The sequence below is a fragment of the Gordonia sp. 11cp genome, from assembly GCF_057767225.1.
In genome coordinates this window covers 2988498-3102312 of the sequence record NZ_CM173437.1, presented here as the reverse complement: position 1 = coordinate 3102312, position 113815 = coordinate 2988498, and the positions used below count along the sequence as shown (strand labels likewise).

109 protein-coding genes, 1 pseudogene and 1 riboswitch (2 of these 111 only partly in view) are annotated in these 113815 nt (G+C 68.2%); of the genes and pseudogenes, 65 read left to right on the top strand and 45 right to left on the bottom strand.

The features are described 5' to 3' along the window. The 3 genes from AC3B6C_RS13905 to AC3B6C_RS13895 all read left to right on the top strand — a co-directional run. A protein-coding gene (locus tag AC3B6C_RS13905) for a BCCT family transporter (RefSeq protein ID WP_488373171.1) crosses the window boundary here: on the top strand, positions 1-359 show its final stretch. Its footprint begins 1384 nt before the window's first position; 359 of the gene's 1743 nt are visible here — the last part of the coding sequence; its start codon lies beyond the left edge, outside the window; it ends in the stop codon at positions 357-359. A gap of 77 nt (positions 360-436) precedes the next feature. Next, positions 437-1249, top strand: coding sequence for an IclR family transcriptional regulator (locus AC3B6C_RS13900; RefSeq protein ID WP_488373169.1), 813 nt, complete (start codon positions 437-439; stop codon positions 1247-1249). Between the two features lie 67 nt (positions 1250-1316). Further along, positions 1317-2411: an XdhC family protein gene (locus AC3B6C_RS13895; RefSeq protein WP_488373168.1), complete on the top strand. Its 1095-nt coding sequence runs from the start codon at positions 1317-1319 to the stop codon at positions 2409-2411. 10 nt (positions 2412-2421) lie between these two features. On the opposite strand, the gene AC3B6C_RS13890 is transcribed toward AC3B6C_RS13895, so the two are convergent. Further along, a complete protein-coding gene (locus AC3B6C_RS13890) occupies positions 2422-3153 on the bottom strand; it encodes an enoyl-CoA hydratase (protein ID WP_010843548.1) in 732 nt (243 codons plus the stop codon). A gap of 53 nt (positions 3154-3206) precedes the next feature. Between AC3B6C_RS13890 and AC3B6C_RS13885 the strand changes: the two genes are divergently transcribed. From AC3B6C_RS13885 to AC3B6C_RS13865, 5 genes are read left to right on the top strand one after another with little or no spacing between them, the layout of a single operon-like run. After that, on the top strand, positions 3207-4400 hold the full coding sequence (locus AC3B6C_RS13885) for an NAD(P)-binding domain-containing protein (protein WP_488373167.1): 1194 nt from the start codon (positions 3207-3209) through the stop codon (positions 4398-4400). Positions 4401-4446: 46 nt separating this feature from the next. Continuing rightward, positions 4447-4767, top strand: a complete 321-nt coding sequence (locus AC3B6C_RS13880) for a helix-turn-helix transcriptional regulator (RefSeq protein ID WP_035717806.1) — start codon at positions 4447-4449, stop codon at positions 4765-4767. Further along, entirely contained in the window at positions 4767-5399 is a 633-nt protein-coding gene (locus AC3B6C_RS13875) for a hypothetical protein (RefSeq protein WP_014925775.1), read from the top strand. Before AC3B6C_RS13880 ends, AC3B6C_RS13875 begins: the two co-directional genes overlap by 1 nt. After that, positions 5396-6292 carry an ABC transporter ATP-binding protein gene (locus AC3B6C_RS13870; RefSeq protein WP_010843544.1) on the top strand — a complete coding sequence of 299 codons (897 nt, stop codon included), beginning with the start codon at positions 5396-5398 and terminating at the stop codon, positions 6290-6292. Before AC3B6C_RS13875 ends, AC3B6C_RS13870 begins: the two co-directional genes overlap by 4 nt. Then, positions 6289-7530: an ABC transporter permease gene (locus AC3B6C_RS13865; RefSeq protein WP_488373166.1), complete on the top strand. Its 1242-nt coding sequence runs from the start codon at positions 6289-6291 to the stop codon at positions 7528-7530. The genes AC3B6C_RS13870 and AC3B6C_RS13865 overlap by 4 nt, the downstream gene beginning before the upstream one ends. 356 nt (positions 7531-7886) lie before the next feature. Here the strand turns inward: AC3B6C_RS13865 and AC3B6C_RS13860 are convergent, their stop codons facing one another. Genes AC3B6C_RS13860 through AC3B6C_RS13845 form a run of 4 tightly spaced genes read right to left on the bottom strand, consistent with a single transcriptional unit; the run spans position 7887 to position 11955 of the window. After that, positions 7887-9182, bottom strand: coding sequence for a cryptochrome/photolyase family protein (locus AC3B6C_RS13860; protein WP_488376262.1), 1296 nt, complete (start codon positions 9180-9182; stop codon positions 7887-7889). Positions 9183-9196: 14 nt separating this feature from the next. Then, the gene (locus tag AC3B6C_RS13855) at positions 9197-9565 is read right to left on the bottom strand and encodes an FKBP-type peptidyl-prolyl cis-trans isomerase (RefSeq protein ID WP_010844775.1); all 369 of its coding nucleotides are present in this window, start codon (positions 9563-9565) and stop codon (positions 9197-9199) included. A gap of 56 nt (positions 9566-9621) precedes the next feature. Then, positions 9622-10944: a citrate synthase gene (locus AC3B6C_RS13850; RefSeq protein ID WP_010844776.1), complete on the bottom strand. Its 1323-nt coding sequence runs from the start codon at positions 10942-10944 to the stop codon at positions 9622-9624. Between the two features lie 60 nt (positions 10945-11004). Continuing rightward, positions 11005-11955 (bottom strand): carbohydrate kinase family protein, encoded by a 951-nt coding sequence (locus AC3B6C_RS13845; RefSeq protein WP_488373165.1) that lies wholly within the window; start codon positions 11953-11955, stop codon positions 11005-11007. A 125-nt stretch (positions 11956-12080) separates the two neighbouring features. On the opposite strand from AC3B6C_RS13845, the gene AC3B6C_RS13840 reads away from it, so the two are divergent. The 6 genes from AC3B6C_RS13840 to AC3B6C_RS13815 all read left to right on the top strand — a co-directional run bounded on the left by AC3B6C_RS13840 (position 12081) and on the right by AC3B6C_RS13815 (position 15826). Continuing rightward, positions 12081-12746 (top strand): 5-oxoprolinase subunit B family protein, encoded by a 666-nt coding sequence (locus AC3B6C_RS13840; RefSeq protein WP_488373164.1) that lies wholly within the window; start codon positions 12081-12083, stop codon positions 12744-12746. Next, positions 12743-13615 (top strand): 5-oxoprolinase subunit C family protein, encoded by an 873-nt coding sequence (locus tag AC3B6C_RS13835; protein ID WP_488373163.1) that lies wholly within the window; start codon positions 12743-12745, stop codon positions 13613-13615. The genes AC3B6C_RS13840 and AC3B6C_RS13835 overlap by 4 nt, the downstream gene beginning before the upstream one ends. 126 nt (positions 13616-13741) lie before the next feature. Then, complete coding sequence (locus AC3B6C_RS13830; RefSeq protein WP_035718303.1) at positions 13742-14137, top strand: phage holin family protein; 396 nt, start codon at positions 13742-13744, stop codon at positions 14135-14137. Continuing rightward, positions 14138-14395: a DUF3618 domain-containing protein gene (locus AC3B6C_RS13825; protein ID WP_488373162.1), complete on the top strand. Its 258-nt coding sequence runs from the start codon at positions 14138-14140 to the stop codon at positions 14393-14395. Positions 14396-14459: 64 nt separating this feature from the next. Beyond that, entirely contained in the window at positions 14460-14729 is a 270-nt protein-coding gene (locus AC3B6C_RS13820; RefSeq protein ID WP_010844782.1) for a DUF4235 domain-containing protein, read from the top strand. Between the two features lie 44 nt (positions 14730-14773). Further along, entirely contained in the window at positions 14774-15826 is a 1053-nt protein-coding gene (locus AC3B6C_RS13815) for an oxygenase MpaB family protein (RefSeq protein ID WP_488373161.1), read from the top strand. 16 nt (positions 15827-15842) lie between these two features. On the opposite strand, the gene AC3B6C_RS13810 is transcribed toward AC3B6C_RS13815, so the two are convergent. After that, positions 15843-16916: an isopenicillin N synthase family dioxygenase gene (locus AC3B6C_RS13810; RefSeq protein WP_488373160.1), complete on the bottom strand. Its 1074-nt coding sequence runs from the start codon at positions 16914-16916 to the stop codon at positions 15843-15845. A gap of 44 nt (positions 16917-16960) precedes the next feature. Next, positions 16961-18229 carry an MFS transporter gene (locus tag AC3B6C_RS13805; protein ID WP_488373158.1) on the bottom strand — a complete coding sequence of 423 codons (1269 nt, stop codon included), beginning with the start codon at positions 18227-18229 and terminating at the stop codon, positions 16961-16963. Positions 18230-18415: 186 nt separating this feature from the next. Between AC3B6C_RS13805 and AC3B6C_RS13800 the strand changes: the two genes are divergently transcribed. Next, positions 18416-20116 carry a purine-cytosine permease family protein gene (locus tag AC3B6C_RS13800; RefSeq protein WP_010844786.1) on the top strand — a complete coding sequence of 567 codons (1701 nt, stop codon included), beginning with the start codon at positions 18416-18418 and terminating at the stop codon, positions 20114-20116. A gap of 58 nt (positions 20117-20174) precedes the next feature. Here AC3B6C_RS13800 and pdxH read toward each other — a convergent pair whose 3' ends face one another. Beyond that, the gene (gene pdxH / locus AC3B6C_RS13795; protein WP_425307045.1) at positions 20175-20870 is read right to left on the bottom strand and encodes a pyridoxamine 5'-phosphate oxidase; all 696 of its coding nucleotides are present in this window, start codon (positions 20868-20870) and stop codon (positions 20175-20177) included. Between the two features lie 210 nt (positions 20871-21080). On the opposite strand from pdxH, the gene AC3B6C_RS13790 reads away from it, so the two are divergent. The 4 genes from AC3B6C_RS13790 to AC3B6C_RS13775 all read left to right on the top strand — a co-directional run bounded on the left by AC3B6C_RS13790 (position 21081) and on the right by AC3B6C_RS13775 (position 25501). Further along, a complete protein-coding gene (locus AC3B6C_RS13790) occupies positions 21081-22208 on the top strand; it encodes a citrate synthase 2 (protein WP_010844788.1) in 1128 nt (375 codons plus the stop codon). Between the two features lie 173 nt (positions 22209-22381). Then, positions 22382-23527, top strand: coding sequence for a phosphoserine transaminase (serC, locus tag AC3B6C_RS13785; RefSeq protein WP_055475778.1), 1146 nt, complete (start codon positions 22382-22384; stop codon positions 23525-23527). Between the two features lie 231 nt (positions 23528-23758). Beyond that, complete coding sequence (gene sepH, locus AC3B6C_RS13780; RefSeq protein ID WP_488373156.1) at positions 23759-24733, top strand: septation protein SepH; 975 nt, start codon at positions 23759-23761, stop codon at positions 24731-24733. Beyond that, positions 24734-25501: a DUF6928 family protein gene (locus AC3B6C_RS13775; RefSeq protein WP_488373155.1), complete on the top strand. Its 768-nt coding sequence runs from the start codon at positions 24734-24736 to the stop codon at positions 25499-25501. It begins immediately after the preceding gene. A gap of 3 nt (positions 25502-25504) precedes the next feature. On the opposite strand, the gene AC3B6C_RS13770 is transcribed toward AC3B6C_RS13775, so the two are convergent. Beyond that, complete coding sequence (locus AC3B6C_RS13770; RefSeq protein WP_488373154.1) at positions 25505-25798, bottom strand: DUF2537 domain-containing protein; 294 nt, start codon at positions 25796-25798, stop codon at positions 25505-25507. Beyond that, complete coding sequence (locus AC3B6C_RS13765; protein ID WP_035718304.1) at positions 25795-26649, bottom strand: TrmH family RNA methyltransferase; 855 nt, start codon at positions 26647-26649, stop codon at positions 25795-25797. The genes AC3B6C_RS13770 and AC3B6C_RS13765 overlap by 4 nt, the downstream gene beginning before the upstream one ends. 80 nt (positions 26650-26729) lie before the next feature. Here AC3B6C_RS13765 and AC3B6C_RS13760 point away from each other — a divergent pair, with 80 nt between their 5' ends. Continuing rightward, a complete protein-coding gene (locus tag AC3B6C_RS13760) occupies positions 26730-27953 on the top strand; it encodes a GNAT family N-acetyltransferase (protein ID WP_156354228.1) in 1224 nt (407 codons plus the stop codon). A 266-nt stretch (positions 27954-28219) separates the two neighbouring features. On the opposite strand, the gene AC3B6C_RS13755 is transcribed toward AC3B6C_RS13760, so the two are convergent. Both AC3B6C_RS13755 and AC3B6C_RS13750 read right to left on the bottom strand, forming a co-directional pair. Continuing rightward, complete coding sequence (locus AC3B6C_RS13755) at positions 28220-28684, bottom strand: MarR family transcriptional regulator (RefSeq protein ID WP_488373153.1); 465 nt, start codon at positions 28682-28684, stop codon at positions 28220-28222. A gap of 107 nt (positions 28685-28791) precedes the next feature. Then, positions 28792-30360 carry an NCS2 family permease gene (locus tag AC3B6C_RS13750; RefSeq protein WP_010844308.1) on the bottom strand — a complete coding sequence of 523 codons (1569 nt, stop codon included), beginning with the start codon at positions 30358-30360 and terminating at the stop codon, positions 28792-28794. Positions 30361-30384: 24 nt separating this feature from the next. On the opposite strand from AC3B6C_RS13750, the gene AC3B6C_RS13745 reads away from it, so the two are divergent. The 6 genes from AC3B6C_RS13745 to AC3B6C_RS13720 all read left to right on the top strand — a co-directional run bounded on the left by AC3B6C_RS13745 (position 30385) and on the right by AC3B6C_RS13720 (position 34733). After that, positions 30385-30633, top strand: a complete 249-nt coding sequence (locus AC3B6C_RS13745) for a DUF2530 domain-containing protein (protein WP_010844309.1) — start codon at positions 30385-30387, stop codon at positions 30631-30633. Between the two features lie 190 nt (positions 30634-30823). Then, positions 30824-31723: a phosphate/phosphite/phosphonate ABC transporter substrate-binding protein gene (locus tag AC3B6C_RS13740; protein ID WP_010844310.1), complete on the top strand. Its 900-nt coding sequence runs from the start codon at positions 30824-30826 to the stop codon at positions 31721-31723. Continuing rightward, positions 31720-32532 carry a phosphonate ABC transporter ATP-binding protein gene (locus AC3B6C_RS13735; protein ID WP_488373152.1) on the top strand — a complete coding sequence of 271 codons (813 nt, stop codon included), beginning with the start codon at positions 31720-31722 and terminating at the stop codon, positions 32530-32532. Before AC3B6C_RS13740 ends, AC3B6C_RS13735 begins: the two co-directional genes overlap by 4 nt. Then, entirely contained in the window at positions 32513-33355 is an 843-nt protein-coding gene (phnE, locus tag AC3B6C_RS13730; protein ID WP_488373151.1) for a phosphonate ABC transporter, permease protein PhnE, read from the top strand. Before AC3B6C_RS13735 ends, phnE begins: the two co-directional genes overlap by 20 nt. After that, positions 33352-34113 carry a tyrosine-protein phosphatase gene (locus AC3B6C_RS13725; RefSeq protein WP_488373150.1) on the top strand — a complete coding sequence of 254 codons (762 nt, stop codon included), beginning with the start codon at positions 33352-33354 and terminating at the stop codon, positions 34111-34113. Before phnE ends, AC3B6C_RS13725 begins: the two co-directional genes overlap by 4 nt. After that, on the top strand, positions 34110-34733 hold the full coding sequence (locus AC3B6C_RS13720; RefSeq protein WP_488373149.1) for a TetR/AcrR family transcriptional regulator: 624 nt from the start codon (positions 34110-34112) through the stop codon (positions 34731-34733). Before AC3B6C_RS13725 ends, AC3B6C_RS13720 begins: the two co-directional genes overlap by 4 nt. Positions 34734-34747: 14 nt before the next feature. Here AC3B6C_RS13720 and AC3B6C_RS13715 read toward each other — a convergent pair whose 3' ends face one another. The 4 genes from AC3B6C_RS13715 to AC3B6C_RS13700 all read right to left on the bottom strand — a co-directional run bounded on the left by AC3B6C_RS13715 (position 34748) and on the right by AC3B6C_RS13700 (position 41253). Next, positions 34748-36232: an APC family permease gene (locus AC3B6C_RS13715; protein ID WP_488373148.1), complete on the bottom strand. Its 1485-nt coding sequence runs from the start codon at positions 36230-36232 to the stop codon at positions 34748-34750. A gap of 22 nt (positions 36233-36254) precedes the next feature. After that, positions 36255-37325, bottom strand: a complete 1071-nt coding sequence (locus tag AC3B6C_RS13710) for a phosphotransferase family protein (protein ID WP_488373147.1) — start codon at positions 37323-37325, stop codon at positions 36255-36257. A 13-nt stretch (positions 37326-37338) separates the two neighbouring features. After that, a complete protein-coding gene (locus AC3B6C_RS13705; protein ID WP_488373146.1) occupies positions 37339-38589 on the bottom strand; it encodes an acyl-CoA dehydrogenase family protein in 1251 nt (416 codons plus the stop codon). An 84-nt stretch (positions 38590-38673) separates the two neighbouring features. After that, the gene (locus AC3B6C_RS13700; protein ID WP_488373145.1) at positions 38674-41253 is read right to left on the bottom strand and encodes an outer membrane protein assembly factor BamB family protein; all 2580 of its coding nucleotides are present in this window, start codon (positions 41251-41253) and stop codon (positions 38674-38676) included. Between the two features lie 263 nt (positions 41254-41516). Here AC3B6C_RS13700 and AC3B6C_RS13695 point away from each other — a divergent pair. Further along, a pseudogene (locus AC3B6C_RS13695) lies at positions 41517-42244 on the top strand (DUF222 domain-containing protein); the annotation flags it as partial. A 156-nt stretch (positions 42245-42400) separates the two neighbouring features. Here the strand turns inward: AC3B6C_RS13695 and AC3B6C_RS13690 are convergent. Beyond that, positions 42401-42982, bottom strand: a complete 582-nt coding sequence (locus tag AC3B6C_RS13690; protein ID WP_488373144.1) for a phosphatase PAP2 family protein — start codon at positions 42980-42982, stop codon at positions 42401-42403. A 110-nt stretch (positions 42983-43092) separates the two neighbouring features. Between AC3B6C_RS13690 and AC3B6C_RS13685 the strand changes: the two genes are divergently transcribed. After that, positions 43093-43815: a hemerythrin domain-containing protein gene (locus tag AC3B6C_RS13685; protein ID WP_488373143.1), complete on the top strand. Its 723-nt coding sequence runs from the start codon at positions 43093-43095 to the stop codon at positions 43813-43815. A 19-nt stretch (positions 43816-43834) separates the two neighbouring features. Here AC3B6C_RS13685 and AC3B6C_RS13680 read toward each other — a convergent pair whose 3' ends face one another. Next, the gene (locus AC3B6C_RS13680; RefSeq protein WP_488373142.1) at positions 43835-44974 is read right to left on the bottom strand and encodes an acyl-CoA dehydrogenase family protein; all 1140 of its coding nucleotides are present in this window, start codon (positions 44972-44974) and stop codon (positions 43835-43837) included. Positions 44975-45091: 117 nt separating this feature from the next. Between AC3B6C_RS13680 and AC3B6C_RS13675 the strand changes: the two genes are divergently transcribed. Further along, on the top strand, positions 45092-45685 hold the full coding sequence (locus tag AC3B6C_RS13675) for a TetR/AcrR family transcriptional regulator (RefSeq protein ID WP_010844323.1): 594 nt from the start codon (positions 45092-45094) through the stop codon (positions 45683-45685). Here the strand turns inward: AC3B6C_RS13675 and AC3B6C_RS13670 are convergent. Both AC3B6C_RS13670 and AC3B6C_RS13665 read right to left on the bottom strand, forming a co-directional pair. Then, on the bottom strand, positions 45645-48428 hold the full coding sequence (locus tag AC3B6C_RS13670) for a sacsin N-terminal ATP-binding-like domain-containing protein (protein WP_488373141.1): 2784 nt from the start codon (positions 48426-48428) through the stop codon (positions 45645-45647). The two genes, AC3B6C_RS13675 and AC3B6C_RS13670, sit on opposite strands and share 41 nt — an antisense overlap. A 17-nt stretch (positions 48429-48445) precedes the next feature. Continuing rightward, entirely contained in the window at positions 48446-49252 is an 807-nt protein-coding gene (locus tag AC3B6C_RS13665) for a DUF3027 domain-containing protein (protein ID WP_488373140.1), read from the bottom strand. An 87-nt stretch (positions 49253-49339) separates the two neighbouring features. On the opposite strand from AC3B6C_RS13665, the gene AC3B6C_RS13660 reads away from it, so the two are divergent. Next, a complete protein-coding gene (locus AC3B6C_RS13660; protein ID WP_488373139.1) occupies positions 49340-51361 on the top strand; it encodes an MFS transporter in 2022 nt (673 codons plus the stop codon). Next, positions 51358-51870, top strand: coding sequence for a DUF2771 family protein (locus tag AC3B6C_RS13655; RefSeq protein ID WP_010844327.1), 513 nt, complete (start codon positions 51358-51360; stop codon positions 51868-51870). The genes AC3B6C_RS13660 and AC3B6C_RS13655 overlap by 4 nt, the downstream gene beginning before the upstream one ends. An 18-nt stretch (positions 51871-51888) precedes the next feature. On the opposite strand, the gene AC3B6C_RS13650 is transcribed toward AC3B6C_RS13655, so the two are convergent. Next, a complete protein-coding gene (locus tag AC3B6C_RS13650) occupies positions 51889-52302 on the bottom strand; it encodes a cold-shock protein (protein WP_004020198.1) in 414 nt (137 codons plus the stop codon). Between the two features lie 228 nt (positions 52303-52530). On the opposite strand from AC3B6C_RS13650, the gene AC3B6C_RS13645 reads away from it, so the two are divergent. From AC3B6C_RS13645 to AC3B6C_RS13625, 5 genes are all read left to right on the top strand, one after another. Continuing rightward, positions 52531-52740, top strand: a complete 210-nt coding sequence (locus tag AC3B6C_RS13645; RefSeq protein ID WP_010844328.1) for a hypothetical protein — start codon at positions 52531-52533, stop codon at positions 52738-52740. A 5-nt stretch (positions 52741-52745) separates the two neighbouring features. Then, complete coding sequence (locus AC3B6C_RS13640; RefSeq protein ID WP_010844329.1) at positions 52746-53291, top strand: flavin reductase family protein; 546 nt, start codon at positions 52746-52748, stop codon at positions 53289-53291. Between the two features lie 13 nt (positions 53292-53304). Beyond that, positions 53305-54393, top strand: a complete 1089-nt coding sequence (gene moaA, locus AC3B6C_RS13635; RefSeq protein ID WP_488373138.1) for a GTP 3',8-cyclase MoaA — start codon at positions 53305-53307, stop codon at positions 54391-54393. Between the two features lie 11 nt (positions 54394-54404). Next, positions 54405-54653 (top strand): MoaD/ThiS family protein, encoded by a 249-nt coding sequence (locus AC3B6C_RS13630; protein ID WP_014925741.1) that lies wholly within the window; start codon positions 54405-54407, stop codon positions 54651-54653. A gap of 257 nt (positions 54654-54910) precedes the next feature. Continuing rightward, positions 54911-55094: riboswitch (cyclic di-AMP (ydaO/yuaA leader) on the top strand. A gap of 6 nt (positions 55095-55100) precedes the next feature. Beyond that, the gene (locus tag AC3B6C_RS13625; protein WP_010844332.1) at positions 55101-55721 is read left to right on the top strand and encodes a transglycosylase family protein; all 621 of its coding nucleotides are present in this window, start codon (positions 55101-55103) and stop codon (positions 55719-55721) included. Between the two features lie 147 nt (positions 55722-55868). Here AC3B6C_RS13625 and AC3B6C_RS13620 read toward each other — a convergent pair whose 3' ends face one another. Genes AC3B6C_RS13620 through AC3B6C_RS13605 form a run of 4 tightly spaced genes read right to left on the bottom strand, consistent with a single transcriptional unit; the run spans position 55869 to position 57586 of the window. Further along, positions 55869-56315, bottom strand: coding sequence for a molybdenum cofactor biosynthesis protein MoaE (locus tag AC3B6C_RS13620; protein ID WP_055477140.1), 447 nt, complete (start codon positions 56313-56315; stop codon positions 55869-55871). Further along, positions 56312-56803, bottom strand: a complete 492-nt coding sequence (locus tag AC3B6C_RS13615) for a MogA/MoaB family molybdenum cofactor biosynthesis protein (RefSeq protein ID WP_488373137.1) — start codon at positions 56801-56803, stop codon at positions 56312-56314. Before AC3B6C_RS13615 ends, AC3B6C_RS13620 begins: the two co-directional genes overlap by 4 nt. Then, positions 56796-57308: a cyclic pyranopterin monophosphate synthase MoaC gene (moaC, locus tag AC3B6C_RS13610; protein ID WP_014925738.1), complete on the bottom strand. Its 513-nt coding sequence runs from the start codon at positions 57306-57308 to the stop codon at positions 56796-56798. Before moaC ends, AC3B6C_RS13615 begins: the two co-directional genes overlap by 8 nt. Before the next feature lie 5 nt (positions 57309-57313). Further along, a complete protein-coding gene (locus AC3B6C_RS13605; RefSeq protein ID WP_488373136.1) occupies positions 57314-57586 on the bottom strand; it encodes a hypothetical protein in 273 nt (90 codons plus the stop codon). Between the two features lie 101 nt (positions 57587-57687). On the opposite strand from AC3B6C_RS13605, the gene AC3B6C_RS13600 reads away from it, so the two are divergent. Further along, positions 57688-59841: an RCC1 domain-containing protein gene (locus AC3B6C_RS13600; protein ID WP_488373135.1), complete on the top strand. Its 2154-nt coding sequence runs from the start codon at positions 57688-57690 to the stop codon at positions 59839-59841. A gap of 127 nt (positions 59842-59968) precedes the next feature. Then, positions 59969-62341, top strand: a complete 2373-nt coding sequence (locus tag AC3B6C_RS13595) for a protein kinase domain-containing protein (RefSeq protein ID WP_488373134.1) — start codon at positions 59969-59971, stop codon at positions 62339-62341. A gap of 14 nt (positions 62342-62355) precedes the next feature. Here the strand turns inward: AC3B6C_RS13595 and AC3B6C_RS13590 are convergent, their stop codons facing one another. Then, positions 62356-63117 (bottom strand): IclR family transcriptional regulator, encoded by a 762-nt coding sequence (locus tag AC3B6C_RS13590; protein WP_035718116.1) that lies wholly within the window; start codon positions 63115-63117, stop codon positions 62356-62358. A 154-nt stretch (positions 63118-63271) separates the two neighbouring features. On the opposite strand from AC3B6C_RS13590, the gene AC3B6C_RS13585 reads away from it, so the two are divergent. The 3 genes from AC3B6C_RS13585 to AC3B6C_RS13575 all read left to right on the top strand — a co-directional run bounded on the left by AC3B6C_RS13585 (position 63272) and on the right by AC3B6C_RS13575 (position 65635). After that, positions 63272-64546, top strand: a complete 1275-nt coding sequence (locus AC3B6C_RS13585) for a DUF6986 family protein (protein ID WP_488373133.1) — start codon at positions 63272-63274, stop codon at positions 64544-64546. Next, a complete protein-coding gene (locus AC3B6C_RS13580; protein WP_010844341.1) occupies positions 64543-65358 on the top strand; it encodes a bifunctional allantoicase/(S)-ureidoglycine aminohydrolase in 816 nt (271 codons plus the stop codon). The genes AC3B6C_RS13585 and AC3B6C_RS13580 overlap by 4 nt, the downstream gene beginning before the upstream one ends. Before the next feature lie 67 nt (positions 65359-65425). Further along, positions 65426-65635, top strand: coding sequence for a hypothetical protein (locus AC3B6C_RS13575; RefSeq protein WP_488373131.1), 210 nt, complete (start codon positions 65426-65428; stop codon positions 65633-65635). A gap of 528 nt (positions 65636-66163) precedes the next feature. On the opposite strand, the gene AC3B6C_RS13570 is transcribed toward AC3B6C_RS13575, so the two are convergent. Next, the gene (locus tag AC3B6C_RS13570; protein WP_488373130.1) at positions 66164-68761 is read right to left on the bottom strand and encodes a helix-turn-helix transcriptional regulator; all 2598 of its coding nucleotides are present in this window, start codon (positions 68759-68761) and stop codon (positions 66164-66166) included. Between the two features lie 165 nt (positions 68762-68926). On the opposite strand from AC3B6C_RS13570, the gene AC3B6C_RS13565 reads away from it, so the two are divergent. Then, complete coding sequence (locus AC3B6C_RS13565; protein WP_488373128.1) at positions 68927-69667, top strand: esterase/lipase family protein; 741 nt, start codon at positions 68927-68929, stop codon at positions 69665-69667. A gap of 3 nt (positions 69668-69670) precedes the next feature. Here AC3B6C_RS13565 and AC3B6C_RS13560 read toward each other — a convergent pair whose 3' ends face one another. Both AC3B6C_RS13560 and AC3B6C_RS13555 read right to left on the bottom strand, forming a co-directional pair. Next, positions 69671-69877 carry a hypothetical protein gene (locus AC3B6C_RS13560; RefSeq protein ID WP_488373127.1) on the bottom strand — a complete coding sequence of 69 codons (207 nt, stop codon included), beginning with the start codon at positions 69875-69877 and terminating at the stop codon, positions 69671-69673. A 44-nt stretch (positions 69878-69921) separates the two neighbouring features. Beyond that, positions 69922-70326: an Ig-like domain-containing protein gene (locus tag AC3B6C_RS13555; RefSeq protein ID WP_488373126.1), complete on the bottom strand. Its 405-nt coding sequence runs from the start codon at positions 70324-70326 to the stop codon at positions 69922-69924. A 159-nt stretch (positions 70327-70485) separates the two neighbouring features. Between AC3B6C_RS13555 and AC3B6C_RS13550 the strand changes: the two genes are divergently transcribed. From AC3B6C_RS13550 to AC3B6C_RS13530, 5 genes are all read left to right on the top strand, one after another. After that, a complete protein-coding gene (locus AC3B6C_RS13550) occupies positions 70486-71148 on the top strand; it encodes a response regulator transcription factor (protein ID WP_488373124.1) in 663 nt (220 codons plus the stop codon). Between the two features lie 3 nt (positions 71149-71151). Beyond that, positions 71152-72597: a sensor histidine kinase gene (locus AC3B6C_RS13545; RefSeq protein ID WP_488373123.1), complete on the top strand. Its 1446-nt coding sequence runs from the start codon at positions 71152-71154 to the stop codon at positions 72595-72597. A gap of 115 nt (positions 72598-72712) precedes the next feature. Beyond that, positions 72713-74104, top strand: coding sequence for an MFS transporter (locus AC3B6C_RS13540; RefSeq protein WP_055477147.1), 1392 nt, complete (start codon positions 72713-72715; stop codon positions 74102-74104). Between the two features lie 9 nt (positions 74105-74113). Then, positions 74114-75052, top strand: coding sequence for a TAXI family TRAP transporter solute-binding subunit (locus AC3B6C_RS13535; protein ID WP_488373122.1), 939 nt, complete (start codon positions 74114-74116; stop codon positions 75050-75052). Between the two features lie 33 nt (positions 75053-75085). Next, the gene (locus AC3B6C_RS13530) at positions 75086-75691 is read left to right on the top strand and encodes an LGFP repeat-containing protein (RefSeq protein WP_488373121.1); all 606 of its coding nucleotides are present in this window, start codon (positions 75086-75088) and stop codon (positions 75689-75691) included. Here the strand turns inward: AC3B6C_RS13530 and AC3B6C_RS13525 are convergent. Then, positions 75677-77104, bottom strand: a complete 1428-nt coding sequence (locus AC3B6C_RS13525) for an HNH endonuclease (RefSeq protein ID WP_488373120.1) — start codon at positions 77102-77104, stop codon at positions 75677-75679. The two genes, AC3B6C_RS13530 and AC3B6C_RS13525, sit on opposite strands and share 15 nt — an antisense overlap. Before the next feature lie 142 nt (positions 77105-77246). Next, entirely contained in the window at positions 77247-77645 is a 399-nt protein-coding gene (locus tag AC3B6C_RS13520; protein WP_488373119.1) for a winged helix-turn-helix transcriptional regulator, read from the bottom strand. Positions 77646-77745: 100 nt separating this feature from the next. On the opposite strand from AC3B6C_RS13520, the gene AC3B6C_RS13515 reads away from it, so the two are divergent. Both AC3B6C_RS13515 and AC3B6C_RS13510 read left to right on the top strand, forming a co-directional pair. After that, positions 77746-78144 carry a hypothetical protein gene (locus tag AC3B6C_RS13515; protein ID WP_488373118.1) on the top strand — a complete coding sequence of 133 codons (399 nt, stop codon included), beginning with the start codon at positions 77746-77748 and terminating at the stop codon, positions 78142-78144. A 158-nt stretch (positions 78145-78302) separates the two neighbouring features. Further along, on the top strand, positions 78303-78710 hold the full coding sequence (locus AC3B6C_RS13510) for an STAS domain-containing protein (RefSeq protein WP_488373117.1): 408 nt from the start codon (positions 78303-78305) through the stop codon (positions 78708-78710). 13 nt (positions 78711-78723) lie between these two features. On the opposite strand, the gene AC3B6C_RS13505 is transcribed toward AC3B6C_RS13510, so the two are convergent. Then, a complete protein-coding gene (locus AC3B6C_RS13505; protein ID WP_488373116.1) occupies positions 78724-79488 on the bottom strand; it encodes an alpha/beta fold hydrolase in 765 nt (254 codons plus the stop codon). A gap of 97 nt (positions 79489-79585) precedes the next feature. Between AC3B6C_RS13505 and AC3B6C_RS13500 the strand changes: the two genes are divergently transcribed. Continuing rightward, the gene (locus AC3B6C_RS13500) at positions 79586-80200 is read left to right on the top strand and encodes a TIGR03086 family metal-binding protein (RefSeq protein WP_488373115.1); all 615 of its coding nucleotides are present in this window, start codon (positions 79586-79588) and stop codon (positions 80198-80200) included. On the opposite strand, the gene AC3B6C_RS13495 is transcribed toward AC3B6C_RS13500, so the two are convergent. Together AC3B6C_RS13495 and AC3B6C_RS13490 are read right to left on the bottom strand one after the other, a co-directional pair. After that, entirely contained in the window at positions 80197-80919 is a 723-nt protein-coding gene (locus AC3B6C_RS13495; protein ID WP_488373114.1) for an aspartate/glutamate racemase family protein, read from the bottom strand. The two genes, AC3B6C_RS13500 and AC3B6C_RS13495, sit on opposite strands and share 4 nt — an antisense overlap. 21 nt (positions 80920-80940) lie before the next feature. Beyond that, positions 80941-82452: an NCS1 family nucleobase:cation symporter-1 gene (locus AC3B6C_RS13490; RefSeq protein ID WP_010844166.1), complete on the bottom strand. Its 1512-nt coding sequence runs from the start codon at positions 82450-82452 to the stop codon at positions 80941-80943. Positions 82453-82699: 247 nt separating this feature from the next. On the opposite strand from AC3B6C_RS13490, the gene allB reads away from it, so the two are divergent. The 4 genes from allB to AC3B6C_RS13470 all read left to right on the top strand — a co-directional run bounded on the left by allB (position 82700) and on the right by AC3B6C_RS13470 (position 89209). Next, entirely contained in the window at positions 82700-84073 is a 1374-nt protein-coding gene (gene allB / locus AC3B6C_RS13485; protein ID WP_488373113.1) for an allantoinase AllB, read from the top strand. Between the two features lie 73 nt (positions 84074-84146). Beyond that, on the top strand, positions 84147-86495 hold the full coding sequence (locus AC3B6C_RS13480) for a helicase-associated domain-containing protein (protein WP_488373112.1): 2349 nt from the start codon (positions 84147-84149) through the stop codon (positions 86493-86495). 55 nt (positions 86496-86550) lie between these two features. Continuing rightward, complete coding sequence (locus AC3B6C_RS13475) at positions 86551-87483, top strand: oxygenase MpaB family protein (RefSeq protein ID WP_488373111.1); 933 nt, start codon at positions 86551-86553, stop codon at positions 87481-87483. Between the two features lie 55 nt (positions 87484-87538). Beyond that, positions 87539-89209: a DNA repair helicase XPB gene (locus AC3B6C_RS13470; protein WP_014925716.1), complete on the top strand. Its 1671-nt coding sequence runs from the start codon at positions 87539-87541 to the stop codon at positions 89207-89209. 13 nt (positions 89210-89222) lie between these two features. Here the strand turns inward: AC3B6C_RS13470 and AC3B6C_RS13465 are convergent, their stop codons facing one another. Next, the gene (locus AC3B6C_RS13465) at positions 89223-90890 is read right to left on the bottom strand and encodes a serine/threonine-protein kinase (protein ID WP_488373109.1); all 1668 of its coding nucleotides are present in this window, start codon (positions 90888-90890) and stop codon (positions 89223-89225) included. Positions 90891-91021: 131 nt separating this feature from the next. Here AC3B6C_RS13465 and AC3B6C_RS13460 point away from each other — a divergent pair, with 131 nt between their 5' ends. Next, complete coding sequence (locus AC3B6C_RS13460) at positions 91022-92188, top strand: pyridoxal phosphate-dependent aminotransferase (RefSeq protein ID WP_488373108.1); 1167 nt, start codon at positions 91022-91024, stop codon at positions 92186-92188. Positions 92189-92211: 23 nt separating this feature from the next. Here AC3B6C_RS13460 and AC3B6C_RS13455 read toward each other — a convergent pair whose 3' ends face one another. From AC3B6C_RS13455 to AC3B6C_RS13435, 5 genes are all read right to left on the bottom strand, one after another. Next, entirely contained in the window at positions 92212-93195 is a 984-nt protein-coding gene (locus AC3B6C_RS13455; protein WP_488373107.1) for an LLM class F420-dependent oxidoreductase, read from the bottom strand. Positions 93196-93228: 33 nt separating this feature from the next. Continuing rightward, the gene (locus tag AC3B6C_RS13450) at positions 93229-93897 is read right to left on the bottom strand and encodes a GntR family transcriptional regulator (RefSeq protein ID WP_488373105.1); all 669 of its coding nucleotides are present in this window, start codon (positions 93895-93897) and stop codon (positions 93229-93231) included. A gap of 96 nt (positions 93898-93993) precedes the next feature. Further along, positions 93994-94980: a transketolase family protein gene (locus AC3B6C_RS13445; RefSeq protein ID WP_488373104.1), complete on the bottom strand. Its 987-nt coding sequence runs from the start codon at positions 94978-94980 to the stop codon at positions 93994-93996. Position 94981: 1 nt separating this feature from the next. Continuing rightward, on the bottom strand, positions 94982-95908 hold the full coding sequence (locus AC3B6C_RS13440; RefSeq protein WP_488373103.1) for a transketolase: 927 nt from the start codon (positions 95906-95908) through the stop codon (positions 94982-94984). After that, entirely contained in the window at positions 95869-97248 is a 1380-nt protein-coding gene (locus tag AC3B6C_RS13435; RefSeq protein ID WP_488373102.1) for an MFS transporter, read from the bottom strand. Before AC3B6C_RS13435 ends, AC3B6C_RS13440 begins: the two co-directional genes overlap by 40 nt. Before the next feature lie 167 nt (positions 97249-97415). Between AC3B6C_RS13435 and AC3B6C_RS13430 the strand changes: the two genes are divergently transcribed. The 8 genes from AC3B6C_RS13430 to AC3B6C_RS13395 all read left to right on the top strand — a co-directional run bounded on the left by AC3B6C_RS13430 (position 97416) and on the right by AC3B6C_RS13395 (position 104968). Then, entirely contained in the window at positions 97416-98261 is an 846-nt protein-coding gene (locus AC3B6C_RS13430) for a sugar phosphate isomerase/epimerase family protein (protein WP_488373101.1), read from the top strand. Between the two features lie 27 nt (positions 98262-98288). Beyond that, positions 98289-99059 (top strand): SDR family NAD(P)-dependent oxidoreductase, encoded by a 771-nt coding sequence (locus AC3B6C_RS13425; RefSeq protein WP_014925707.1) that lies wholly within the window; start codon positions 98289-98291, stop codon positions 99057-99059. 121 nt (positions 99060-99180) lie between these two features. Continuing rightward, a complete protein-coding gene (locus AC3B6C_RS13420; RefSeq protein ID WP_014925706.1) occupies positions 99181-99762 on the top strand; it encodes a TetR/AcrR family transcriptional regulator in 582 nt (193 codons plus the stop codon). Further along, positions 99755-101311 (top strand): flavin-containing monooxygenase, encoded by a 1557-nt coding sequence (locus AC3B6C_RS13415; protein ID WP_488373100.1) that lies wholly within the window; start codon positions 99755-99757, stop codon positions 101309-101311. Before AC3B6C_RS13420 ends, AC3B6C_RS13415 begins: the two co-directional genes overlap by 8 nt. Continuing rightward, entirely contained in the window at positions 101308-103026 is a 1719-nt protein-coding gene (locus AC3B6C_RS13410; protein ID WP_488373098.1) for a GMC family oxidoreductase N-terminal domain-containing protein, read from the top strand. Before AC3B6C_RS13415 ends, AC3B6C_RS13410 begins: the two co-directional genes overlap by 4 nt. A gap of 260 nt (positions 103027-103286) precedes the next feature. Then, a complete protein-coding gene (locus AC3B6C_RS13405) occupies positions 103287-103571 on the top strand; it encodes a GIY-YIG nuclease family protein (protein ID WP_488373097.1) in 285 nt (94 codons plus the stop codon). 43 nt (positions 103572-103614) lie between these two features. Continuing rightward, positions 103615-104244, top strand: a complete 630-nt coding sequence (locus AC3B6C_RS13400) for an alpha-ketoglutarate-dependent dioxygenase AlkB (RefSeq protein WP_488373096.1) — start codon at positions 103615-103617, stop codon at positions 104242-104244. A gap of 205 nt (positions 104245-104449) precedes the next feature. Then, positions 104450-104968, top strand: coding sequence for a hypothetical protein (locus tag AC3B6C_RS13395; RefSeq protein WP_488373095.1), 519 nt, complete (start codon positions 104450-104452; stop codon positions 104966-104968). Position 104969: 1 nt separating this feature from the next. Here AC3B6C_RS13395 and AC3B6C_RS13390 read toward each other — a convergent pair whose 3' ends face one another. The 5 genes from AC3B6C_RS13390 to AC3B6C_RS13370 all read right to left on the bottom strand — a co-directional run bounded on the left by AC3B6C_RS13390 (position 104970) and on the right by AC3B6C_RS13370 (position 110145). Beyond that, complete coding sequence (locus AC3B6C_RS13390) at positions 104970-105857, bottom strand: oxidoreductase (protein WP_488373094.1); 888 nt, start codon at positions 105855-105857, stop codon at positions 104970-104972. A gap of 121 nt (positions 105858-105978) precedes the next feature. After that, positions 105979-107694: an adenylate/guanylate cyclase domain-containing protein gene (locus AC3B6C_RS13385; protein WP_488373093.1), complete on the bottom strand. Its 1716-nt coding sequence runs from the start codon at positions 107692-107694 to the stop codon at positions 105979-105981. A gap of 158 nt (positions 107695-107852) precedes the next feature. Further along, positions 107853-108404 (bottom strand): YceI family protein, encoded by a 552-nt coding sequence (locus tag AC3B6C_RS13380; protein WP_010844148.1) that lies wholly within the window; start codon positions 108402-108404, stop codon positions 107853-107855. A 98-nt stretch (positions 108405-108502) separates the two neighbouring features. Then, positions 108503-109105: an NUDIX hydrolase gene (locus AC3B6C_RS13375; protein ID WP_488373092.1), complete on the bottom strand. Its 603-nt coding sequence runs from the start codon at positions 109103-109105 to the stop codon at positions 108503-108505. Then, positions 109102-110145 (bottom strand): hypothetical protein, encoded by a 1044-nt coding sequence (locus AC3B6C_RS13370; RefSeq protein ID WP_488376261.1) that lies wholly within the window; start codon positions 110143-110145, stop codon positions 109102-109104. Before AC3B6C_RS13370 ends, AC3B6C_RS13375 begins: the two co-directional genes overlap by 4 nt. Before the next feature lie 399 nt (positions 110146-110544). Between AC3B6C_RS13370 and AC3B6C_RS13365 the strand changes: the two genes are divergently transcribed. Together AC3B6C_RS13365 and AC3B6C_RS13360 are read left to right on the top strand one after the other, a co-directional pair. Then, positions 110545-112002, top strand: coding sequence for a PE-PPE domain-containing protein (locus tag AC3B6C_RS13365; RefSeq protein WP_488373091.1), 1458 nt, complete (start codon positions 110545-110547; stop codon positions 112000-112002). Between the two features lie 237 nt (positions 112003-112239). After that, a protein-coding gene (locus AC3B6C_RS13360; RefSeq protein ID WP_488373090.1) for an HNH endonuclease signature motif containing protein crosses the window boundary here: on the top strand, positions 112240-113815 show its 5' portion. Its footprint extends 41 nt past the window's final position; 1576 of the gene's 1617 nt are visible here — the first part of the coding sequence; the start codon lies at positions 112240-112242; its stop codon lies beyond the right edge, outside the window.

Here is a 113815-nt window from a genome sequence, read left to right as displayed (position 1 = left end):
TGTTGCTGGCCATGAGCGGTGGCGACGGACTCAACGGCATCAAGCAGATGGCCATCATCGCCGCACTGCCGTTCGTGGTCGTGATGATCGGCATGTGCCTGTCGCTCTACCTCGACCTGCGCCGAGACCCGCTGATCGTCGCGCGCTCCCAGCTCGACGACCAGGTCGACCGGCACATCCGCAAGCAGGCGGAGAAGATCGGGACCGGTGAGATCCTCGTCGTAGACCCGGCCGCGATCGACCGGAAGACACGGGGTCGTCGACGAATCCGTCGCCGTGCCGACGCGTCCGCCGACCTCCCGGTATCGGCGACCGGCGAGCCCGCCGTCGCCGTCGCGGAGACAGAGCCGCGCCCGTGACGGGTCCCGGACACCTTGTCGCGTTGCACGACGTGGTCACCGGCCCGGGTGGACGGGCAGGTACCCTGGGCGCTGCGATGGCTGAGGAGAGTGTGGAGATCGAGCGCCCTGCGGGAGCAGTCGATCGGGCACTGCAGGTCCTCGAGCTCATCGGCACCGCCGGTTCGGCCGGGATCACCGAACTCGCCCTCGAACTCGGTGTCCACAAGTCCACCGTTTCCCGGATCGTCTCCGCGCTGGAGGCACGCGGTTTCGTCGAGCAGGTGCCCGACGGCCGCAAGTACCGGATCGGATTGACGGTGGTGCGCCTGGCCGGCTCCACCATGGCGACCCTCGACATGACCAGATGCGGGCAGGACACCTGCGACGCACTGGCCGCCACGACCGGCGAGACCACGAATCTCGCGGTCCTCGCCGACGCGCAGGCGATCAACGTGGTCGAGGCCGTGGGTGCTTCCAATGTCGCCCTGCGGACCTGGGTGGGTCAGGCCTCGCCGGCGCACGCGACCTCATCGGGCAAGGTCCTGCTCGCCGGACTGTCGGAAGAACAACTGCGCCAGACCTTCTCGGGCGGGCTGGCGAGATTCACCGACCGCACGATCGCCGACGTCGACGACCTCGTCGACGAGCTGCGGACGGTCGACCGGCAGGGCTGGGCGATGGCGGTGGAGGAACTCGAACTCGGGCTGGTGGCGATCGCCGCCCCGGTGCGCGATCACACCGGCACCATCGTGTGGGCCCTCAGCATCTCCGGACCCCGATACCGCCTCGACCCGGACGACGCGGAGAACCTCGTCGCGACGGTCGTGACCGCCGCGGCCGATCTCAGCAAGCTGTTCGGATACCGCGCAGCGGGTTCGGCCAGCGCCCCGGGGATCGCCGAGAAGTAGTGACATCGGGTGGCCGCAGGCCCGCGCGACGTGGCCCGGCAGGCGGAGATCTGGTCCACTGGAGTACATGCGCGACGTCCTGCGGTCCCTGATCGAACTCCTCGACAGCGGTGACGCGCGGCCGGTTGCGCTCTGCCGGGTCGTCGGCACGACGGGATCGGCACCCCGCGAGCTGGGCGCGGCGATGATCGTGACGTCCGACGACACGGTGATCGGGTCGGTGTCCGGCGGATGTGTCGAATCCGCGCTCGTCCACACCGCCCGCGACGTCCTGGCCGACGGCGTCGCGGTGGTCGAGCAGTATGGCGTCGACGATCCCGACGATCCCGCGCCGGGTCTCACGTGCGGCGGGCAGATCGAGGTCCTGGTCGAGCGTGTGGCGCCGACCGGCGAGCATCGTCGGCAACTCACCCGCCTGGCCACCGCGCTCGACGACGACGAGCCGATCTCGTGGGCCACGACCCTCACCGACGAACCCGACTGGTACTTCGCCACTCCGACATCGCAGGCGTCCTGGCGTCGCCTCGACCGCGACGTCGCCGACCTGCTCGCCACCGGCCGCAGCGGCCTCGTCGGGGTCGACGACTGCGACACCCCGTCCGACGAACGTCCCCGGACCTTCGTGCAGACCTTCGGCCCGCCCGCGCGACTGATCCTGGTCGGCGCCAACGACTTCGTCCGGGCGCTCAGCTCGCTCGGGACGAGCCTGGGCATGCGGGTGACAGTCGTCGACGCGCGACCGGTGTTCGCCACCCGCGCAAGGTTTCCCGACGCCGACGACGTCGTCGTCGGCTGGCCGGATCGCTACCTCGTGAGTGAGATCGGCGACGGACGGGTCGGCGCGTCGACCGCGATCTGCGTGATGACGCACGACCCGAAGTTCGACGTCCCGACCCTGCGGGTCGCACTCGCGTCTCCGACTCTCGGCTTCGTCGGGGCACTGGGATCACGGCGGACCGTCGCCGACCGCAACCAACGCCTTCGCGACGCCGGCATCGACGACGAGCAACTGGCACGCCTGCGCTCCCCCTTGGGCCTCGACCTGGGCGGGCACACACCCGGCGAGGCGGCGGTGGCCATCGCGGCGCAGCTGATCGCCGAACGCCACCGCGCCACCGCGACTCCCCTCCACACCGGCGACGGGCCCATCCACCGCCGGTAGCACCGCCGGATCAGGATCCGGTGAAACGGGGTGCGCGCTTCTCGGCGCGGGCCGCCCTGCCCTCCCGCACGTCGTCGCTCGCCCACGCACGCAGCATCGCCGCCGTCCGGTCCTCGGGGGCGGCGTCGCGGGCGCCGTCGCCGTTGAGGACGAGCTTGTAATGCTGCAGGGTGAGCGGGGCGAGGTCGGCGATGGTGCGTGCCCAGTGCTGGGCATCGGTGAGGTCCCCGATGCGATTGGCGAATCCGAGCGTGTGGGCGCGGTCGGCGGTCAGCGGGTCGCAGCCGATCAGCATGCCTCTGGCCTGCCCCGCGCCCACCAGCGACACGAGTCGCCGGATCGTCCACTCGTCGACCGCGACACCGATCTTGGCGGCGGGGATGCCGGCGATCGCGTCCGGTGCCATGACCCGGAGGTCGGCCGCCATCGCGAGCTGCAGGCCGGCGCCGATCGCCGAGCCGTTCAGTGCGGCGATGACGGGCACCGGCGCGGCCTCGATACGCTGCAGCGTCCCGACCAGCGTGTCGAGAAAGCCCTTGTCGTACACGGGCCCCGACAGATCGGCGCCGGCACTGAACACGGGTCCCCGGCCCGTCACCACGATGGCACGGGTCCCCGCGTCGAGGGCGGCGTCGAACGCTCCGGACAGGCCGGCGAGCATCTCCTCGTTCAGCGCGTTGCGCTTGTCGACCCGGTCCAGCTCGATCGTGACAACTGTTCCCTCGGTGGTGGAGTGGATCATGGGCCAAACCCTACCGACCGCACCGCCGCGGCTCGGCGTGACAAGGTGGTGACGTGGAGATCTCCCCGACCGGCGCACAGCCCGCCCCCCACACGGATGTGCTGATCATCGGCGGCGGACAAGCCGCCCTCTCGGCGGCCTACTTCCTCCATCGCTTCGGTCTCGGTGATCGCTATCAGATGCTCGACCACGCGTCCGGCCCCGGCGGCGCCTGGCAGTTCCGGTGGCCGACGCTGACGCTGGCCACCGCCAACCGCGTCCACGACCTGCCGGGATGGGGGCTCGTCGAGGCGCTGGGACTCGACTGCGACGAGCTGCCCGCCGCCACCGCCGTCCCCGACTACTTCGGCCGGTACGAGGAGAAGTTCGGTCTGACGGTTCATCGGCCCGTGCATGTGCGCGCCGTTCGCCGCGAGGGGGACGGCTTCCGCGCCGAGCTGGGCGACGGCAGTTCGGTCACATCGAACCTGATCGTCAACGCCACCGGGACGTGGGACCGGCCGTTCATCCCCCATATCCCCGGCGCCGCCGACTTCCGCGGCCGGCAACTGCACACCCATGACTACACCTCCCCCGCCGAGTTCGCGGGCAAGCGCGTGCTCGTGGTGGGTGCCGGCATCTCGGCGATCCAGCTGCTCATCGAGATCGCCCGCGAGGCACCCGGCAGCGAGACGTTCTGGTGCTCGCGGCGCGAACCGGTCTTCTCGAGCGGTCCCTTCACCCCCGAGCAGGGCCGCGAGGCCGTTGCGCGGGTGGAACGGCGGGTGCGTGCGGGGCTACCGCCGACGTCGGTCGTCTCGGTGACCGGGCTGGCGCTCACCCCGGCGATCCGGGCCGCGCAGCGCGACGGGATCCTCGAGTGGCGGCCGATGTTCACCCGCATCACCGAGACGGGCGTGTGCTGGGACTGTGGGACTGCCACACCGGATCAACCGGACAACCATGGCCACCCGGACAGCTCGCACCCCGATAGCCCTTCTCACCTGGACGTCGACGTCATCTTCTGGAACACCGGTTTTCGTAGCGCCATCGACCACCTGGCACCGCTGCGGCTTCGAGCGCCCGGTGGCGGCATCACGATGACCGGCCGACTGGCGACCGTCGTCGAGGCCGACCCGCGTATCCAGCTACTCGGCTACGGCCCCTCGGCATCGACGATCGGCGCCAATCGCGCGGGACGCGAGGCGGCGCGTGTCGCGGCCGAGTACCTCGGGGCCACGACACGCCGCGCGTCGACCAGCAGCTAGTTCCCTCCGCTTGACATGTTGTTGTGTTTTCACAACACTAGATCGGGTGAGTCCAATACGCCGAGGGGAAAAGCTCCCCATCTACAACCGCATCGGCGTGCTACGTGCAGAACGGCAGATGTCGAGAGCCCAGCTGGCCGAGCTCGTCGGGATCAACGTCCAATCGGTGGGCGCACTCGAACGGGGAGACAACTATCCGAGCCTCGACCTGGCGTTCCGGATCTGCGATGTCTTCGACCTCCCCGTCGAAGCCGTGTTCAGCCGCACCGAGTTCAGTGCGATGTCGGCGGAGCTCTACCGGCGCGAGACGATCCCCCATCGCGCCCGCGCCGACCGCCCCCACACCGACGATCCCGGAGGACTGTGATGAACAATCCGAACTCAGCGATCCCCGAGGAGGCAACCCCCGCTGTGTGGCGACGCTACGAGGAGTGGCGTGGTCGCCGGCACCAGGAGTTCAACTCCAAGTACTCACATTGGCTCGTGTCCTGGCGCACCCGCCGGACGTTTCGCCGTCTCGTGCTGCTGCAGGCGTTCTTCTCGACACTGCTCGTGATCAGTTCGGTCTTCGCCTTCCTGAACACCGGGTGGTTCCTGATCCCCTTTGCCGTCGGCCTCGTCGGTCTGCTGACGACGCTGTCGCTGCTGCGGATCGTCACCGGGTCCATCGCGGACACCCCGGTCACCGCACTGGACGAAATACAGGTGGCGCAACGCAACTCGGCACGCGCCATCGGTTTCGTCGTGCTGTACTCCCTGATGTTCATCCCCTACGCGGTACTGATCGTCCTCAGCTTCCGCGACGAGGTGCCCGGCCAATGGGTATACGGCTGCGCCATCCTGCTGATCACCCTCGTCGTCGCCGCGATCTCCGTACCGACGATGCTCATCGCCTGGTGGATGGCCGACCCAGACCCCGAAGACCTCGACGCGATGCGGAAACCGTCCGCCATCGATGACCACCCGACCATCACCGACAACCAGGAGAGTGCGCCATGACCGCGCCGCTGATCGTCGACGGGCTCCACAAGCGCTACGGAGACCTTGTCGCATTGCACGACATGACCTTTGACGTCGACCCCGGTGAAATATTCGGCTTCGTCGGGAGCAACGGCGCAGGCAAGTCCACGACGATGCGCATCATCCTCGGCGTGCTGTCGGCAGACGCCGGTGAGGTCCGCCTGGGCGATCGCCCGATCGACCTGGATCTACGTCGCCACATCGGGTACATGCCGGAGGAACGCGGCCTGTATCCGAAGATGAAGGTCGGCGAACAACTCACCTTCCTCGCGAAGCTGCACGGCATGTCCGCGGCGGAGGCGGAGGACTCCGTCCGGCGCTGGACCGACCGGCTCGGCGTCGGGGCGCGCTACGACGACAACGTCGCCGACCTCAGCCTCGGCAATCAACAGCGTGTCCAGCTCGCGGCCGCCCTCGTGCACGACCCCGCCGTACTGGTGCTCGACGAACCGTTCTCCGGCCTCGACCCGGTCGCCGTCGACGTCATGAGTGACGTGCTCAAAGAGAAGGCGGCCGAAGGCATCCCGGTCATCTTCTCCTCGCATCAGCTCGACCTCGTCCAACGGCTCTGCGACCGGGTGGGCATCATCACCCGCGGTGAGATGCGGGCCCTGGGCACCGTCGACGACCTGCGTTCCCGCGACGGGGTCACCCTCGAGGTCAGCGGCCCCCGGTCCGACGTCGCATGGGCCGATGCCCTCCCCGGGGTCCGCGGTGTCGACTACGGCGAGACGACCCGCCTCCTGATCGACCCCGAGGTCGCCGACGATCAGTTGATCCTGTCGACCGCGCTGAATCATGGCCCGGTCCACCGGTTCGCGACCTCCACACCGTCCCTGACCGACCTGTTCCGAGAGGTGGTGTCCGCATGAGCACACTACGAGAAGTTTCGCCCACCCCCGCGGCCACCGGTCCCGGCACCGGCCCCAGGGCGTCTGCCGCACAGGCGATCCGGTTGGTGGCCGGTCGAGAGATCGCGACCCGCGCCAAGACCAAGTCGTTCGTCATCAGCACCGGCCTGCTGATGGTGGTCATCGTGGTCGGTGCCATCGTCATCAACCTCTTCGCCGGGGGCGATGACGCCGAAAAGGTTGCGGTCGTCGGACAACCGACTGCCGTCACCGAGTCCATCGTGTCCGTGGGCGAGTCGGCCGGGACCACCATCACGACCGAGGCGGTGGACTCCGCCGAGGAGGCACGCACACGTGTCACCGACGGAGATGTCGCGGCCGCACTGGTCCCCGGCGACACTCCCGGTACCTACGTGATCATCGGCAAGAGCGGCGTCGACCCGGCCGTCGAGGGAGCGATCAGATCCGCTGTCGCACAGGTCAACCTGACCGAGGCACTGGCCGATCGCGGGGTGGACGCGGCATCGTTGCCTGCGGTCACCATCGCGGTGGAGAAGACCCAGCCGGACAAGCCAGACGAGGGTCAGCGCCTGGTGATCGCACTCGTCGGCGTGATCCTGCTGGTGACCGCGATCATGATGGGTGGCACGATGGTCGCCGTCGGCGTCGTCGAGGAGAAGACGTCGCGGGTCGTGGAGTTGTTGCTGGCGACGATCAAGCCGCTGCATCTGTTGTGGGGCAAGATCATCGGGATCGGGGCCGTCGCCCTGTCGCAGGTGTTGCTACTCGGTGCCACCGCACTGATCGCGGGCACCGCGACCGGGATTCTGACGCTGCCCAGCGCGGCGATCGGGATGTTCGCCGCGGTCATCGCCTGGTTCCTGCTCGGGTTCCTGTTCTTCGCCTCGTTGTATGCCGCGACGGGGGCCATCGTGTCCCGCCAGGAAGAGCTCAACTCCTCGTCGGCGCCGCTGACGTTCCTGGCCGTCGCGGTCATGTACTCGGGCATCTTCGGCGCGCAATCGATGGACTCGACCTTCGTGCAGGTGCTGAGCTGGATTCCGCCGTTCAGCGCGGCGCTCATGCCGATGCGCATCGCGACCGGCGACACCGATGCCGTCCAGATCATCGTCACCTTCGGCCTGATGGGCGCCGCGTGTGCGGCCGCCACCTGGATCGCGGCACGGATCTACCAGCGCTCGATCCTGCGTACCGGTTCGCGCATCGGTTGGGGTGAGGTGCTCAAGCTCGCCCGCTGACCGCCATCCCCGCTTCCTGAGGTGCGAGGAGCGATAGCGACGAGCCACGAAGGGCCAGCGAGGCACGTCACCATACCCTGATCGAAGGGCATATTGCCCTTCGACGATGCTCACGTGGACGACAATCTCCGAACCCGCGGCACCATGCCGGCACGGCTGGACCGTTCGCCGTTCGATCTGAGTTCTTGGGACAGATGGCCTCGCCAGACCCTTCGAGGCTCGTCGCCTGCGCTCCTCGCACCTCAGGGAGCAGAGGTACAACCGCTGCACGAATCACGTTGCGAGGATGCTTGGCAGACCCTTCGTGACGCGCCCTCCGCAAGCTCCGGACGCTCCTCAGGGAGCAGAGGCGGGAACTAGATCTGGCCGAACCGACGGAGCGCTTCTTCACGCTCGGCCTTGTGATCGACCATCGGCTCGGGATAATCGTCGGCGTCGATGTCGCCGACCCACCGCCGGACGTACTCGCCGTCGGGATCGAACTTCTTCGCCTGCGCCTCGGGATTGAAGACCCGGAAGTACGGCGCCGCATCGGTTCCCGTGCCCGCCGCCCACTGCCAGCCGTGATTGTTCGACGCCATGTCGCCGTCGACCAGCTGCTCGAGGAACCACTCGGCTCCCCACCACCACGGCAGGTGCAGATCCTTGACGAGGAAGGACGCGGTGACCATGCGCACCCGGTTGTGCATGTATCCGGTCTCCGCGAGCTGACGCATCCCGGCATCGACGAGCGGAAAGCCGGTCCGCCCGGCCTTCCAGGCATCGAAGCGCTCGTACGCCTTGTCGTCGGTGTCGAGGTCGATGCCGTCGAACTGACGATTCCAGTTGTGCCACAGGCTGTGTGGCCAGTGATAGAGCACATCGGCGTAGAAGTCGCGGAACGCGAGCTCGCGCAGGTATGCCTGCGCCCCCTTCCCCTTCTGCCTGCCCAGATCGGCAGCGAGAGTACGGGGATGGATGTTGCCGTACTTCAGGTACGCCGACATCCGGCTCGTGCTGTCGCCCGCCGGGTCGTTGCGTCCGGAGTCGTAATCCGTGAGCCCGTCGTCGACGAACTCGGCCCAGCGCGCTGTCGCCGCGTCCTCGCCCGCGGGGATCGACAGCTTCGTCGGCGCGGCGGGAACCCGGATGCGTCCCGTCTTCGACAGATCCGACGGGTCGACGATCGACGCCGGAGGCACCGAGGAATCGGCCGGTGCGCGCCACCCGTGGTCACGCCAGCGGTTGAAGTACGGGGTGAAGACCTTGTACGGCTCACCGTCGTTCTTGGTCACCCGGCCGGGCGAGACGAGGTACGGCGAACCGGTCGCCACGAGCTCGATGTCGCCGAGTCGATCGGCGACGGCCTCGTCGCGTCGCCGGCCGAACGGGGCAAAGTCCTCGGAGATGTGCACCCGTTCGGCGTCGACCGCGTGGGCCAGCTTCGGGATCTCCACCTCGGGTCGTCCCCGCACGACGAGCAACTTGCCGTCGAGCTTGTCGTCCAGCTCGCGCAGCGAGTCGAACAGGAACGCCAGGCGCCGCTCACCCGAGGACTTCTCCAGCCTCGGGTCCACCACAAAGCACACAAGGACCGACGAATCGGTCCCCGAGGCGGCCGCGGCCAGCGGCGGGAGGTCACTCAGACGCAGATCGCGCCGGAGCCAGACCAGTGAGGTCGCGGACGTCAGCCCACTCCGAGCAGGTCGATGACGAACACCAGCGTCCGTCCCGAGAGTCGGTGACCCGCGCCGGCGGAGCCGTAGGCCAGCTCGGGCGGAACGGTCAGCTGACGGCGTCCGCCGACCTTCATGCCCGGGATGCCTTCCTGCCAGCCCGGGATCAACCGGTCCAGCGGGAAGTTGGCCGACTGGCCGCGGTCCCACGACGAATCGAACTCTTCGCCCGTCTCGTAGTCGACCCCGACGTAGTGGACGTCGACGATGCCGCCGCGAGCGGCTTCGGCACCGTCGCCGACGATGAGGTCGGAGATGGTCAGGTCGGCCGGCGGGGGGCCCGCCTGGAACTCGACCGTTGGCTTCTCGGTGCTGGTCACTGGACTCTCCTTTGAGTCGGGTGTTCGGCGGTCAGGCGTGTCCGTCGGGCGATCGCTCAGCGATCGCCCATCTGGACGTAGTCGCGTTCGGTGTAGCCGGTGTAGAGCTGACGCGGACGGCCGATCTTGGTGGTCGGGTCCTCGTGCATCTCGCGCCAGTGCGCGATCCAACCCGGCAGGCGTCCCAGCGCGAACAGCACGGTGAACATGCGCGTCGGGAAGCCCATCGCACGGTAGATGACACCGGTGTAGAAGTCGACGTTCGGGTACAGACGACGCTCGATGAAGTAGTCGTCGCTGAGGGCGACCTCTTCGAGTCCCTTCGCGATGTCGAGCAGATCATCCTGCACGCCAAGCGATTCCAGGATCGTGTCAGCGGTCTTCTTGACGATCGCGGCGCGCGGGTCATAGTTCTTGTAGACGCGGTGACCGAAGCCCATCAGCTTGACGCCGGCTTCCTTGTTCTTCACCCGCTTCATGAAGTCCTTGGTGTCGCCGCCCTCGGCCTTGATGGCGTCGAGCATCTCGAGCACCGCCTGGTTGGCGCCGCCGTGCAGCGGGCCCCAGAGCGCATTGATGCCACCGGAGATCGAGGTGAACAGGTTGGCCTGCGACGAGCCCACGAGGCGGACGGTCGAGGTCGAACAGTTCTGCTCGTGATCGGCATGCAGGATGAACAGCATGTCGAGCGCCTTGGCGACCTCGGGGTTGACCTCGTAGGGCTCCGCGGGGAAGCCGAAGGTCATCCGCAGGAAGTTCTCGACGAGGCTCAGCGAGTTGTCGGGGTAGAGGAACGGCTGGCCCGCCGACTTCTTGTACGCGTAGGCCGCGATGGTCGGCAGCTTGGCGAGAAGGCGGATGGTCGACAACTCGACCTGCTCGTCGTCCTTGGGGTCCAGGGAGTCCTGGTAGTAGGCCGACAGCGCGTTGACCGCACTCGACAGAACCGGCATCGGGTGCGCGTTGCGGGGGAAGCCGTCGAAGAAGCGCTTGAGGTCCTCGTGGAGGAGCGTGTGGCGCTGGATCTTGGTGGTGAAGTCCTCCAGCTGCGACGGAGTCGGGAGCTCCCCGTAGATGAGCAGGTAGCTCACCTCGATGAAGGTCGACTTCTCGGCCAGCTGGTCGATCGGGATACCGCGGTAGCGCAGGATGCCGGCGTCACCGTCGATGTAGGTGATGGCCGACTTGGTCGACGCCGTGTTCACGAAGCCACCGTCGAAGGTGGTCAGGTTGGTCTCGGCCAGGAGTTTGCCGAGTGCGACCGAGTCGGTGCCCTCGGTTGCCTTCAGGATCGGGAGCTCCAGCTGTCCACCGGGGTAGGTGAAGGTCGCTGAGGCCGTGTCGGACGCCTGGTCGGCTGGGACTGTTTCAGCAGACACACGAACCCCTTATTCAGATCAGAGTTTTTACAGTGTCCGGGTAGGACACACAGGTACAACCTAGTCGCTTCTCAGCTCGCCCGCCCACGGAGGGTCGGCGCCGGGCCTCGACACCGTCACCGCAGCCACGTGAGCTGCGAATTCGGCCGCTTCGCGCCACTGCTGGGCGGTCAGTGAACGCACCGCGTCGGGCGAGAGCCGACCGTGCCGGTCCAGGTGGTGGACAAGGCCTCCGAGCATGCTGTCACCCGCGCCGATGGTGTCGACGACGTCGACCGGCGGCGCCGGTGCGGTCACCTCACCGACCGGGGTGGAGACAGTGATCCCCGACGCCCCGGCGGTGGTGACGACGGCGGCCACGCCGTCGGCCAGCCAGTCCGCAGCCGAGCTGCCCTCGGGCCCCTCGCCGAGCCACGCCGCGTCCTCGTCGGAGAGTTTGACCAGGTCGACCGACGACATCCAGCTGCGGAAACGGCGTCGATAGTCGTCGGGGTCGTCGATGACCGCGGGCCGGATGTTCGGGTCCAGCACCACGACTCGGCCCTCGGCGCGGCAGGTGCGCATCAGGTTCTCGTACACGGTGGCACCGGGTTGCAACACCAGTGAGAGGGTTCCGAAGGTCACCGCCGCCACGGTCGGCGGCAGCGCCCCGGGATCGGTGACCCCGCGATCGGCGGTCCCCTCCACATAGAAGGAGTAGCGCGCCGAGCCGTCGTCGGCGATGGTCGCCAGAGCAAGCGAGGTCGGCTCGTCGCGACGCTGGACCAGCGTGGTCCCCACCCCCGCCGCCCGGAGCGCGTCGAGGATCGCCTCACCATAGGTGTCGGTGGACACCGCGGAGAGCAGCGAGACCGCACTCCCCAACCGCCCCAGCGTGATTGCCACGTTGAACGGGCCGCCGCCCAGGGCGGGCTGCAAGGGTGCCAGGCTTCCGTGGGTCGCTTCGTGCCGGCTCGGGCCCTGCTGCACGACATCGACCAGCGCCTCACCGCAGACGACGATCTCTCTCACGGCCTCTCCTCGGCATTCGCATCGGCACTCCGCGTCCCGGCACCACTCGAGTCTGCCATCCGCGTGCGGGCACATGTCGGAGTTCGCCGGGCGGGACGCCGTGTCGGCCGGGGTAGATTCGACCCATGCACGAGCTGCCGGCGGGTCCCGACGCGGTGGTCCTGGATTTCTCGGCCGACGACTCCCCGTCGGCCGGTGTGCTGGCCGCGACCAGGGCGTTGAGCGACGCGGTGGAGCGCGGCGAGCTCCCCGGGGTGACCGATCTCGTGCCCAGCGCACACACCCTTCTCGTCCAGGCCGGCCCGGGCCGCGGTCTCGACGAACTCGGCGTCCGCCGGGCCCTGCGGCATCGCGGAACCGGCAGCGATCGCGACCCCCGGACCACCGACGAGATCGTCATCCCGGTCACCTACGACGGCGCCGACCTCGCGGATGTCGCCGCGGAACTGACGATGACGCGCGAGGAGGTGATCGGGGTGCACTGCAATACCCGGTGGCGCGTCCAGTTCATGGGCTTCGCACCGGGTTTCGGCTATCTCGTCGCCGACGACGAGGGGTCGCACCCGTTCGACACGGTCGGTCGACGCCGGGAAGCACGCACCAATGTCCCGGCGGGATCGGTCGCGATCGCGGCCGGATACAGTGCGGTCTACCCGAAGTCGAGCCCCGGTGGCTGGCAGTTGCTGGGCCGCACCGATGTTCGGCTGTGGGACGAGAACGCCGATCCTCCCGCCCTGTTCACCACCGGCCGGGTGGTCCGCTTCGTCGACGCCGGGGACGACAGCCGATGACGTCGCTGACCGTTCTCGCGACCGGTCCGTTCGCGACCGTCCAGGACACCGGACGCCCCGGGTACGCGCATCTCGGCGTCCCGCGTTCGGGGGGTGCGGATCGCGCATCCCTTGCACTGGCGAATCGCCTGGTGGGCAACACGGAATCGGCGGCCGTCATCGAGGCGACGATGGGCGGGTTGCGCATTCGTGTCGACGCCGACGTTCTCGCCGCGGTGACCGGTGCGGACGCGGTGGTGCGCCGCAACGGAATCCCCGAAGGACTGGCCGCGGCCGTCGTGCTGCGCGCCGGCGACGAGCTGGCGCTCGACGCGCCGACGTGGGGGCTGCGGAACTACCTTGCGGTGCGGGGCGGGATCGATGTCGATCCGGTGCTGGGATCGCGGTCCACCGACACCCTCTCCGGACTCGGACCGGCCCCTCTCGACACCGGTAACCGGCTGTCCGTGGGTCGCGCCGCAGGCGACTGGCCGACCGCTTCGTCGGCCCCAGCCGACAGCGAGCACCCGCGGGTCGTCGTACTGGAATGCCATCCCGGTCCGCGGGCCGATCACCTCGCCGCACCGGCCGACCTGGGCGTCGGGACGTGGGTGGTCGGATCCGACAGCAATCGCGTGGGCGTGCGCATCGACCGGGCCGAAGGGTCGTCGCAGCCACTTCTGCGCCACCGCGACGGCGCCGCCGAGTTGCGTTCGGAGGGCATCGCCCACGGGTCGATCCAGGTACCGCCGAGCGGTCGCCCGGTCATCTTCCTCGCCGACCACCCGGTCACCGGCGGGTATCCGGTGGTGGCGGTCCTCGCAGCGGAGGCGGTGGATCTCACCGCCCAGTTGGTGCCCGGATCGGAGATCCGATTCCGACAGCACTGATCGGAGATCCGATTCCGACAGCACTGATCGGAGATCCGATTCCGACAGCACTGATCGGGAATCCGACGTTTCGTATTCACCGGCCCCGGGAACGCTTGGACGAGCGTCCCGATAGGAGGTACGAGCGTGAGTGATCCGTCTGTGAACGACTTGTCGACCGTGCAGCTGGTGGAACGTCTGCAGCAGCAGACGACGACTCTGGTGAAGACCGAGCTGCAGCACGCGGTCGCGGAGATGAAGGGAAAGGGCACCCGGATAGGCGTGGGTGCGGGGATTTCCGGTGCGGGTACGTTGCTGGTGCTGTTCGGTCTCGGCACTCTCGTCGCGGCGGCAGTGCTCGGTCTGGCGAACGCGGTGCCGGCATGGCTGGCGGCGGTGATCGTCGGTGTGGTGCTGCTGGTCATCGGCGGGGCCGCGGCAGCGATCGGGGCCAAACGAGCCAAGTCAGCGGTGCCGCCGGCACCCGAGCGCACCGTCGAGAGTGTCCAGCGTGACGTGGCGACCGTGAAGGAGCACCTGTAGATGAGTGAGACACCCGAGAACAACGCCCCATCCGACGATCCGCCGCCCGTCGAGCAGCAACGCCAGGAGCTGGCCGAGACCGTCGACGCGTTGGCCGCCAAGCTCGACGTCCCGGCGCGCGTGAACGACGCGGCGTCGAGGACCGCCCACACCGCGCAGGTGAAGGCCCAGGAGAACTCGACCGTGCTGATCGGCGCCGCTGTCGCCGCGGTCCTGGCTGTCGGTGCGTTCATCATCGTCCGCCGGCGGCGGAACTGACCCGTACAGCGCCACCCACGCCGTCACTGCGACCCGTCCACATCCGAATGAGCGAGGAACTTCCATGAGTGCCGTATCGAAGGCGATGTACAAACCGATGTCCCTGGCGACCAGCGTGCTCGGCGGTATCGCCGCCGGCGCCGTGTTCGGTCAGATCTGGAAACGGATCTCCGACGACGATTCCGCACCCGACCCCAAGGACCTGGAGCGTTCCAACACCGAGGTTCTCGTGGCCGCCGCGCTGCAGGGACTCGTGTTCGGGCTGGTCAAGGCCGCCGTGGACCGCGCGGGCGCACGGGGCTATCGGGCGGTGACACACGAGAATCCGGAGTGACACACGGTTGACACCCGGGTGAGACGAACCTAGAGTTCCGTCTCATGACCGAGGTTGTGGACGCCGCGCAGGAGACCTGTCCCGTTCATGGCGCCGACTCCGGCCACCCCGGCGACGCCGCACCGGCCCAGGAGTACGAGCCACTCGGTCCGGATTCGCTCACCTGGCAGATCTGGGGCACGTGGACGGGGATGTTCCAGGGCCTGTGGGCCGGGTCGATCCAGAACATGCATCCCAAGCTGGGTGCGGCGGTGTGGGACCACTCGGACTTCTTCGGTGAGCGGTGGCAGCGCCTGATGCGTTCCCTGTATCCGATCAGCGGGGTCGTCTTCGACTCGGTCGTTCCCGGTGCGCAGACCGGGCTGGAGGTACGTGACTATCACCGGACCGTCAAGGGCACCATGGAGGACGGCTCCCGCTATCACGCGCTCGACCCGGATGTCTTCTACTGGGCCCACGCCACGTTCTGGTACGGCAATGTCCGACTGTGTGAGCGCTTCGGACCCTTCCTCACCGAAGACCAGAAGCGTCAGCTGTTCGAGGAGTCCAAGGCCTGGTACGCCCAGTACGGCGTGTCCATGCGGCCCGTCCCGGACACCTACGAGGACTTCCTCGCCTACTGGGATTACATGTGCCGCAACGTTCTTCGCGATCACGTCTCGGTCCGCACGGTCCTCGACATCACACAGTTGCCACCGCCGCCGTTCCTGGGTTTCATCCCGAGGTGGTTGTGGGACCGTTATCTGGTCCCCCGGAACCAGAAGATCTTCATGTGGCTGACCACGGGCTTCTACGACGAGCCGGTCCGCGAGATCCTCGGACTCGAGTGGACCGACAAGGACGAACGACGATTCCGCCTGTTGGGCAAGGGCATCAACCTCGTGATGCACCGTCTCCTGCCCAAGCGGGTGCTGCGTCATCCGCGCCCGCGCGACGCGTGGGACCGAGTGACCGGCAAGGTCGCCCGGGACGCACCGATCGTGCACACGCCCGAACGCAACCTCCCGCCGGAGAGCGAGCGCGACAACCCCATGCACTACTGCCCGGTGACGGCCGCACGGCGAGCGTCCTATCCCGGCGTGCTCACCGCGGACTGAGACCCGCGCACGAGGTCTACTGCTGCCCTTGACTTCGTCGCATCGCCTGCCGGACCCGACCGGCCTCACGGGTCGCGTGCGGATTCGGGCGTCCGGCGCGCGAGCCCGCGAGCTTCGCACCGATGTGCTCGCCCACGGTGATCGGCGAATAACGGCTGCCCGCACCGACGCACGACGGAAGCGTCGTGATCATCGCGTCGAGATTGCCGTCGTGGAAGTACGCGGCGGACCGTCGCCGCTCCACCGTGCCGTCGACGATGGGCGGTTTCACCCGATGCAGGGTGGACGTCCACCGCTCATTGGTCCAGCGCGCCATCAGGTCTCCGAGATTGATCAGCAGGGCGCCGTCGGCGGGGCTCACGTCGTGCCAGTTGCCCGAGTGGTCGAGCACCTGCAGACCCCTGACCTGGTCCGCCCACAACACCGTCACGATCCCGTAGTCCGTGTGCTCCCCCATACCGGTGAGCTCGCCGTCCAGTTCGATCTCCCCCGGCGGCAGTGCGTAGTTGTTCATCCGGAGCACGTCGAGGGAATGATCGGTGAAACTCTCGAAGAAGTCCGCGGGCAGATCGAGTGCGTCGGCAAAGATCCTGGTCAGCGTGTGCGCGACGCGTCGGGCCTCACTGAAGTACGCCGACACCGCCGCCTGGAAATGCTCGACGGCCGGCCAGGTGTTGACCGCGTAGTGGTCGTCGGGCAGATCGAGGTCGGGGTACTGACTTGCCTCCACGCCGACGTTGTAGGCCTCGAAGAAGTCGTTCATGCGAGCTGCGGGCTCGACGCCCAGTGACAACGACAGGGATTCCGACTTCGGGGGCGCGTACCCACGGTTGATCTCCGGAGGTGTGCGGTAGGCCTTCTTCAGCTCGAGCGGAAGGGCGAAGAAGTCGTCCATGACCGCGGTGAACTCGTCGATGACCGCAGCCGGGATCTCGTGCCCGACGACCTGGATGAAGCCGACCGAACTCGCCGCGTCGTCGAACCTGGCCGCGACCACTGCCCGGTCGGCGGGATCGCCGTTGCGCGTATAGGGCGAGATGTCGATGATCGGCACGTCGAAGTCGGTGGCGGCGGCGGTCATGGCGTCCATGGTGGCACCGATCGCCGGGCCGCGCTGCCCGGCGAACTCGCTCCTCAGGTCCGCTGACCGGCGCGGTAGTGCACGAACGCCGGGATCATCAGGGCGGCCACGATCGTCGCGATCACGACCGCGACACCGCCGAACGCCGTCGCGGCGGCGACGCCGATCGAGGCGGCCGCAGCACCGTGCGCGACGTCGGCGATCCGCGGGCCGCCGGCGACCACCACGATGAACACGCCCTGCAACCGGCCGCGGACCTCGTCGGTCGCGGCGGCCAGCAGGATCGTCTGCCGGAACGCCGCCGAGGCCATGTCGGCCGCACCACCGATCATCAGCAGCACGACCGCGACGACGAGCATCGGCATGGCCGTCCCGTCGGCGAACGACACCGCTATCCCGGTCCCGGTGATCGCCAGACCCCAGATGATGATGCACACGATGACCGCGAGCCCCTGGCGCTCCACGCGCGCGACCCATCCCGAGAAGATCCCGCCGACGACGGCTCCCGCGGAGATCGCCGTGAACAACAGGGCGAAGGCGATGCCACCGCCCTCCGGTCCGCCGAAGTTCTCGTGCGCCATCTGGGGGAAGAGTGCCCGCGGCATGCCGAAGATCATGGCGATCAGGTCGACGAGGAAGGACGCCAGGAGGATCTTGTGCCCGGCCAGGTAGCGCAGACCCTCGAGAACCGAACGCAGGCCGGCCACCTTGGGCGCCGCGTCGCTCTCCGGCCGGAGGGACGGCAGCATCGCGACGGCGATGAGCGTCGGCAGCAGGAACAGCGTGTCCACGAAGTAGAGCAGCGAGTAGCCGAGCACCGGGATCAGGGAGCCACCGACGAGCGGCCCGGCGATCGCTCCCGCCTGCATGACCGTCATGTTCAGCGACAATGCGGCGGGCAGGTCCCCGGCGTCGAGGAGCCGGGGCAGCACCGCGGTCCGAGTCGGCTGGTTCACGGCGAAGAACGCCTGCTGAACGGCGAAAAGCACCAGGACGATCCACACGTTCTGTCCGCCCAGCACGGCCTGCGCCCAGAACAGTGCGCTGCAGACGATGAGGCCGATCGTCGTGATGATCAGCAGGGTCCTGCGGTCGACGACGTCGGCCAGCGCTCCACCCCAGAGCCCGAAGACGACCAGCGGGACCAAACCGAACACACCGGTCAGCCCGACATAGGCCGAACTGCCGGTGACCTCGTAGATCTGCGCCGGCACGGCGACGACGCTCAACTGCGCGCCGATCACGGTGACGATGTTCGCCAGCCACAACCGCCGGAAGTACTGGTTGCGCAGCGGCGTGGTGTCGGCGAGAAGACGGGGCATTTCCACGATGTTAAGACTGCGAACGACTGGCCGGCCGGTCAGGGCACCTCTCAGGCGCGATGTCCGAAAAGCACGAATTCCACTGTGCCGACGGTTCTTAATTCCTGCGCAACACATGCTCATCGGCGCTGTAACAGGATTCTCCTAGCGTCACTTCGTGCATGTCACGACTGCGGGGAGGGCCCGATGACCACCGAACAGGCACCCGACGCCGACGCCGCAGGCACCGCCTCGGAACGTCGACCGGTGACCGGGACCGCGGCCGCGGCCGCCCGGGAGACGCTCGAGGACTACACGCTCAGATTCGCCCCGCGCAGCTACCGCAAGTGGAGCCCCGGCGTGGTCGCGATCTCGGCGCTGGGCGGCATCGCCTACCTGGCCGATTTCGCGATCGGCGCGAACATCGGCATAGCCAACGGCACCGGCAACGCCCTCTGGGGCATCCTGTTCTTCGCCATCGTGATCGTCCTGACCGGCTACCCGCTCTCCTACTACGCGGCCCGGTTCAACATCGATCTCGATCTCATCACGCGCGGAAGCGGTTTCGGCTACTACGGCTCGGTGCTGACCAATGTCATCTTCGCGTCGTTCACGTTCATCTTCTTCGCCCTCGAGGGATCGATCATGGCGCAGGGGCTCGAGCTGGGGCTCGGCATCCCGCTGTGGCTGGGTTATCTGCTCTCGTCCGTGCTGATCATCCCGTTGGTCATCTACGGCATGAACACCTTGTCGAAACTCCAGGTGTGGACCACCCCGCTCTGGCTGGTCATGATGGTGCTGCCCTTCGGTTACCTGGTGATCCAACACCCCGAGGCCATCGGCGAATTCCTGGCGTTCAGCGGTGGAACAGATGGCCAGGGCGGACATGCCGTCTCGTTCGCCGGAGCGATGCTCGCCGCGGGTGTGTGTCTGTCGCTGATCGCCCAGATCGCCGAGCAGATCGACTACCTGCGCTTCATGCCGCCGAAAACGCCTGAGAACAACCGGCGCTGGTGGACCGCGGTACTGACCGCGGGCCCGGGCTGGGTGCTCTTCGGCGCGATCAAGCAGATCGTCGGTCTCTTCCTCGCGGTCTACCTGATCGTGAACTTCGCCGATTCGGCCGGCGTCGCGAACGAGCCCGTGCATCAGTTCCTCGCCGTGTACGAGGAATTCATGCCGCACTGGCTCGCGATGACCCTCGCGGTGATCCTGGTCGTGATCAGCCAGGTCAAGATCAACGTGACCAACGCCTACTCCGGCTCGCTCGCGTGGACCAACAGCTTCACCCGGGTCACCAAGACCTACCCTGGCCGGCTGGTGTTCCTCGTCTTCAACGTCGGCATCGCGATCGTGCTCATGGAGGCGAACATGTTCAGCTTCCTCAACGAGCTGCTGAACTTCTACGCCAACTGCGCCATCGCCTGGATCGTCACCGTCGCGTCGGACATCGCCGTCAACAAGTACCTGCTCAAGATCTCGCCGAAGCAACCCGAGTTCCGCCGCGGGATGCTCTACAACGTCAACCCGGTGGGCTTCGTGTCCGTCATCGTCGCGGGCGGACTGTCGATCATGGTGTACTTCAACGTCTTCGGCGACACGCTCGCACCGTATTCACCGCTCGTCGCCCTGATACTCGCGTTGGTACTGCCACCGATCATCGCACTCGCGACCAAGGGCAAGTACTACCTGCGTCGCACCGACGACGGCATCGACCTCCCGATGTACGACGAACTCGGCAACCCCTCCGACGTCAAGCTCCTGTGCTGCGTCACCGGCATGGAGTTCGAACGGCCCGACATGATCGCCTCAGCGGTCCCCGGCCCGAACGGCGAGAAGCAGTACATCTCCTCACTGGCACTGTCGTGCGACAAGACCGGTGAACACGTACTGCCGGCTCAGAACTGAGGGGTCGGGCCGCGCAGGCCGATCCGTGGTGTCCAGCTGCCGCGGACCGGACCGTCGGTCAGGGCTGAAGCCGTTCGACCCGCCAGGAGTGGTCGACGTGGGTCAGCCGAACCCGGTTGTGCAGGCGGTTCGCCCGACCCTGCCAGAACTCGACCTCGACCGGTGCGATGCGGTACCCGCCCCAGTCGGACGGGACCGGCACCTCCGCACCGTCGTCGAAGCCGCCGTAGGCCTCGGCGAGCGCGGCGGCCTTCTGCTCGAGTTCGACGCGGCTGCCGATGGGCCGCGACTGTTCCGATGCCGCGGCCGACAACTGGGAACCGCGGGGTCGCAGCTCCCAGTACGCCTGGACCTCCTCGGCGCTGACGTGTTCGACCGGCCCGCGGAAGTGCACCTGGCGTTCCAGGGCGATCCAGGGAAAGGTCACCGAGGCATACGGATTCGCGGCGAGGTGGCGGCCCTTGTCCGAGTCGTGACCGGTGAAGAAGACCACGCCGTTCGCGTCGACGCCCTTGCACAGCACGGTGCGCGTCGACGGCCGGCCCTCCGCGTCGGCCGTGCCGAGGACCATCGCATTGGGCTCGGCGATGCGGGCATCGACGGCTTCACGCAGCCAGACGTGGAAGAGATCCAGCCACGGCGGGTCGCCGCGCAACCAGCTCGGGTCGAGGTTCTCGCGGATACCGTCGGCGCCCGCGGCGCGGTCACCCTCGCCGATGTTGGGTGGGATGCCGCCGCCGTATCCGACGCGCATGTTCGGCAGGTCGATGGGGTCGTGCGACTCGTCCAACACTTTGCTGACGCTACTCCGACCCCGCTGGTTACTCCGGGGTACACGCGGGGCGTCCGGCTGATCTACAGTTCGTCGTGGACCGCATCCCCGGCGAGTCCCGTCCCGCGAGGATTCGCGAGGATTCACCGGACAGCGGATGCACGACACGGACGTCGAGTGAGGTGGGTTGCCATGGCCAACACTGTTCCCGAGGATTTCGTCGCCGGGCTCGAGGGCGTCGTGGCCTTCACGACCGACATCGCCGAACCGGACAAGAACGGCGGCAATCTCCGCTATCGCGGCGTCGACATCGAAGACCTGGTCGAGAACAAGGTGACCTTCGCCGATGTGTGGGCGCTGCTGGTCGACGGCAGGTTCGGCAACGGTCTGCCGCCGGCCGAACCGTTCCCGCTGCCGATCCACACCGGTGACGTGCGCGTCGACGTCCAGGCCGCGCTGGCCATGCTCGCACCGATCTGGGGTTACCAGCCCCTTCTCGACATCGATGACGAGACCGCCCGCGACAATCTCGCCCGCGCATCGGTGATGGCGTTGTCGTATGTGGCGCAGTCGGCCCGCGGCATCCACCAGCCCGCGGTCCCCCAGCACGTGATCGACGAATGCGACACCGTCACCGCACGTTTCATGACGCGCTGGAAGGGCGACCCCGACCCCCGCCACATCGCCGCGATCGACGCCTACTGGGTCAGCGCCGCCGAGCACGGCATGAATGCCTCGACGTTCACCGCGCGGGTCATCGCCTCCACCGGAGCCGACGTCGCGGCGTCGCTGTCGGGCGCGATCGGCGCCATGTCTGGTCCCCTGCACGGCGGAGCCCCCGCGCGCGTGCTGCCGATGATCGAAGAGGTCGAGAACACCGGCGATGCACGAGGACTCGTGAAGGGGATCCTCGACCGCAAGGAGAAGCTGATGGGCTTCGGGCACCGGGTGTACCGCGCGGAGGACCCACGTGCCCGCGTGCTCCGCCGCACCGCACAGGAATTGGGCGTACCGCGCTTCGAGATCGCCGCCGCGCTCGAACAGGCCGCGCTCACCGAACTCCGGGAACGACGCCCCGACCGCGCCATCGAGACCAATGTCGAGTTCTGGGCGGCGGTCATCCTCGACTTCGCCGAGGTGCCGACCCACATGATGCCGGCGATGTTCACCTGCGGCCGCACCGCCGGATGGTGCGCGCACATCCTGGAGCAGAAGCGCCTGGGCAAGCTGGTCCGCCCGGCCGCGATCTACACCGGCCCGAGCCCCCGGCGCCCCGAGGACGTCGAGGGCTGGGGCGACGTCGTGAAACCGGGCCTGTAGGCCCGTTCCACAGGAGCGCTACGTTCACCACAGGAGCGCGAGCTGTGAGCAGCCCCGCTGTGGTCGAAGCAGCGCTTCCGTGCTGACGTGACCGCGAGCCGACGCCGCCACCGTCGTCGGGTTTGCAGGGACCGAACCCGGGGTGGCGGGGGCCACTCCCTAGAATTGCCGACATGAGCGAAGCCGCCACCGCACCGATCACCCTGCCCGCCGACCTGCTGCCGTCGGACGGCCGCTTCGGTTGCGGACCGTCGAAGGTGCGCCCCGAGCAGTTGCAGTCCCTCGTCGACACCGGCGCGTCGGTGTTCGGCACGAGTCATCGGCAGGCTCCGGTGAAGAACGTCGTCGGCTCGATCCGCGAGGGCCTGTCCGATCTGTTCTCCCTGCCCGATGGCTACGAGGTCGTGATCTCCAACGGCGGCACCACCGCGTTCTGGGATGCCGCGGCGTTCGGCCTGATCAAGCAGCGGTCGCTGCACCTCACCTACGGCGAGTTCTCGTCGAAGTTCGCGACCGTCGCCAAGAAGGCGCCGTTCCTGGACAACCCCGCGGTCATCTCCACCGACCCGGGCACCGCGCCCGATCCGTCCGCGCTGACCGCCGACGACTTCGGCGGCGTCGACCTCATCGGCTGGGCACACAACGAGACCTCGACGGGCGTCGCGGTCCCCGTCGTCCGGCCCGCCGGTTCGGATGACGCGCTCATCGCCATCGACGCCACCTCGGGTGCGGGCGGTCTGCCCGTGGACATCGCCGACGCCGACGTCTACTACTTCGCCCCGCAGAAGTGCTTCGCCTCCGACGGCGGCCTGTGGGTCGCGCTCATGAGCCCGCGTGCGCTCGCCCGGGTCGCGGAGATCGCCGAGACCGACCGCTGGTGCCCGGAGTTCCTGTCGTTGCCGACCGCGGTCGACAACAGCAGCAAGAACCAGACCTACAACACCCCGGCCGTCGGGTCGCTGCTGCTGTTCGCGAACCAGATCGAGTGGATGAACGGCAACGGCGGCCTGGACTGGTGTGTCTCGCGCACCGCCGATTCCAGCTCGCGCCTCTACCAGTGGGCGGAGGCCAGCCAGTTCGCGACGCCGTTCGTCGGCGAGGCGGCCAACCGCAGCCAGGTCGTCGGCACGATCGACTTCACCGACGACGTCGACGCCGCGTCGGTGGCCAAGATCCTTCGCGCACACGGCGTCGTCGACACCGAGCCGTACCGCAAGCTGGGCCGGAACCAGCTGCGCATCGGCATGTTCCCGGCCATCGAGCCCGAGGACGTCAGCAAGCTCACCGAGTGCATCGACTACATCGTCGAGCGCCTCTGATCACCTCGTCGACCCACGCCGCCGGCGCGCCGCACAGATCGTTGCGGCGCGCCGGCGGTGGTTCACGAACCGGTAGCCTGGTTCACACAGACCACATCCGACGCATCGACCGCTGGCGTCGCTTGAGCCCCACGCGTGCTGAACTGCGGTTTTGCCGCGTGTCCCACAGTGAACCGGCAGATCGGTGAGTTAATGTGACCCCAATGCGTGCACCCACCGGAGGAGGAGCAGATGCGTGAGCTCCGCGTCGTCGGAGTGGAAACCGACGGCTCCCATGTGATCTGCCAAGACCCGCAATCGGGTGAGAAATTCCGGATCGCCTCCGACGAACGCCTCCGCGCCGCGGCCCGCGGCGACATCTCACGACTGGGACAGATCGAGATCGAGATGGAGAGTGCATTGCGGCCACGCGAGATCCAGGCACGAATCCGAGCAGGCGCAACCGTCGCCGAGGTCGCGGCCGCAGCAGGGGTGGGTGTCGAGAAGATCGAACGCTTCGCCCACCCGGTCCTCCTCGAACGCAGCCGCGCGACCGAGCTCGCCGGTGCTGCCCACCCCGTCCGCCACGACGGTCCCGCCGTCGCGACGCTCGTCGAGTCGGTCGCCGAGGGCCTCCACGCCTACGGCCAGAATCCGAACGACGCCGACTGGGACGCGTGGAAGGGCGACGACGGTTACTGGGTGGTGCAGGTGGCCTGGAGTGTCGGACGCACCGACAACCTGGCCCACTGGCGCTACCAGCCCGGTTCGCACGGCGGCAGCGTCGACCCGCTCGACGACCTCGCCGACGAACTCACCCATCCCGAGACCATCGCCCCGCGCCGTCGCCTGACCCCCGTGGCGACCCCCGAGGTCGCCGTCGAGACGACCCCGGACGGGCGCGAAGAGGTCACCATCGACGCGAACTCGATCATCGGCGCGCAGCGCGCCCGCCACGACCGGCGGACCACTGCCGAGGACGACGGCACCGTGCCCTTCGACTTCGGATTCGACGACGAGCAGTCCGCCGAGCCGGGCGAGGCCGCAGCCGGCCCGGACACACCCACGACCGAGCCGGCCGCCGACGCCCAGGGCACCGACTCCGACGAGGCGCCGTCCGCCCCGGCGTCGGGTCCCGAGCGTCCGCGTCGGAAGAAGACACGCAAACCGGCAGTCCCGGCGTGGGAGGATGTCCTGCTCGGCGTGCGCAGCAACGGGAACAGCTGAGTGTCCTCGGCACGCGCGGCCACGGTCTGGTTCGTCGACTCCGACGATCCGGCCGCGATCCTCCGCACCGGTCCGGCCAACGACTCCCAGCACGCCCACCAGCTGGCCACCGCCATCTTCGGCGACAGCGTGCTCGTCCCCCTCGTCGACACCGATCTCGCGGCGGCCGCCGCGGCCCGCGACACCCATGTCTACGCCGGCTTCTACGGCCCCCTGGCCGTCGTGTCCTGCTCGCTGTTCGAGACGACCACACCGTCGACGCTGACCCGCGCGCTCGCACGGATGCGCCCCAGCGCGACGACGACCCTGCTCTACACCGAACCCGACGCCTCGCTCGGGGTGTTCGCCCGGTGGGAGTCGGGGACTCTTCGGCGTTCCTTCGCGGCCGACCCGGTGACGATCCACGAGGATCACGGCCTGCCGTTCACGTTCGAGAAACCGTTCTGGGGCGGCGAACACCCGCTGAGCCACGCCAACGGCGTCCCCACCGCGCCGATGTCGCTGCCGTTCCACCCCGGGCACCTCGCCGAGGAGTCGAACCGCGCGTGGCTCGGATTCCGCTACACCCACCCGCTCGCGGAGTCGGACCTCGACCCGGCGCTGATCACCGTCACCTGCTTCGCGCTGCACCCGGCCGAGTACGAACCGACCGCCGCCGACTACGAGAACTACCGCGCGGCAACGGCTTCGCGTACTCAGCAGCGGACGGCGCCGCCGGAGCAGCCCACCCGTAAACGCGGCCGCATCCGCGAATACTTCGGGTTCTGAAGGTCAGGGTCGCCCCAGCGCCAGCAAGGCGATCGAGGACGCGACGCCGGCGAGGAAGCCGAGCAGCAGTCCCCACACGACCCAGCGCCACACGGGCCGCGCCCGGAACTCCCACAGGGTCCACCCGAGGCCGCCCGCGACGACCAGAACCGCGGCGATACCGAGGAAAGGCAGTATCCCCCCGATGAGCTGATAGACCCCGACCAGGACGAACGCGGCGAACAACGCGCACGAAGCACCGACGATGATCCCCAGGACCCATGGCGTGGGCTCGCCGTTCTCCGACTCGACGGTCATTCCCCCATCGTGCCCGACCGTGCGCGCTCGTAGAACGCAACGGCCGCCGCGGTCGCCACGTTCAGCGAGTCGGTGCCCCGGCTCATCGGGATGCGGGCCTTCACATCGGTCGCCGCCATCGCCGAAGCCGTCAGGCCGGGACCCTCGGCGCCGACCAGGAAGCCGACCTTCTCGGCGGTGACCGCCTCGGCGAGGGTCACCGCATCGGGGTCGGGAGTCATCGAGACCAATTGGAAGTCCTGGTTCCGCAACAGGTCCAGGCCGCGTGGCCAGTCGTCGAACCGCGCGAACGGCACGAGCAGCGCGTGGCCCATCGACACCCGCACGCAGCGGCGGTACAGCGGATCGGCGCAACCCTGCCCGAACAGCACCGCGTCGACGCCCAGTCCGGCGGCGTTGCGGAAGATCGAGCCGATGTTCTCGTGGTCGTTGACACCTTCGAGGATCGCGACGGTCCGGGCGTCGTTGAGGATGTCGGGCACCGTGAGCACCGACGGTCGACGGGACACCGCGAGCACGCCGCGGTTGAGGTGGAAACCGACGACCTCGGCCATGACCTCGGCGGTGGCACGGTAGAAGGGCACACCGGCCAGCGACGGGTCCCGGAGATCGGCGTCGAGTTCGTCGAGTCTCTTGGCCACCCCGAGGAATGCGTGGGTCTCGAACCGCGAGGCGATCATCCGCTGGGCGACGAGCACGCCTTCGGCGATGACGAGACCGCGGCCCGGGCGTCCACCGGGCAGGACCGGCAGGTCGGGGCGGCGGTCGACGGAGTTGAGATCGCGGAAGTCGTCGACGCGGGGGTCCTCCGGGTCGTCGATGTCGATCACGTTCACTGCGAGCCCGGGCACCGCAACAGTCTGCCACCCGGACGAACCCGACAGCGCCCGGGTATGAAACTGTGGAAGGCGTGACCAGCGCTTCGACTCCGATGTCACGTCTGTCCCTGAAACGCGCCACCGACGCCGACTGGGCCGACATCATCACCACTGACGCCCGCGCGTTCGCCATGCGCAACCCGTTGCCCGACGACGAGGTCGCCGATCTGCGCGGCAAGGTCGCCGACGACGACGTCGTGCTGGTGCGCGACACCGGCCTGGACACCCAGCCCCTCGTCGGGGTCGCGATGTTCTACCGGATGTCGATGTCGCTGCCCGGCGGTGGTGTGTCCGACGCGGCCGGCCTGTCGTGGGTCTCGGTGGCGTCGACCCACCGGCGCCGCGGCATCCTTCGTCGCATGCTCACCGAACTCGTCGAGCAGTGGGAGTCGGAGAAGTACACCTTCGCGATTCTCACCGCGAGTGAGGGCACCATCTACGAGCGGTTCGGCTTCGGCCCGGCGTGTTTCGCGAACTCGGTGTCGCTGACCCCGGGAGCGGCGATACGGGCCGCCCAGCCCGACGACGCCACCGTCCGCTACGCCGACGCCGACGCGGTGGCCGCGGCGATCCCCGATCTGCACGCACGCTGGACCCTCACGACGCCGGGCGCCCTCACCCGCACACCCGCATGGTGGAATCCGATCCTGGCCGACCGCGCGTCGGAGCGGCCGCTGTCGGCGAGCGGATTGCACTATCTGCTGCACGCCGACGGCTATGCGAGCTACCGCATCTACAAGGACGAGACCGGCGCGGTGCGCGGCGAGGTCAACGAGGTGTTCGCGGTGACCGACGACGCGCACACCGACCTGTGGCGTGTGCTGATCAACCTCGACCTCATCCCGTCGATCACCGCGTCGATCCCGGTCGACGACCCGCTGCCGCAGAAGCTCGTCAATCCGCGGTCGGTGTCGGTGACCGGCACCGCCGACACGATGTGGCTGCGCATCCTCGACGTCCCGGCCGCACTCGGCGGCCGCCACTACGCGGCCGACCTGGATGCCGTGATCGAGGTGACCGACGAATTCCGCGGGCACGGAGGCGTTTTCGACATCTCGGTGCGCGAGGGCGGAGCGATCGTCGCGCCGGCCAAGACGGGTGCGGTGCCCACGGTCCGGCTGGACATCTCGGTGCTCTCGAGCATCTACCTGGGCGGGATCCGACCGTCGGCCTTCGCGGCCGCGGGACGCCTGCACGTCGACTCCCCGGCGACGCTGCGCGCCCTGGACCACGCGTTCATGACCGACCGCGCACCCTTCTCCGGCACGTTCTTCTGACCCTTCGTGGCTCGTCGCTATCGCTCCTCGCACCTCAGGGAGCAGTGGAGACCCCTCAGGGCACGCTCCGGGACTCCTCAGGGAGCAGTGGTGAGTCCTCAGGGGCGGGCCACGGCTCACATCGCGCGTGAGCGCCTACCTTCTGCTCCCTGAGGTGCGAGCGAAGCGAGCCTCGAAGGGCGGCCTCACAACACGCCTCACCAGGCCCTTCGTGGCTCGTCGCTATCGCTCCTCGCACCTCAGGGGGCAGTGGGTGCGGGGACGGCTCACATCGCGCGTGAGCGCGGGACGTCGGTGTCGGCCTGCCCGAGGATCTTCTCGAAGATGTGCACAGCCCCGCGCAGAATCTCCCGCTCTTCGAGGGACAGCTCCGCCAGCCGGTCGCTCAACCACGCCTTGCGGGCGGCGAGTTCGTCGATCACGACGTCGGCGCCCTCGGACGACAGCGTCACGATGGCCTGACGGCCGTCGGTCGGATGGGGTTCCCGTCTGATCATCCCCAGATCCGACAGCGAGGCGATGACCCTGGTCATCGACGGTGGCCGGACCCGCTCGGCCGCGGCGAGTGCGCCCGGGGTCATCGGTCCCTCGTGATGGAGCGTGTTGAGGGCGGACAGCTGGGTCAGTGACACCAGCTTGTTCTCGCGGCGGCCCCGGAGGCGGCGCGCGAGGCGGATGACCGCGAGCGACAGATCGCCGGACAGGCTTCCGTCACCATCTGGTGAATTCATCCACCCAGGGTAGGCCAGCCGAGCAGGCCGAAGACCTACGCAATGCGAAATTGAGTCGGGTGGACGACAGGAAACCCGACATACCGGAAGTGCGCGGCGTCGTCGCGTCAGCCGATGAGGTCCGAGATCGGTCCGCGGGCGAAGTAGGCCACGAAGATCGCGGCGACGAACCAGAGCAACGGGTGCACGGTGCGCGCCTTGCCCGCCGCGGTCGCCATCACGACCCAGCTGATGAAGCCGATGCCGATGCCGTTCGCGATCGAGTAGGTGAACGGCATCGTGACCACGGTCAGGAAAGCCGGCAGCGCGTAGTCGAACCGCTTGAAGTCGACGGTCGTGAGCTGGCCGATCATCATGGCGCCGACGACCACCAGCGCGGGGGCGACCGCCTCGAGCGGGATCACCTCGTAGAGCGGTGTCAGGAACATCGCCACCAGGAACAGCACACCGGTCACGACATTCGCGAGGCCCGTGCGCGCACCTTCGGCGATGCCGGAGGCGGACTCGACGAACACGGTGTTCGACGACGCCGACGCGGCACCGCCGGCGATGGCACCGGTTCCCTCGACCACCAGCGCGCGGCCGATCCCGGGCAGGTTCCCCTTCTCGTCGGCCAGTCCGGCCTCCTTGCCGAGGCCGGTCATCGTGCCCATGGCGTCGAAGAAGTTGGACAGCACCAGCGCGAAGACCAGTACCGATGCCGCAAGAACACCGATACGGGTGAACGCGCCGAACAGGTCGACGTCGCCGACGAGGCTGAGATCGGGCAGACCGCCGAGGGCGCTGGGGATGTCGGGCACGCTCAGACCCCAGCCCGACGGGTTCTCGACGCTCGACCCGTAGTCGAAGATCTGCTCCAGCACGATCGAGAGCACGGTCGTGAGGGCGATGCCGATCAGCAGACCACCCGGGACCCGGCGCACCACCAGAACGCCCATGAGCAGCACCCCGACCGCGAAGATCAGGGTGGGGACCGTGGAGATCGAGTTGTCGATGCCCAACTGCACCGGCACCGTGGTCCCGGCGGCGTCGGGGATGCGTTTGACGAAGCCCGCGTCGACGAAGCCGATGAAGGCGATGAACAAGCCGATTCCGGCCGCGATCGCGGCCTTCAGTTCGGCGGGCACCGCGTTGAACACCGCGGTGCGGAATCCGGTCACGGCCAGCAGCACGATGATGATGCCGTCGACGACCACCAGACCCATCGCCTCGGGCCAGGTCACCTGCGGGGCGATCGACACCGCCAGCAGACTGTTGATGCCGAGCCCCGCCGCGATCGCGAACGGATAGTTGGCGACGAGGCCGAACAGGATCGACATCACACCCGCGACGAGTGCGGTGACCGCGGCGACCTGCGCCAGCGGCAGGACGTTGCCCAGGACGTCGGTGTTCTTGTCCCCGCCCGGGATACCGCCGATGATGATGGGGTTGAGCACCACGATGTAGGCCATCGTGAAGAAGGTGACGAGACCGCCGCGGAACTCACGGTTGATCGTCGATCCCCGTTCGGAGATCTTGAAGAACCGGTCGAGCGGGCCGCTCGCGACCGGACTGTCCGGCCCGGGGGAGGTCGCCGGGAAGTCGGGTTGGCTGTGCGAGTGGCTCGAGGTGTCCGCATCACCGGGAGTGTCAGAGGACCTCAGATCGCGAGACTCACTGGGCTCATCGTGTGGCACGTTCCGAAAGCTACCCTGTTGTCCATGTCCGCGACACCTGAGATCCCCGATCTACCGCGCGCGCTGCGCGCCCCGGAGCCGGTGATCGTGGTCGGGATGATCGCGTGGGCCGTGGCGACGCTCGTCGTGGCGATCTCCGATCTGGGCGGCGACCACGCTCTCGAGATCTGTCTCACCGGTCTGGCCGTCGGACTGCTCGGGACCACCATCGTGCTCGTCCAGCGCGCCGGTGTCCGACGCGGAGACCGCGGGGCCCAGGAGGGGCTGGACTAGTTGCGCCCGCGTGCGTGCCGTGAGCCCCACGCATCAGTGAGCCCGCGTCGGTGAGCGTTTCGTCTTCTGTTCACCTGACGTTCCATTCGCAGTACAGCGGTCTCGTAATTCCCCGATACCTTGACGAGTTCGAATACCGGAGTTCTCGCAATCGGCGCGAACCAGCTCCGCGTATTTCGAAAGGTCACCAATGCGTCGCTACACCCTTCCGGCGGCAACCATCTTCGGCATCACCCTGCTCGCACTCACCGGCTGTCAGGCATCGAGCGACGACTCGAAGTCCGCGTCGGACGCTCCCATCACCATTGCCACGCTTCCCATTTCGGATGACCCGACCCAGGCGAATCCGGTCGACACCATCGTCGAACGGCTCGAGGCGGAGACCGGCCGCACCGTCGAGGTCACCGATGTGCCGGATTACCTCAGCGTCGTCGAGGCCATCCGCGCCGATCACGTCGACATCGGCATCATGTCCGGGTTCCCGTCCGCGCTCGCGGTCAACACCGGCCAGGTGGATGCGCTGCTCGCCTGGAAGGGCGATGGTGAGCCGGTCTCCACCTGCGTGGTGAAATCCGACTCGCCGGTCCGCACCGTCGAGCATCTCCGGGGCAAGACCGTGGCCTTCGCCGACCCCGCTTCCAGCTCGGGCTATTTCATGCCCGTCTACATGCTCCATCAGGCCGGGTTGGAGCAGGGCAAGGATTACAAGTCGATCTTCTCCGGCGGCCACGAGGGCAGCTTCGCCGCACTCGAGCAGGGGCAGGTCGACGCCGCGTGCACGGCGGTCACCCTGACCCGGCTCGGCGCACCCATGTTCCCGTTCGCCGACGGTGAGTGGCGTGCGGTCGGCGAGAGCCCGTCGATGGACGTCACCGGCACGGTGCTCGCGCGCCAGTCCCTCGACGACGAGACCCGCACCCTGCTCCAGGAGGCGCTCCCGAAGGTGTTCGCGGAGGAGAACGCGGAGGCGCTGGGCGCCTACAGCTCCTTCGCCGGACAGGACGTCGTCATCGCGCCCGATTCGAGCGTGTTCGCCCCCTTCGCCGAGATCGCGGCGGTTGCCGGCGTCGAGCTGGGAGATCTCCAGTGAGCACGGCCGCGCTTGCCCCGACGACCGACGGGGTCCGCAAGAGGCTTCCCCTGGTCACCGTCCGCGGTCTCCGTGTGGCGTACGACGACCGGCCTGTGCTGGATGGCGTCGACCTCGACCTGTTGCCCGGCGAGATGGTGGCACTGCTCGGCGCGTCCGGATCGGGCAAATCCACTCTGATGCGGAGTCTGACCGGTTTCGCCCCCATCTCCGGCGGGTCCGTACGGGTCGCCGGGCACGATGTCACCAACCTCGCCCGCGGCGAACTGCGCACCCTCCGTTCCGAGGTCGGACAGGTCTTCCAGCAGTTCAACCTGATCCCGCAGATGAGCGTGCTGACGAACGTGCTCACCGGCACCCTCCACGGGGCCGGCGCGATCAACCTCGTCGGCGGATTCTCCGGCGCGCACCGCAGGCGGGCGCTGGAGTTGCTCGACCGGGTGGGCATCGCCCACAAGGCGAAGGAACCCGCCCGCTCGCTCAGCGGCGGCCAGCAGCAGCGCGTGGCCATCGCGCGGGCTCTCATGCAGCAACCGAAGATCATCCTCGCCGACGAGCCGGTCGCCTCCCTCGACCCGAAGCTGGCCGGCTCCGTTCTCCGCCTCCTGCGGGAGATCGCGACGCAGGACGGAATCCCGGTGCTGGTGAGCCTGCACGTACTGCCGCTGGCCCTCGCCCACAGCTCGCGGATCGTCGGACTCCGGCACGGCGAGATGCTCGTGTCGGCACGCACCTGCGACCTCGACACCGCCGAGCTCGCGGTGCTCTACGACGAGGAAGGGGACGACGATGACGAGCTCGACTTCTGAACAGCGCACCCGCCGCGCCGCACCCGACCTCGACCCCGCCGAGCGCTCCCGCATGGAACAGGCCTTCTCGGTGCCGCGCACGCGCTTCCTCATCGGCATCCCGGTGGCGGTCCTCATCCTGATCTGGTCCGCCGGCGGCGTCGGGTTCGACTTCATCGCACTCGGCGACGGCGCGGTGAACATGGGCGAGTTCGTATCCCGGCTCTTCCCACCGGATTTCACGAAGATCGACCTCATCCTGGAACTCCTCCTGGAGACACTGCAGATGGCGATCGTCGGCACCGTGCTCGGCGCGGTGCTCTCCCTGTTCGTCGCGTTCGCCGCCGCGTCCAACATCGCGCCGAAGTGGCTGTACTACCCGGCCCGGTGGACGATGAATATCATCCGCTCGGTGCCCGACCTCATCTTCGCGCTGATGTTCGTCTCGGCCGTCGGGCTGGGACCGTTCGCGGGAATCCTCGCGATGACCCTCGGCTCGATCGGTTCGATCGGCAAGATCTACGCCGAGGCAATGGAATCGGTCAATCCGGGTCCGATCATCGCCATGCAGGCCGTCGGCGCCTCCAAGCGCCAGGTCATCCAGTACGGCGTTGTCCCGCAGGCTGCTCCGATGCTCGTCTCGTACACGCTGCTGCTGTTCGAGAGCAATGTGCGCGGCGCGACCATCCTGGGCCTCGTCGGTGCAGGCGGCATCGGTCTCGAACTCACCACCGCGATGCGGATGTACGACTACGGACACCTCAGCGCCATCATCATCTGCATCATCGTGCTGGTCACCGCAATCGACCAGGGCAGCGCACTCATCCGAAGGAGAATCACATGAGCACCACCATCGACCTCGAACCCAGCGCCCCGGTCAACCTGCGCGACCTCGGCGGCATTTCGATCGAGGGCGGAGTCCTGCGCACCGGCCTCGCGATCCGCACCGACGACCTCGCATACGTCACCGACCAGATCGCCGAACAACTCGCCGCCGACGGGCTCACCGCCATCATCGATCTGCGATCGCCCCGCGAGGTGGCGGCGACCGGACGCGGCCCGCTCGCCAGGTTTCCGGTTGCCTATCACCAGCTGCCGCTCATCGCGAACGTGGCGGATTCGATGGCGGCGAACACCCCGACGCTCGGCCACGAGGCGATGGGACAGATGTACGTGCGCATGGTCGAAGGAGCCGCACCGCACCTGGTCACCGCACTGAACGTCATCGCCCACACGCCGGGAACCACCGCGTTCCACTGCGCCGCCGGCCGTGACCGGACCGGCGTTCTCGCCGCGATGCTCCTCCTCACGCTCGGAGCGAGCGACGACGACATCGCCGCGGACTACGCCCGCACCGGCGACAACATGGTCGCGATCCTCGCCCGCATCAACCCGGTCATGGGTGCGATGTGGAAGGCGCTCGGCGTCGACCATGAGGCGCAGGACATCGCGGCACTGCTCGACGGCTCCATGGAGGTGTCGATCCGCCTTCTGCTCGCGGTGCTTCGCGAACGCCACGGCGACGCCCTCCACCCGCTGCGCGCCGCGGGGTTGAGCAACGACACGATCGGGCGACTGCGGCAACGGGCACTGGGCGAATGATGTCGGCCATCACCCACGACGCCGGGACCGCGGTGCGCCGCGGTCCCGGTCGTCCTCGCGACGATGCCCTCGACGAGCAGATCATCGAGGCGACCCTCGCCCTGATCGACGCGGAACAGGACGTGACCGTGTCCCGGATCGTCTCCCGCAGCGGGATCAGCCGGGCGGCCCTCTACCGACGATGGCCGTCGCTGACCACTCTCATCGCCGCCGCGCTCGACGTCGGACGCACTGTGCCGCCGGACATCTCCGCCGACGTCGATGACCTGCGCGAGGCCGTGCTCACCGTCATGATGGGCGATCCGGGCGCCGAGCACTCCGAGTACTCCGAAGCGCGACTCCGGCAGCGGATCCGCCTCGTGATGGCGGATCGCGCATTGCAGAAGGCCTATTGGACATCGCATGTCGCACGTCGCCGCGTCCCTGTGGAGGCCGCCCTCCGCACCGGGATCGAACGGGGTCTCCTGCGCACCGATCTGGACGTCGGAGCCTGCTTCGACGCCATCGCCGGTGCCGCGTACTACCAGATCGTGGTTCGCGGAGACCACCTGGAAGACCCGGCGACACAGGACCGATTGCGTGCTGTGTTCGATGTGGTGTGGCGAGGGATGACGGCCTGACCGCAGCCGGTCGACTAGTCGCTCGATTCGGTTGACGACGCGGCGAATTCGTCGACGCCGGGCTCGGAGTCGAGGGCCTCGCGATTCCGGACCATCATCCAGGCGAAGTACAGCGCCCCCGCGGCTATCAGTCCGAGGACGATCAGAGTCGGCACGGTCGCGTCGTCGGGAGTGACGAGGACGAACAGTGCGAACACCACCCAGATGAGGGCGGCGATCGCGATGGGGAACTCGAAACGGCCGAGGCTGAAACCACCGGCCTTGCGCTCCAAGCGCTTTCGGACCACGAGATACAGGACGACGATCCCACCGTAGATGAGGGCCGGCAGGATCGTCGAGGCGATGATCAGTTCGATGAGTGCCGAACCCGGGAGTGCGAGCATCAGCACCACGCCGACGCCGAGGATGAGCAGCGTCGCCGGGACCGGCGTCTGCGTTCGCGGATTGACCCGGCGCATCAGCCGATGCGCCGGGAAACGCCCGTCCCTGGCCATCGCGAACACCTGCCGGGCACAGGCGGCCATCACGACCATACCGGCACCGAACATCGCGAACACGATGCACATTAACAGGATTCGTTCGGCAACCGATCCCAGCTGGTCGCGGATGATCGCCGCGACCGGTGAGCCGTCGCGGCTGACCGCGGCGACGTCCTCGATCGCGAGGGTCAGGACGATGAGGAAGGCCAGTCCGACGACCGCGGCGGCCACCACCGAACCGACGATCGCGCGCGGAACGCTCCGGAACGGATCCTTGGCCTCCTCGGCGAGGTTCGCCGCCGAGTCGAAGCCCACCAGGGTCGTCAGGCCCATGACCATCGCGGCCATCACTCCCCCGCCGATGGCCCAGTAGTCCGGCGCACCCGCGGCGATCCCCGCCGAACCCAGGTTGCCGAGATGGCCGCTGCCGGTGACCACCATCACCACCGCGAGCGCGACGACCAGGATCGCGACGATCGCCAGTTCGACGGCGACGGCTCCCGAGGTGAACAGACCGAGCAGCCGGGTCGACGCGATGACCAGGACAGCCTGGACGACGAGTACAGCAACGGTGATGACCCGTGCGACCGACTCGTCCTCGGCCATCCCCAGCAGCGGCATCAGCGCCTGGCTGGCGAGCGCATTGTCCATCGCGACGACGGCGATCGCGAGATACCAGAAGCTCAGCCACCCGAAGAGCCACCCGACCCTGGGGTTCGCAAGCCTCGACGCCCACTGGTACGACGACCCGCTCAGCGCGATGCGGGCGGCGAACTGGGCGACGACCAGCGCGATCAGCGTCTGCCCGACCGCGGCGATGATCCACAGCCAGATGCCCACCGGGCCGGCGGTGGCGAGCACTTCGCCGTAGGTGGCGAAGACGCCCACCGCGACCGAGATGAACGCGAAGGAGATCGCGAACACGGCGAAACCGCCGAGTGTCCGTCGTAGTTCGGGCCGATAACCACCCGTCCCCAACTCGTCGTCGGCGCTGGATGGGGCGATCAGATCGTCGGCCATGTCGGCCCTTTCGTCGGAGCGATTACAACAGGAGGTCGTCCAATCGCTGCGCGAGAATCCCCACCGCGTAACCGAGACGTTCGAATGCCTTGTTGCTGGTCTGGCCGTGGTAGTAGCGATAGTAGATCTGCTGCGCGATGACCGCCGCGCGGAACAGACCGAAGATCTCATACCACCGCCAGCGCTCCGGAGTCATGTCGAAACCCATGTGCTCGCAGTATTTTTCGACGAACTCGGCGCGGCTGATCATGCCCGGCAGATGTGTCGGGACCCGGCGCATGAGTTGCATGGCGTCCGGGTCGTCGGCTTGAATCCAATAGGCCATCGATCCCGCGACGTCCATCAGCGGGTCACCGAGGGTGGCCATCTCCCAGTCCAGGATGCCGATCACGCGGGTGGGGTCGTCCTTGTCGAGGACGACGTTGTCGAGCTTGAAGTCGTTGTGGATGACGCACGTCGCGACGTCGTCGGGCTGGTTCTCCGACAACCATTCCATCGTCTGCTCGAAATCGGGTACATCCTCGGTGTGCGCGTTGCGGAATCGTGTGGTCCACCCGTCGACCTGGCGGCGGACATATCCCGGGCCCTTGCCGAGATCGGCCAGGCCCGTGGTGCTCGGGTCGACCGAATGCACCTCCACCAGGGTGTCGATGAAGTTGGAACACAACGCGCGCGCCTGTTCGGCGTCCAGCGGGACATCCGCGGGCCATTCGGTCCGCGGGATGACGCCGTCGATGCGACCCATCACGTAGAAGTCCGCGCCGAGGATCGAGTCGTCGTCGCAGAACGCGATCATCGGCGCGATGTAGCGGATGGCGGTCGCGAGTTCGGACTGGATCCGGTACTCACGTGCCATGTCGTGCGCACCGCGCGCCTTGGTTCCGCGGGGCGCCCGGCGCAGGATCAGATCCCTGGCGGGATAGCGCAGCAGGTACGTGAGATTCGATGCGCCACCGCCGAACTGGCGTACTTGCGGTACCGCGTCGAGACCGGCCGGGTCCGAGGCGTTCGCCTCGAGCCACTTCGCCACCACCTCGACGTCGAATGCATCCTCGGTGCGGACCTCGCCGGCACCGGCGACCTCGTCAGTCATTCTCGTTCCCCGATCAGCGGTACTTGCCGAACTCGATGCGCGCAACGACGTTGCGGTGCACCTCATCCGGTCCGTCGGCCAGTCGCAGCGAGCGCGCGCCCACCCAGGCCTGCGCCAGCGGGAAGTCGTCGGTCAGTCCGGCACCGCCGTGCAACTGGATCGCGAGGTCGATCACGTCGAGCGCCATGTTGGGCACCTCGACCTTGATCTCGCTGACCGCCGACACCGCTTCGCGGGACAGGCCCTGATCGAGCAGCCACGCCGCGTGGTGGACGAGCAGCCGCGACCGGTTGATCGCGATGCGGGCGTCGGCGACACGTTCGCTGTTGCCGCCGAGACGGGCGAGCTGTTTGCCGAAGGCCTCGCGCGAGAGTGCGCGACGCACACCGAGTTCCAGTGACTTCTCGGCCAGTCCGATCGCCCGCATGCAGTGATGCACCCGGCCCGGGCCGAGGCGGCCCTGCGCGATCTCGAACGCCCGGCCGGGTCCGAGGAGGATGTTGGACGCCGGGACGCGGACGCTGTCGAAGCTGACCTCACCGTGGCCGAACGGCTCGTCGTAGTAGCCCATGGTGGTCAGCATCCGGTCGATGGTGACCCCGGGGGTGTCGATCGGAATGAGCACCATCGTGTGGCGGGACTTCCGGTCGGCCTCGGCATCGGTGACGCCCATGAAGATGAGGACCTTGCAGTCGGGATGGCCGACACCGGTGGAGAACCACTTGGTCCCGTTGATGACGACGTCGTCGCCGTCGAGGACGGCGGTCGCGGCCATGTTGGTGGCGTCCGACGACGCGACGGCCGGCTCGGTCATGCAGAAGGCACTGCGGATCTCGGCGGTCAGCAACGGCTCGAGCCACTGCTTGCGCTGTTCCTCGGTGCCGTAGCGGAGCAGCACCTCCATGTTCCCGGTGTCGGGTGCGCTGCAGTTGAAGATGACCGGCGCGAGCCCCGACGAACCCATCGCCTCCGCGACCGGGGCGTAGTCGATGTTGGTGAGTCCCGCCCCGCCGTCGGTGCCGAAATCCGCGGCATAACGACCGGCGTGCTCAGCGGGCAGGAAGAGGTTCCACAATCCCTGCGACCGGGCCTTCTTCTGGAGTTCGGCGATGATCGGCGACGGCGTCCACGGGTCGCCGTCCCCGTCGCGGCGAGCCTTGATGTCCCGATGGATCTCGGGCTCGACCGGCTCGATCTCGGTGGTCACGAAGTTGCGCACGCGTTCGGTGAGTTCGGCCGACCGCGCTGACGGGGAGAAATCCATACCCGACCGTATCGCGGGGCGCCGACCGGTTGTCATCGTTCGGGGCAATCCGGCGTGCCCTTCCACCCGGGCTCCCGGTGTGCCTCATTTCCAGTACACGGTGCTCCGCTCCGGACCCGCCGTCGTGCTGACCAGCTTCGCGAAGCAGTTGTCGGGACCGAATCCCTGCGCGCGACACCAGTTGTTGGCCTCCACCGGCCCCGGGAAGGTCGCCGCGGCCACCGTCACCCACCAGCCCCGGTACGAGAACACCGGCCACTCGTCACTCCAGAGGAGCCGAACGTCGTTGAACCGCAGCCGGAGTGCCAGGAATTCGTCGAGGATCGCCGGATCGGTCCAGGTGCGTCCCTCGGCCACGAGACCCGGTCGTTTGGAACTCAGCTGCGCGACCCACCGGTTGTTCAGGTTCGCAAGGATGAAGGCGCGATCGGCATCGGCCTGCAGACGCAGGGCGCCGACACTGCTCGCGGTCACGTCGGCGCCGGCCGGGAACGAGGGGCCGGTGGCGGTCGACGACGCCGAGGTCCCCGACCGGGGTGCCGTGAGCTTCGGCGGGGCACCGGGGGCCGGGCCCTTGTCGCAGTCGACGAGGTACCGGCCGGAGTCGCCGGTCGTGGCCGCGCCCTGCGTATCGAGCGTGTCCGGCAGCCGGAAGAAGCTCCCCGGCGGGTAGGTCAGTTCCATCGTCAGCGCCTCGCCCGCGCCGTCGAGCGATGGCACCGCAACCGGTGCGCGCCGGAAGTCGAAATTGCCGGACGCGACGATGCCGGTGCCGTCGGTGATGGTGATCCGGGTCTGCGGTCCGTACAGCACGTCGCCGCCCGGGCACTTCGCGGTGACCTTCATGGTCACGCCCAGCCCGCCCGCCGACGTCCGGAACGACTGCGGCGTGAAGACCGGGGGCAACCCGCACGGCGTGACGTACTCGGGTTCGCCACCGGCGGCGTCGTCGTCGCGGGTAGTTCCGGGGACGATGGCCGACGGCCCGGTGGGCGCGAACCCGGTGATCGCGGTCGCGGTCATGGTGATCAGCCGATCGCCGACGGCGAACGTCAGCGCCGGACGCGGCTCTGTGCTGCCCGCCACCGGAACGTTGCCGATCGCGTCCGCCGTCAACGACCACACCGGAGCGCCGCCCACGAGATCGAGGGCCGTCACTCCACCATCGAGCGCGGGTGCCACGAGCCGTTCGCCGTCGGTGACGGCGTGGCCGGTCGAACCGTAGATCGACCCGGCGGGGTTCGTCCACAGCATCTGGCCAGAGGTGACGTCGACGGCAGTGACGGCGTCGTGCGTCGTCCACACGACCTCACGGTCATCCGCCAGCACCACGGTCGGCGACGAGTTGGCCGGGAGGTCGGTCGACGTCCACACCCGGGTGCCGTCCGCGACGTCGGTGTACGTGTCATCGATGATGACGCGTCGACTCTGCGCCGGAGTCGTGACGAGTGCCGACTTCACGCTCATACCTGCGAAATCGCGGGTTGTGCCGTCGGGCTCCACCTGCGTGACGGGACCGTTCGTCGGGCGGCCGTCGGTCATCCTGCCCGTCACCACGAGCAGCGATCCGTCCGGACGCGGCACCATTCCGGTGCGTCCCGGGCTGGTGAAGATCTCTCGCCCGTCGTCGGCCGAGATGACCGCAACGACTCCATCGGCACTCGCGACGAGGTCGTCGGTGGCGATGAACTGCGAGGCGTCTTCACTCGGCAACGCTTCGGGCAGGTCGACCGTCCGCCGCCACTCGACGCCGTGCGGCGTGACCTTGTGGATCACGACCTGGCGTCCGGTGACGCCGCTGAAGTCGCGGACGAACGCCGCCGCGCCGTTGTAGGCGATCCCGAAGGCCTGCGGCGGCGCGGGAGCGCGTCCGATCTCGCGGCCCGTCCGGGTGTCCACGAAGTACGCGGCGTCCCGACCCAGGCACGCAATCGTGTTGTCCACGATGGAGTCCGAGCACCCGGATACCGGTTCGCCGAACGACCACTTCTCCCCGGACTCGACGGCCACGCCGACGAGGCGATGCGCCGGACCATCCGCGGTATCACCGACTTTCACGAGCGTCACCAGTGTCCGGTCGTCGTGTACCGCACCTTGCGTCATGTACGTCGCCTCGAGCGGCAGCCCGGACACGTACGCCGTGCCGCCCAGCGAACCCGCATCGATGCTCCAGGCGGGACTCGGCTCGCTGGGGAACGAGCCCGTGAGCTGACCGGCCACGAGGTCCGGAGCGGCATCGGACCCGCCACCCCGCGACGACGACTTCCACCACACGACGCCCCCGACGACCAACGCGAGCACACAGACCAGCGCGATGCCCGTGATGAGGTATGCAACGCGGTTGGACCGTCGGGGGCGCGGCGGGTACCCGGGGTGGGGATACGGAGCTTGGAGATATCCGGGCGGCGGGTAACCCGGGGGCGGGAAGTTCGGGGGCGGGAAGTTTGGGGGCGGGAAGTTCGGGGGCGGGTAACCCGGCGGCGGGTAGCCGGCCTGGGGATATGCCGGCTGCGGTCCGGGATACCCGGTTGGACCCGGCGCCTTCTCCAGCGGCACGCCGGGGACCACCGTCGGGCGAGCGGGCTGGATCGACGTCGGCGGTTCGTCCCCGTGGGGCGATCCGGACGTGTTCGCATCATCGTCGGGAGGCCCCGGATTCGACATCCGTCCAGTGAATCCCTGTCCCCGCCCCGTGACTGTCCCCCGCCCGGAGGAATCTGGTCTGCCAGGACCGCGCCCCGGTGACGAGCGACGCGGGGCACATTCACCACTGTTCGACCGAGTATCCGAAACGGATGTGACTGGAGTCCACCACTGTCAACGGTTTACGCACAGTCGACGAAAATTGAAGCACAGTCGACGAAATTGCCTGCACAGTCGAAGATTTCGCGATCCCCCGCTTGTGGAAACCCCTCGAAATCGAACGAATGTTCCTGTACCTTGGAGTCATGCCAGAGCTCACCACCCTCCTCGATCAGCTCATCGAGAACACCCCGCCCGCCGACGACCTCACGGGCACAGCGACATTCGATGCGTTGAACGTGCTGCGGTTGATCCGCAACGCCGTCGATCACCAGATCGTCACTCACACAGTACAACTCGAGGATCTCGGTGTCGCTCATAAGGCAGGTGGCACCACCCGGCAGCTCTTGATCGACATGGGACATGCACCCGCAGTGGCCTCACGGATCACGCGCAGTGTCGATGGCCTACCCACGCTGCCCGCCCTGGCTCGTCACGCCGCCGACGGACGCTTGTCGTCGGAAGTCGTCGATCCATCGTTCGAGGAATGAATCACATCGACAAACGCTCGGCGACAGCCATTTCCGACGACGAGCGCTCCAAGTACGAGACCGAACTCCTCGGCCGAGCACTCTGCGGCGCGACACCGGCACAAGTGCTCGAACACGCCCGCACCATCGCCAACACGCTTGCCGACGCCACCGACACCGCCATCCCCGCCGCCGATGACTCGTCGTTGAACACCGTCAACGTCCACACTGCCGATGACGGCAGAGTCGACAACATCCGCGCCGACCTCACCCAAGTCGTCGGCGAGAAGTTCCTCGCGATGATCGACGAACGCTCCTGCCCACGCCCCGAACCCGACGGCGCCGACGACCGACGCACCGCCGAGCAACGCCGCGCCGACGCGTCCGGGACCGCAACCGTCCTTTGACAACTCCAGAGCGAACCGAGGTTGGCGTTCAGGCCAGAAGGCGATGACGACGATCTCGGGGCCGAACAAGCAAGGGGCAGTTTGAGTCGCATGTCGGACCGAACTGCCCCTTGCTGAAGATGGGGCCATGACCTATTGCAGATCCTCGGCGGGACCGCCGTAACCGCGCCGCGCTTCGTACCGGAGAAGTATCCACGTGCACAGCGCAACCCAGATCGCGCCGAACAACCACCCCGAGATCACGTCCGTGGTCCAGTGCACGGCCAGTTGTATTCGGGTGAGGCCCACGAGGATCGACAGCACGGGTGCGATCGCCAGGATCCAACGATGTGAGCGCACCCAGGTAGAGCAGCGGTACGCCGCGACAGCGAACAGGCCGAACACGACCATCGTCATCATCGCGTGCCCCGACGGATAGGAGAAGGTGTCGATGTTGAGCAGGCGGTCTTCGACGGGCGGCCGGTCCCGCGCGAACGAGTACTTCAGCGCCTGCATGACCGCATAGCCACAAAGCACTCCGGCACCCACGAAGACGGCGTCGGCCCGGTGATGGGTCACCGCGAGCGCGATGACGACCACACATGTCAGCGCCGTCATCGTCACGGTGTTGCCGAGCAGCGTCAGCACCTCGGCGATCGAGATCCACGGCTCCGAGCGGTTCTGGACGACCCAGTTCAGGATGTTCTCGTCGATCGTCGCCGGAGAGATCAACATCCCGTCACCCTAACCGCGTCACCCAAGTCGCCTTCAAGTGCGTCACAAGCGGCACGGCCGACTGTGGTCATCGAATCAGCCCGACCCCCGTACCGATGAGGACACCGACGATGACCACCCACCCCGCCCGCTCCACTCACCCGATCCAGCTCATGCTCCCCGGGCAGGCCGCCGCGCCCGAAGGCCCGATCGACCCGTTCATGATGTACGTGCTCCACCACGGCTTCCGGCGCGACCTCGCCGACTTCGCCGCCACCGTCCCGGTCACGCCCATCGACGACGCGGGGACGTGGCGCGCGCTCGCGCGGCGATGGACGATGTTCGGACACGCGCTGCATCACCATCACGTCGGCGAGGACTTCGAGTTGTGGCCACTGCTGCTCGAGCGCTGCGACACCACCGAGCAAGCCGTACTCGCGGCCATGGAGTCCGAGCACGACGAGATCGATCCGCTGCTCGAGGAGTGCTCGGAAGGTTTCGCGCGGATGACCGGGCACGCCGACGACGCGACCCGCGCGGCACTCGCGGACGCGCTGCGGCGGGCTGAGGCTGTTCTCGGCAGGCACCTCGCCCACGAGGAGACGGACGCGATCGCGATCGTGCAGCGCCGGATGACGCCGTACGACTGGAACGCCTTCGAGGAGAAGATGGCCAAGCGGGCGGGTCTGGCGGAGACCCTGCGGACGAGCCCGCTGATGGCAAAGGGATTGGCGGGGCCCGATCGGGACGCGGTGTACGCCCGCATCCCCGCCGCCCTGCGGCTGATGATCGCACTCGGCGGACCGAGATTCCGTCGGCTCGACAACCGGGCGTTCTACTACAACCCGCGCTGATCACCGACGTCCGCGGAGCTCACCGCGCCAGCGACCGTCCGATGACCAGTCGCTGGATCTGGTTCGTGCCCTCGAAGATCTGGGTGATCTTGGCCTCGCGCATGTACCGCTCGACCGGGAAGTCGCGGGTGTAACCGTATCCGCCGAACACCTGGACCGCGTCGGTCGTGACCTTCATCGCGGCGTCGGTGGCGACGAGCTTGGCGGTCGCGGCAGCACGCGTGTAGTCGATACCGGCGTCGCGACGGCGAGCGGCGTCGAGGTAGGTCGCGCGGGCCGAGTCGACCGCGGCGGCCATGTCGGCCAGCACGAACGACAGACCCTGATGATCGATGATCTTGCGGCCGAACGCGGCTCGTTCCTGCGCGTAGTCGACGGCGGCGTCGAGCGCGGCCTGCGCCAGACCGGTGGCCACCGCCGCGATGCCCAGGCGCCCCGAATCCAAAGCGGAGAAGGCGATCTGGAGTCCCTGCCCCTCCGACCCGAGCCGGCGCCCCTCCTCGACGAACGCACCGTCGTACGAGGCGCCGGTCGTCGGGACCGCGTGCAGGCCCATCTTGTCCTCGGGCTTGCCGAAGGTGAGCCCGTCGGTGTCGCGGGCGACGAAGAAGCAGGACACGCCCTTGGAGCCCTCACCCGTGCGGGCGAAGACGTTGTACACATCGGCGATGCCGCCGTGGGTGATCCACGCCTTGGAACCGGTCACCGTGTAGCCGCCGTCGGTGGGCGCGGCGCGACATGCGAGAGCCGCCGCGTCGGACCCGGCCTGGGGTTCGCTGAGACTGTAGGCGCCGACCAACCTGCCGTTCAGCAGGTCCGGCAACCACTGCTGTTTCTGCTCGTCGGTGCCGAAGTTGAACAGCGGATGGCAGGCCAGGCCGTGGACACTCACTGCCACGGCGACCGCGGCCCAGCGCGCGCCCAATTCCTCCAGCACCTGGAGGTAGACCTCGTACGGCTGGCCGCCGCCGTCCCACTCCGTCGGGTACGGCAGACCGAGCAGTCCCGCCTCACCGAGTTCGGCGAACAGCCCGTCGGGATACCGGCGGTCCTTTTCGTACTGGTCGACGATGGGCGCCATGCGCTTGTCCGCGACGTCGCGGACAAGCGCGATGAGGTCGCGCGCCTCGTCGTTGGGTAGCAGGCGATCGACCGGCATCACAGACCTCCAGGGAACGGCAATTGATAACCAAACTAGTACTCAAGTCTTGACCACAGTACTATTTCGGCATCGGGGCGTACAGCCGACGCCACACGTTGCGCAGAAGGAGCGAGCATGCCGACTCAGGGTTTCGCGACCCGGCGCCGGGCCGCGTTGTTCGACGCACTGCTCGAACTGATCCTGCGCGAGGGGTTCGCACACCTGTCGATCGGCTCCATAGCGGCCGAACTGCGATGCTCGAAGTCGACGCTCTACACGCTCGCTGCGAGCAAGGAGCAGCTGGTCACCGCGACTGTGACGCACTTCTTCCGCACCGCGACCGAACAGGTGGAGTCGCGGGTCGCGGCGTCGTCGAGTCCGCGCGACAGGGTCATCGTCTATCTGGTCGCGGTCGGCGAGGCACTCGCACCGGCGTCCGAGGCGTTCATGCGCGACCTCGACGCCTTCGGACCCGCCCGCTCGCTGTACGAACGCAACACCGCGGCAGCGTCGTCGCGAGTCCAGGCACTCATCGCCGACGGGGTGGCGGCGGGCGAGTTCCGCAACGTCGACGCCGCGTTCGCCGCCGACCTGGCGTCGTCGATGATGAGCCGGATCCAACGGCGTGAGGTGTGGGCGGCCACCGGCCTCGACGACGCGGCCGCCTATCGGCAGCTCGCGTCCATCCTCACCGCCGGGATCGACGCCGGCGACGCTCGAGGTGCGTGACACCCGCGGCGTCGACCCACCAGTCGACCCGAGCCTCACGATCGATGTCATTGCCGCGCAGCGTGATCCACAGTTCGTCGTGTAGCCGAGCCTCGCCGCGCGGGACCTCGGCGCCACGGACGGCTCCGAAACGCACCACATCGGGGTGCGCCCAGCCGACCGCCTCACCCGGTGCGGACACCGCCGTCGAGTACTCCTCGCTCGCGAGCGGCAGATCCAGCAGCGTGCCCAGGAGGTCGGCGTCTGCGATGGTCACCGTCGGGCCGGCGAGCACGCACTCGTCGTCGGCGAGCGCCTGGAGGAACCAGGGCCGGTCGACCACGACCGCGCGATCGTGCGCCCGGCCGGACAGTGTCCGCACCCGCTCCGGTACCTCCACATCGTGCGGGTCGACGGCTCCGCGCCGGCACGCGGCGACGACGGCGGCATGAATCGACACCGCCGCACCCGGACTGATCGCCCGTTCCCGATCGCCGAGCCGGGTCAGCAGCAGCGTCGCGTCGTCGGCGGAGTCGGGTTCCAGTCGGGCGAGGGCGCCGCCGAGTTCGTCGGCGTGCGGGTGGTCGAGTGGGTCGATGACGCCCTCGAGGACGTCATCCGACGGTGATCGGTACTCCCCCAGCAGCAGACCGTCGACCTCGGCATGGCGTCGTAGCCACCAGGCGGTGTAGCCCGCGCGGTCGGCGAGCAGCGGCCGGATCCGATCGTCGGTGGCCAGCATGGACAGCGCCGCCGGCCAGCGCCGGTCGTCGACCAGATCGAGATCCCGCACCGCGCTGAGCTTCTCCGGAGCATCGGCGAGGGTCTCCCACCAGTCCTCCTCGTCGGGCAGGTCATGGTCGGGCGCGACGGGCAGGTCGTCGTCGACGACGACGAAACCCCACCCGACACCGATCCGACGCAAGTGCTCGGCACCGCACTCGGCGACCACCTCGGCATCGACGACGCCGAACGGGTGATCGTCGACCAGGACCTCGAGCAGCGGACTGCCGGGCAGCAGGAGTTCATCGGCCGGACGCAGCTCGCCGTCGGCGTCGAGCAGGGCGAGCGCCGACAGCCAGGACGGCACCGGCGCCTCCGGGTCGGCCGCCAACACCGCGCAGACCTCGGCGGCCAGCCCGTCGTCGGCCGCCTCGAAGTCGACGTCCTCGACGAGACTGCGCAGCGCCGGATCCCCGACCGCCTCGGCCACCGTCAGATCCGCGACGCCGAGTCGCGTCAGCAACTCGTGGCGGGCCTCGGGATGCACGGTGGGAATCCACCGCATGGGCGTCGAGATCCGGTCGCTGACGAACAGGCCGCGCACCCCGATCGCGGTCCGGCCGTCCGACCTCGGGATGGGCAGGGCCCCGAGTTCCTCGACCTCACGCCCGGTCGACACCAAGGGGGCCAGGGCGTCGTACAGGCCGTGCCACCACGAGGGTTCGCGGTCGACGCCGATGAGCCGTTCGGCCAGTTCCGCAAGCCCGAGTTCCGATACGCCCAACCGGCCGAGCGCCGGGAGATGCTGTGTCAGTGAGAGATCCGGGTGGACCAGGTCGCCGAAGAGTTCACCGAGTATCTCCGCGAGCCGATCGGTCAAGCCCACGAGCATCACCGCACGCGGTGGCATCAGGTCCGCACCCGCGGCCGCCGGAAGCCATGTGGCGTCGCGGAGTTCGCGCCGCACCGCCTCGATCAGACGCGCATCGTCGGGATTACGCGCCAGATGCAGCTCCGGGACTAGGCGCACCCTGCGCGACGGTTCGACGAGCCGGATCAGATCGACGTAACCCGCTGCCGCATCGCCGATCTCGGCGCGCGGGTGGAGATGGCGCCGGTCCGGGGTGAGCGCGAGGTCGGTGATGCACCGGCACGGCAGGCTGAGTTCGATGTCGGTCGGAGTCGGCGCACGCAGGACATCTCCGGCCGGCCCGGGCTCACCGTCGGCGTCGACGAGCCAGCGCGTACCGCCACGAGCGACCTCGAGCCAACGACGTGTCGACGGCAGGTCGGTCGAGGCGGGTCCGACGACCGACACCGTGGTCAGCACCGACTGCGCGGCATCGTCGTCGACGTCCGGGCCCGCCGACCGCTCGGCCGACACCTCGACCTCTCCGACGGTGATTCGTTGCAGCGCAGTCAGTTCGACGACGAGGTCCGGCGCCTGGGCCAGCATCGTCTCGAGGAGCGGACCGGGCTCCTCGCGGAGGTGAAGCACCACCTCGGTGTCGAAGCCCGGTGCCGGTTCCCGGTCCGTCGGCCACACCAATCGGAGCACCGGCACGTGTGATGCGGCACCGAGGGTGATGCCTGCGGCTCGCGCGGCCTCCAGCGTGGCGGACCGGTCGAAGACCACCGACCCACTGCGCGAACGTACCTCGACACGGTCGGCGACCGTCGCGGTGGCGGTGAACCCGACGCCGAATCTCCCGATCTGCCGTTCACCCGGATCACCCGACGTCTTCGCCGACACCCGCAGCGCGGCGAGTGAACGGACCCCCGCATCGGTCAGCGGGGCGCCGGTGTTGGCGACGTGCAGTTCCGCACCGTCCACCCACACCGCGAGCCGACCTGCGATGCCGGCCGCCGACGCGGCGTCGGCGGCGTTCGCGGCGAGTTCGGTCAGGAGCCGATCCCGATATCCGACGGTCACCAGATCCGACTCGGCGGCCGCATCCTCGGCGAGCCGGGTCGGCGACGCCGCCCATGCATCCAGCGTGGAGGACCGCAGCACCGCGGTGTCGAACGGGTCGTCGCTCACGGTCGGGGCGCGCCGGATCAGGTCCGGGCCGGTTCCGCGTCCCGGGAGATCGCGACGACCTCGATCGCGCCGTCGTCGTAGGCGTCGTAGGCCGGCGACCCGTCGCCCTTGGGCCCCTGCACGTCCGAATGCGCACCGCACCCGTACTCGGCCGAGACCACGCGCCCGTCGGCGGCCAGTTCGTTGGTGCACGCGCCGAACCCGGCCCGCAGAGCACCCGCCAGCGGAACGTAGAAGCCGCACGTGCAGCAGGGATACGGCGCGGCCTGGGCCATCTCCGAGCCGGGGCCGAAGTCGCCGTCGTACCAGCGCTGGGCGGCGTCGGCGCGCCCTTCCGGGCTCAGCAGTCGCTTGCGGCCGAGTCCCAGCTCGCCCGCGATCTGACCGATGTCGTCGGCGTCGACGGAGTCGGACTCGAAGCGGAACTCGTCGCCGGTGTCGATCTGATTCGGCACCAGACGCGGGTCGTCGGGCTCGGCGGCGAGCAGATCGCCCGGTGCGAGGTCACCCGATGCGACACGCTCGGCCCACGGCACCCACGGCGGCGCGAGCAACGAGCCGTCGCCGGGGAGCAACACGACCTCGCTGAGCGTGATCTCGTCGCTGCCCGGGGAACCCGCCAGCACGACGCACCACTGCCACCCCCGGTAGCCCGCGAGCTCGGCGTCGAAGTAGTGCGCGGCTGCCCAGTCGCCCTCGGCAACACTGCGCCGATGGGCGCCCGGCCGCTGACCTTCGTCGAGCAGCGCAGCACGCGCGATGTCGACGGCCGCCAGGAGCCGTTCGCCGTTACCGTGCCGTTCGCCGTCACCAACCTGAGTCACTGCTCCAGTGTGCAATATCGCCGACGTGTGCCACACAACCGACCCGCTTCAAGCGACCACAGCCGGAGATGAGGAACAATCGTCAGCGTGATCCCACGGAGTTCCCGACACGACGAGGGGCGCGGGGCCCCCAGGGGTCCCGCGAACCAGCATCCCCATCAGCCGCCGCCCGACGACCGCGCACGACGCGCCGCGCAGCACCCCGGTTCGACCAACTATCCGGTCGACGAGACGCGACAGATGCGCACCTGGAGACCGGCACCGGGATGGGGAGAGCCACCGGCCGGCCCCGGTCCCGGCCGCAACGCCTACCTCCCCCCGCCCACCCACAATCCGCACCTCCCGCCGCTCGACGACCGCGGCCGGCCGCCGTCGGAGGACCGGACCCGCGCGATGCCGGCCGATCACGGGCCCCAGAACGGTTCGGACCAGACCGGTTCGGCCCGGGCGCCGAAGAAGCTGACGGTGATGCGGGTCGCGGCGATGCGCAGCCGCGAGCTGACCGGCAAAGGACTCGGCAAGATCCACCGGGCGGCCACCGCCGACGGCGCCGACCAATCGGGCCTCACCGCGCTGACGCTGCCGGTGATCGCCAACTTCGCCGCCGACGCCGCGATGGCCGTCGCGCTGGCCAACACGCTGTTCTTCGCCGCCGCGACGGGTGAGTCGAAGACCAATGTGGCCCTGTACCTGGCGCTGACCATCGCGCCCTTCGCATTGATAGCTCCCCTGATCGGACCCCTTCTCGACCGGCTGCAGCGCGGTCGCCGGATCGCCATGGCCACGACCTTCGGCCTACGGGTCGTCCTGGCCCTGTTGATCATGTCCAACGTCCAGTGGAACGACGTGACCCAGCAGCTGGAGTACGACCCGTGGGTGCTCTATCCGTGCGCCCTCGGCCTGCTGGTGCTGTCGAAATCCTTCGGCGTGCTCAAGTCGGCCGTCACCCCCCGGGTGGTGCCGCCGACCATCGACCTGCCACGGGTGAACTCCCGGCTGACCACCTTCGGCCTGATCGGCGGCACGATCGTCGGTGGCGCGGTCGCCGCTGCCATCGAATTCCTGCTCGGCCAGATACTCCCGCTGCACCTGCCGGGCGCCATGGTGTGGCTGGCCGTGGTCGCCGCGGCCGGCGCCTACCTGTGTATGCGCATCCCGTCGTGGGTCGAGTCCACCGAAGGTGAGATCCCGACGACCCTCACCTACCACGGCGAGCCCGCGCGGTCGGCCCCCGGCGACACCGATCAGCCGGCGAGCGCCCGGGACGGCGCCAAGATGATCGCCGCCAAGATGCGCCAGCCGCTCGGACGCAAGGTCGTCGCGGGATTGTGGGGCAACGGCACGATCCGCATCCTGACCGGCTTCCTGACACTCTTCGTGGCGTTCTATGCCAAGGCCCAGCAGGGCGACGCGTCGGACTGGACCCAGCTGCTGCTCCTCGGTGCGGTCGGCGCCGCCGCCGGCGTCGGCAACTTGATCGGCAACGGCATCGGGACCCGCCTCGAACTGAAGAACCCGCCGAACATCGTCGTCGGCGCAACCGCCGCCTGCTTCGTCGTCGCGGTGCTGGCCGCCGTCTTCGGCAACATCGCCGCGGCCGCGGTCGCCGCCCTGGTCGCCTCGGGAACGAGCGCGATCGGCAAGGTCTGCCTGGACTCCTCGATCCAGGACGACCTGCCCGACGAGTCCCGCGCCTCGGCGTTCGGTCGGTCGGAGACGGTGCTTCAGTTGTCGTGGGTGTTCGGCGCCTCGCTCGGGGTGCTGTTGCCGCCGACCCTGTGGATCGGATTCACGGTCGTGTCCGTGCTGCTCGGCCTCGGGCTGCTGCAGACCGTGATGACCACCCGCGGAAAGTCGCTCGTCCCCGGTCTGGGCGGTCGTCGCCCCGACCATGCCGCGCCGACCGTGGCCTTCCGCGCGGCCGGTGCCCGGTCGGACATCCGGCCCGGCCCGGCCGACGCCGACACCACACCGCACGCCCAGCGTCCCTCGACCGCCCGGATGCCCACCCGGACACCGTCGACCGCTCCCTTCGAGAATCGGGGTGAGCGCCCGTACAGCCACGGCGATCACCCCCCGCACAACCAGACAGGACAACGCCGTCAGTGATCAGCAGTGGTGAGAAGAAGGCTCTGTCGATCATCGCGATCGTCGTCGTGCTGTTCGTGGCGGTGGTGGGGACATCGGTGTTCCTGCTGACCCGCAACGTGAGTTCCGACGACCAGCCCTACCTGCACGTCGCGGTCGGCGACGAGTTGCACACGGTCGATCCGCGCTGGTGGTGCGACCTGATGCTGACCGAATGCGATCCCGAGATCACCGCGCCGCGCGAGACCGCGGCGGTACCGGTGCCGGTGAATTCGACGGTCATGCTGACCGTCTCGAGTGAGATCGCGCAGGGCCCGTGGAACCTGGCGGCCGTCTACCAGACGCCTCGCGGGCTCGTCGAAGACGAGCAACCGCAGGGATCGGACAGCACGTACACGCTGACGCTGCGATCGGTGCCGGACCGGGTCCTGATCGGATTCACCGTCATCTCCGCCTCGGCGCGGCTCTCCCCCGCCGACGAGGTCCTGCCCCGCGGTGAACTCGCGGTCCAGACCGCACCGGACGCCTAGGTCCCCTGGAATCGGTCCTCAGGAATCGAGCTCCCGCGCGACCGCACGCACGACTTCGGAGATCCGCTGCGCGGTCTTGCGGTCCGGGTAACGGCCCTTGCGCAGGTCCGGCTGGACCTTGCCCTCCAAGAGGGTGATGAGGTCGGCGACCATGCCGTGCAGCTCGTCGGGCGTGTGCCGCTTGACGTCCTTGCGGGCGGCCTCGCGCACGTTCTTGGAGACGCTGGGAGCGGGCTCGAGCACCTTCACGCTCAACGCCTGCGGTCCGCGACGACCGGCGGCCATGCCGAACTCGACGCGCTGTCCCGGCTTGAGCGCCTCGACGCCGTCGGGCAACGCTGCCGAACGGACGTAGACGTCCTCACCGCTCTCCTGGGAGAGAAAGCCGAAGCCCTTGTCCGCGTCGTACCACTTCACCTTGCCGGTCGGCACTGTGCTCACCCTCATCTGTACTAGAACTGTCGAAAAACGACCCGTCACGACAAAAGACGCCGTCACCCATCTCGGCGGTCCGACGGCGAATGCCGCGCGGGCCCAGACGGATGCAAGGCGCCTGCTGCGACCATCCTAGCCAACGCCCCACCCCGAGGTCACACCATTACCCGGCGGACGCGCATCGCGCGGCGTCGGACCGATCGCCGTTGCACTACCGTGGCAGGTATGCAGAAGACGTCGTCCCCGCGATTGCTGCAGGCGGCCGGGGTTGTGTTCGGAATCGGAATTCTGGCGGTCGTGGCGTTGTTCCTCACACCGTTGGTGACCGACGGCGACACCGCACCGACCGCCGTCTACCTGCTGACCATGTGCGCACCGCTGGGATTCATCCTGGGCCTGGTGTACGCACTCCGTGCCGGACGCCGAGCCAGGTGAGGACCTTGACCACAACCATCGACACCACCCCCGACCTCTCGCCGGTCTCCGACGGGCGGGCGCTGCGCGATGCCTACAGCTGCTTCCCGTCCGGCGTCGTCGCGGTGTGTTGCGAACGACCCGACGGGGATTCGACCACCCTGATCGGAATGGCGGCCAGTTCGTTCACCACCGTCTCGCTCGATCCGCCGCTCGTCTCGGTCTGCGTCCAGAACACCTCGACGACCTGGCCGCGGATCCGCACCGCACCGGCGATCGGGGTCAGCGTGTTCGCCGGCGACCAGATCGAGCTCTGCAAGCAGCTCGCGGGATCGTCGGAGCACCGCTTCGACGGCATCACCCCGCTGAGCACCGATCGGGGCGCGGTCTTCGTGCCCGACGCCGCCGCGCACCTGTCGTGCACGATCCACAACGAGATCCAGGCCGGCGACCACACCGTCGTGCTCCTGGAGATCGAGTCGCTGCGCGCCGATCCCGGTGTCGAACCCCTGGTCTTCCACGCCAGCACGTTCCGTGCGCTCGAGGCACGGAAGGATCCCACCCGGAAATGAGTCTCTGCGCAGCATGAACACCGTCGGCCTCGGAATCCCATTGCCTGTGTCCCCGCGGGACGCAGCGGCTTCCGACGCGCCGGCCGAGGGTCCGCTGCGCGACACGTTCGGCCGGGTGGCGAAGGATCTCCGGGTCTCGGTCACCGACCGCTGCAATCTGCGTTGCTCGTACTGCATGCCCGCCGAGGGCCTGGACTGGATGCCCACCGACCAGGTGCTGTCCACGGACGAACTGATCCGGGTGCTGACGGTCGCGGTTCGCGACCTGGGTATCGACCGCATCCGGTTCACCGGCGGTGAACCCTTGCTGCGGCGCGATCTGGAGGACATCATCGCGGCCGTCGCCGGCCTCCCCCAGGCCCCCGAGATCGCGATGACCACGAACGGACTCGGACTGCCACGACGGGTGGCGGGCCTGGTCGACGCCGGCCTCGACCGCATCAACATCTCGCTCGACACCATCGACCCCGCCCGATTCGCCGAGATCACTCGGCGAGACCGGCTGACGGACGTGCTCGACGGCCTGGCGGCGGCGCGCCGCGCCGGACTCGACCCGGTCAAGGTCAACGCCGTCGTGCCCGCCCGCGCGGATCTGGCGGGCGTTCCGGACCTGCTCGCGTACTGCCTCGAGCACGGTTACGAGTTGCGGATCATCGAGCAGATGCCCCTCGACGCCGACCACGCATGGCAGCGAGCGCAGATGGTGACCGCCCGGGAGATCCTCGCAACGCTGCGTGAGCGCTTCACCCTCCTGCCCGATCCCGCGCCGCGCGGGAGTGCTCCGGCCGCCACGTGGCTCGTGGACGGTCACCAGGGATCTCACGGGCCCGCGCGCGTGGGGGTCATCGCGTCGGTCACCGAGCCGTTCTGCGGGGACTGCGACCGCACCCGGCTCACCGCGGACGGGACGCTGCGCAACTGTCTGTTCGCGACGTCGGAAACCGATGTCCGCACCGCTCTGCGCACACTCCCCGACGACGAGATCGACGCCGCGCTCGCACACCTGTGGCGCGGCAACATGTGGGCCAAGGCGGCCGGTCACGAGGTGAACGCCGCGGGCTTCCGGCAACCGGACCGACCGATGTCGGCGATCGGCGGCTAGGCTCGCGTCCGATGCAGCTCACAGTCCGATTCTTCGCCGCCGCGCGCGCCGCGGCCGGCGCCGAGGAGAGAGTCGTCGAGATCGACCCGACGACCACCCTCCGCGTCCTGGAAGAGACCCTCGCCGCCGGAAACCCCTCCCTCGCCACGGTTCTCGAACGCTGCTCGTATCTGCGCGACGAGATCGCGTTCTCCGATCGGACGCGCGCACTCGGCACGTGCACGACACTCGACGTTCTCCCGCCGTTTGCCGGTGGCTGACGCCACACCGGGCTTGTGACCTTTGTCACATAACGGTGGAGTAACAGGATGGGCACGGGACGGCCACTAACCCGTTGAACTGGGATGACGCCCAAAGTGGGTCGGAAGACCCGGATCCGGGCCGAAAATCGCTTGCGTTCAGCCAGGTGATTCAGTCCAACGAACGACGTACTGTACGAAGCGTCCTCCTCGGAGGTCACGACACAGCAACCAAGACATAACGTCCCACCGGCCGCGCCGAGCCTCGTTCCGCCGGTGGGAACGACAAGCAATCTAGGAACGAGGACGGGGGACCCAACCTCATCCCCTGAGACCGGACACCACACCAGGTGTCCTCGGGGTTAAGTCCCGGAAGACGCGGCGACCACCGCGACGACCGGGGCCGAGCACCTCTCGCTCGAACCCGACAGCTGACTTCGTAGGCGCGTGGAGAGAGGAAACACATACATGTCCGGACGTCATCGCAAGCAGACGACCAGCACGGCCGCCAAGACCATCACGAAGGTCGCCCTCACCGGCGCAGTCCTCGGCGGCGGAGCAGCCCTCCTGGGCACCGGTACCGCCAATGCGGCCACCGACGCCGAGTGGAACCAGGTCGCGCAGTGCGAATCCGGTGGCAACTGGGCCATCGCGACCGGCAACGGTTACCACGGCGGCCTGCAGTTCTCGCCGAGCACCTGGACCGGCCACGGCGGCGGCGAGTTCGCCCCGACCGCAGACCAGGCCTCCCGCGAGGAGCAGATCGTCGTCGCCGAGCGCGTGCTCGGATCGCAGGGCAAGGGCGCCTGGCCCACCTGCGGCACCGGTCTCTCGGGTTCGACCCCGCGCAGCGCGCCGACCGACACCCCGCGTGAGATCGCCCCGGTGCTCCCCGGCGGCAACGGCAGCGTCGACCTGGCCAAGACGACCGACGACGTCGCCAAGCAGGTCACCGACGCCCTCACCGAGGCCGGCGTCAGCCCCGAGATCAAGAACCTCTGGCAGGCGGCCAAGGACAGCGGTGTCTCGCTGAACCAGGACCAGATCAAGTTGTTCAACGACAACAAGCACCTGCTGCCCAACCCCTGATCCGGGACACAGACGAAGGGCCCCGCACGATGAATCATCCGTGCGGGGCCCTTTTCCAATGGGGTTTCGACAAGCTCAACCAGCGGGGGTCGGCTCGACCAGCGGGGGTCAGGCTCGACCAGCGGGGGGTCGGCTCAACCAGCGGGTCTATGCCGAATTGACCCACTCGTCGGTGCCGTCGTCGAAGAACTGGTGCTTCCAGACCGGCAGCCGGGACTTGACCTCGTCGACGAGACGCGAGCAGGTCTCGAACGCCGCCCGACGATGGTCGGCGGCCACCGCGACCACGAAGGCGATGTCGCCGATCGCGAGGTCGCCGACCCGGTGGGAGACGGCGACCGCCCGCACGCCGTCGACCGCGGAGACCTCCTCGACGACGTCGGCCAGCACCTTCGTCGCGGTGGGATGCCCGGAGTAGTGCAGGGCGGTCACCTTTCGCCCGCCGTCGTGGTCACGGACGGCGCCCACGAAGCCGACCACCGCCCCGGCTTTGCCCTCGGCGGCAGCGGCGACCATCGCCTCGTGGTCTGCCAGCGTGATCGGCTCGTCGACGACAGCGGTGTGCACCACGCGGGTGCCGGCATCTCCGGTCATCGGTGGTCGCCTCCGCGGATCTGATCGAGTGCATGGTGGACGACGCCGGCGAGCACGCCCAGCCCGTCGCGGACCCCGCCCGTCGAACCGGGCAGGTTCACGACGAGCGTCGTGCCGGCCACCCCGGCGAGCCCGCGGGAGAGGACGGCGGTCGGCACCTTCGGCAGCCCGGCCGACCGGATCTCGGCGGCCAGACCCGGGATCTCGAAGTCGAGGAGCGGCCGGGTCTGTTCCGGAGTCCGGTCGGTGGGCGTCAGACCTGTTCCCCCCGTGGTGATCACGAGGTCGACCTCGGCATAGATCGCGGCGCGGACGGCATCGCCGACCGGTGGGCCGTCGGCCACGACGTCGCACTCGTCGACCCGAAACCCCTGCTCGCTCAGCCACGCCTCGATGATCGGGCCGGACCGGTCTGCGTAGACACCGCTGCTGGCGCGGTTCGACGCGACGACGACACGCGCGACGCGTGGTGTTCCCGGATCAGTCATCGGCCGGGTCAGCCGGGTCGCGGTACCAGTCGCCCGACTTGCCTCCGGTCTTGGCGAGGAGGCGGATACCGTCCATCTGCGCGCGTCGGTCCACGGCCTTGACCATGTCGTGCAGTGTCAGGCCGGCGACGGCGACCGCGGTCAGCGCTTCCATCTCGACGCCCGTCTGACCGGAGGTGGCCACGGTCGCGGTCACCTCGATCGTCTCGGCACCGATCGCGAAGTCGACCTCCACCGACGACAACGCCAACTGGTGGCACAGCGGAATCAGCTCGTCGGTCCGCTTGGCCGCCATGATCCCGGCGATGCGCGCCGTGGCGAGCACATCCCCCTTGGGCAGCCTCGACTCACTGAGGAGGCCGATCACCTCGGCGGTGGTGTGGAACGTGCCGGCGGCGACAGCGCGACGCTTCGTCGACGGCTTGGCCCCGACGTCGACCATGCGGGCCGACCCGGAGGCGTCGAGGTGGCTCAGCCGGGAGCCGCCGTCGCCTCCGGTGGGCATCGACGTCAGCGGTTGACGACGGTCTTCGACTGCACGAACGGCAGCTCGTCGACCGGAAGCGGGAACTCGGTGTCGCCGAACGGCGACAGCGCACCGGAGATGTGGGTCGCGAGTTCGGAGACGGCATGCTCGGCGGCGTCGCCGTTGTCGTCCTGCGGCCAGCCGTTGTCGACGTAGTGCTTCTTGCGGCCATCGGATTTCACGACTCGGCCGGTGCCGGCACCCGCTTCGCCGGGGGTGGATGTTTCAGCGCCAGATTTGTTTGCCACGTCGAGCATTGTGCCATGTCGTTCGGATGAACAAGTGCCGTGTCAGGGCAGGACGGCCGTGCGAGGGGCTATCGTCGTCGCAACACAGGTCACGCCACCAGGAGACGCCCATGGCCGCCCAGCCAGTCGAGGTCGCCGGCTACCCGGTGATCACGCGGTTGGGCAGCGGTGGAATGGGCACCGTCTATCTGGTCGAGAACCCCCAACTGCGTCGGCGCGAGGCCCTGAAGGTGATCTCGATCGCCGAGACCGTCGACGAGGAGTTCGCGCGGAGGTTCAGCCGCGAGGCGCAGACCGCGGCGGCGCTCGACCACCCCGCCATCGTGACGATCTATCACTACGGCGTCACCGACGGCGACCCCTGGTTCACGATGACCCACCTCGACGGGCGCGACCTCCGCCGCGCCTCGCTCCGCCCGGACGAGGTGGCGACCGTCGTCTCCCGGGTCGCCGACGCGCTCGACTACGCACACGAGCACGGCGTGATCCATCGCGACATCAAACCCGGCAACATCATGGTCACGCGACGCGCGATGGACGACGCCCTCGACCGCGTGGTGGTGCTCGACTTCGGGATCGCGAAACTCACCACCGCCACCACGTTGACCGCGCCGTCGTCGTTCGTGGGGACCCTCGTCTACGCGGCGCCGGAGATCCTCGACGGCAAACCGGCGGGCCCCGCGTCGGATCAGTACGCCCTGGCCTGCACGGCCTACGAATTGCTATCCGGCACAACCCCGTTCGACGCCGACACGCAGACGCGCCACATCGTCGCGAAGCTCACGACGCGGCCGGCGCCGATCAGCACCCATCGACCCGGGCTCGCCGCGCTCGACCCCGTCTTCGACCGTGCGCTCGCGCGCGGCCCGCTCGACCGGTATCCCACCTGCCGCGCGTTCGCCGCGGATCTGCACGCCGCGCTCGAACGGGCCGGCGCCGACGACCGACCACGCGCTCCCCTCCCGGCGACGCAGGTCATCCCGCCGCGATCGCCGGCGGATCCGACCCTGGCCTGGGGCTCCACCCCCACGCCCGCCCTGGCACCTCCCACTCCCCCGCCCCCGACACCTCCGGCGCGGACAACGGCGCGCCGGCGCCGGTGGCCGCTCGCGCTGGCCGCGGTCGTCGCGGTCGCGGTCCTCGCGGCCGTGGTCGCCATCGGCGTCGTCACCCTCGGCGGCTCTGACGACGGGGCCACCACCGATGCCGGGTCGTCGCCCCTCGCGGCCACGGACGCCCAGGCGCAGCTCAGCGCCGGTCTCGGTACCACGTGTTCGATTCGCGACGGGACCGCGTACTGCTGGGGCGACAACGCCGCCGGCCAGATCGGCGACGGCACGACCGACACGCGCCAGACACCCACGCGGGTCGCCGATCTCAGCGGCGTCACCGCCATCAGCACCGGTGGCCCCAACAGCTGCGCGATCGCCGAGGGCGTCGCCTACTGCTGGGGCAACAACGACTACGGGCAGGTCGGCGACGGCACGACCGACGCGCGCCTGACGCCGACCCGGGTCGCCGACCTCGCCGACGTCACCGCCATATCGACCGCCAACTGGGCCACCTGCGCGATCTCGGCGGGCGCGGCGTACTGCTGGGGCACCAACGACTTCGACCAGCTCGGCGACGGCTCCACCGCCAATCAGTACCGACCGGTCCGCGTCGGCGGCCTCGACGACGTGACCGCGATCAGCGTCGGCGTGAACTTCGCCTGCGCCGTCGCCGCGGGCGACGCCTACTGCTGGGGACTCAACGACAACGGGCAGGTCGGCGACGGCACGACCACCAACCGGGCCCGCCCGACCCGGGTGGCCGACCTGGACGGTGCGACCTCGGTCTCCGCCGGCGCCGCCACCGCCTGCGCGGTCGCCGGGGCGAGCGCGTATTGCTGGGGCAACAACGACTTCGGGCAGCTCGGCGACGGCAGCACCTACGGGCGCCGCACGGCGACGCCGGTGACCGGCCTCAGCGAGGTCGAGTCCATCAGCACGGGCACGTCGAACACCACTTGCGCACTCGCCGGGGGCGTCGCGTACTGCTGGGGCGCCAACGCCTGGGGATCGGTCGGCGACGGCACGCTGACCGACCGTCCGGCGCCCACCCGCGTGAACGAATTGTCCGATGTGAGTGCGGTATCCGCCGGCGAGCGGACCTCGTGCGCGCTCGCGTCGTCGTACCTCTGGTGCTGGGGTTTCAACGCCACCGGGCAGCTCGGCGTCGGCGGCACCGACGACCGTCCGACCCCCACGCAGGTCACGTTCTGACGACGGTCCCGTCATCCGGTTGAAGGGTGCCCCGGGCCCCTCCGGTTTCGGTATCGTCCCTGCATACGTCTGCGAGAGCAGTCATTTGGAAACCCGTCGGGCGCCAAGTCCAGGAAGAGGTGACGCCGTGCCGTTGAGTCCCGGCACCCACATCGCCGGTTATCGCGTGGTCTCTCAGCTCGGCGCGGGCGGTATGGGCGAGGTGTACCTCGTCGAGAACCTGCAGCTGGAACGGCGCGAGGCCCTGAAGGTCATCTCCACGGCGGTCAGTGCGCAGCCCGGCTTCAACCAGCGCTTCACCAACGAAGCACGCACCACCGCGAAACTCGACCATCGCAGCATCATCACCATCCATCAGTACGGGATCTCCGACGGCTCGCCGTGGTTCTCGATGAGCTACGTCGACGGCAAGGACCTCACCGAGGAGCGCCTGACGCCGGCCGAGGTGTCCACGGTCGTCACCCAGGTCGCCGACGCCCTCGACTACGCGCACCGCCACCACGTGGTGCACCGCGACATCAAGCCCGCCAACATCCTCGTCACGCGAGACCCGGCGACGAGCGTCGTCGAACGCGCCCTGGTGCTCGACTTCGGCATCGCCAAACTCGCCGGCTCGGCCAACCTGACCGGCACCCATTCCTTCATCGGGACGGTCGCCTTCTCGGCCCCGGAGACACTCGAGGGCGCCGACGCCACGGCGCGGTCGGACCAGTACTCACTGGCCTGCACCGCGTACGCCCTGCTCGCGGGACAGCCTCCCTTCGTCGGGCAGTCCGAGCCCTCGGTGATGCTGGGACACATCCAGCGTCCGGTCCCCCACATCGGCCAGCTGCGCGGCGACCTCGCCCACCTCGACCCGGTGTTCCAGCGCGCGTTGTCGAAGAACCCCGCGGCCCGCTACCCCGACTGCCGCAGCTTCGCGGCCGCGCTGAAGTCCGCTCTCGATTCGCCTGCGGCGCAGGGAAACACGATGGTCGCCGGCTCGGTGCCACCGCCCACCCTCGTCGGCGGCGGCACCGGCGGCCCGTCCGCCGGGCACCCCTCGGGACCCCAGCAGCACTTCGGCCCACCCCACGGCCAGTACACGCCTCCTCCGCAGGCGACGATGACCGGGCCGTCGGGGCCGCAGCCACTGATGAACAAACCGTCGGGACCGCAGCCGATGTACTCCTCGGCGCCCCACCTCTCGGGCCCGCACGCGCAACCCGGCCAACCCCAACCCGGATACCCGGGCATGCCGCCGGTCCCGCCGGCAAAGAAAAAGCGGACCGGGCTGATCATCGCCGGCGTGCTCGGCGCCGTGCTGCTGCTCGTGGTCGCGGCCGTCGTCGGGCTGGCCGTCATCGGCAGCACCGTCGACGACCCGGAGAAGGCCACCGTCGCGCAGCCGGTGGTGACCACCAACTTCGGCAGCAGCTGTGCCGTGGTCACCGGCAGCGTGCACTGTTGGGGCGACAACGACACGGGTCAGCTCGGCGACGGCACCACGACGCCGCACACCCGCCCGGTCCCGGTGACCGGCGTCTCGAACGCCACCGCGGTCGCCACCGGCGGCTACCTCACCGGCGAGAACGCCTACGTCGCGACGGCCTGCGCCATCGCGGCCGGCGATGCCTTCTGCTGGGGTAACAACCACTACGGCGAAGTCGGCAACGGCACCAGCGGATCGACGGTGGACGCCGCGACGAAGGTCGGCACCATCTCCGACGTCAAGGCGATCTCCACCGGGTGGGGCACCACCTGCGCGGTCGCCGGCACCGACGCCTATTGCTGGGGCAACAACGAGTACGGCCAGCTCGGCACCGGCGGCGGCACCGACCCGGTGTCGGCCCCGACGAAGGTTCCCGGGCTCGGCGTCGTCACCGACATCGCGACCGCCTACGGCACCACCTGCGCCGTGTCGGACGGGTCGGCGTTCTGCTGGGGCGCCAACGACAACGGGCAGATCGGCGACGGAAGCACGACGGCACGCTCGGCACCGGTCAAGGTCGGCACACTGACCGACGTCACCGACATCGCCATCGGCGGCTATCACGAGGCATCCGATGACGACGACCCGAACACCAACACCAGCACCTATTTCCAGACGACCTGCGCGGTCGCCGGCGGCGACGCCTGGTGCTGGGGCTCCAACGCCTACGGTCAGATCGGCGACGGCACCAGCGAGACCCGTCAGGCACCGGTCAAGGTCAGCAACCTGAGCGGGGTCTCGGCCATCTCCACCGACTGGGGCACTACCTGCGCGGTCTCCGACGACCGGGCCTTCTGCTGGGGCGACGACGACCGCAGCCAGCTCGGCTCCTCCGGCGGTTCGGTGAAGATCCCCCGCGAGGTCTCGACACTGACCGACGTCACGTCGATCTCGACAGGCAACGGGACGTCGTGCGCGATGTCGGCGGCGTCGGTGTACTGCTGGGGATTCAACAACGACGGTCAGATCGGCGACGGCTCCAGCGGCGACGGCGCGAACCGCACGACACCGACGAAGCTCACCATCTGACCTACGTCCCGGATCTAGGTCTCCCTGGACCCGATGAGCGCCTCGGACACGGTCCCGGCCGCCGTGCGCAGCGCCCCGACCGCACGGGTACGCAGGTCATCGTCGAATCGGGCCACCGGCCCCGAGATGCCGACCGCCATCGGCGTGGGAGCACCGGGGACCGCGACCGCCATGCCGCAGACCCCGACCTCGTGTTCTTGTTCGTCCGTGGCGACGCCGTCCGCGCGCACCTGCTCGACGGCGGCGAACACGCCGGACAGCGACGTCACACTCCACTCGGTGGCCGCGGTGAGCCCGGCCTGGGTGACGTGTTTGAGGATGCGCGCGTCGTCGAGTTCAGCGAGGACGGCCTTGCCCACCGCGGTGTTGTGCATCGTCACCCGACGGCCGACCTCGTTGTTGGTCCGCATGCTGTGCGGCGACGGGACCTGAGCCACGTAGATGACCATGTCCCCGTCGAGCACCGCGAGACTCGCGGTCTCGCTGAGCTCGCCGACCAGCGAGGCGAGGACGGGCGCGGCGACTGCGCCGAGCTGCCGATTGGCCACCTCACCGAGCCGGATGAGCCGGGGGCCCAGGGCGTATGACCGATTCGGGAGTTGCCGGACGTAGCCGATCCCCACGAGCGTCCGCAGCAGCCGGTGAATGGTGGGGGGCGGCAGCGGCGATTCCGCCGACAGATGACTCAGGGAACACTCGCCGCCGGCGCGCCCGATGAGTTCGAGCAGCTCGAATGCCCGCTCGACGGACTGCACACCGCCCGAGTTCCCCGCCATCGCCACCTCCACAGTCCGACATCACGCTACGTTCCATCATGTGAAACCACAATCGGCAGGCATTCCGCTCCAGGAGTGGTGGCAGGCACCCGATCTGCAGTAAACTCCGCCCTGCGGAATTCTTTTTCCACCAATCGTCATTAGGGGGCGCCTCGTGAGTGTGCAACCCGGCCGCCTCGGTGCGGCCTTCCTCGCCGAGGTCGAGGCCACCCTCGCACCGGCAGACGCCGTCCTGTCCGATCGGTATCCGGGCGACGACGGGAGCCGGCAGCCGGTCCACACGGTCTACGTCCCCGCCGACCGGTACTCAGCGGATCTGGCCCGGGACTGGGGACGGGCGGCGCTGGACACGGCTGCCGATCACGGCGGCCTCGCCGCCATCGCCCGCTCGACCGTCGCCCACACCGACTCGGCCGCATCCGCACTCGCGGATCTGGTAAAGGGCAAGCTGCGCACCGAGCCCGTCGAGGACCTCCGTATCGACTTCGAAGACGGCTACGGCGTCCGCTCCGACGACGAGGAGGACGCGGCGGTCGCCGCCGCCGTCGCCGCGATCCGGGAGGCCGGCGACGCCTCGCCGCCGTTCCTCGGCATCCGTTTCAAGTGCTTCGAGGCCGACGTCCGAGCCCGTGGCCTGCGCACCCTCGACCTGTTCGTCGCCGGTCTGGCGGAGACCGGCGACCTCCCGCCGGGATTGACGCTGACGCTGCCGAAGGTCACCTCGACCGATCAGGTCGTCGCGATGGTCGGCGTCGCCCGCGAACTCGAGCGAGTTCACGGACTGCCCGACGGCCGTATCGGTTTCGAGATCCAGGTGGAGACCCCCCAGGCGGTCATGGGCGTCGACGGCACGGCGGCCGTCGCGCCGATGATCCACGCCGGCGAGGGTCGGGTGACCGCTCTGCACTACGGGACCTACGACTACTCGGCGTCCCTCGGTATCGCCGCGGCCTATCAGTCGATGGAACATCCGGCCGCCGACCACGCGAAGGCCGTGATGCAACTCGCGGCGGCGGGCACCGGCGTGCGGCTGTCGGACGGATCGACGAACATCCTCCCGGTCGGCGACCCAGATGCCGTCGAAGCCGGCTGGGCGTTGCACGCGCGGCTGGTCCGCCGCCATCTCGAACGCGGCTTCTACCAGGGTTGGGATCTACACCCCGCTCAACTGGTCACGCGCTTCCTGGCGACGTACGCCTTCTACCGTGACGGATTCGACTCCGCCGCAGTACGTTTGCGCAACTACGCGCATCGGATCGAGTCGTCGGTACTCGACGAGCCCGCGACGGCCCGCGCACTCGCCGGTTTCATCCGACGCGGCGAACTGTGCGGCGCGCTGACCGTCGACGAGGTCGAGACCACGACCGACCTGCCCATCGCGAAGGTGCGCGAGATCGCACTCCCCCACTCACAGAGGACAACCCGATGAACACGACGCCGTACTACACCCCCGCCGGTGGACTCCCGCCGCAGACCGACCTGCTGAGCGACCGCGCGGTCGTCACCGAGGCGTACACGGTGATCCCGCGCGGTGTGCTCCGTGACATCGTCACGTCGGTCTTCCCGGAGTGGACCGACACCCGCGCATGGGTGCTCAACCGACCGGTGCCCGGCGGTGCGCAGACCTTCGCGCAGACGATCGTCGAGGTCGCCCCGGGCGGCGGATCAGATGCGCCGGAACCACAGTCGGCGGTCGAGGGCTTCCTCTTCGTCACCGCCGGCGCGCTGACCGTGACGGTCGCGGGCGAGGACCACACACTGACCGACGGCGGATTCGGCTATCTGCCCGCAGGTACCCCGTGGTCGGCGCACAATCGCGGCGACGTCCCCGCATCCTTCCACTGGATTCGCAAGCGCTACGAGCCCATCGCGGGTCACGAGCCGTCGCCGCAGTTCGGCAACGAGCGCGACATCGAGCCCTCCCCAATGCCCGACACCGACGGCGCCTGGCGCACAACGAGAATGCTCGACCCCCAGGACCTCGCCTACGACATGCACGTCAACATCGTGACCTTCGAGCCCGGTGCGTCGATCCCGTTCGCCGAGACCCACGTCATGGAACACGGCCTCTACGTCCTGGAAGGCAAAGCCGTCTACCGGCTCAACGAGGACTGGGTGGAGGTCCAGGAGGGCGACTACATGTCCCTGCGCGCCTTCTGCCCGCAGGCCTGCTACGCCGGCGGGCCGTCGAACTTCCGGTACCTGCTCTACAAGGACGTGAATCGGCAGATCGTGCTCTGACCCGTTCGGGAACGAGTGGCCGCGGCCGACGCAGGGTGAGGCTCTCACGGATGTCGAACCTCTGCCGATGACGCGCGACAGAGAATCCTTGAATCGACATGCTCAGTTCGGCGGTACATTCACCGCACCTGATCCCCGTGAGAAACGCGTTGTCGATCAGCAACTGCACCCCGGAGAGATCGCGTGTTCCGGTGAGCTCGATCCCGACCGCACCCACGGGCAGACCGTCGAGATAGACATCGATGACCGGGCAGTGACCGCGTCGGTCGAGACCTGACATGGACGGCGTGCGTGACCACTTCAGGCGAGGACGGACGTTCGACATTCGAGCACCGCGGTTCGGGGTGCGTGCGAAGCTCGACATGGACGGCAGGCGACGAACCACGCTTTGACAGCCGACGCACGCGCCGACCGCGCACGGACAGTGCTGCGGCAGTCGTGGCGATCATCGCCATGGCCACGGCAACGAGCGTGACACCCTGCGTTGCGTGCCCCGGGCGAGCGGCCGCCGGCCGCGCATGCCGTCTCCGACCGGTTCTTGTCGGCTCCCACCACTGTCGACCGTGTCAGACGGCACCGGTTCGACCCGAGGACTCCCGGTGCCTGCCGCTGTGACGGTGAAGACGTTCTGCGCAAGTGGGTACGGATAGCGGACAAGTCGTTCGTTGATGCCGCCCGTACACGCCGCACGCAAGTATGGGTGCGTAGCGCATGCGGTTCCGCGTGACCGACTCGACCGACATTCACCAACGATGCGCCGCGAGACCTGTGTTGGCACGAGTAGTCGACTACTCGAGGGGTGAGGTCACGAGTGTTCCGCGGAACACTCCCCTGGGTGGAGCAGCAGACCGATCAGGGCCTCGCGACTGTTGACACCCGCGCTCTGGCTTGCCCGGAAGAAGTGACCTTCAACGGTTCGTATCGACATCGTCAACCGGTCTGCGATCTCGCGGTTGGTCATTCCCCGTCCCGCAAGGGTGATGACCTCTCGTTGCCGAGCGGTCAACGGCACAGACAGTTGATTGGTCCGCAAGGCCGGGGTGTCCGCCCCGGTTCTCGTCGCCAGCCCACGTGAGAACGCAGTCGCCGTCATCGCGGAACCGCGTCGTCCACCGCCCCGGTATACGACCGCAGCCTGTGCCGCTGCATCGCCGGCAGCCACGAGGTCCCCGAACGCCTCGTACATTCGTGCCGCCGCCATGAGGCCGTCAGCGTTGCTGACTCGTAACGCGCCGGCGTGGGCCGCAGCGGCAATCACACGCGGGCCCTCGACCTCGCAAGCGAGTGCGGCAAGACGGTCCGCGTTGAATGGGTCGCCGAATTGGGTTGCGGTCTGAAGCCACATCACTTCTCGAGCCGGTGCCGGGAGTTCCCGCGCATCGCGCGCGCCCGCACGCGTGATGTCGATGGCTTCGCCGACCAGCCCGCTGGCAGCCCGAGTCCAGGCCGCGGCTGTGACCGCGTAGGTCAACGCGTCCCGCGCCGGATCGTCAGCGGGCACCCGCGAGAGTGCCTCCTCCGCCCTTACGGCATCACCCGCGATGCCCTGGGCGGTCGCCATTGCGAAGTCGATGCACGAGCGGAGCAGCTGATTGTCGACGAGAGCACCTGCCTCCCCGAGAAGTTTGCGGGCGAACCGGAGTTCGCCTCTGGACAATGCCAGCAGACCGGAGAAGGTGGCGCGGTACGAACGAGCGAGCGGATGGTCCATCGACTCGTCTTCGAACAGCGTTGCGAGGCCTGCTGCTTCGTCTATCAGACCTGCGAACAAGAGGGTCATCGCGTGACAAGCGGCGAAGGACCAATGAGCGCTCGCCGTTATCGGCGAGGTATTTGCGAGCAGATGACCACGGTCCGCGTGCTCGCGGACCAGCGCGATCCGACCGAGTTCACCGCATGCCGTCACCAGCCCGAACCTTCCGATGAACTCGGCGGACGGAGGAAGCTCTTCGTGCCCGGACAAACCGGCGAGAGCGACCCGCGCAGCTGATTCGAAGTCGTTCTCCAGCGACAGGACCGCTGCCAGAAGACAGTCATAGATCTCGGTCATCCCACACGCCGCTGCAGCTTGCCGTAAGTCACGGATCTGCCCGGCCCCCGTACGGTTGTTCTGGCGTAGGAAGATCCCAACACGTATGAGGCCGAACACAACTCGGTCAACGTGTGTCGTCGCGGTCGCGATCAGCTCGTCGTTGACTTCGAGTGCGAGCTCGAGCCGTTCACCATTTGCCAGGGCATTCATCAGAACGGTCTGTGCGGCAACACCTCCGCCACCGTGAACGGCAGCCCGCGCAAGGCGTTCCCCGGTCGCCGGGTCCATCTGTCGAATCGCCGCGTTTGCCGCGTCTACGAGTGCCGCCGGGTCAGGGGTGGTATCCGACTCCACTGTCAACACGGCACGGCGAACGAGTTCGACATCATTGAACGGGCGGTTGTCCGGCAGCGCGGCGAGCACCGCGCTTCGGAGCCTGCGCAATCGGAGCGTGGGTGCGCGGTACCTCCGTGCTTCCCCATACATCGGGTGCGCCAGCCGGACGATCGGGTGGACGGCGTCCGTGTCGACGGCGATGAGGCCGGCAGCCTCGGCTTGCTCGACGGCCGTACTGCCGACGACACCCCGCACGGTCGCAAGGTCGAGAGGTTCGGCCACCGCAAGGACGTCTATGACGGTGACAACGTTGTCTGGCTGTCGGCCGATGCCGGCGTCGACGAGTTCGAACAGCGTCTGCGAGACCATCGGGGTGCGGTCCCACATCCAGACCGACGACCGCTGGACCAGATGACCGGTTGCCAATTCGTCGGATACGAGTTGACGCAGGTACAGGACATTGCCGCGCGTGTAATGCCACAAGCGTTCGGCGGTGGCGGACTCGATCGCGCCGTCCAAGACCTGCTCGAGTAAGTCGACTGTCTCCCACCGCGACAGAGGTTGTAACTCCAGCCTGGCCAGCGCATTGCTCTTCCACAGCGCGCGGATCGTGTCCGGAGCTCGGGCGCCGGTCCGAACGGTGAGGACAACAGACGCGATGCCGCGCAGAACCATGTGGTGGACGACGAGCGCAGACTGATCATCGAGAAGGTGGGCGTCGTCGATCACGACAAGCGGCGCGCGGTCACTTCCGCCCGCCACCACGCGCAGGACGGTGCTGATACGAGCGAGCGGGTCATCGCCGGAGCCCGTGACGTACTCGGCGAATATCCCCAGGGGCACCGAGCGGGCGGACTCGGTGGCCGTCAGATGCCGACCATGCCGACCGTCGTTCCGCGCCACGTCCAGGATCGCCTGGGCGAGGCGACTCTTACCCACGCCCGCGGCGCCAGAGATGACGATGCCACCGCCCAGGACAGCGTCCGATGCCGCGGCGAGCTCCTCAGCGCGCCCGGTCATCGGCCAGTTCTCCATGATGGAATTCTAGATGCACTCGGTTTCGCATTCGTACCGGAATACAACGAATTCGAATAACTCGACTCACCAAATGACATTCTCTCGAAGACCGATCAGCAGCCAGCCGTCTAATATAATCCGAAATTGAGCGGCGGATCGAGACCATGACCCGAAGGACGCACAATGAGGGCGAAAGTTATTGCAGTTGCCATTCTTTCAGCCGCAGCCACCGCAACGGTCGGAATCCCGACCGCGGCACCGATGTACGCGACCGCCATACCCCAGCCCGCGCGGAATCCGGTGATTCTGGTGCACGGGTGGACCGCTTCACGATTGCTGCCGCCCCGACAACAGGATTTTCTCCCACTTCGTGTTGCTTTGCAGTCTGACGGACACCCGGTCTACACAGTCGAGCTGCCGGGCGACTCCAACACCGTCAACGCCCGGGTCATAGCGCGGACCGTCGACGCCGCCCGAGCCGAGTCGGCAGGCATGAGGATCGATCTCGTCGCACACAGCATGGGCGGGTTGTCCGCGCGCCACTACATCAAGCACCTCGGCGGGGTTGCGCAGATCGGCAACTATGTATCGATGGGCACCGGTCAGTACGGATGGCTCCCGACGTGCGTTCTACCCACCCATCTCGGAGGAGAGATGTGTCCCTACAGTGCATTCCTCGCGAAGCTCAATCATGGCGACGACACTCCGGGGACGGTCGGTTACACCACGCTCCGGACGGTGGCCGACGACGAAGTGGTCCATGGAGGGAGAGACAGAATGCTCGACGGCGGAGTCTGTGTCGTCGATCGCATCGATGGGGGTGCGCACGTCGACGAGCCGAAGAACCCGACGATGATCGCTCTGGTTCGCAAGGCCCTTGACGGCGAGTGCCCCGGCGCGTTCGTCGATCTGCCCGCCGCGTGATCCTCAACGTTCTCGGCGACGCAGGATTGCGTCCAACTTGGCCTCGGCGATCTCGAACATCCCGGGCAGCGCTGTTGGGTCCACCCCGAGGATGTCGGCGATGACCGAGTCGCCGATACCGGCAGTCCGTAATCGCAATGCCTCGGAGTACGGCAGCGGCAGGCGGTCCAGCGCATACCGGACCGCGTCGTCGTCGAAGTCGTGAGACACGGGTTCACCACCGGCATCGGGTGTCCGGAGACGGCCCGAGGACGTCAAAAGGCGAGGCAGGAGCTGCCCAGGTCCAGGCCCTGACCGACGGTAACATTCTTCGGTACCGACAGGACGCCTGACGGAACCTCGCGTGCCCTGAGCTGATGCCCACCCAGGCTGGTCGGCGTCCAGTCCAGCGTTGCGACCCCGCCGACGACGGCTTGGGCGCCCCCTTTGATGATCGTGCCGTTGTCGAGGAAGTAGACGTAACCTCCCGATTGGGCCGGCACGGTGAGGGTGTACGTACACCCGGTTCCGTATCGCCCCGCGAATCCCGGGCTGATGTCGATCTGACCGATCGCGTGCGCCGGGGCCGCGATGAGTGTGGACGCGGCGAGCGTTCCCAACGCCGCCGCGGCTGTGCCCGCGATGCGACGGGTTCGGAGTGTCGAGCGATTCGATGTCATGGTGCCCCCTTGTGAGCGATCTGGTGGATACGCGTGCATCCGTAACTCACTCTTCTGCGCAGCACCACCGTGAGCGCACGTAAGGGACTACCCCACCTACACGACCAGGCGACACCGGCTACGCGAGCTTCCGGGTATCGCTGTCGTACCGTGGACCCGATGCGTATCGCGGTGGTGGAGGACGACGACGGGGTCGGTGACGCCCTCGTCGACGCCCTGATCGAGATCGGACACGAGCCCCGGCGAATGCGACGCGGTGCCGACCTCCTCCTCGGTCACCGCGGGTTCGACCTCGCCCTACTGGACCTCGGCCTACCCGACGAGGACGGACTGACCGTACTGCGCCGGTTGCGGACCGTCAGCGACATCCCGGTCGTGGTGCTCACCGCGCGACAGGACGAGCGGTCGGTCGTGCGGGCCCTCCGCGGCGGCGCCGACGACTACGTGGTCAAACCGGCGCGGCTCGGCGAGCTGATGGCGCGGCTCGAGGTGGCCGCCCGTCGGCGTGTGGCCGACGCGCCGGTCACCACGGAGCGACGGGTGACGACCGGCGACATCGTGGTCGACCTCGATGCGCGGCTGGTCACCGTGGGCGGCGCCGAGGTCGCGCCGACGCCCAAGGAGTTCGAACTGCTCGCGCACCTGGTCACACGCCGCGGTGAGGCGGTGAGCCGCGAACAGTTGATGGATGCGATCTGGGGCGACGCCCACGTCGCGATCTCCCGTAGCCTCGACGTCCACATGACCGCACTCCGGGCGAAGCTCGGGAGGCCCGGCGTGATCGAGACGATCCGCGGGTACGGCTACCGCTGGGGTTCCTGAGCGATGTGGCGGCGTGTGCTGCTCGTGCTCGTCGCCTATTCGGCGATCGTGGTTCTCGGCTTGGCCATTCCTCTCGCGACGACGGTGAGTCGTGAACGGCTGCAACGGTTCACCGAGAGTCGTACCGCATCCGCAACCTATTTCGCCGACCTCGCCGATCGGGAACCGGAGACGCGGGGGCCAGAACTGCAGCGGGCCGTCGAACGCTACCGCGACCTCTATGGCGAAGGTGTCGTGGTCGTCGACCGGGCCGGTACGACGCGGGCCGCGGCCGGGCTCACCGCCGACTCGCCGGAGGTCGCCGAGGCCGTGTCCGAGGCGTTGCGCAACCAGCGAACCCGGATCGCGTCGGGATTGACACCCTGGTCGCCCCCGTCGGCACTGGTGGCCATGCCGATCGGCACGGGCACCCAGGTCGACGGCGCGGTCGTCATCGCGGCGTCGACGTCGGAGGCCAGACGCGACGTCGCCCGGACCTGGTCGGTGATCGGCGGTGGCGCCATCGCGATGCTCGTGGTGGGGTCGGTGATCGCTGTTGCGCTGTCGCGCTGGACTGTTCGCCCGCTCACCGCCTTGACGACACGGGTGCGATCGCTGCGCGCGTCGGTCATCGACCGTGTTCCCGGAGCGAGCGAGCCGAGGCCGAGCGAGCCCCGCGATCACCGGGCCACCGGCCCGCCGGAGGTTCGCGAGCTGGCCCGCATCTTCGACGCGATGGCCGACGACGTCGAGACCGCCACAGCCGCCCAGCGCCGCCTGGTGGCCGACACCGCGCACGCACTTCGTAACCCCCTCGCAGCGGTCAGATTTCGCCTCGACACTCTCGGCCTCGGCCTGACCGGCCGAGCGCTCGAATCGCATCAGAAGACCCTGGTGGAGATCGATCGGCTCGACCGCATCGTCGAGGACCTGCTGGTCCTGGCCACCGCCGAGGCGCGGCCCGCCGGCTCCGCCACCGGCGTCTGCGATGTCGGCGCCGTGCTGGTCGAGCGCCACGACTTCTGGGCGGGTGCGCTCACCGACGCCGGACTGTCGGCGTCGATCGCCCTGCCGTCGGGGCCCACCCGGACGACGATCGCGGCGCTCGACGAGGACGACCTCGTCCGCGCGATAGACGTCCTGCTGAGCAACGCGGTCAATTACGCCGGGCCGGCCGCAACCGTGGAGCTGGGGTGCCGGGCGGAGGGAGCGCGGATTCACATCTGGGTCGCCGACACCGGTCGTGGCGTGACGGAGGCCGAGTTGCCACGCGTGACGGAACGGTTCTTCCGTGCGTCGACCGGAGGCGGACCCGGCTCCGGACTCGGATTGTCCATCGCGCGGGCGCTGGTCGAGGGTGCCGGGGGCGAACTGACGGTGAGTGCCGGACGACCGGCGGGACTTCGGGTGGACCTCTGGATCCCGGCCGCGGACGTGGTGTCGAGCGCCGCGGCGGACGACCAGTCCTAAGGGAGTGTTAGGAAACCGCGATCGGCTTGGGTTAAGCCTGTGACTGCCTTCACAGTGTTAGGGGCACCGACGCCGGACCGGGTCGGGTGCACGTTCGACGATCTGGAGGACACCGATGACCGACTCGCCCACCCGGCACCCCGCGGACGCACGGAGCGCACCACCGAGCTCGTCGCCCGCAGCCACCCGCCGCGCCGTGCTCAACACCTTGCGCGGGTCCTCCGGCAACCTCGTCGAGTGGTACGACGTCTACGTCTACACGGTGTTCGCGACGTACTTCGAGAGCCAGTTCTTCGATCCGGCCGACAAGAACTCGACCGTCTACGTGTACGCCATCTTCGCCGTCACCTTCCTGATGCGGCCGGTCGGCTCCTGGTTCTTCGGCCGGTACGCCGACCGTCGGGGCCGACGCGCGGCGCTGACCTTCAGCGTGTCGTTGATGGCGGCGTGCTCCCTGGCCATCGCGCTGACACCGGGGCGGGAGTCGATCGGCGTGTGGGCGGCGGTCATCCTGGTGCTCTGTCGATTGGTGCAGGGATTCGCCACCGGCGGTGAGTACGGCGCGTCGGCCACCTACATGTCCGAGGCGGCCACCCGCGAGCGTCGCGGCTTCTTCTCGTCGTTCCAGTACGTGACGCTGATCGGCGGACACGTGCTGGCACAGCTGACCCTGCTCGTGATGCAGGTGTTCCTCGACAAGGACCAGATCTCCGACTTCGGTTGGCGCATCGCGTTCCTCATCGGCGGCGTCGCGGCCGTCGTCGTCTTCTGGCTTCGCCGCAGCATGGACGAGTCGCTCACCCCGGAACAGTTGGAGGCCGTGCGCAGCGGGGCCGACTCCGAGTCCGGATCTATTCGTGAACTCGTCCTGCACTACTGGCGCCCCCTGCTGGTCTGCTTCCTGGTCACCATCGGTGGCACCATCGCCTTCTACACCTACAGCGTCAACGCGCCGGCCATCGTCAAGACGGCGTACGAAGACCACGGTCGCACCGGGACCTGGATCAACCTCATCGGATTGGTGTTCCTGATGATGTTGCAGCCGATCGGCGGGATGATCAGCGACAAGGTCGGGCGCAAACCGGTCCTGATCTTCTTCGGCGTCGGCGGTGTCCTGTACACGTACGTCCTGATCACCTATCTGCCCCAGACCACCTCGGTGGCTGCGTCGTTGACCCTGCTCGCCGTCGGCTATGTGATCCTCACCGGCTACACCTCGATCAACGCGATCGTGAAGGCCGAACTCTTCCCGTCGCACGTGCGGGCCCTGGGAGTCGGTCTCGGTTATGCCCTCGCGAACTCCGCGTTCGGCGGGACCGCACCGTTGATCTACCAGGCGGCCAAGAACGGCGGCCACGTCCCGTGGTTCATCGCCTACGTCACCGCGGTGATCGCGGTGTCGCTGCTGGTCTACGTGTTCGTCCTGCGCAACAAGGCGGAGACGCCACTCGACCGCGAACAGGGTCGGGCCTTCGTCGACGCCGAGGTCGTCGCGCGGCGGGCCTAAGGTGACACCATGTCGTTTGCGCTCGGGCCGGTGGATCGGCGGACCGTGCTCCGCGGGGGCTGTGGCCTGGGTGCGCTGATTCTCCTGTCCGCCTGCGGAACCGAGCGCGGCGCGCCGGTCCGGCTCGCGGCGGGAGAGTCCGGGGGTTTCTTCTGGGAGTTCGCCGGCCTCCTCGCGGCGGCGGCCGACCGATCCGGCGCGCCGCCGGTCCACCCTCGGCAGTCCGGCGGCTCCGCCGAGAACCTCGATGCGCTGGCGGACGGTTCCGCGGAACTCGCCCTCAGCCTCAGCGACACGGCCGTCGAGCGCGCCGATCCACGGCTCACCGCCCTCGGGTGCGTGTACGAGAACTACTTCCAGGTGGCGGTCCGCGCCGATGCACCCATCGCGACGGTCGCCGACCTGCGCGGGCGGGTGGTGAGTGTCGGAGCGCCCGGTTCCGGCGCCGCGGGACTCTCCGAGCGGGTTCTCGCCGCGGCCGGTCTCGCACCCACCCGCGACATCCGGCCGGTCCGGCAGACGATGCGCGATGCCGGCGCCGCGCTCGCCTCGGGAGCGGTCGATGCCGTCATGTGGGCGGGCGGTCTGCCGACCCCGGCCTTCACCGACCCGCGCGTACCGATCGCCCTGCTCGATCTCGGCGGCGTGGTGGCGGACCTGCGACGACGGTTCGGACCCGCGTACGAGCCCGTGCGCATCCCGGCCGACATCTACGGCCGGCATCCGGCGGTCACCACCGTCGGGGTCGCCAACCTCCTGCTCGCGCGCCGGGACGTGCCGGACGCGACCGCCGCGGCGATCGTCGACCTGCTGCTCGACGAGTCCGCGCACCTCGTGCCGGCTCAGGCGATCGGCAGTCAGTTCCTCGACGCACAATCGTTGATTCTCACCGGATCCGTCCCCCTGCACCCCGGTGCCGCGGCAGAGTACCGCCGTCGGCACGGCTGAGCCGCCGGCCTGTTCACACACTAGGGTGAGCGCATGAAGCAGGTGGCATCCCGTCGCGCCGAGTTCGTTGCCGGATTGTTCGTGGTCACGCTGATCGCCGCCGGTTGCGGCACCTCGGACACCGACGACTCGTCCTCCAGCGCGTCGGCGACAACGGTTGTCGCCGAGAATGCCACGCCCACCGAGACGACGGTGATGGGTGAGGACGACGTCGAGGTGACCCTCACCGGTCCGCTCGCCGTCAAGTACGGCTCGGCGACAGAGGCACAGCGGGCAGCCCTGGGCAAGCCGCTGACCGGGGATCGCAACGCCGGAACCCGCGAGAGTGGCGTTGTGTACCAACAGTTTCGCGGCGGAGTGATCATCGCGAAGAACAGCAACCCCACAACACCTGGGTACATCGTCACCTCCGGCAAGATCCGGGACGCATGGAACACCGAGCGCGCACCGGACGGCACACCGCTACTCACCGGCACCAACGGCTCGGCCGGGCCTCTCGGCGTGCCCACGAGCGACGTGACAGTCGACGGTGACCTCGAGGTGGTGACCTTCGAACACGGCGAGATCTCCGAGAACACGACGACCGGTGAGGTGACCGTCACGGTCAACGGCAAGACCGTGCCCTCAGGCCTGAAGTAAACCCTGCCCGACACTGGCACTCACGCCGCCGCGTCCAACCGGGTCCCGGCGAGAACTGTTGCGTTCCTTCCATTCCCATACCGCGTAGAGCACCTCGGTGGTGTACCCCAGATCCATCCGACCCCCACCGACCGGGACCGTCGCCTCCACACCGACCCGCCAATCGGGCCGCCACCCAGCGGGTCTCACCGTCGGCGGAGCAACCGCGATCTCGACCCCGCCGGGGCCGTGAAACGTGAACCGTTGCTGACCGTGCGCAGTGATCGAGAACTCACCCCGATGCAACGACCGATGACACGACCCGCACAACAAGATCAAATTGTCCGGATCCGTCCGCCCACCCACCGACCACCACCGCACATGATGAGCATGCAGATGACGCGTCCGACCACACCCCGGCATCTGACAACGCCGATCCCGCACAAACAACGCCCGCACCAACGCCTTGTTCGGCGTCCGCCGACGACGCCCCACACCCAACAACGCAAGCTTCCCCGGCTGCCCGGGAACCCTGCGACTGACCACATCTCGAGTCGACGCACCGCACCGAGCCTCGGCCACCTCGACCTCAGACAACGCCGGACCATCATCGAGATGAGCCTGCTCCACCCCCTCACCGGCATGAATGAGGATCTCCGCACCCGGCGCGACATCAGGCATCGCGATCCCGTCATGCACCATGTCGGCCATCGCCACCACCGCCGGCGCCACATCCGACGGCACCTGCCGCCACAGATCCCGACGCCGCGACGGAACCACCTCCAATTCGCCGTCACCCGACTCCGGTTCGGTGTTCCGCGGAACACTCTGGGCGGTGGGTAGATCCGCATCGCCGCAGGTCCGGGTGCGTTCATACTCCGCGCGCACCGCACCCGCCAGGAACCGCGCCCCATCCAACGGACTCAACCTCAACGACACCGACAACGACCCGTCAGCATTCCACTTCCACCGGCCCGTCGACTCCTTCGGCGGCCGGTTGTCCTCCTCGACGCCACGATCACGATCGATCTGGCCCATCGCCCGCACCGCCCGATCCAACTGACTCGCCGTGCACGACAGAGCGAGATTCACCAACTCCTGCTCACGCTCCGGCGTGGCCACCCGCGTCAACGCGCGCACCTTCGAATACGTCAACCGGCCTTCGCCAAACGCCTTACGGATCACCGGCAATTCTCGTATCGCCTTTGCGACTCTCAGGTACTCATGGGCCGTTCGCGGTGCAATGCCTGCCTTCCACGACAACCAGTGCGCCAGTGAATGAATCCCCAGCCCCCACCACGACTCCCGCTCGTCCAATTCCCCCACCAGTTCAAGGAAATCCGCAGTCAGCGCCGTGATCTGCGCGGCATACCCCAACACCCTCGCCTCGAGAACCTCATCAGACAACGACCCGGGATCCGCATCGTCGAACATCGACGCAAAGTCCCCGATCGAACGAAAAGCACTGACCCCCACAGCAACCCCCAGATCCGAACGAAAGGAACAGGAGAAAGGTATCGCCCAGCACCGACAATCCTTAGGCCTCAACCCGAGGTCACGAGTGTTCCGCGGAACACTACGGTGCCGGCGCCAAGCTCCCCTGCCGAGCGACTTTCGGTTCGATGACCTCGGTCGCGTAGTTCTTCCCCCACTCGTTGAGCGCCGACACGAACGGGCCCAGCGCCTGCCCCTGGTCGGTGAGCGAGTACTCGACCCTGGGCGGGACCTCCGGGAAGGCGGTGCGCTGCACGATGCCGTCGCTTTCGAGTTCACGAAGCTGGCGGGTGAGCACTCGGGGCGTCACCGGACCGACCGCCCGCCCCAGAGCGCCGTACCTCATCGGCCCCTCGAGGAGGTTCTTGACGATGGTCATCTTCCAGGAGCCGCCGAGAACGGCGACGCTCACTTCGACCGGACACACCTCGTAGGCACGTCGAACCGGGTCCCGCAGGGTGGGCTCGCCCTCACTGTCCATCGTTGACCTCCCGCCGGGGCTCTTTTCGTGGACATTCTCGTCCATATGGACAATATTGTGCATACTACCGTCGATGCACGTAGTGCGTTAGACAGAAGTCATGCACAGTTCCGTCGATCGACGCGAGAGCGCTTCTGCAGACCGCGACTTCGCACGTTTCACGTCCCCGACAATCCGGGCGTGGCTGGGCTCGATCGCGGTCCTGGCGACGCCGGCGACCGCAGCCCTTTACGACCTGGGCACTGTGCCCGGGTGGGTCGGGACGGGCTGCGCCGGAGCGGTCCTGACGCTCACCCATCTCGGGCTGCAGTGCCAGGCCGCGATACTCGTCTTGCGGGACGGTCGATGGCTCCCGGCCGTGCTGGCCGCGGCAGTCTGCGCCGCGACGCTGACCGCGCTCTATCTGATGGCGTTCCACCACGCCGCGGGGTGGTATCTGCTGCTCATCGGTGTGGTGGCGGTGGCCGCGTACGCCGCCACCGTCGGCCCGCGCGCATGAGGCTTCCCCGTGGCAATCCGTATCGCGTACGGCGCCGAACGTCATACCGAGAGACACACCGAAGGCACCGGCGAAGCCAACTGCCGTAGCCGCACAGGCGAATCTCGATGCGCTGCCATCTCACCGATGGGCGATGTCGAGCGGACAGGGAGCGCTACATGAAGGCAGACAGGTTCGAACCGGTGGTCGTCGACGATGACCACGACGCCTCCTCAGCAGGTCGCGCACTGGCGGTGATCTCCACGAAGCGCGATCAGCTCGTCATCCTGACCGCTCACGGCAGCATCGATCTGCTCACCGTTCCGCGGTTGGGCGCAGCTGTTCTGGAAGCGGTGAGCGAGCAACCCCGCGGACTGATCATCGATCTCACCGCCACCGATTTCCTCGCATCCTCCGGCATCGCTGCGCTCCTCGCCGCGCGCGCGGCCATCACCCCGAGGGGCCGGTTCGGCGTCGTCGCCGAACATCCCGCGGTTACGCGGCCCTTGCGGCTGTCCGGGCTCGATCAGACACTCGGACTCCACCCCTCGATGGCGGACGCCTTCACGGCGATGACCCAGGACTGACAAGGCGTCGCGCTCATTCCTCACTCAAGAACTGCACGATCACCGCATTCACCGCCTGAGGCGCCTCGATCGGGATGAGGTGCGTCCCGGGGATCACGGCCAACCGGGCTCCCGGTATGGCGGCGGCGACGTCGCGGCTGTGCTCGAGAGTCACCTCGTCTCGATCTCCCTGCATCACCAGCGTCGGTGCGGTGATCGCCGCCAGATCGCCGAGATCGATCTCGGGCTCGGAGTTGATCATCGCCATCGTCTTGTCGAACACGACCTGGAAATGGTCCGCCCCGTCCGGGGATTCGGACGCGTACTCCGCCGCGAAGAAACCCATCAGCTCGTCGTCGGCGGTGTCGAGTGCATCGAGAATGCCACCGACGGCACGCCCTGAACTGTTGTAATACTGACCGATCAGGACCAGATGACGGACCAGATCGGGCCGGCGCAGCGCCACCAGCACGCCGACGACCGCACCATCACTCCACCCGACGATCTCGGCGGGGCCGCCGACGACCTCGTCAAGGTACGCGATCGTCTCCTCGGCCATGTCCGCATAGTGGAACTCGTCCATCACGTCCGGGCTGTGGCCATGGCCGTGCCGCTCCGGAGAGAACACCTTCCACCCCGCCTCGACGAGGGCAGGCACCTGCCCGCCCCACGACGACGCGCCGGAGAAAGCACCGTGCAGCAGGACGACGGGTCGGCCGTCCCCCTGGATCTCATGCCAGACACGGGTTTTCCGTTGTGGATGACTGATGGTCGTGTACTCGCGAATCGGAGAGGTCACCCGGTCAGAGTACGGGCACATCCGGTGCGCCACCGATGAGAAACCGGCGTCGGGCGGGTCAGCCCCGATGAGTGCTCACACCACGAGAGGGAGTCCCATGCCCACCGACACCACCCAGTCGCGATCGATATCGGCGGCCGCCGATCACTTACTCGCGATGACCGCCACGATCGCCGACACCGATCTGGACCGCCCGACACCATGTCCCGGCATGGACCTCGCCGCGCTGCTGACCCATGTCGACGGCCTGTCGCAGGCGTTCGCGGCCGCGGCGCGCAAGGACTTCGGCCCGTTGACCTCCACGCCGCCGGATCCGGCCCAAAACCAAAGCCACCTGCCGGCGGAGTGGCGAGACGACCTGCGCCATCACGTGCACGACCTCGCGAAGTCATGGGACGACCCGGACGCCTGGGAGGGCATGACCCAGGCCGGCGGCGTCGAATTGCCCGCCGAGATCATGGGACGGGTCGCCCTGTCGGAACTGGTGCTGCACGGCTGGGACATCGCACGTGCCATGGGCATCCCGTTCGACATCTCCGACGACATCCTCCAGGTCGTCTTCGACTTCCATTACCCACCCCAGCCCCAGGAAGAGCGCGACGGCATGTTCGGACCGGTGGTCGAGGTACCCGACGACGCACCCCTCGCCGATCGGCTCGCCGGTCTGGCCGGCCGGGATCCGCGGTGGCCGCAGAAAACTCTCCAGCGCTAGCGGTTGAACGGCCAGCCGGTGATCTTCTTCTCCCGCGGGGGCGCGTAGGTCCTCACCTTCGACGTCGAGAGTCCCATCCGGACAAGCCCTTCGGCGATGGTGACGGCCGACCGGACGCCGTCGACGATCGGGACCCCGGTCGCCTCGCGAACCTGCTCCTCGAGCTCTGCCATCCCGCCACACCCGAGGCAGATCACCTCGGCGTGGTCGTCGACGACGGCACGGGTGGACTGTTCCACGATCGCCTTGACCGCCCTGTCGGGGTCCGACTCGAGTTCCAGCACACCGAGTCCCGACGCCCGGACCGAGGCGCAGCGCTGGTCGAGGCCGGCGAGCTTGAGCCGGTCCTCGATGAGCGGGACCGTCCGGTCCAGCGTCGTCACGACCGAGAACCGGTGTCCCAGGTACATCGCCGTCGACGCCGCGGCTTCGGTGATGTCGACGACGGGGACCTCGAGGAGTTCCTGTAGTCCTTCCCGCCCGTGTTCGCCGTAACCCGCCTGGATCACGGCGTCATACGGGTCGGGATACGCGAGGACCGCGTCCATCACGGCGAGGGCGGCGAGGTAGGACTCGAAGTTGCCCTCGCACGAGTCGGCGCCGAAACGCGGTGTGATGCCGACGATCTCGGTCCCCGGCGAGGCGACCGAACGCGCCGAGTCGGCAATGGCCTCGGTCATCGACACGGTGGTGTTGACGTTGGCGACGAGGATGCGCACGGTGATGTCCTCCTTCAGCGATCAGTGGGTGCTGGCGACGGAGATCGGCTCCCCCGACACCTCGGCGAACGGTCCACGACGGTCGGCGACCGCCAGGTAGACGACCGCGCCGAGACCGGCGCCGATGAACCAGGAGAACTCCGAGACCACCTCGAAGGCCGGAACAAAGGCCATCACCAGGGCGATGGCGGCGGTCGGTACCAGTGCGGCGATCGCCCGCGGGTTCACACCGTTGCGGTAATGGTAGGCGCCGTCCGGCGCTTCGGTGAACAACGCGGGCACGTCGATCCGCGAGCGGCGGACGAGCCAGTAGTCGGCCATCACGATGCCGAACAGCGGGCCGAGCAGCGCTCCGAGTCCGCCGAGGAAGTAGTTGATCACCGCGGGCGAGTTGTAGAGGTTCCACGGCAGGATGACCAGTCCGATGATCGCGGCGACAAGCGCTGCGCGCCGGAAGTCGAGATGACGCGGGAACAGATTGGACAGCGCGTAGATCGGCGCGACGAAGTTGGCCATGAGGTTCACCGCGACGGTGAGGATCAGCAGGGCCAGGCAGGCCAGCACCAAGAGGAAGGTGTTGGGGACGGTCTGGACGATGTCCGACGGCGACTCGATGACCGTGCCGTTGATCCGGAACTGCGCACCGGCCAGGACGATCACGATCCCGCCGAAGAGCAGCATGTTGAGCGGGATACCCCAGAAGTTGCCGCGCACGATGGCTTTTCGCGATTCCGCGTTGCGCGTGAAGTCGCAGAAGTTGAGGACGAAGGTGCCGTAGATCGCGACCCAGAGGCTGGCTCCGCCGATGATCTGGAGCCACATGTCCACACCGGTCAGTGAGTCGGGCGTCGACCACGCGATGGTCCAGTCGGCGTTGCCGAGCATCCAGATGGCCAGCGCCACCATCGTGATCAGGATGACCGGGCCGGCGAAGGCCTCGTAGCGACGGATCATCTCCATGCCGTAGCTGACGATGATCACCTGGATCACCCACAGCGACACGAAGGAGATCCAGCCCAGGGTCGAGAGCCCGAGGAAGCGGTTGGTGTCCAGGTCGGCGGCCCCCGGGAACAGTGCGACGAGCATGATCCGGAGCACGACGGACGCGAGGTAGGTCTGGATGCCGAACCATGCGATCGCCACACCGCCACGGATGAGGGCGGGGATCTGGGCTCCCCGGATGCCGAACGAGATGCGGCTCATGACCGGGAAGGGCACGCCGGTCTTCTCGCCCATGAACCCGGAGAGATTCAGCAGCAGGAAGAGGAAGACGCCGCCCAGCACGAGCGCCGTCAGGATCTGCCACCCACCGAGCCCGAGCGCGAAGAGTCCGATGGCGAAGGCGTAGTTGCCGAGACTGTGGACGTCGTTGGCCCACAGGGTGAAGATGTTGTAGCTGCTCCAGCGACGGCCGACGCGGCTCGTGGGCGCCAGGTCGTCGTTGTAGAGCTTCGGGCTCAACCCGTCCGGGACGGCTCCGGTGGCACCGGAGGCGTTCTCACCGACGGGAATTGTGTGCTGCTCAGTGCTCATCTCTGCACTTTCGGTCGGACGGTCGACGATGACCGCGCTCCTACACTCGCGGAGTTCCGTAATGTGGAATGAAGATTCCGCGTTTGAGACAGTTAGCCTGACGATCGAGGGCGTTGTCAATAGCACGACACCGCGCTACTCGCGAGTTGAGTTCCGAAATCACAGCAGTTCATTCCATGATGAGGAATAACCTGGGTTAGGCTCTGGATCGACCCAGGATACGGCGACCAGCAAGGAGTCCCGCCCCATGACCGCAGCACCCGATGCCCCGGCCCCCTTCTCAGACACACCGTTCGACCTGGTCGTGCGGGGTGAGCAGACGCTGACCACGGCCGGCATCGTGGCCCGCGAGATCGGGATCCGCGACGGTCGGGTGGTCGCCATCGAGCCGCTCGGAAGCGGACTCGTGGGCACCGAGATCGTCGAGCTGGCCGACGATCAGGTGATGATCCCCGGGCTGGTGGACACGCACGTGCACGTCAACGAGCCCGGCCGCACCGAGTGGGAGGGTTTCGACTCGGCCACCCGCGCGGCCGCCGCCGGCGGCGTCACCACTCTCATCGACATGCCGCTCAACTCGATCCCGCCGACGGTCAACGTCGACGCCCTGGCCGAGAAGCGCGCTGCCGCGCAGGGGAAGACCCACATCGACGTCGGCTTCTGGGGTGGGGCCATCCCCGGCAACGAGAAAGACCTGCGCGGCCTGCACGACGCGGGTGTGTTCGGGTTCAAGTGCTTCCTGCTGCACTCCGGAGTGGACGAGTTCCCGCACCTGACGGCCGACGAGATGGAAGCCGACATGGCCACGCTCGCCGAGTTCGACTCGCTGATGATCGTCCACGCCGAGGATTCCCGGGCCATCGACAAGGCACCGTCACCCGAAGGTGACGAGTACCAGCGATTCCTCGCATCGCGGCCGCGCGGCGCCGAGAATCTCGCGATCGCCGAAGTGATCGAGCGCGCACGCTGGACCGGGGTCCGCGCCCACGTGCTCCACCTGTCGTCCTCGGATGCCCTGCCGATGCTGGCCAGCGCGAAGCGCGACGGTGTGAAGATCACCGTCGAGACCTGCCCGCACTACCTGACCCTGCTCGCCGAGGAGGTGCCCAACGGCGCGACGGCCTTCAAGTGCTGCCCGCCGATCCGCGAGGCCGGCAACCGCGAACTGCTGTGGGAGGGACTGCTCGACGGCACGATCGACTGCATCGTCTCCGACCACTCGCCGTCGACCGTCGATCTCAAGGATCCCGAGAACGGCGACTTCGGGGTCGCGTGGGGTGGAGTGGCGTCGTTGCAGCTCGGACTGTCGCTCATCTGGTCGGAGGCCAAGAAGCGCGGCATCGACCTGCCGCAGGTGATCGAGTGGATGGCGTCGCGGCCAGCGGATCTCGCCGGTTTGCCGACCAAGGGTCGCATCGCTCTCGGGTGCGACGCCGACTTCGCGATCTTCGAGCCGGAGTCCGCGCAGATCGTCGACGTCAACCGGCTCCACCACAAGAACCCGGTCAGCCCGTACGACGGTCGGGCACTCGCCGGTGTGGTCAAGGGAACCTGGGTGCGCGGTCAGAAGGTGGACTTCGAGACCGCCCGCGGGCGGATGCTCCGCCGCGGCGACGTCTGACCTCCCCCCTGCTGCCTGAGCCCCGGTCCCCGCTGCCTGAGCCCCGTCGAAGGCCGCCGGTAAGCTCGATCGAATGAGTTCGGATGACCAGCACACCGGCCTGGCCGATGAGTTGGCCGCGCGTTCCGACGACGCGCTGACCGAGCTCCTCCTCGAACGCCCCGACCTCGCCTCGCCGACGCCGTCGGGCACCCGCGTGCTCGCCCAGCGGGCGTTGTCGGCGGCGTCGCTGTCCCTGGCGGGCGAGGACCTCGACGTTCTCGCGGTCGCGGTGCTCGAGGAGATCATCGCCCGCCACAGCCGCAGTACCGGGAAGGCCAGACGCCCGTCGGTCGCCACAGTGGTCAAGGCCTTGTCCGGCCGGGCCGACGCCGACGCTGTGCGGGCGCGGATCGATGTCCTCCGGCGCCGCGCGATTCTCTGGGGTGAGGACTCATCCCTGTGCGCGGGCGAGCACGTCGCATCCGCGATGCCCTGGAAAGGCAGGCATCTCACCGGACCTCTCGTCGGCCGTTCCGGCGAGGAGATCGCCGAGATGATCGCCGGTCTCGACGAGCGTCCGCTCGGCCTGCTGCAGACCCTCGCACGCGGACCGGCCCTCGGCCGGAGTCGCGACGCGGCACCCGACGCCGACCCGGAGTCCCCGGTCGCGCGCCTCATCTCGTCGGGACTGCTGGCCCGCGTCGACGACCAGACGGTCGAGCTTCCGCCGATGGTGGGCGCCGTCCTCCGTGACGAACCCGCTTGGCGCACCGATGTTCTCACGCCACCGCCGCTGCACGATCCCGGTGCGAAGCCGCGTTTCGGGGCCAAGGCGGTCGACGCTGCGGCCGGCGGCGAGGCACTCGAGCTCATCCGTCACCTCACCCAGCTGATCACGATCCTCGGGGCGACGCCGGCGGCGGTGCTGCGTTCCGGCGCTCTCGGCGTCCGCGAGTTGCGACGCCTGGCGAAGCTGACCGGTCTCGAGACGCAGCGGGTCGCGTTCCTGATCGAACTCGCCGCCTACCTGCGGCTCATCGACGCGGGCTTCCCGGAACCCGCGCCGCCCAACGATTCCGGTGAGCAGTCGTTCGCGCCCACCTCCACCGCCGACACCTGGCTGCACCAGCCGCGGGAGCGTCAATGGCTCGCACTGGCCGATGCGTGGATGCACATGCCGCGCCGAGCCTGGCAGGTCGGCGAACCCGATCGGGACGGCAACGCGCTGCCCACCCTGGCCGCCGACCTGCACGACGCCTACGCGCCGGTGCAGCGGCAGCTGATCCTGTCCACACTCGCCCACGCGGGCGCCGCGGTGGGGGTGCCGGCCGACACCGTCCTCGCCAACCTCCACTGGCACCGGCCCCGCCAGATCCGCCGTTTCAGTCGCCGCGTCGTCGGCGAAACACTGCGTGAGGCAAGGGAGTTGGGCCTTGTCGCGCACGATGCCCTGACCACGGTCGGCCGCGCGTACACCGTCGAGGAATCGCCGGACTCCGATCCCGCCGACGTCGATGCCGCGGTACTCGCCGCGATGCGCAAGGCTCTGCCCGAGCCGGTGGACCACTTCCTGACGCAGGCCGACCTGACGTTGACCGTCCCCGGCCCGATGACGTCGGAACTCGCCGAGCAGGTCGAGCTCGTCGCCGACCTCGAGTCCGGCGGTGCGGCGTCGGTCTACCGGGTCTCGCCGGAGAGCGTGCGCCGGGCCCTGGACGCGGGCCGCAGCAGCAACGAACTGCTGTCGATGTTCACGACGCACTCGAGAACCCCGGTGCCACAGTCGCTCACGTATCTCATCGAGGACGTCGCCCGCAGACACGGCCAGTTGCGCGTGGGCGTGGCGTCGGCGTTCATCCGTTGCGAGGATCCGACGGTGCTGGCCGCGGTGTTGCGCAGTGCGGCCGCCGAGCCGCTCGCACTACGCGCACTGGCGCCGACGGTGGCGGTCTCACCGTCGGAGGTCCGCGACGTCATCGACCAGTTGCGGGCGGCGGGATTCGCTCCGGCAGGCGAGGATTCGTCGGGCGCCCTGGTCGATCTGCGCGAGCGGGGCAGCCGGGTCACGGTGTCGCGGGCGCGGCGGCAGAGCCAACCGCGACGCAACGCGCCGTCGGAGGCGCAGCTGCGGTCGGTGGTCACCCGCATCCGCTCGACCGACCGCGCGGCGGCGGCGACCCCGGTTCGCGGCGCGGCCTCGACGACCCCGGTCCGGGCCACGGGCGGGGGCGAATCCGCCACCGCGCTCATCCAGCTCGCCCTCCGCGCCAACCGCAGGCTGCGCGTGGGGTACGTCGACGCGCAGGGTTCGGCGAGCCGGCACGTGGTGACGCCGAAGATCCTCGGCGCGGGCCAGCTGGTGGCCGTCGAGGAGGGCAGCGACGACGAGCAGCGATTCTCGCTGCACCGGCTCACCAGTGTCGAGCTCCTCGACGCCTGAATCCGGCCGATAGAGACGTACTGTGACAGACGTCTCATCCTTGGTAAGCTCGGGTATGACCGCGGCACGCGACCTCCCCGCAGGTGACCATCTCGACGGCTCTGTCGCCGACACCTATCAGCACGACTTCGTCGCCCGGATGAAACCCTCGCGCAAACGTCCCCGGGTGACGCGACCGGCCGATCTGGTCACCGCCATCGGGCCCTCGCTCGCCGGCGCCAACGTGATCATGCAGCTGGCCAACCCGAAGGTCGGTTACGGCGTCCACGAGAGCCGGGTACCGTCGGGCAACGCGATCAAGCGGCCCATCAAACGCGGGCGGACCACCGGGACGTTCCTCGCCGTCGCACTGATGGGCACCGACGACGACAAGGCCTACATCCACGACGCCGTCGGTCGCGTCCACGACCAGGTGTACTCGACCGCGACGAGTCCCGTGCGCTACAGCGGGAACGACTCGCGTCTGCAGCTGTGGGTCGCGGTGTGCCTGCTCAAATACTTCATCGACCAGTACGAACTGCTCTACGGCCCCTTGAGTGCCGAGGAGAAGGAGATGGTGCTGACCCAGGCGCACCCGCTGGGCACCGCACTCAACGTGCCCCGCGAGAGGTGGCCGGCGACCTACGACGACCTCCTCGTCTACTGGAACGCCGAACTGGCCTCGCTGCGGATCGACGACCCGGTCCGGGACGAGCTGCGCAGCCTCGCCGACCTGTCGTTCCTGGAGTACCGCGTGGGCCCGCTCGGCACGCTCGCGCACATCACGCTCGGATCGTCGCTCGCCTACGCGATCAAGGCCGGTCTCCCGCCGGAGTTCCGCGAGATGATGCGGTGGCGGTGGACCGAACGCGACGAGCGCCGGTACCAGCGGGCGCTCGCCGGATTCCGTCTCGTGGACCCCCTGGTGGCGCCCGTGCTGCGCGGGATCTTCCGGCTCAACCTGGTGGACCTGCGGGTTCGACGCAAGCTCGGAATCCCCGTGTTCTGACCCACATCGTGCCCCGTCGCTGACAACCGTCGGTGCTTTCTGGACAATGGACCGGGTGACCGACGGACCCCTGATCGTGCAATCCGACAAGACGCTGCTGCTCGAGGTGGATCACCCCGACGCCGCGGCGGCGCGCGCGGCGATCGCACCCTTTGCCGAACTCGAACGTGCCCCCGAGCACGTCCACACCTACCGGGTCACCCCGCTCGCGCTGTGGAACGCCCGCGCCGCAGGTCACGACGCCGAACAGGTCGTCGACGCCCTCGTGACGTACTCGCGCTACGCGGTGCCCCAGCCGCTGCTGATGGACGTCGTGGACACCATGGGGCGGTTCGGCCGGCTCCAGCTGGTGAAGCACCCGGCGCACGGCCTCACCCTCGTCAGCTTCGACCAGGCTGTCCTCATCGAGGTGATGCGCAACAAGAAGGTGGCACCGATGCTGGGCGCGCGCATCGACGACGACACCGTCATCGTGCATCCGTCGGAGCGTGGTCGCCTCAAGCAGGTGCTGCTGAAGGTGGGGTGGCCCGCCGAGGACCTGGCCGGGTACGTCGACGGCGAGGCGCACGCCATCGAGCTCGCCCAGGACGACTGGCAGCTGCGCGATTACCAGGAGATGGCTGCCGACTCGTTCTGGGCCGGCGGCTCCGGCGTGGTGGTTCTCCCCTGCGGGGCGGGCAAGACGATGGTCGGCGCGGCGGCGATGGCCAAGGCCGGCGCGACGACGCTGATCCTGGTGACCAACACGGTCGCGGGCCGTCAGTGGAAACGCGAACTCATCGCGCGGACGACGCTCACCGAGGAAGAGATCGGCGAGTACTCGGGCGAGCGCAAGGAAATCCGACCGGTCACGATCGCGACGTATCAGGTGATGACGCGGAAGTCGAAGGGCGAGTACCGCAATCTCGACCTGTTCGATTCGCGCGACTGGGGCCTGATCATCTACGACGAGGTCCACCTGCTCCCCGCTCCCGTCTTCCGGATGACGGCCGACCTGCAGTCGCGCCGTCGACTCGGTCTCACCGCGACCCTGGTCCGCGAGGACGGCCGCGAGGGCGACGTCTTCAGCCTCATCGGCCCCAAGCGCTACGACGCACCGTGGAAGGACATCGAGGCGCAGGGCTGGATCGCCCCGGCCGACTGCGTCGAGGTGCGCGTGACCCTGACCGACGAGGAGCGTCTGCAGTACGCGGTCGCCGAGCCCGAGGAGAAGTACAAGCTCTGCTCGACGGCACACACCAAGGTCAATGTGGTCAAGGCGATCCTCGACAAGCACCAGGGCCAGCAGACTCTGATCATCGGTGCCTACATCGATCAGCTGGAAGAGCTCGGTCGCGAGCTCGACTCTCCGGTCATCCAGGGTTCGACCAAGAACAAGGAACGCGAAGTGCTGTTCGACCGGTTCCGTTCCGGCGAGTTGCAGACCCTCGTGGTCTCGAAGGTGGCGAACTTCTCCATCGACCTCCCCGAGGCGTCGGTCGCGGTGCAGGTGTCGGGGACCTTCGGCTCACGTCAGGAAGAGGCACAGCGCCTCGGCCGGCTGCTGCGTCCGAAACGCGATGGCGGACAGGCGCACTTCTACTCCGTGGTCTCCCGCGACACCCTCGACGCCGACTACGCGGCCCACCGCCAGCGGTTCCTCGCCGAGCAGGGTTACGCCTACCGCATCACCGACGCCGACGACCTCCTCGGCCCGACGATCGGTGACACGACGTCCGCGGACTGAGCCCCCCCGCTCCTCACGTCTCGACGAGGCAGTACCCGATCGACTCCGGCTCGTAGAAGACCCATTTGGTCTCGTCGCCGGAGCAGGTCACCGAGGCGTCCGAGCGCGTGGTGACACGGGCGAGGACCGTCTGCGCCGTCGCGGCGCTCGCGCACGGGGCTTCCCGATAGTCGGCGAGGGAACCACCCGAGAGCGGCACCAGATAACAGAGGTCCTCGTAGAAATTCGGTGTGAGACAGAGCTTGTCGGTGCTGTCCGGGAAGGTGAGCGTCGAATTCTGCGGGCTCGCGCACGACGTCGACGAGGCGATCTTCGACGCGGTGTAGAAGTTGAGACCGGCTGAATCGCAGTCGACCTTCGAGGCGTTCACACTCGTCGCGGACCCGGAATCGGTGGCGATGCCGATGCATTCGCCGACCTGCACGTCGCCTGGCCCGTTGACCGCCGAGGTCGAGGTGTCGGGCGTGCGGGGCGCCGAGGTGCCCGCAGCGGAGGTGGTGGTCTCCGGCCCGGCGGCCGTGGTGGATCGCGACGTCGAGGTGCCGCCCGCGGACGGCGCACTCGACACCTGCGTCGCGACGTACACGACCCCGGCGGCGATCGCGAGGACGAGGATCGCCGCGAGCGAGCCCAGGGCGATCAGCAGCCCGGACCGCTTCTTCGGCGGGGGCGGCGCGAAGCCGGCCTGCGAGGGATACCCGCCGGGATACGCACCGGGCGGCGGGAGATGGTTCGAATACGGTTGCGGTCCAGGTGGATGGCTCGCCGGCGGTCCCGGAACCGGCACAGGCGGTGGCACGCGCGCCGGTGCACGCACCGTCGGCTCCTTGGACAGCTGCGGTGCCGTGAGCGCGCGTTCGAGGTCCGCGGCGAACTCGCGGCAGGACCCGTAGCGGCGGTCGGGCTCCTTCGCGAGCGCGCGACCGAACACCGCGTCGACGCTGCCCGAGATGCCCGGGCGCAGGGTCGACGGGCGCGGCGGCATCGACTGCAGGTGATGGGCGATGATCGACGCGGTGCTCGCACCCTGGAACGGCGGCCGGCCGGTCAGCAGTTCGAAGACGGTGGCGGCGAGGGCGTACTGGTCCGCCCGCGGGTCCACCGGATCGCCGAGCAACTGCTCGGGGGCCGCGTAGGCGACGGTGCCGAGGAAGACGTTGGTCGAGGTGAGGTGGCTGACGTCCTGTTCGGATTTGGCGATCCCGAAGTCCGCGAGCAACACTCGCGGCTCCGGGCCACCCACGCCCTGGAGCAGGATGTTGGCCGGTTTGACGTCGCGATGCAGGAGTCCGGTCGCGTGCGCGCGGTCCAGCGCCGCGCCGACGGCACGCACGATGGCGATCACCGTCGGGGTGTCGAGCCCCTGCGGGTTCTGCCCAAGCAACTTGAGTGCATCGATGCCGTCGATGTACTCCATCGCGATCCACAGGTGGCCGTCGTACTCGCCGGAGTTGAAGATCGTCACGATCGCCGGGTGCACGACACTCGAGGCGTGCTCGGCTTCTTTGACGAAGCGCTGCCGGTACATCGGGTCACGGCTGAGATCGGCGGGCAGGACTTTGAGCGCCTCGTTACGCGGCAGATGCGGGTGTCTCGCGAGATAGATCTCGCCCATCCCGCCGCGGCCGACGAGTCGGATGATGGTGTAGCCGGCGAAGTGCTCGCCGGGATTGCGCGGCATCGCTCCTCCTCATCCGTCGGCGACTGGGGTCAGTCTGTCACTCCGGCAGCACCCACCGCGACCCCGTCGAACCCGCAGTTCGGGACAGGTCCGGTGTCCTCGCAGAGTGCACCTGTGCCACTGTGGGATCCATGTCATTCGAGGACAGGACAACCCGCCGCCTGCGTCCGTTCGCCACGACGATCTTCGCCGAGATGTCGGCGCTGGCGGTCGAGCACGACGCCGTGAACCTCGGACAGGGCTTCCCGGACACCGACGGGCCGGCGTCGATGCTCGACGCCGCACGGAAGGCCATCACCGACGGGCGCAATCAGTATCCGCCGGGGATCGGGGTGCCGGAGTTGCGTGACGCCGTCGCGCGGCAGCAACACGACCTGTACGGCCTGGACTACGACCCGGACCGCGAGGTGCTGATCACCGTCGGGGCGACCGAGGCGATCGCGGGCGCCGTCGTCGGGCTGGTGGAACCGGGCGACGAGGTCATCATGATCGAGCCGTACTACGACGCCTACGCCGCCACCGTCGCGATGGCCGGGGGTGTGCGGCGCGTCGTACCGCTGGTCCCCGACGGCGACGGTTTCCGCCTGGACCGCGATCGTCTCGCCGCGGCCTTCGGGCCGAAGACGTCGATGGTACTGGTGAACAGCCCGCACAACCCGACGGGCACCGTCCTGTCGCCCGACGATCTCGCCGAGATCGCCCGGCTGTGCGTCGAACACGACGTGGTTGTCGTCACCGACGAGGTCTACGAACACCTCGTCTTCGACGGGCGGACCCACACCCCGCTGGCGACGCTGCCGGGGATGCGGGAACGCACGCTGCGGATCTCCAGCGCCGCGAAGACCTTCAACTGCACCGGCTGGAAGGTCGGCTGGGTGAGCGGACCGTCCGAACTCGTCGCCGCGGCACGAACGGCCAAGCAGTACATGTCCTACGTCGGCTCCGGACCGTTCCAGCCCGCGGTGGCGCACGCCCTGGACCACGAAATGGGTTGGGTACGCGAGTCCGCGCTGGCACTGCAGGCCAAACGCGACCTGATCTCGACCGCCCTGACCGATGCGGGTTTCGCGGTACACCGGAGCGAGGCAACGTATTTCGTCTGCGCCGACCCACGGCCGCTCGGCGTCGACGACGGCATCGAATTCTGCCGATCGCTACCCGAACGCATCGGCGTCGCCGCGGTGCCGGTGAGTGTGTTCACCGACGACCGCGAGCCCTGGCACCATCTGCCCCGATTCGCCTTCGCCAAACGCGACGACGTGATCGCCGAGGCCGCCGAGCGGCTACGCCGACTCTGACTGCCGCCTGAGGTGCGAGACGCTCAGCGCAACGCCGGGATGACCCGCTCCTCGAACAGTTCGAGGTCCTCGCGGTCGACGGCGATGTTCGGGAAGTAGCAGATCCCGTATGCCATACCGGCGTCGGCGAGGCCCCGCAGGTTCTCCGCGACCTGTTCCGGTGTACCGACCGCGGGCATACCCCGGAATGCTCCGAGACTGCCGGCGGCGGCGTCGGGTCCGACGGTCTTGCTCAGCCGGGCTTCGAGGTCGGCGAGTTTGCGCTCCACGTCGGCCTCGGTCTCACCGAGCATGACGTTGTAGTTGGCCGACCGGGTGATCGACTCGAAGTCGCGTCCGAGATCGGCACAGTGCTGTTTCAGCACCTCTGACTTGTGCGTGAACCCTTCCGGCGTGCCGTCGAAGTTGGTGTAGTCGGCGTACTGCGCCGCGATCCGCAGGGTCTTCTTCTCCCCGCCGCCGGCGATCCACAGCGGCAACCGTCCGGCCGTGGGCTGCGGGGCGCAGATGGCGTCGTCGACGGTGTAGTGCTTGCCGTCGAGGGTCGCCCGTCCGGTCTCCCAGGCCTGCTTCATGATCTGCACGCCCTCGTCGAGTCGCGCGAGGCGCTCACCCGCCGACGGGAATCCGTAACCGTATGCCCGCCACTCGTGTTCGTACCACCCGCCGCCGATGCCCATCTGCACGCGACCGCCGGAGATCAGGTCGGCGGTGGCCGCGACCTTGGCCAGGTACATCGGGTTGCGATAACTCATCGCGGTGCACATCTGCCCGATCTCGACCCGACTGGTGGTGGCGGCGAGCGCCGCCACCAGAGTCCACGCCTCGTGGGTGGCCTCGTCGGTCGGCAGCGGCACGGTGTGGAAATGGTCGTAGACCCACACCGAGTCCCATCCGCCCGACTCGGCGCGGTCGGCAACCGACGACATCACCCCCCACTGGTCCGCGGGTTCCACACCCACGAGATCGAGACGCCAGCCCTGGGGAATGAAGAGTCCGAATCGCATGGCGTCCAACTTACGCGGGGACGTGATTGCGCATCAGATCGCAGTCGAGATGAGGTTGTCGGCAGCCCAGTTCAGATGTGCGACAACAGCGTCCCGCGCTCCGCCCGGGTCCCCGGCGGCAATGGCGTCGATGATGACGGCGTGACGGGCCACGTCCATGTTGCCCACGGCACGATCGGTGCCTGCGTACATGATCGACATGCGGATCGAACCCTCGAGGGAGGTCCACGAGTGCACGAGCGTGTCGTTGCCGGTGAGGCGACACAACGCGCGGTGGAAGTCGAGATCGGCTTCGATGCGATCGTCGAGCCGTTCGGTGCCGGCGCTCTCCATCCGCGACAGGGTGTCCCTCAGCTCGGCGACATGGCCCTCTCGTTCGGGCTGGGCGGCGAGTTCGGATGCGGCGAGGGATTCGAGGGCACCGCGCACCGCGAAGATGTCGCGGACCTCTTTCTGATCGAGGCTGCGCACCGAGAGCCGGCCACGCGCGCCCGACACCACGAGGCCCTCCTGTTGCAGCTGACGCAATGCCTCGCGCAGCGTTCCGCGGCTGATACCCAGACGTTCGGACAGCTCGGTTTCGACGAGGGCACTGCGAGGGCGGAGCTCACCGCTGGTGATGGCGGTACGCAGGGCCGCGACGGCCTGCTCACGCAGGTTGGTCCGCTGCAGACCCAGCAGCGCGCCCTTCTGGTCCGCCATGCCCGTCCTCCTGTCGACAACAACGATGTTGACTGCTGTTTGTTGACAAGAGTCTACGTGCACGGAATGTCCAGAAGGGCGCATGGCGGCCGCCGGTCAGAGTTCGGCGAGGACCCGGGACTCGATGCTGTCGGTGGACAGTCCGTACCGGTGGTGCAGGGTCGGCAGCGCGCCGGCGGCGAGGAACTCGTCGGGCAGCGCGATGGCACCGACCTGGACACCGAGTCCGCGTTCGACGACGGCCGCGGCCACGGTCTCGAACAGTCCCCCCACCCGCGTGTGGTTCTCCAGGGTGTAGGCGCGTCGCCCCTTCGCCAGCTCCGCGAGGACGGTGGCCGAGTCGAACGGCTTGATGGTCGGCGTGTGGACGACGCTCACGTCCACATTGTGCCGCTCGAGCCGCTCAGCGGCCTGCAGCGCACGCATGGTCATCAAACCGGAGGAGACGAACACGACGTCGTTGCCGGGGCGCAGCACGTTCGCCTTGCCCAGTTCGAAGGTGTAGTCGTACTCGTCGAGAACGGTGGCCACCTTGCCGCGCAGCAGGCGCAGGTACGACGGGCCGGGCGCCGCCGCGAGTTGCGGTACAGCCTGTTCCAGGTCGACCGAGTCGCAGGGGTCGACGATGGTGAGGTTCGGCATGCCGCGGAAGATCGCCATGTCCTCGGTGGCCTGGTGGCTCGGGCCGTAACCGGTGGTGAGTCCGGGCAACCCGCCGACGATGTTGACGTTCAGGTTCGGCTCGGCGATGTCGAGGCACAGGAAGTCGTAGGCGCGACGCGCGGCGAAGACCGAGTAGGTCGACGCGAACGGGATCAGGCCGGTCTCGGCCATACCGGCCGCGGCACCGAACAGGAGCTGCTCGGCCATACCCATCTGGAAGAATCGGTCGGGCATCGCCTGCGCGAGGATGTGCATGTCCGTGTACTTCGCGAGGTCGGCGCTGAGGCCGACGATCCGCGGATCGGCTTCCGCGGCACGAACGAGTGCGTGGCCGAACGGCGCCGCCACGGTTCGCTGACCGGGGTCGACGAACGAGGCGATCATCGCCGAGGTCTTGAGTTTCGGTGCGGTGGTGGTCATGTCAGGCCTTCGTACTGTTCGATGTGAAACGTTCGGTGAGCTGGTCGCGGCAGATCTGCCACTCGTGGTCCTCGATCCGCATGAAGTGCGCCTTCTCGCGTTCCTCGAGGATCGTCGCGCCGTAGCCGACTCTGGTGTCGCAGACGACGATCGACGGTGTCCCCCGCGGGGTGGCCCGGGAGGTCACGTCGTCGAAGGCCTCGAGGAGCGCTGCCGGATCGTTGCCGTTGACCCGCCGCACGTACCAGCCGGCGGCCTCCCACTTCTGCTCGACCGGTTCGATGTTCAGGATCCCGGCCGTCGGGCCGTCGGCCTGCAGTGCGTTCATGTCGACCATCGCGATCAGGTTGCCCAGTTGATGGTGATGCGCCCCCATGGCAGCCTCCCACGTCGAGCCCTCGTCGAGTTCGCCGTCGGACAGGAAGTTGAAGACCCGGGAGCCCGAACCCTGATGGCGCAATCCGAGGGCCATCCCGACCGCGACGGTCAGTCCGTGGCCCAGTGAGCCGCCGGAGATCTCCATTCCCGGTGTGTACGAGGCCATCCCGGACATGGGTAGCCGGGAGTCGTCGGCCGCGTAGGTGAGCAGTTCCTCGGTCTCGATGATGCCCGCTGCTGCCAGCGCCGCGTAGAGACCGATGGCGTAGTGCCCCGTCGACAGCAGGAAGCGGTCGCGTTCAGGCCATTCCGGGTCGTCGGCACGGTGACGGAGTTGGCCGGCGTAGACGGTGGCGAAGATGTCGGCGGCACCGAGCGCCTGGCCGACATATCCCTGGCCCTGGACCTCGCCCATGTCGATGACATGGTGGCGCATCCGGTAGGCGAAGTCGGTGACGGCGGACAACCGATCGGTGGTGCCGGCCTCGGCGACGGTGGTGGAGGTGAGAGTCACAGCAGTTCCTTGGTGGGATTGGATACGAAAGAGCATTCGGCGACGAGGTCGTGCTCGGCGGCATCACGCTGTGCGTCGGCGACCATGCGACGCTCTGCGGGGCCCCACGTCTCGCGGGTCAACAGTGCGGCGACGAGGCCGATCGCGGCGTAGGCGGCGAACAGCAGGGCCGGTCCGACCCAGCCGAGCCAGATGAAGAGCAGAGTCGTGATGAAGGGCGTGAACCCTGAGACCATGGCCGAGATCTGATAAGCGAGCGAGGCCCCCGAAGCGCGGCGCGCGGCGTCGAACAACTCGGGGAACCACGCGCCCTGCGCACCTGCCAAGGCGTTCTGGCAGACGGCATAGGACAGGATGATCGTCGCGGCGATGAACAGGATCATGCCCGTATTGACCAGCAGGAACATGGGGATCGCGAAGAGTACGGCGAAGGCGCACACACCGATGTAGACCGGGCGCCGGCCGACCTTGTCGGTGAGCGTGGCCCATCCGACGGTGGCGGCCACTCCGATCGCGGACGCGATGCAGAGCGCCGTCAGGGTCTCGCTCTTGGTGGCGAGTTCCTCACTGTGCAGGTACGAGATCATGTAGGTGATCGACACGGCGTAACCGGCGGTCTCGGCGATGCGAAGTCCGATGCCGCGCAAGATGTCTCGCCAGTCGTGCTTGATCGACTCCATCACCGGTGACTTCTCGACCCGGCCCGACTCCTTGACCTCGTCGAAGACCGGGGACTCGGGAACCTTCGCGCGGATGATCAGTCCGACCGCGACCAGCACGATGCTGGCCAGGAACGGCACCCGCCACGCCCAGTCGCCGCCGAGGTGGACGCTGCCGAGGAACACCAGGTTGGCCAGCAGCAGCCCTACCGGGAACCCGGCCTGCACGATGCCGGTGTATCTCCCTTTCGACCGCCACGGCGCGTGCTCGTAGCTCATCAAGATCGCGCCACCCCACTCCGCCCCGAAGGCGAGCCCCTGCACGATACGCACGATGACCAGGAGGATCGGCGCGATCACGCCCACCTGGGCGTAGGTCGGGAGCAGGCCGATGACGAAGGTCGCCAGGCCCATCACGATCAGCGAGGCGACCAGGACCGGTTTGCGGCCGACCCGGTCACCGAGGTGTCCGCCGATGATGCCGCCGATCGGCCGGGCGGCGAATCCCACGCCGAGCGTGGCGAACGCGGCGAGAGTGCCCGCCACCGAACTCTGTCCGGGAAAGAACGCGGTGCCGAAGTACAGGGCCGCAGCCGTACCGAAGCCGATGAAGTCGTAGGTCTCGATCACGGCGCCGACCGAGGAGCCGACGGCAACGCGTTTTGCATCCGGCGTGCCCTCGATCGGGCCGCGCATCTGGAGTGCCGCTGTCGTCATCGCACACCCCTCCTTCGAATAGTGGGTCAAGTTTCTCAGTGAGCGTTGGGCCTCAACAACCACGAGTGTGACCCGTCGCACTTTCATTGTCAACAGTCAACGGTTGCCGGTTGACTGTTAGCTCGTCGACCCCTAATGTGTGCTGCATCACGACAAGGAGGTGGGCGATGCGCCATCCGCGACTCGGCTGCTCGACGATCACGTTTCGTCGACTCGATCTCGACCGTGCCCTCGGCACCATCGCTGAGCTGGGTTTTCGCGAGGTCGACCTGGGTTCACTACCGGCGGTGTGCGAACACGTCCCGCTCCGGCTCGACGGCCGGTCCCGATGCCGGGTCGTCACCGCGGTTCGGAACAGCGGACTGGCGGTTCGCTCGATCAACGCCGACATCGGCGATCTGAACCGGCCCGCCACCCGCGCCGAACTCGACGCCGCTCGCGTGCACCTGGACAACCTGCTGGCGCTGGCGACCGATGTGCGGGCGACCGCCGTGGTACTCCCGAACGGCGCGCTCTCCCATGACCCGGTCGAGACGCTGGGCGCCGACCTCGATCGGGTCGCCGACCGGCTGGTCGAGGCAGCCGGAGCCGCCTCGACCTACGGCGTCGAACTGTGGACCGAGTCACTCCACGTTCACCGCTTGTGCTGTACCGCCGAACGCGCGCTGGCACTGGCCGCGCGCCTGGAGGGCAGCACGGTTCGGCACGTCATCGACTTCAGCCACGTCGTCGCCGCCGGGGCCGACCTTGCCGAGACGATCGACGCCATCGGTCGGGGCATCGCCCACGTCCATCTCCGCGACGCCACTCCCGGCGACATCAACCTCAGCATCGGGCGTGGCGTCGTCGACTTCGCCCAGGGCCTGATCGCATTGCAGCGCAATGCCTTCGACGGTCATCTCACCTTGGAGCTCGAGACACACGACGTCGACGACGCCGATCGTGCATCAGCCGCGGCGGCGGCCGCCGACACCATCGAACCGCTCCTGAACCTCGACTCCGTCAGTACCTGAACGTCTTTCACAGCAAGGAGATCCACCATGAGCACCCAACGCACCGCCATCGTCACCGGCGCCGCATCCGAGACCGGCCTGGGCCGGGCAACAGCCGCGCGCTACGCCGAGGACGGTTGGGCCGTCGTCGTTCTCGACCTCGACGGCGAGGCATCGGCCAAGGTCGCCGCCGAGATCGGGAACGCCTATGACGTTCCCGCGTTCGGCACCGCCATCGATGTCGCCGACGAGTCCTCGGTCACTCGGGCCCACACGGCCATCGCGGCCGAGGTCGCCTCGGGCGCACTGCCCGCGGTCGGCGCACTCGCCAACATCGCCGGCATCACCTCGCCGGTCCCCTTCCTCGAGACCACCCTCGACCTGTGGAACAGGGTGATGGCGGTCAACGCGACCGGCACCTATCTCGTCACGAAGGCGTTCTTGCCGGACATGATCGACAACGGCTGGGGTCGCATCGTCAACATGTCGTCAGTGTCCGCCGAGCGCGGCGGCGGCGTCTTCGGCAAGGTTCCCTACTCGTCGGCCAAGGCCGCCGTCCTCGGCTTCACCAAGAGTCTCGCGCGCGAGCTCGGCGATTGCGGAGTGACCGTCAACGCCGTCGCGCCCGGCGCCGCCGACACCGCGATCCGGGTCGGCAGCACCGCCGAGCAGGAGGCGGCGATCGCCGCGAGCATCCCGCTCGGACGCGTGGCCACCACGCGAGAGGTGGCGTCGGTCATCACCTTCCTGAGTTCCGAGGACGCCGCCTACCTCACCGGCACCACCATCGACATCAACGGCGGAAGCCACATGCACTGACTCGCCGTCCCCACAGTTCAGCGATCCGCCCGGTCCCCGTACCGGGCGGATCGTTCGTCCCCAAGGGCGTTGTCGAGAAAACTTACAAGCAGTCCGGACTGTTTGTGCTATCGTCGCCGATGTGACCGAGCCCACCCGAACCCCGCGTCGACGCACCCAGGCCGAGCGCACCGCGACAACGCGTGCGCTGATCCTCGACGCGACCGTCGACGCCCTGGTCGACGTCGGTTACGCGGCCACCACCACGCAGGAGGTGAACCGGCGGGCCGGCGTCTCCCGCGGGGCCCTGCTGCACCACTTCCCCACCCGGGAATCGCTCGTGGTCGCCGCCGTCGGACACCTCGTCGAACGCCGGCTGGCAGAGATCCTGTCGCGGCCCCGCACCGGTGACGAGGGTCTGGAAATTCTCATCGAGGCGTTCAGCGGCCCACTGTTCGATGCCGCGCTCGAGTTGTGGGTCGCCGCCCGGTGCGACGTCGGCTTGCGGACCGCGATCATCCCGCTCGAACAGCAGGTGTCCGACGCGCTCGCCGTGGGGTCTGCCGAATTGTTCGGTGACCGCTACACCGCCGCCGAACTCGAACTCTCCATCGAACTCGCACGTGGTCTGGCCGTGTCGCGCATCTTGCGCTCCCCCGACGCCGACCGCGCCCTGCTCGACGATCTCCTGCCCGTCTGGAAGGAACTGCTGACCCATGACTGACACCAGTCCCACTCCCCTGCACGAGAACACGCTGCCCCGACGCGTCGACGTCCTCGTCGTCGGCGTCGGGTTCGGCGGACTCGCCGCCCTGCACAGGCTCCGCACAGATCATCCGCAACTGCAGACCCTGGCCATCGAACGCGCCGACGGCGCAGGCGGCGTCTGGCGGGAGAACGACTACCCGGGAGCGGCATGCGATGTGCCGACGTCGCTGTACTCCCTGTCCTTCGCGCCGAACCCGGACTGGTCCAACACCTACGGTCGACGCCACGAGATCCACCGCTATCTGCGTTCGGTCGCAGCCGGTTTCGCCGATCAGATCCGCTACAACTGCGCCCTGACGTCGGCACGGTGGGACGGCGGCGCACAGGAGTGGGTCGTGTCGACGACCGACGGCGAGATCCGGTGCCGCTACCTGGTGGCCGCACCCGGCGCCCTGTCCGAACCGGGACTGCCGGCCGTCGCCGGAGCGGATGAGTTCACCGGCACGATGTTCCACTCCGCGCAATGGGACCACTCCCACGACCTGCGCGGCCGCCGCGTCGCGATCGTCGGCACCGGCGCGTCGGCGATCCAGATCGTGCCCGAGATCGTCGACGAGGTAGGACATCTGACGGTCTTCCAGCGCACTCCCGCCTGGGTGGTGCCGCGTCTGGACCGCAACATCGGCACGCTCGAACGCGCGCTCTATCGTCGCGTTCCCGGAGTCCACCGGCTCGTCCGGAGGATGGTGTGGACCTATCGCGAGGCCTACGTGCTCATGATGGCCCGCAATCCCAAGCTGCTCCCGATCGCGAAGACCATCGCCCTGGCACAGCTGCGCGTCCAGGTCCGCGACCGCGCCCTACGTCGTCGGCTCACCCCCGACTACACCATCGGCTGCAAGCGGATGCTGTTGACCAACAAGTGGTTTCCCGCGCTCCAGCGCGACAACGCCACCGTGACCGGCGCGATCACCCGCCTCACCGCGCGTGGCGCCGTCGACGACCAGGGCCGCGAACACGAGGTCGACACAGTCGTGTTCGCAACCGGGTTCACCCCCACCGAACCGCCGATCGCGTCGGCGATCACCGGACGCGACGGCCGCACCCTCGCCCAGGCGTGGGCCGGTTCGCCCCGCGCCTACCGCGGGGTCGAGATCCACGGCTTCCCCAACCTGTTCTTCCTGTACGGCCCCAACACCAACCTGGGCCACAGCTCGATCGTGCTGATGCTGGAACCGCAGGCGTACTTCATGAGCAAGGCACTCGCCGAACTGTCCCGCAGCGGCCGTTCGGCCGTCGAGGTCACCGAAGCCGCGCAGGATCGCTACAACTCCGACCTCGACCCCGAACTCGAACGCACAGTGTGGAATTCGGGCGGATGCTCGAGCTGGTACCTCGACTCCACCGGACGCAACTCGGTGATGTGGCCGAAGTTCACGAGCGACTTCCGTCGGATGATGTCGTCGTTCGACCCCGCCGACCACCGGTTCGACGATGCAATCCCCGCCGCCGCATCCGTGCACAGCGCCACCGAGACCGACACCGAGAGGACCGTCGCACCGTGAGTTCCACCCCTGACCACTACGACGCGATCGTCATCGGCTCCGGTTTCGGCGGTTCGGTTGCGGCCCTGCGACTCACCGAGAAGGGTTACCGGGTCGCCGTCGTCGAGTCCGGACGCCGTTTCACCGACGGCGATCTGCCCAAGACGAGTTGGCGCCTCAAGGACTATGTGTGGGCGCCCGCGCTCGGACTGTTCGGTGTGCAGCGCATGCATCTGCTGCGCGACGTCCTCGTCATGGCCGGCGCCGGCGTCGGCGGCGGATCGCTGAACTACGCGAACACCCTGTACCGGCCGCTGCCCGCCTTCTTCGACGACCCGCACTGGGGGTCGATCACCGACTGGGCGTCCGAGCTCGACCCGTACTACGACCAGGCCTCGCGCATGCTCGGCGTGACCACCTATCCGAAGGTGACGCCCGCCGACCGCGTGATCCGCAAGGTCGCCGAGGAGATGGGTGTCGGCGACACCTTCGTCCACACCCCGGTCGGCGTGTTCTTCGGCGAGGCGGGCAGGACCGTCGACGACCCGTTCTTCGGCGGCGCCGGCCCCGCGCGCACCGGGTGCACCGATTGCGGTGCATGCATGACGGGATGTCCGGTGGGAGCGAAGAACACCCTCGTCAAGAACTATCTCTACCTGGCCGAACAGGCCGGCGCCGAGATCATCCCGATGACGACCGTCGACACCGTCCGGCCGCGTTCGCGCGGTGGTTACGTCGTGGAGTCGCACCGGTCGGGCCGTCGCTGGTCACGCCGCGGACGCCGCACGTTCACCGCCGATCACGTGGTGTTCGCCGCAGGCACCTACGGCACCAACAAGCTGCTGCTGAACATGCAGGTGGGCGGCCACCTGCCCGGGCTGTCGTCTCGCCTGGGCAAGGTGGTCCGCACCAACTCCGAGGCGGTCCTGGCCGCCACCGCCCGCGACCTCGAGACCGACTACACCGAGGGTGTGGCGATCACGTCGTCGTTCCATCCCAATGCGCACACCCACATCGAGCCGGTGCGATACGGCAAGGGCAGCAACCTGATCGGCCTGCTGCAGGCGATCCTCGTCGACGGCGACGGACGCCTGCCGCGCCCGTTGCAGGCGCTCGTCGAGATGGTCCGCCATCCGCTGATCACGCTCCGCGGCCTCTCCGTTCACCGCTGGTCGGAGCGTACGATCATCGCGCTCGTCATGCAGACGGCCGACAACTCGCTCGAACTGTTCTCCCGCCGAGGCCGATTCGGCCCGATGCTGCGCAGCAGGCAGGGTGCGGGCGATCCGCCGCCGACATGGATCCCGGAAGGGCACGACGCGGTGCGCGCCGTCGCGCGCGAGATCGACGGCGACGCGGGCGGTTCCATCGTCGACCTGCTGAACATCCCGATGACCGCGCACTTCCTGGGCGGCTGTTCGATCGGGCGGTCGGCGCACGACGGTGTGGTGGATCCGTACCACCGCGTGTTCAACCACCCGGGCCTGCACGTCGTCGACGGCGCGACCGTCTCGGCAAACCTCGGTGTCAACCCGTCACTGACGATCACCGCGCAGGCCGAACGCGCGCTGGCGATGTGGCCGAATGCCGGCGAGGCCGACCCACGGCCCGAGCTCGGCGCGTCGTACCGGCCGGTCGAGCCGGTCGAGCCCCATCACCCGACCGTGCCGGCGCACGCACCCGGCGCGCTCCGCCTCCCGATCACGCCGGTGTCCAACACTTCACGCGCTGGTTGAGCCGGTTCCCCTCCGCTGGTTGAGCCGGCAGCCAGCCCCCCGCTGGTTGAGCCGGCAGCCAGCCCCCCCGCTGGTTGAGCCGGCAGCCAACCCCCCGCTGGTTGAGCCGGCACCGAGCGCAGCGAGGCGCCGAGTCGAAACCACTTGGTGACCCAAACGCCGAAACTCACCCCACACGGCACCTGTGGAAACTCTCGCCGCTCACCGTCGGCTGTGGAAACCTTGGCTGATTCGTCGCCGCCATCCTCGACAGTCGACTCATGCCCGGATTCCTCTACATCCTCGAATGCTCCGACGGCACTCTCTACGTCGGCAGCACCCGCAACGTCGAGCACCGCGTCGACCAGCATCAGACCGGGAATGGATCGCGGTACACGCGGCCTCGTAAACCGGTTCGACTGGTCTACCAGCAGGAGTTCCCGCACATCGGCGAGGCCTACGCAGCCGAACGCCGGATTCACGGATGGTCTCGCGCGAAACGCATCGCGCTCGTCGAAGGGAAGTTCGACCTGCTTCCTAAACTGTCGCGGTCGGATACAGGATAGAGATCAGTCGAACACACGTGCGAAACCGGTGTAGACTGCGTTCATGTCTGTCGGCACTCAGGGCTCGTTGTTCTCGGAACAGTCTGCGGAGCCAATACTCGGCGATCTGTCGGACTCGCTCTCGCGTCGTCCACTGACCGAGGGGGCATGGGTTGATCTTTGCCCCGGTTGGATCGGCGGGGCCGACGTACTCTTCGATCGGCTCCGCGAGTCCGTCCCCTGGCGCGCCGAGCGTCGTCGTATGTACGAACGGGTCGTCGAGGTACCGCGGCTCGTCTCGATCTACCAGGCCGATCAGCGATTCCCCGACCCGATCATCGCCGAGGCTCGCACCGCCCTGACCGAGCACTACCGGGATGAACTACCAGAGGGATTCGCGACAGCCGGGATAAGCCTCTATCGAGACGGCGAGGACTCAGTCGCGTGGCACGGCGACCGCATCGGTCGAGCATCCACACACGACACCATGGTTGCCATCATCTCGCTCGGTGCCCCTCGGCCCCTGATGCTCAGACCCCGCGGTGGCGGGCGGTCGCTGAAGTTCACCCTCTCCTCGGGCGATCTACTCGTGATGGGCGGAAGTTGTCAACGCACCTGGGAACACGCAGTGCCCAAGGTTCGCGGCGTCGGCGCGCGGATCAGCATTCAATTGAGGCCGCCCGGGGTGTGGTGATCTAAGCCGGTTCGGTCACCAGGTGGCTTCGACTCGGCGCCTCGCTCCGCTCGGTGCCGGCTCAACCAGCGGAGGGTGGCTCGGTGCCGGCTCAACCAGCGGACGGTGGCTTGAGCGGCTCTACCCACAGGGGCAGTTGCCTACGCACACGCCTATCCTCGTGCTTTAATCATTTCGTTATAAACCGCGAGGACCGAGAGAAGCCATGAAGCGCACCCGTATCGCCGCCGCCCTGCTCGCCACCGCCGCCCTGGCCCTGCCGGTCGCGCCGGCGGCCGCCAACCCGCTCGACACGCTGTTCGGAAGCGCCAGCGGCAGCCTCGACTCCGGCAGCGCCGCGCTCGGCTCGTCGGGAGGCGACAAGGTGACGCACTACGGCAAGCTCGGCCGTCCCGGCGCACCGAACGGCATCAAGTCGATCAACGTGTGGGTCTACACGCCCGACAAGACCCCGGCGGTCGTGCCGAACACCTTCCCGAAGAACTCGCGACTGGGGGTGCGCTGGAACTCGATCATCGACGCCGGTCCGATCGTCGACGGCAACGAGTGCCGCATGGAGGTCCGCCTGTCCGGACCCAAGGTCCCCAAGCAGGCCGCACTGTTCAAGACCCAGGACTGCACCGCGGTGAAGTCCTACTTCTTCAAGGGCGCGGGCGACTTCACCATCCGCGTCACCGACACCGTCTCCGGCGCGTCGAACAGCATCGCTTTCAGCGTTCAGTGAGTCAGCCGGCGGCGACGTCGAACTTCTCGCCCGTCAGTCGCTCCGATTCCTCCCACAGCGCCGCCCGAAACTGCGCGTCGTCCGCGGCCTTCTTGTAACCGCTACGTCCAGGGGCGCCTCGCATGCCGAAGAACTCGCTGGGCCCGAAGAACGTCCCGGACACCACATCCGGCGTCGTGGCCGCGTACAACTGCGGGAGCGCACCGTCGGCAGCCGGCTGGGCGATGGGCAGCTTGTTGCCGAGCTTCGCGAAGAAGTCGGAGAAATTCTCGCTGCGGCCCTGCAATTCGGTTGCGGCATAACCGGGATGGGCCACCAGCGACTTCTTCGACGACCCGGCGGCGTCGAGTCGCGCGGCGAGCTCCTTGCCGAACATGAGGTTGGCCATCTTGGAGTCGCCGTAGGCGCGCCAGCGCCGGTAGCGCCGCTGCTCCCAGTTCAGGTCGTCGAGCTGGATGCGACCGATCTGATGGACGGTCGACGACACGGTCACCACGCGATCGGTGATCTTCGGCAGCAGTAGCGCAGTCAGCGCGAAGTGACCGAGATGGTTGGTACCGATCTGCATCTCGAAGCCGTCCGCGGTTCGTCGAAGCGGCACCGCCATGAGACCGGCGTTGTTGACGAGCACATCGGCCCCGGTGACGCCGGCGGCGAAGGTGCGCACCGACTCCAGATCGGCGAGGTCGAGTTTCGCGACAGTCGCCTTCGATCCCAGCTCCGAGGCCACGGCGTCGGCTTTCGCGGTGTTGCGACAGGCGAGCACGACGTCGGCGCCGGCGCGCACGAGCGCCTTCGCCGTCTGGTAGCCGAGTCCGCTGTTGGCACCGGTCACCACGAACGTCCGGCCGGACTGGTCCGGAATGTCTGCTGTCGTCCAACCACTCATCGCGACCCCCTGGGATGCGTTGTCTCGTCCGGCACCGACGCCGGGTCCGTGCGGCCCACGCTATTGACCGGTGGGGACGACGTCAACGAGTCGACTCCGGCGCCGTGAACGTGAAGCGGGGTCATCCGCTGAAGAATGTCATCAGCCGCAACGGGTTCGCCCCGACGATCCGCCGGGCGGGCCGCAACAATTCCGCGATCAGATTGGTCGACGACCCGAGACGCTCGACGAGCTGGATCGGCGCGTAGAAGGCGGTGGGCTCCGACCGGCCGCGCATGATCCGCGTGCCGAGAAGCTTCCATTCCTCGGCTTCCTCGCCCGCCGACTCGACGGCGGCACCGCTCGCCAGGGCCGGGATGCGTCCGGTCTTGGCCATGTCGGACAACCGAGCGCACTCGTTGACCGGGTCGCCGATGACGGTGTATTCGTAGCGCCGTTCGGCACCGATGTTCCCGGCGAATGCCTCGCCGTAGGAAACGCCTATCCCCCAACGGATGTCGAGGCTGTTGGCAAGGCGGTCGGCGAGGTCGCGGGCAGCACCCAGTGCGGCACCGGCCGGGTCGTCGATGTCGACGGGTGCACCGAAGACGGCGAGCGCGGCATCGCCCTCGAACTTGTTGACGAAGCCGGAGTGCTGATCGACGACGTCCGCGACGATGCTGAAGAACGCGTTGAGCAGGGCGGCGGTGTCATCGGGACTGCGTTGCTGCGCCAGCGCGGTCGATCCGACGATGTCGACGAAGAGGACGCCGACGCGGGTATTGGTTCCGTGCATGCCGACCCCGTCGGAGATCGCGAGATCGGCCACGGTGTCCCCGACGTGTCGCGCGAATATCTCACGCATGCGGTCACGTTCGGCGAGGCCCTCGACCATCTGGTTGAAACCGTGTTGCAGCACACCGAGTTCCGACGAGTCGTAGACGGGGACGCGTGCTCGGTAGTCGCCGTGGTCGACGCGGTGTACCGCGCGGCGCATCTCGGTCAGCGGGTCGGTGATCGCCTGTCCGACAAGCGCGATGACGCGCGCTCCGGACGCCAGACCGACCAGGGTCAGGATCACCGTCGTCCAGTCGACGGCACCGTGGACATCGGGCAGCAGACCGGTCCACCGGCCGGCGTTGACGGTCAGCAGTCCGACCATCGGCACCGCCGAACTCACCGCCCACACCGCCAGCATCCGTACGCGCACGCCGTTCATGACGTGATTGGTGGGAAAGTCCTCGAGCACGACGACGGCCAGCGGCCGGGCGGCGCGCTCGGCGAACAGGTAGGTGAGACAGGCGCTCGACGACCCGGCGAGCGCGAAGGCCACCGCCACCCCGGCGACGGTCGCGGTGGTCAGTTGGTCGGCGATGAGTACGTAGAACAGCACCGCCGCCGACCAGGCCGTCGCGGTGACCACGACTTGGACGATCGGTATCCGCTGGACCGAGCGCCGCCGCGCGTGATCGGCGGGCTCGCAGCTGATGAACCACCGGAGCTGCGGCCGGACGGCGAACAGTCCCAGGATGAGATTGGTGAGGATTCCGACCACGATCGCACCCACGACCACCGGGAAATTGGGCGCGCCCAGCGTCTCGTCGAAGGTGAGTTGTCCGCCGTTGAAGGCCAGTTGGACGAGCAGGAAGGTCTCGACGCCGATCACCGCATTGCTGGCGATCACGGCGGTCATCGCGGTGACGGTGGCGTGGAGAGCGATCTTGCTGCGGATCGGCGGACCGATCCGGGCCCATCCGCGCGGACTCGGGACCGTGGACACGCCCCACAGAAAACCCGCAGTGCGTCGGCGCAGACGTGTCCACGGCGCACCACGACGGGTCCGGCGTGGTCGTCCCATCGGCCTCTCCTGCCTGACGGCGTTCCCCGCAGCCTACCGAAGGGAAAAGGGGCCGAAACCACAAATGGACCGGCACCGCCGCGGGGTGGGCGCGGTGCCGGTCCATCGACCGGTCGGACTCGGGGGTTCCGGTGAGTCCGACCGGGGTCATGCGCGGATCAGGCCTGCAGGGCCTCGATCTCGAGGTTGATGGTGATCTTGTCGCCGACGACGACGCCGCCGCCCTCGAGCGGCATCTCGATGTCGATGCCGAATTCCTTGCGGCTGAGGACGACCTTTGCCTCGAAGCCGGCAACGGTGCCCTGGCCCATGCCCGGGTTGGTGCCCTCGAACTCGAGCTCGAGCGTGACGGGCTTGGTGACACCCTTCAGGGTGAAGTCGCCGTCGAGCAGGTAGTCGTCGCCGTTCTGGCGCACGCCGGTCGACACGAAGGTGGCCGTCGGGAACTTCTCGGCGTCGAAGAAGTCGGCGGACTTGATGTGGCCGTCGCGCTGCTCGTTGCGGGTGTTGATCGAGGTGACGTCGATCTCGGCCTGCACGGAGGGGGTGCCGTTCTCGTCGACGGTGATGGTGCCGGAGAAGTTGTCGAAGCTTCCGCGGACCTTGCTGACCATCAGGTGCTTGACGGAGAAGTTGACCGCCGAGTGCACGGCGTCGATGGTCCAGGTGCCGGCGGGGATGGGTGCCTTGACGGTGGTTGCGGAGGTCATGTGTGGTCCTTCCAGAGGGAGTTGTCGTGCTTCACCAGACACTAACCGGACCACGGTCCGATTTCATCCCTCGCACTGCAGTGATGTGCGTCACACACTCATTTCCAGGCGAACACCGGCTGCTCGAAGCCGTCGACCCGCGTCTGTCGATCCCGCAGGACGACCTCCGCAAACTGGTAGATCACCGCAGCCGTCGGCGCGTGGACGAGGGACCCGACGATCGGCAGCTGGATGACCGGCAGGTCCGACTGCGGGATGGTGAGGAACCGCGGTTCGACGAGGAGTTCTTCGAACGTGACGAAGAACAGCAGCGCCACCTCGTCGGGGTTGGGCGTCGGTTCCTGATACTCCTCGGCCCAGCAGACGATCGGCGTGATCACGAATCCCGAACGTGTCGGATAGTCGTCGAGCGCCCCGAGTACCGAACTCGGCGGCAGTTGGATGCCGAGTTCTTCGTCGAGTTCGCGCAGGCCGGCCGTGACGTGGTCCTCACCGGGGTCCAGCCGGCCGCCGGGGAGTGCGAACTGGGCGGCGTGGCGTCGCATCGTCGGAGGGCGTTTGCACAGCCAGATCCCCTGGCGTCCGTCCTTCTCCGCGACCGCGAGCACGACCGAGGCGGCCCGGGCGTCGGGGACATCCGAGGTGCGACGGTCGAAGCCTTCGACGCGGGCGGCGGCCACGGTCCGATCGAGGTGAGTCACACCCTCAGTTGATCATGTCCGTCGTTCGACGTGGCGGCGCGCGCGAGGTGGTAGCTCACGATACTGAGGGCGAACAGCCCGAGGGCGAGGTTGAACAGGGCACCGAACCCTTCGAGCGCGAAGTCGACGAGTGCGTTCGACAGCATGAACACGAGCGCGGCGATCCGAAGCCCGCGCAGCGGCCCGGTCGGTTCGACACCGCGTCGGCGCGCGACCATCGCCGGGAGGGCCAAGGCCAGGGTGACGACCCCGCTGATCAACAGGATCCACGTGGCCGGGGTACTGCCGGTGAGCTCGATGTAGATGTCGAGTTCCTCGCTGCGGTCGCCGGTGAAGTAGAAGCTCAGGACGCCGATGACGATGGTGAGGGCGGACCCCACGACCAGCCCCCATCCGACGACCGGGATCCATCGCGGACTCCGGAAGAAGTCCGGAATCAGTGCCACCGCACGGTCGCGGAGCCGCATCAACCGGTCGGGGGTGCCCTCGCTCGACTCGAGGAGCGCTCGGACGTGCCCGATCGTCTCGGTGTCGAGCCCCTTGTCCTCGGCGACCACGAGGAATTCCTCGGCCTGGCGCCGACGACGCTCCGAAAGCCCGTGTGCGACACCGTCGGCCGCGATGACGGCCGCATTGGCGAGGGCCTCGGCGCCGGTGGGCCGCTTCATATCTCGCACGACGCGACTGATCAGCAGGATCATCACCACGAGCACGTACATGATCTCCGCCGACGGTCCGTAGAAGTAATCGTTGGTGCGGGTGACGAATTTGCCGACCTCGTCGAGGAACAGGCCGAAACCGATGCCGCCCAAGACGATCGCGACGATCCGCGGAGTCGCCCCGAGGAACAGCCATCCGGTGATCAGCGCCAGCATCATCAGCGCCCCGCCCCACAGCGCATGCGCGATGTGTAGGGTGCCGCCACCGATCTGCGGATACCCCGTGAGGTGCAGATACAACCGAGTGACGATGATCGTCGCGATCGCGATGATCAGGAACCACTCGACGGCCGCGGTGCCGTACACGCTGCGGACGACCACCGTGGTCGTGCGAGTTCTCATTGGATGAGTATGGACGGTCCACCGCTCGTACAGATCGAGAACACAGGGAAGCGGATATATCCGCGACTCAGACGTGGCACCACCGCCACGTCGACTGTGCGTCTCTTTTCGTCGACTGGGCGTGTCAGTCCGTCAGGTTGCGGCAGGCCACGAGCGCATCGCGGAGTCGTGCCGAATACAGTTCTCGCTCAACCCAACACGCCACTCCTCTGAACGGGTGAATCTCGTTCCCTCGATCGGGTGAAAACCCGCCGGTAAGTTGTCCTGCCCTTCGACGAGGGCAGACAATTGGCCGAGTTTCGAGATCGCGGAGCGCCGATTGAGCATGACAACGCCGGGTGTCACGTCGACACCCATTCACCGGGAGCGGGGAAGAAAATGGCGGGCATTCGACAGGCGCTACGCGCATCTTCGGTGGGTTGCGCACTGTGCCTGGGCCTGATCGTTCCGACGGCACTGTCGTCGACCGCGGTTGCGGCACCGGTGCTGTCGCCACAGACGCAGCAGACCATTGCCGAGCTCGACGATGCGGGCGTCTTCCGCCCCGCCGAACCCGACGACGGGCTCGGGCCGGATTGGCTGTCGACGACGTTCCCACGGGCGGACGGCAACACGATCGTGGTGGTGACACCCGGAACCGACGACGGCACCCTGTTCCCGCGCATTCAAGGTCTACGCGCGGGCCGCCAGACCTTGATCATCGACTACCCAGAGGCGCTGGGGCCGTTGGTCTCCGGTCGCTCGGGTGCGGTACTGCCGATCTTCGCACCGGGTTACGACGCGTCGCGCGATGTCGCCGTCGACAACAACCTGGCCGTCATGCGGGCATTCGCGCAGCAGACCGACGGACAGCCCTTCGTCGTGTACACCGGGTACTCCCAGGGAGCCGACGCACTCGGTGATGCCGCCGAGACAGCCGTGGCCGGCGGCACCATCGACGTCGACAGGTCGATGATCCTCCTCATCTCCGATCCCCGGAGCCCGTGGGGCCTCAAGGCGTGGGCCGACGAGCACCCGGTGGTCGGCGCGGTGTTCGAACTGTTCGGCGCCGAGAGCAACGGCGCGCGCGACCCAGGGGCCACGGGCGAGGACCTGGACGTGGTGTCCGTCGTCGTGGTCGGCGATCCGGTTGCCAACTTCCAGTGGAAAACGCTGCGGCCGTTGAGTTCGCTACTCGTCAACGGCGCCGGTTTCATCGCGATCCACAGCGGCCTCGGCGAGGAGAACTACGGCAACCTGATCGACTACACCGAGCCCCCGACGGCCATGCGGAGCCGGGACGGCAACACCACCTACGTCGTCTACCAACCCAAGCACCACCCGCTCACGTTGGTCGCGATGATCCTGAACGACGCAGTGGGTACCGATCCGAGCGAATCCGACATCGCTCGGTGGGACGCGGTGAACAACGCCTTCTATCCGCTGGTGACGCCGACGGCATCGAATGCCGCACTACCAGTCGAGGACACGACGTCCCCGCTGGCTGAGCAGGCGACGAGCGCAGCGAGGAGCCGTGTCGAAACCACCCCCGAACCACAGATCACCGAGACAGCGACCGGCGGGCGCCATCGCGCGCCAGAGACCACCGATTCCGGGAGCACGCCCGAAGTCGCTTCCCCCACCGAAGGCGGACGCCACCGCCTGACCGGAGTCGGGCGCCATTCCACGGATGCCGAACCCTCCTCCGACAACACCGAAGCGCCAACCGACGCCTCGAACACACCAGACGTGAGCACGCCGGACGCGGACACCGGTACCAGCACTCCCGACTCCGAGGCGGACACCGAGACAGACACATCCTCTGACTCGACAGAAAGTGAGTCCGACGCCGCCTGACACGCCAGACGCCGCGCCGACGACACTCCCGGCCAGCGCCCCTCGCTGGCTGCGCCGGCGTTGAGCGCGACCCGCCCACACCCCGCTGGTCGCGCCGGCGACGAGCGCAGCCAGTGGCACCTGCCGCTGGCTGCGCCCCGTCGCCAAAACCGCTCTCCCTCAACCGCTTACCGCTCCTGTGGATGGCGATCCGGGGTTGTCGGTGGGGTGGTTTAGATTGGTGGTCAGAGGGCCGGGATGGGGACCGGTCCGCGACAGTCCGGAGTCATCGTGCGGGCGTGGACCGATCTACCGAGCGAGTTTCTCGCCGGGGTCGATCCTGCCTACGCCGACGAGGACGACATGGTCACGCTGATGAACGGCCTCGGCGCCGGCAGCCGAGGCCTCTCCTACCTCGCGTGGAGCCGATACCAGACGGTCGCGGTGATGTACGACCGACTCGTCGCCGCACGCGAACACACCGACGCCTTCGTGATGGACGGTTACGCCGACTGCGCCGCACGGATCGCACGCCAGTCGGCCATCTCGCGTCGCCGCGCCGAGATATTGATCGACGAGGCCCTGACCCTCCGAGACCGGTTGCCCGAGGTCGCCACGACCCTGCGCGACGGGATCCTCACCGAAGAGCAGATCCGCCTGATCATCTCGCGTACCGAACTCATCCCCGCCGACGATCCGATCGTCCCGACCGTCGACGCCGAGATCGCCAGGACCATCCGTAACCGCCGAGGCTCGTGGGATCGTCCACGTCTACGCGACATGGTCGACCGACTCATCTTCCGCCACGACCCCGACCTGGTCCGCGAGCGACGCCGCGACGCTCTCGACTCCCGCGGCGTATGGACCGACAACTTCCACGACGGCGTCGGGGAGATCACCGCTGTCATGTCGGCCGAGAACATCCGGATCAGTGCCAAAGCGGTTCGCATACTGGCTGATTCGGTGTGTGAACACGACGGCCGCATTCTGGGTGTCCGCACCTCCGATGCAATGTTCGCGTTGCTCACCCGCACCGCGTTCGAATGTCACTGCGACCGTGACGATTGCAGCGCCGCCATTCCCGATGCCGACTCACTCCTCGCCGCCCTCAGGGCCGAGGTCGTCATCCATGTCGTCACCGACGCCGCGACTCTCGCCGGCGCATCCGGGCCCGGGTTCCTCGACGGGTACGGCGTCATATCCGACGAACACGTACGCGACCTCGCGGCACGCGAGGACGCCACACTGACGCCCGTCACGCCCAAGCGGACCAAACCGATCCCCGGCGATCCCGACCCCGAGGCGGGCACCACAGTCGTCTACCCCGGCGCGCAGCCGTCCGATCCCTATCGCCCGACCTCCGCCTGCGCGGACTTCGTTCGGGTCCGGGACGGATACTGCACCGAACCGGGCTGTGAGCGTTCGGCTTTCGAGTGCGATCTCGACCACGTGACCGAGTACGACCACACCAGCCCCGCCCAAGGCGGCGCGACGTCGAGTGACAACCTGAACGCGAAGTGCCGCGCGGGTCATCTCCTCAAGACACATGGCGACTGGGTCGACGAGCAGTACCGCGACGAGGACGGCCGCCTGGTCACCGAGTACGTCACTCCGGAGGGTGTCACCATCCGCGGCGACGCGGAAACACTGGAGGATCTGTTCCCCAACCTGCGCCGCATCCGGTTCGAACAGGCAGCGCAGGCGCCGCCGACACCGCGCACGATCGCACCGGACGACGATCCGCGTCCGGCCACCAACCGACTCGCCGCGAAACTGGCCCGTCGGCGGGCGGAGCGTGCGCGCAACCGGAAACAGCGCGAAGCCGAACTCGAGG

Excerpts from the sequence above, each read along its gene's own strand:
- AC3B6C_RS13900 (WP_488373169.1), top strand. The coding sequence starts at position 437 with ATGGCTGAGGAGAGTGTGGAGATCGAGCGCCCTGCGGGAGCAGTCGAT.
- AC3B6C_RS13895 (WP_488373168.1), top strand. The coding sequence starts at position 1,317 with ATGCGCGACGTCCTGCGGTCCCTGATCGAACTCCTCGACAGCGGTGAC.
- AC3B6C_RS13890 (WP_010843548.1), bottom strand. The coding sequence starts at position 3,153 with ATGATCCACTCCACCACCGAGGGAACAGTTGTCACGATCGAGCTGGAC.
- AC3B6C_RS13875 (WP_014925775.1), top strand. The coding sequence starts at position 4,767 with ATGAACAATCCGAACTCAGCGATCCCCGAGGAGGCAACCCCCGCTGTG.
- AC3B6C_RS13870 (WP_010843544.1), top strand. The coding sequence starts at position 5,396 with ATGACCGCGCCGCTGATCGTCGACGGGCTCCACAAGCGCTACGGAGAC.
- AC3B6C_RS13865 (WP_488373166.1), top strand. The coding sequence starts at position 6,289 with ATGAGCACACTACGAGAAGTTTCGCCCACCCCCGCGGCCACCGGTCCC.
- AC3B6C_RS13840 (WP_488373164.1), top strand. The coding sequence starts at position 12,081 with ATGCACGAGCTGCCGGCGGGTCCCGACGCGGTGGTCCTGGATTTCTCG.
- AC3B6C_RS13835 (WP_488373163.1), top strand. The coding sequence starts at position 12,743 with ATGACGTCGCTGACCGTTCTCGCGACCGGTCCGTTCGCGACCGTCCAG.
- AC3B6C_RS13825 (WP_488373162.1), top strand. The coding sequence starts at position 14,138 with ATGAGTGAGACACCCGAGAACAACGCCCCATCCGACGATCCGCCGCCC.
- AC3B6C_RS13820 (WP_010844782.1), top strand. The coding sequence starts at position 14,460 with ATGAGTGCCGTATCGAAGGCGATGTACAAACCGATGTCCCTGGCGACC.
- AC3B6C_RS13815 (WP_488373161.1), top strand. The coding sequence starts at position 14,774 with ATGACCGAGGTTGTGGACGCCGCGCAGGAGACCTGTCCCGTTCATGGC.
- AC3B6C_RS13810 (WP_488373160.1), bottom strand. The coding sequence starts at position 16,916 with ATGGACGCCATGACCGCCGCCGCCACCGACTTCGACGTGCCGATCATC.
- AC3B6C_RS13805 (WP_488373158.1), bottom strand. The coding sequence starts at position 18,229 with ATGCCCCGTCTTCTCGCCGACACCACGCCGCTGCGCAACCAGTACTTC.
- AC3B6C_RS13800 (WP_010844786.1), top strand. The coding sequence starts at position 18,416 with ATGACCACCGAACAGGCACCCGACGCCGACGCCGCAGGCACCGCCTCG.
- pdxH (WP_425307045.1), bottom strand. The coding sequence starts at position 20,870 with ATGCGCGTCGGATACGGCGGCGGCATCCCACCCAACATCGGCGAGGGT.
- AC3B6C_RS13790 (WP_010844788.1), top strand. The coding sequence starts at position 21,081 with ATGGCCAACACTGTTCCCGAGGATTTCGTCGCCGGGCTCGAGGGCGTC.
- serC (WP_055475778.1), top strand. The coding sequence starts at position 22,382 with ATGAGCGAAGCCGCCACCGCACCGATCACCCTGCCCGCCGACCTGCTG.
- sepH (WP_488373156.1), top strand. The coding sequence starts at position 23,759 with ATGCGTGAGCTCCGCGTCGTCGGAGTGGAAACCGACGGCTCCCATGTG.
- AC3B6C_RS13770 (WP_488373154.1), bottom strand. The coding sequence starts at position 25,798 with ATGACCGTCGAGTCGGAGAACGGCGAGCCCACGCCATGGGTCCTGGGG.
- AC3B6C_RS13760 (WP_156354228.1), top strand. The coding sequence starts at position 26,730 with ATGTCACGTCTGTCCCTGAAACGCGCCACCGACGCCGACTGGGCCGAC.
- AC3B6C_RS13755 (WP_488373153.1), bottom strand. The coding sequence starts at position 28,684 with ATGAATTCACCAGATGGTGACGGAAGCCTGTCCGGCGATCTGTCGCTC.
- AC3B6C_RS13745 (WP_010844309.1), top strand. The coding sequence starts at position 30,385 with ATGTCCGCGACACCTGAGATCCCCGATCTACCGCGCGCGCTGCGCGCC.
- AC3B6C_RS13740 (WP_010844310.1), top strand. The coding sequence starts at position 30,824 with ATGCGTCGCTACACCCTTCCGGCGGCAACCATCTTCGGCATCACCCTG.
- phnE (WP_488373151.1), top strand. The coding sequence starts at position 32,513 with ATGACGAGCTCGACTTCTGAACAGCGCACCCGCCGCGCCGCACCCGAC.
- AC3B6C_RS13725 (WP_488373150.1), top strand. The coding sequence starts at position 33,352 with ATGAGCACCACCATCGACCTCGAACCCAGCGCCCCGGTCAACCTGCGC.
- AC3B6C_RS13720 (WP_488373149.1), top strand. The coding sequence starts at position 34,110 with ATGATGTCGGCCATCACCCACGACGCCGGGACCGCGGTGCGCCGCGGT.
- AC3B6C_RS13715 (WP_488373148.1), bottom strand. The coding sequence starts at position 36,232 with ATGGCCGACGATCTGATCGCCCCATCCAGCGCCGACGACGAGTTGGGG.
- AC3B6C_RS13710 (WP_488373147.1), bottom strand. The coding sequence starts at position 37,325 with ATGACTGACGAGGTCGCCGGTGCCGGCGAGGTCCGCACCGAGGATGCA.
- AC3B6C_RS13705 (WP_488373146.1), bottom strand. The coding sequence starts at position 38,589 with ATGGATTTCTCCCCGTCAGCGCGGTCGGCCGAACTCACCGAACGCGTG.
- AC3B6C_RS13700 (WP_488373145.1), bottom strand. The coding sequence starts at position 41,253 with ATGTCGAATCCGGGGCCTCCCGACGATGATGCGAACACGTCCGGATCG.
- AC3B6C_RS13690 (WP_488373144.1), bottom strand. The coding sequence starts at position 42,982 with ATGTTGATCTCTCCGGCGACGATCGACGAGAACATCCTGAACTGGGTC.
- AC3B6C_RS13685 (WP_488373143.1), top strand. The coding sequence starts at position 43,093 with ATGACCACCCACCCCGCCCGCTCCACTCACCCGATCCAGCTCATGCTC.
- AC3B6C_RS13680 (WP_488373142.1), bottom strand. The coding sequence starts at position 44,974 with ATGCCGGTCGATCGCCTGCTACCCAACGACGAGGCGCGCGACCTCATC.
- AC3B6C_RS13675 (WP_010844323.1), top strand. The coding sequence starts at position 45,092 with ATGCCGACTCAGGGTTTCGCGACCCGGCGCCGGGCCGCGTTGTTCGAC.
- AC3B6C_RS13645 (WP_010844328.1), top strand. The coding sequence starts at position 52,531 with ATGCAGAAGACGTCGTCCCCGCGATTGCTGCAGGCGGCCGGGGTTGTG.
- moaA (WP_488373138.1), top strand. The coding sequence starts at position 53,305 with ATGAACACCGTCGGCCTCGGAATCCCATTGCCTGTGTCCCCGCGGGAC.
- AC3B6C_RS13630 (WP_014925741.1), top strand. The coding sequence starts at position 54,405 with ATGCAGCTCACAGTCCGATTCTTCGCCGCCGCGCGCGCCGCGGCCGGC.
- AC3B6C_RS13625 (WP_010844332.1), top strand. The coding sequence starts at position 55,101 with ATGTCCGGACGTCATCGCAAGCAGACGACCAGCACGGCCGCCAAGACC.
- AC3B6C_RS13620 (WP_055477140.1), bottom strand. The coding sequence starts at position 56,315 with ATGACCGGAGATGCCGGCACCCGCGTGGTGCACACCGCTGTCGTCGAC.
- AC3B6C_RS13615 (WP_488373137.1), bottom strand. The coding sequence starts at position 56,803 with ATGACTGATCCGGGAACACCACGCGTCGCGCGTGTCGTCGTCGCGTCG.
- moaC (WP_014925738.1), bottom strand. The coding sequence starts at position 57,308 with ATGCCCACCGGAGGCGACGGCGGCTCCCGGCTGAGCCACCTCGACGCC.
- AC3B6C_RS13605 (WP_488373136.1), bottom strand. The coding sequence starts at position 57,586 with ATGCTCGACGTGGCAAACAAATCTGGCGCTGAAACATCCACCCCCGGC.
- AC3B6C_RS13600 (WP_488373135.1), top strand. The coding sequence starts at position 57,688 with ATGGCCGCCCAGCCAGTCGAGGTCGCCGGCTACCCGGTGATCACGCGG.
- AC3B6C_RS13590 (WP_035718116.1), bottom strand. The coding sequence starts at position 63,117 with ATGGCGGGGAACTCGGGCGGTGTGCAGTCCGTCGAGCGGGCATTCGAG.
- AC3B6C_RS13580 (WP_010844341.1), top strand. The coding sequence starts at position 64,543 with ATGAACACGACGCCGTACTACACCCCCGCCGGTGGACTCCCGCCGCAG.
- AC3B6C_RS13575 (WP_488373131.1), top strand. The coding sequence starts at position 65,426 with ATGACGCGCGACAGAGAATCCTTGAATCGACATGCTCAGTTCGGCGGT.
- AC3B6C_RS13570 (WP_488373130.1), bottom strand. The coding sequence starts at position 68,761 with ATGGAGAACTGGCCGATGACCGGGCGCGCTGAGGAGCTCGCCGCGGCA.
- AC3B6C_RS13565 (WP_488373128.1), top strand. The coding sequence starts at position 68,927 with ATGAGGGCGAAAGTTATTGCAGTTGCCATTCTTTCAGCCGCAGCCACC.
- AC3B6C_RS13555 (WP_488373126.1), bottom strand. The coding sequence starts at position 70,326 with ATGACATCGAATCGCTCGACACTCCGAACCCGTCGCATCGCGGGCACA.
- AC3B6C_RS13550 (WP_488373124.1), top strand. The coding sequence starts at position 70,486 with ATGCGTATCGCGGTGGTGGAGGACGACGACGGGGTCGGTGACGCCCTC.
- AC3B6C_RS13545 (WP_488373123.1), top strand. The coding sequence starts at position 71,152 with ATGTGGCGGCGTGTGCTGCTCGTGCTCGTCGCCTATTCGGCGATCGTG.
- AC3B6C_RS13540 (WP_055477147.1), top strand. The coding sequence starts at position 72,713 with ATGACCGACTCGCCCACCCGGCACCCCGCGGACGCACGGAGCGCACCA.
- AC3B6C_RS13535 (WP_488373122.1), top strand. The coding sequence starts at position 74,114 with ATGTCGTTTGCGCTCGGGCCGGTGGATCGGCGGACCGTGCTCCGCGGG.
- AC3B6C_RS13530 (WP_488373121.1), top strand. The coding sequence starts at position 75,086 with ATGAAGCAGGTGGCATCCCGTCGCGCCGAGTTCGTTGCCGGATTGTTC.
- AC3B6C_RS13525 (WP_488373120.1), bottom strand. The coding sequence starts at position 77,104 with ATGTTCGACGATGCGGATCCCGGGTCGTTGTCTGATGAGGTTCTCGAG.
- AC3B6C_RS13520 (WP_488373119.1), bottom strand. The coding sequence starts at position 77,645 with ATGGACAGTGAGGGCGAGCCCACCCTGCGGGACCCGGTTCGACGTGCC.
- AC3B6C_RS13515 (WP_488373118.1), top strand. The coding sequence starts at position 77,746 with ATGCACAGTTCCGTCGATCGACGCGAGAGCGCTTCTGCAGACCGCGAC.
- AC3B6C_RS13510 (WP_488373117.1), top strand. The coding sequence starts at position 78,303 with ATGAAGGCAGACAGGTTCGAACCGGTGGTCGTCGACGATGACCACGAC.
- AC3B6C_RS13500 (WP_488373115.1), top strand. The coding sequence starts at position 79,586 with ATGCCCACCGACACCACCCAGTCGCGATCGATATCGGCGGCCGCCGAT.
- AC3B6C_RS13490 (WP_010844166.1), bottom strand. The coding sequence starts at position 82,452 with ATGAGCACTGAGCAGCACACAATTCCCGTCGGTGAGAACGCCTCCGGT.
- allB (WP_488373113.1), top strand. The coding sequence starts at position 82,700 with ATGACCGCAGCACCCGATGCCCCGGCCCCCTTCTCAGACACACCGTTC.
- AC3B6C_RS13480 (WP_488373112.1), top strand. The coding sequence starts at position 84,147 with ATGAGTTCGGATGACCAGCACACCGGCCTGGCCGATGAGTTGGCCGCG.
- AC3B6C_RS13475 (WP_488373111.1), top strand. The coding sequence starts at position 86,551 with ATGACCGCGGCACGCGACCTCCCCGCAGGTGACCATCTCGACGGCTCT.
- AC3B6C_RS13465 (WP_488373109.1), bottom strand. The coding sequence starts at position 90,890 with ATGCCGCGCAATCCCGGCGAGCACTTCGCCGGCTACACCATCATCCGA.
- AC3B6C_RS13460 (WP_488373108.1), top strand. The coding sequence starts at position 91,022 with ATGTCATTCGAGGACAGGACAACCCGCCGCCTGCGTCCGTTCGCCACG.
- AC3B6C_RS13455 (WP_488373107.1), bottom strand. The coding sequence starts at position 93,195 with ATGCGATTCGGACTCTTCATTCCCCAGGGCTGGCGTCTCGATCTCGTG.
- AC3B6C_RS13450 (WP_488373105.1), bottom strand. The coding sequence starts at position 93,897 with ATGGCGGACCAGAAGGGCGCGCTGCTGGGTCTGCAGCGGACCAACCTG.
- AC3B6C_RS13445 (WP_488373104.1), bottom strand. The coding sequence starts at position 94,980 with ATGACCACCACCGCACCGAAACTCAAGACCTCGGCGATGATCGCCTCG.
- AC3B6C_RS13440 (WP_488373103.1), bottom strand. The coding sequence starts at position 95,908 with ATGCTCTTTCGTATCCAATCCCACCAAGGAACTGCTGTGACTCTCACC.
- AC3B6C_RS13435 (WP_488373102.1), bottom strand. The coding sequence starts at position 97,248 with ATGACGACAGCGGCACTCCAGATGCGCGGCCCGATCGAGGGCACGCCG.
- AC3B6C_RS13430 (WP_488373101.1), top strand. The coding sequence starts at position 97,416 with ATGCGCCATCCGCGACTCGGCTGCTCGACGATCACGTTTCGTCGACTC.
- AC3B6C_RS13425 (WP_014925707.1), top strand. The coding sequence starts at position 98,289 with ATGAGCACCCAACGCACCGCCATCGTCACCGGCGCCGCATCCGAGACC.
- AC3B6C_RS13415 (WP_488373100.1), top strand. The coding sequence starts at position 99,755 with ATGACTGACACCAGTCCCACTCCCCTGCACGAGAACACGCTGCCCCGA.
- AC3B6C_RS13405 (WP_488373097.1), top strand. The coding sequence starts at position 103,287 with ATGCCCGGATTCCTCTACATCCTCGAATGCTCCGACGGCACTCTCTAC.
- AC3B6C_RS13400 (WP_488373096.1), top strand. The coding sequence starts at position 103,615 with ATGTCTGTCGGCACTCAGGGCTCGTTGTTCTCGGAACAGTCTGCGGAG.
- AC3B6C_RS13395 (WP_488373095.1), top strand. The coding sequence starts at position 104,450 with ATGAAGCGCACCCGTATCGCCGCCGCCCTGCTCGCCACCGCCGCCCTG.
- AC3B6C_RS13390 (WP_488373094.1), bottom strand. The coding sequence starts at position 105,857 with ATGAGTGGTTGGACGACAGCAGACATTCCGGACCAGTCCGGCCGGACG.
- AC3B6C_RS13385 (WP_488373093.1), bottom strand. The coding sequence starts at position 107,694 with ATGGGACGACCACGCCGGACCCGTCGTGGTGCGCCGTGGACACGTCTG.
- AC3B6C_RS13380 (WP_010844148.1), bottom strand. The coding sequence starts at position 108,404 with ATGACCTCCGCAACCACCGTCAAGGCACCCATCCCCGCCGGCACCTGG.
- AC3B6C_RS13365 (WP_488373091.1), top strand. The coding sequence starts at position 110,545 with ATGGCGGGCATTCGACAGGCGCTACGCGCATCTTCGGTGGGTTGCGCA.